Source organism: Methylobacterium planeticum, assembly GCF_008806345.1.
Classification (GTDB): Bacteria; Pseudomonadota; Alphaproteobacteria; order Rhizobiales; family Beijerinckiaceae; genus Methylobacterium; species Methylobacterium planeticum.
This window is the reverse complement of record NZ_VZZJ01000010.1, coordinates 110411-193578: the sequence shown is the minus strand read 5'-3', so window position 1 is coordinate 193578 and position 83168 is coordinate 110411. Positions and strand designations below refer to the sequence as shown.

At 70.9% G+C, this 83168-nt stretch carries 57 protein-coding genes and 1 pseudogene (1 of these 58 cut by a window edge); 29 read left to right on the top strand and 29 right to left on the bottom strand.

Annotated elements, in window-relative coordinates; genetic code table 11:
* Positions 1 to 110: 110 nt before the first annotated feature.
* Both F6X51_RS14005 and F6X51_RS14000 read left to right on the top strand, forming a co-directional pair.
* Positions 111 to 1304 carry a lytic murein transglycosylase gene (locus F6X51_RS14005; RefSeq protein WP_150964293.1) on the top strand — a complete coding sequence of 398 codons (1194 nt, stop codon included), beginning with the start codon at positions 111 to 113 and terminating at the stop codon, positions 1302 to 1304.
* A 104-nt stretch (positions 1305 to 1408) separates the two neighbouring features.
* Entirely contained in the window at positions 1409 to 2827 is a 1419-nt protein-coding gene (locus tag F6X51_RS14000; RefSeq protein ID WP_150964272.1) for an SGNH/GDSL hydrolase family protein, read from the top strand.
* Between the two features lie 282 nt (positions 2828 to 3109).
* Here the strand turns inward: F6X51_RS14000 and F6X51_RS13995 are convergent, their stop codons facing one another.
* Together F6X51_RS13995 and gltB are read right to left on the bottom strand one after the other, a co-directional pair.
* A complete protein-coding gene (locus F6X51_RS13995) occupies positions 3110 to 4540 on the bottom strand; it encodes a glutamate synthase subunit beta (RefSeq protein ID WP_150964271.1) in 1431 nt (476 codons plus the stop codon).
* Between the two features lie 115 nt (positions 4541 to 4655).
* Positions 4656 to 9398, bottom strand: coding sequence for a glutamate synthase large subunit (gene gltB / locus F6X51_RS13990; protein ID WP_407658544.1), 4743 nt, complete (start codon positions 9396 to 9398; stop codon positions 4656 to 4658).
* Positions 9399 to 10057: 659 nt separating this feature from the next.
* Here gltB and F6X51_RS13985 point away from each other — a divergent pair.
* Positions 10058 to 11218, top strand: coding sequence for a hypothetical protein (locus F6X51_RS13985; RefSeq protein WP_246696793.1), 1161 nt, complete (start codon positions 10058 to 10060; stop codon positions 11216 to 11218).
* A gap of 61 nt (positions 11219 to 11279) precedes the next feature.
* Here F6X51_RS13985 and fdhD read toward each other — a convergent pair whose 3' ends face one another.
* Positions 11280 to 12152, bottom strand: a complete 873-nt coding sequence (fdhD, locus tag F6X51_RS13980; protein ID WP_150964269.1) for a formate dehydrogenase accessory sulfurtransferase FdhD — start codon at positions 12150 to 12152, stop codon at positions 11280 to 11282.
* A gap of 330 nt (positions 12153 to 12482) precedes the next feature.
* Between fdhD and coxB the strand changes: the two genes are divergently transcribed.
* The 12 genes and pseudogenes from coxB to F6X51_RS13925 all read left to right on the top strand — a co-directional run bounded on the left by coxB (position 12483) and on the right by F6X51_RS13925 (position 25635).
* Positions 12483 to 13319, top strand: coding sequence for a cytochrome c oxidase subunit II (gene coxB, locus F6X51_RS13975; protein WP_150964268.1), 837 nt, complete (start codon positions 12483 to 12485; stop codon positions 13317 to 13319).
* A gap of 88 nt (positions 13320 to 13407) precedes the next feature.
* Positions 13408 to 15036 carry a cytochrome c oxidase subunit I gene (gene ctaD / locus F6X51_RS13970; RefSeq protein WP_150964266.1) on the top strand — a complete coding sequence of 543 codons (1629 nt, stop codon included), beginning with the start codon at positions 13408 to 13410 and terminating at the stop codon, positions 15034 to 15036.
* Between the two features lie 211 nt (positions 15037 to 15247).
* Positions 15248 to 16210, top strand: a complete 963-nt coding sequence (locus F6X51_RS13965) for a heme o synthase (protein ID WP_150964264.1) — start codon at positions 15248 to 15250, stop codon at positions 16208 to 16210.
* Positions 16211 to 16215: 5 nt separating this feature from the next.
* The gene (locus F6X51_RS27925) at positions 16216 to 16380 is read left to right on the top strand and encodes a DUF485 domain-containing protein (protein WP_191970121.1); all 165 of its coding nucleotides are present in this window, start codon (positions 16216 to 16218) and stop codon (positions 16378 to 16380) included.
* A 6-nt stretch (positions 16381 to 16386) separates the two neighbouring features.
* Entirely contained in the window at positions 16387 to 17004 is a 618-nt protein-coding gene (locus tag F6X51_RS13960) for a cytochrome c oxidase assembly protein (RefSeq protein WP_150964263.1), read from the top strand.
* A 139-nt stretch (positions 17005 to 17143) separates the two neighbouring features.
* Positions 17144 to 18001 (top strand): cytochrome c oxidase subunit 3, encoded by an 858-nt coding sequence (locus tag F6X51_RS13955; protein ID WP_150964262.1) that lies wholly within the window; start codon positions 17144 to 17146, stop codon positions 17999 to 18001.
* 142 nt (positions 18002 to 18143) lie between these two features.
* Positions 18144 to 18511 (top strand): annotated as a pseudogene (locus tag F6X51_RS13950) (DUF983 domain-containing protein).
* Positions 18508 to 19302: an SURF1 family protein gene (locus F6X51_RS13945; RefSeq protein WP_150964261.1), complete on the top strand. Its 795-nt coding sequence runs from the start codon at positions 18508 to 18510 to the stop codon at positions 19300 to 19302. Before F6X51_RS13950 ends, F6X51_RS13945 begins: the two are co-directional and overlap by 4 nt.
* A gap of 71 nt (positions 19303 to 19373) precedes the next feature.
* Positions 19374 to 19790: a DUF4864 domain-containing protein gene (locus F6X51_RS13940; protein WP_150964259.1), complete on the top strand. Its 417-nt coding sequence runs from the start codon at positions 19374 to 19376 to the stop codon at positions 19788 to 19790.
* A 60-nt stretch (positions 19791 to 19850) separates the two neighbouring features.
* Positions 19851 to 21263 (top strand): threonine synthase, encoded by a 1413-nt coding sequence (gene thrC, locus F6X51_RS13935; RefSeq protein ID WP_150964258.1) that lies wholly within the window; start codon positions 19851 to 19853, stop codon positions 21261 to 21263.
* A 3-nt stretch (positions 21264 to 21266) separates the two neighbouring features.
* Positions 21267 to 22562: a M16 family metallopeptidase gene (locus F6X51_RS13930; RefSeq protein ID WP_150964257.1), complete on the top strand. Its 1296-nt coding sequence runs from the start codon at positions 21267 to 21269 to the stop codon at positions 22560 to 22562.
* 187 nt (positions 22563 to 22749) lie between these two features.
* Entirely contained in the window at positions 22750 to 25635 is a 2886-nt protein-coding gene (locus tag F6X51_RS13925; protein WP_150964256.1) for an EAL domain-containing protein, read from the top strand.
* Here F6X51_RS13925 and F6X51_RS13920 read toward each other — a convergent pair.
* Positions 25563 to 25997 carry a response regulator gene (locus F6X51_RS13920; RefSeq protein ID WP_150964255.1) on the bottom strand — a complete coding sequence of 145 codons (435 nt, stop codon included), beginning with the start codon at positions 25995 to 25997 and terminating at the stop codon, positions 25563 to 25565. The two genes, F6X51_RS13925 and F6X51_RS13920, sit on opposite strands and share 73 nt — an antisense overlap.
* 336 nt (positions 25998 to 26333) lie before the next feature.
* Here F6X51_RS13920 and F6X51_RS13915 point away from each other — a divergent pair, with 336 nt between their 5' ends.
* Positions 26334 to 26681, top strand: coding sequence for a hypothetical protein (locus F6X51_RS13915; RefSeq protein ID WP_150964254.1), 348 nt, complete (start codon positions 26334 to 26336; stop codon positions 26679 to 26681).
* A 34-nt stretch (positions 26682 to 26715) separates the two neighbouring features.
* Positions 26716 to 27660 carry a ferredoxin reductase domain-containing protein gene (locus F6X51_RS13910; RefSeq protein WP_150964253.1) on the top strand — a complete coding sequence of 315 codons (945 nt, stop codon included), beginning with the start codon at positions 26716 to 26718 and terminating at the stop codon, positions 27658 to 27660.
* Positions 27661 to 28068: 408 nt separating this feature from the next.
* On the opposite strand, the gene F6X51_RS13905 is transcribed toward F6X51_RS13910, so the two are convergent.
* On the bottom strand, positions 28069 to 30570 hold the full coding sequence (locus tag F6X51_RS13905) for a glycogen/starch/alpha-glucan phosphorylase (protein WP_150964291.1): 2502 nt from the start codon (positions 30568 to 30570) through the stop codon (positions 28069 to 28071).
* A 346-nt stretch (positions 30571 to 30916) separates the two neighbouring features.
* On the opposite strand from F6X51_RS13905, the gene F6X51_RS13900 reads away from it, so the two are divergent.
* From F6X51_RS13900 to F6X51_RS13890, 3 genes are all read left to right on the top strand, one after another.
* A complete protein-coding gene (locus F6X51_RS13900) occupies positions 30917 to 32584 on the top strand; it encodes an alpha-amylase family glycosyl hydrolase (protein ID WP_150964252.1) in 1668 nt (555 codons plus the stop codon).
* Between the two features lie 185 nt (positions 32585 to 32769).
* Positions 32770 to 34305 carry a glycogen synthase GlgA gene (gene glgA / locus F6X51_RS13895; RefSeq protein WP_150964251.1) on the top strand — a complete coding sequence of 512 codons (1536 nt, stop codon included), beginning with the start codon at positions 32770 to 32772 and terminating at the stop codon, positions 34303 to 34305.
* Positions 34306 to 34453: 148 nt separating this feature from the next.
* Positions 34454 to 36247: a methyl-accepting chemotaxis protein gene (locus F6X51_RS13890; RefSeq protein ID WP_150964250.1), complete on the top strand. Its 1794-nt coding sequence runs from the start codon at positions 34454 to 34456 to the stop codon at positions 36245 to 36247.
* A gap of 34 nt (positions 36248 to 36281) precedes the next feature.
* On the opposite strand, the gene glgB is transcribed toward F6X51_RS13890, so the two are convergent.
* The 7 genes from glgB to F6X51_RS13855 form a co-directional block, all read right to left on the bottom strand.
* Positions 36282 to 38597 (bottom strand): 1,4-alpha-glucan branching protein GlgB, encoded by a 2316-nt coding sequence (glgB, locus tag F6X51_RS13885; protein WP_150964249.1) that lies wholly within the window; start codon positions 38595 to 38597, stop codon positions 36282 to 36284.
* Positions 38598 to 41864 carry a maltose alpha-D-glucosyltransferase gene (treS, locus tag F6X51_RS13880; RefSeq protein ID WP_150964248.1) on the bottom strand — a complete coding sequence of 1089 codons (3267 nt, stop codon included), beginning with the start codon at positions 41862 to 41864 and terminating at the stop codon, positions 38598 to 38600.
* Between the two features lie 169 nt (positions 41865 to 42033).
* Positions 42034 to 45429, bottom strand: a complete 3396-nt coding sequence (locus F6X51_RS13875) for a maltotransferase domain-containing protein (protein ID WP_150964247.1) — start codon at positions 45427 to 45429, stop codon at positions 42034 to 42036.
* 150 nt (positions 45430 to 45579) lie between these two features.
* Positions 45580 to 50472: a malto-oligosyltrehalose synthase gene (locus F6X51_RS13870; protein WP_150964246.1), complete on the bottom strand. Its 4893-nt coding sequence runs from the start codon at positions 50470 to 50472 to the stop codon at positions 45580 to 45582.
* Positions 50473 to 51073: 601 nt separating this feature from the next.
* A complete protein-coding gene (gene treZ, locus F6X51_RS13865; RefSeq protein ID WP_150964245.1) occupies positions 51074 to 52876 on the bottom strand; it encodes a malto-oligosyltrehalose trehalohydrolase in 1803 nt (600 codons plus the stop codon).
* 214 nt (positions 52877 to 53090) lie between these two features.
* Complete coding sequence (gene glgX / locus F6X51_RS13860) at positions 53091 to 55208, bottom strand: glycogen debranching protein GlgX (RefSeq protein WP_150964244.1); 2118 nt, start codon at positions 55206 to 55208, stop codon at positions 53091 to 53093.
* A 49-nt stretch (positions 55209 to 55257) separates the two neighbouring features.
* Positions 55258 to 56679: an alpha,alpha-trehalose-phosphate synthase (UDP-forming) gene (locus F6X51_RS13855; protein ID WP_150964243.1), complete on the bottom strand. Its 1422-nt coding sequence runs from the start codon at positions 56677 to 56679 to the stop codon at positions 55258 to 55260.
* A 495-nt stretch (positions 56680 to 57174) separates the two neighbouring features.
* On the opposite strand from F6X51_RS13855, the gene F6X51_RS13850 reads away from it, so the two are divergent.
* From F6X51_RS13850 to F6X51_RS13820, 7 genes are all read left to right on the top strand, one after another.
* A complete protein-coding gene (locus F6X51_RS13850; RefSeq protein ID WP_246696792.1) occupies positions 57175 to 57738 on the top strand; it encodes a hypothetical protein in 564 nt (187 codons plus the stop codon).
* A gap of 12 nt (positions 57739 to 57750) precedes the next feature.
* Positions 57751 to 58164 carry a phage holin family protein gene (locus tag F6X51_RS13845; protein ID WP_150964242.1) on the top strand — a complete coding sequence of 138 codons (414 nt, stop codon included), beginning with the start codon at positions 57751 to 57753 and terminating at the stop codon, positions 58162 to 58164.
* Between the two features lie 8 nt (positions 58165 to 58172).
* Positions 58173 to 58553 carry a DUF3618 domain-containing protein gene (locus F6X51_RS13840; protein ID WP_407658546.1) on the top strand — a complete coding sequence of 127 codons (381 nt, stop codon included), beginning with the start codon at positions 58173 to 58175 and terminating at the stop codon, positions 58551 to 58553.
* A 149-nt stretch (positions 58554 to 58702) separates the two neighbouring features.
* A complete protein-coding gene (locus tag F6X51_RS13835) occupies positions 58703 to 59605 on the top strand; it encodes a hypothetical protein (RefSeq protein WP_191970119.1) in 903 nt (300 codons plus the stop codon).
* Positions 59606 to 59745: 140 nt separating this feature from the next.
* Entirely contained in the window at positions 59746 to 60852 is a 1107-nt protein-coding gene (locus F6X51_RS13830) for an apurinic/apyrimidinic endonuclease family protein (RefSeq protein WP_150964241.1), read from the top strand.
* 96 nt (positions 60853 to 60948) lie between these two features.
* A complete protein-coding gene (locus tag F6X51_RS13825; RefSeq protein ID WP_150964240.1) occupies positions 60949 to 61500 on the top strand; it encodes an RBBP9/YdeN family alpha/beta hydrolase in 552 nt (183 codons plus the stop codon).
* 132 nt (positions 61501 to 61632) lie between these two features.
* Entirely contained in the window at positions 61633 to 61890 is a 258-nt protein-coding gene (locus F6X51_RS13820; protein ID WP_150964239.1) for a hypothetical protein, read from the top strand.
* Between the two features lie 8 nt (positions 61891 to 61898).
* Here the strand turns inward: F6X51_RS13820 and F6X51_RS13815 are convergent, their stop codons facing one another.
* The 7 genes from F6X51_RS13815 to F6X51_RS13785 form a co-directional block, all read right to left on the bottom strand.
* A complete protein-coding gene (locus F6X51_RS13815) occupies positions 61899 to 62930 on the bottom strand; it encodes a YcjF family protein (protein ID WP_150964238.1) in 1032 nt (343 codons plus the stop codon).
* A gap of 34 nt (positions 62931 to 62964) precedes the next feature.
* Positions 62965 to 64413: a YcjX family GTP-binding protein gene (locus F6X51_RS13810; RefSeq protein WP_150964237.1), complete on the bottom strand. Its 1449-nt coding sequence runs from the start codon at positions 64411 to 64413 to the stop codon at positions 62965 to 62967.
* 87 nt (positions 64414 to 64500) lie between these two features.
* Positions 64501 to 65691, bottom strand: coding sequence for a hypothetical protein (locus F6X51_RS13805; RefSeq protein WP_150964236.1), 1191 nt, complete (start codon positions 65689 to 65691; stop codon positions 64501 to 64503).
* Between the two features lie 125 nt (positions 65692 to 65816).
* Positions 65817 to 66605, bottom strand: a complete 789-nt coding sequence (hisN, locus tag F6X51_RS13800; protein WP_150964235.1) for a histidinol-phosphatase — start codon at positions 66603 to 66605, stop codon at positions 65817 to 65819.
* Positions 66605 to 68683: an AI-2E family transporter gene (locus tag F6X51_RS13795; RefSeq protein ID WP_150964234.1), complete on the bottom strand. Its 2079-nt coding sequence runs from the start codon at positions 68681 to 68683 to the stop codon at positions 66605 to 66607. The genes hisN and F6X51_RS13795 overlap by 1 nt, the downstream gene beginning before the upstream one ends.
* Positions 68684 to 68867: 184 nt before the next feature.
* A complete protein-coding gene (gene pncB, locus F6X51_RS13790; RefSeq protein ID WP_150964233.1) occupies positions 68868 to 70160 on the bottom strand; it encodes a nicotinate phosphoribosyltransferase in 1293 nt (430 codons plus the stop codon).
* A gap of 151 nt (positions 70161 to 70311) precedes the next feature.
* Positions 70312 to 70815 carry a pyridoxamine 5'-phosphate oxidase family protein gene (locus F6X51_RS13785; protein WP_150964232.1) on the bottom strand — a complete coding sequence of 168 codons (504 nt, stop codon included), beginning with the start codon at positions 70813 to 70815 and terminating at the stop codon, positions 70312 to 70314.
* Positions 70816 to 71087: 272 nt separating this feature from the next.
* Here F6X51_RS13785 and F6X51_RS13780 point away from each other — a divergent pair, with 272 nt between their 5' ends.
* Entirely contained in the window at positions 71088 to 72221 is a 1134-nt protein-coding gene (locus tag F6X51_RS13780; RefSeq protein ID WP_150964231.1) for an Mrp/NBP35 family ATP-binding protein, read from the top strand.
* 4 nt (positions 72222 to 72225) lie between these two features.
* Positions 72226 to 72843, top strand: a complete 618-nt coding sequence (gene mobA / locus F6X51_RS13775; RefSeq protein WP_281407643.1) for a molybdenum cofactor guanylyltransferase MobA — start codon at positions 72226 to 72228, stop codon at positions 72841 to 72843.
* Between the two features lie 85 nt (positions 72844 to 72928).
* Here the strand turns inward: mobA and F6X51_RS13770 are convergent, their stop codons facing one another.
* From F6X51_RS13770 to ssb, 10 genes are all read right to left on the bottom strand, one after another.
* A complete protein-coding gene (locus tag F6X51_RS13770) occupies positions 72929 to 73387 on the bottom strand; it encodes a peptidylprolyl isomerase (RefSeq protein ID WP_150964230.1) in 459 nt (152 codons plus the stop codon).
* Positions 73388 to 73399: 12 nt separating this feature from the next.
* Positions 73400 to 73870 carry a hypothetical protein gene (locus F6X51_RS13765; RefSeq protein WP_246696791.1) on the bottom strand — a complete coding sequence of 157 codons (471 nt, stop codon included), beginning with the start codon at positions 73868 to 73870 and terminating at the stop codon, positions 73400 to 73402.
* A 55-nt stretch (positions 73871 to 73925) separates the two neighbouring features.
* A complete protein-coding gene (locus F6X51_RS13760; protein ID WP_150964229.1) occupies positions 73926 to 74477 on the bottom strand; it encodes a peptidylprolyl isomerase in 552 nt (183 codons plus the stop codon).
* A gap of 47 nt (positions 74478 to 74524) precedes the next feature.
* Positions 74525 to 75022: a pantetheine-phosphate adenylyltransferase gene (gene coaD, locus F6X51_RS13755; protein ID WP_150964228.1), complete on the bottom strand. Its 498-nt coding sequence runs from the start codon at positions 75020 to 75022 to the stop codon at positions 74525 to 74527.
* Between the two features lie 88 nt (positions 75023 to 75110).
* The gene (locus tag F6X51_RS13750; protein WP_150964227.1) at positions 75111 to 76169 is read right to left on the bottom strand and encodes a zinc-binding metallopeptidase family protein; all 1059 of its coding nucleotides are present in this window, start codon (positions 76167 to 76169) and stop codon (positions 75111 to 75113) included.
* 81 nt (positions 76170 to 76250) lie between these two features.
* Positions 76251 to 76421, bottom strand: coding sequence for a hypothetical protein (locus tag F6X51_RS27920; RefSeq protein WP_191970118.1), 171 nt, complete (start codon positions 76419 to 76421; stop codon positions 76251 to 76253).
* A gap of 299 nt (positions 76422 to 76720) precedes the next feature.
* Positions 76721 to 79468, bottom strand: coding sequence for a DNA gyrase subunit A (gene gyrA / locus F6X51_RS13745; RefSeq protein ID WP_150964226.1), 2748 nt, complete (start codon positions 79466 to 79468; stop codon positions 76721 to 76723).
* A gap of 293 nt (positions 79469 to 79761) precedes the next feature.
* The gene (recD2, locus tag F6X51_RS13740) at positions 79762 to 81984 is read right to left on the bottom strand and encodes an SF1B family DNA helicase RecD2 (protein WP_150964225.1); all 2223 of its coding nucleotides are present in this window, start codon (positions 81982 to 81984) and stop codon (positions 79762 to 79764) included.
* Positions 81985 to 82087: 103 nt separating this feature from the next.
* Positions 82088 to 82774 carry a trna delta -isopentenylpyrophosphate transferase gene (locus F6X51_RS13735; protein WP_150964224.1) on the bottom strand — a complete coding sequence of 229 codons (687 nt, stop codon included), beginning with the start codon at positions 82772 to 82774 and terminating at the stop codon, positions 82088 to 82090.
* 330 nt (positions 82775 to 83104) lie between these two features.
* Positions 83105 to 83168, bottom strand: partial view of a single-stranded DNA-binding protein gene (ssb, locus tag F6X51_RS13730; protein ID WP_150964284.1) — the final stretch only. Its footprint extends 485 nt past the window's final position; 64 of the gene's 549 nt are visible here — the last part of the coding sequence; its start codon lies off the right edge, out of view — the gene reads right to left on this strand; the stop codon is at positions 83105 to 83107.

Below are 83168 nucleotides of genomic sequence, written 5' to 3'. Positions count from 1 at the left end.
GACGGCATCGTGCGCCAGGCGCTCGCCTGGGAGGACGCCCTCGGCCGGCGCAACCGGGTCTGACGCCGGTGCGGGCCCTGTGGCGCGGCCTCGTCGTCGCCGCGGCCGTCCTGGCCGCGCCAGGCTCGCTCGTGGCGCCAAGCTCGCTCGCCGCGCCGGGACCGCCGACCTCCGCGGCGGCGGAGGCGCCCGAGGGCTTCGCCGCCTTCGTCGCCGGCCTGCGCCCCGAGGCGCGGGCCCGCGGGGTGTCGGACGCGATCTTCGCGGCGGCCTTCCGGGGCGTGACCGGTCCCGACCCCGACGTCCTCGCCCGGACGAAGCGCCAGGGCGAGTTCGCGCGGCCGGTCTGGGAGTATCTCGTCGGCGCCGTCTCCAGCGGGCGGATCGCGCGGGGCCGGGCGCGGGCGGCCGCCCTCGCCGACACCCTCGCGGCCATCGAGGCCCGGACCGGCGTGCCGCGCTGGATCACCCTCGCGTTCTGGGGCGTCGAATCCGATTTCGGCGCGAGCGCCGGCAGCGTCCCGACGATCCGGGCCCTCGCGACCCTGGCGCAGGTCCGGCACCGGGGCGACCTGTTCCGGCAGGAACTCATCGCCGCCCTGGTGATCCTGCAGCGCGGCGACATCGCGCCGGAGCGGATGAAGGGCTCCTGGGCCGGCGCGATGGGGCAGGTGCAGTTCCTCCCCTCGACCTTCCTGCAGCACGCGGTCGATTTCGACGGGGACGGCCACCGCGACATCTGGACCTCGGATGCCGACGCGCTGGCCTCCATCGCCGGCTACCTCAAGGACCTCGGCTGGAACCCGGCCGTATCCTGGGGCTACGCGGTGAGCCTGCCGGCCGATTTCGACCTCAGCCGCTACGCGGGCGATTTCGGCGAGTTCGCCGGCCGGGGGGTGCGCCGCACCGACGGCAAGCCGCTGCCCGCCACGGGTCGGGCCAGCCTGTTCCTGCCCGGCGGGGCCGGGGCGCCCGTCTTCCTGATCACCGACAATTTCGAGGTGGTGCGCGCCTACAACACCTCCGATTCCTACGCCCTCGCGGTCGGCCACCTGGCGGACCGCCTCGCCGGGGCGCCGGCGCTCGCGAGCCCCTGGCCGAGCGGGGCGCGGCGCCTCGACGCCGCCGGCCTGACGGCGCTCCAGCGCGGCCTCTCGGCGCAGGGCCTCTACGCGGGCGAGGCCGACGGCCGGGCCGGTCCGAAGCTGCGCGAGGCGGTGCGCCGCTACCAGATCCGCGAGGGGATGGTGGCCGACGGCTACGCGGCGCCGGAACTCCTCGACCGGCTCGGGGCCCGGCCCTAGATGGCGGATTTAGACGCGCGGCCCGTCCTTCTGTATGGTCGCCTCCGCGAGCCGGGCCGGATCCGGGGCGGCCGGTGGGCCAGAGCTGCGTAGCGAGGGTGCGTATGACGAAGCTCCGATCGCGGATCGGCCCGCGGCCCGCGTTGCTCCGGGCGCTCCTCGGAACGGCCTGCCTCGCCGCCGCGCTGAGCCTCACCCCCGATCCCGCCGCCGCCCAGTGGGGCGATGCCTTCGAGCAGCCCCGGACCGATCCCTACGCGGCGCCGCCGCGCCGGCGCGCCCGGGACAATTACTACCGGGACGACAGCGCCTACGGGGGCCGGCAGGCGCGCCGCTACGCGCCGCAGCCGCAGGAGGCCCCACGCCAGTTCTACTGGCCCTGGGAGGACCGGCCGCAGCAGGCCCAGCCGCAGCCGCAGCCCGAGCCGAGCTACCGCCCGCCCAGACCCCGCGCCCCGGCGGCGACCGCCGACGCGCAGCGCCTGCAGAAGCGGCGGGTCCGGCCGGCCCCGGTCGCGGCGCCCCCGAAGCCCGTGGCGCCCAAGGCCGCGCCGAACACCCAGATCGCCGTCTTCGGCGATTCGCTCGCCGACCATCTCAGCAAGGGCCTCGACGACGTGTTCGAGGACAATGCCGACGTCGCCGTCCTCGACCGCGCCAAGGGCGATAGCGGCCTCGTGCGCAAGGACGTGGTGGATTGGCCGAAGGCCGCCGAGGATTTCCTCAAGGCGAACCCGAAGGTCAGCTACGCCCTGGTCATGGTCGGAGCCAACGACCGCCAGCCGATCCGCGAGGGCGACCAGAGCGTCGATCCGCTCACCGACCGCTGGCGCGAGATCTACCGCGACCGGGTCGACGCGATGGTGAAGGTCTTCGCCGACCGCAAGATCCCGCTGATCTGGGTCGGAACCCCGCCAATGCGCAGCGAGGGCCTGACCACCGACCTCGCCGCCATCAACGACATAGTCCGCGAGCGCGTCGCCCGGGGCGGCGGCACCTACGTGGACATCTGGCCGGGCTTCGTCGACGACCGCAACCGCTACACGCCCTCGGGCCCCGATCTCGAGGGCCAGAACGCCAAGCTGCGCACCCAGGACGGGGTGCACTTCACCCATGCGGGCGCGCGCAAGCTCGCCCACTTCGCCGATGTCGAGCTGAAGCGCCTGATGGGCGCGGCGAGCCCGGCCCCCGCCGACCAGCCGGCGGCGGTGGCGGCCACCCCGGGACCGACCCTCGACGGCGCTCCTCCGAAGCTCGACGACACGGCGGCGATCGACCGGCAGATCACCGCGATGCTGCCGAGCCTGCCCGAGCCGCCGGGCATCCCGGCCCTGCCGGTCAAGCCGCTTGCCGGGCCCGTGGTGCCCCTCGGCCGGGCCGAGGTCTCCCCCGGTGGCGTCCTGATGAGCGGCCGCCCGCGCGACGGCGACACCTCCGGCAACGTGGAACGGGCTCTCCAGCGCGGCGCCGCCCCCCTGCCGCAACCCGGCCGCGCCGACGACTTCCGCTGGCCGCCGGGCTGACCGCGACCGCCCGCGTCGCGACACCCGCGCCCGGTCCGAGATCCGAGGCGCGATCGTGGGTCCGGCCAGCGCCTCCGAGCGACGATGGGGCGCGGACGAAGCGCCTCACCGCTCCCGTACGGGAGAGGTCGGGTCCGCGACAGCGGACCGGGTGAGGGGTGCGACGTGCCCGGACAAGGCGCATCCTCCACCCCGGCCCTCGCGGAGCGGGAGGGGGGGCGCGTCGCGATACCGGGCGGCATCCCGAACCGCGCCGCGGGTCCTCCCCGGCGGCAGACCGGCTCAGCGCGGCAGGACGCTCGTGCCCATGAGGGCCAGGTCGATGGAGCGGGCGGCCTGGCGGCCTTCCCGGATCGCCCAGACCACGAGGGACTGGCCGCGGCGCATGTCGCCGGCGGCGTAGATCTTCTCGTGCGAGGTCCGGTAATCGTCCTCGTTGGCCGTCACGTTGCCGCGCTTGTCCATGACGATGCCGGATTGCTCCAGCATGCCCTTGCGGATCGAGCCGGCGAAGCCGATCGCCATGAAGACGAGGTCGGCGGGGAGCACGAACTCGGTGCCGGGGATCGGCTGGCGCTTGGCGTCGACCCGGGCGCAGACGACGCCCGTGAGGCGGCCCTTCTTGCCCTCGAGCCGGAGCGTCGCGGCCTGGAATTCGCGCTCCGCCCCCTCCGCCTGGCTCGAGGAGGTCCGCATCTTGGTCGGCCAGTAGGGCCACACCGTCAGCTTGTCCTCGCGCTCCGGGGGGCGCGGACGGATGTCGAGCTGCGTCACCGAGAGGGCGCCCTGGCGGAAGGCGGTGCCGACGCAGTCGGAGGCGGTGTCGCCGCCGCCGATCACCACGACGTTCCGGCCCGAGGCGAGGATCGGCTCCTCGCCGTTGCCGGGCATCGGCTCGGCGCCGACGCGGCGGTTCGACTGGACGAGGTAGGGCATGGCGTAATGCACGCCCTCGAACTCCTGCCCGGGCAGCTGCGGGTTGCGCGGATCCTCGGCGCCGCCGGCGAACAGGACCGCGGCGAACTCCGCGGTCAGCTCCTCGACGGACTTGGTGACGCCGATATTCACGCCGTAATGGAAGACGACGCCCTCGGCCTCCATCTGCTTCACGCGCCGGTCGATGTGGCGCTTCTCCATCTTGAAGTCCGGGATGCCGTAGCGGAGCAGGCCGCCGGCCTTCGGCTCGCGCTCGAAGACGTGGACGTCGTGACCGACGCGGGCGAGCTGCTGGGCGGCGGCCATGCCGGCGGGGCCGGAGCCCACCACCGCGACGCGCTTGCCGGTGCGGGTCTCCGGGACCTCCGGCTTGACCCAGCCCATGTTCCAGGCCCGGTCGGCGATCGCCTGCTCGATCGTCTTGATGGCGACCGGCTGGTTCTCGAGATTGAGGGTGCAGGCCTCCTCGCAGGGCGCGGGGCAGATGCGGCCGGTGAACTCGGGGAAGTTGTTCGTGGAGTGGAGGTTGCGGGCGGCCTCCTCCCAATCCGACTGGAACACGAGCTCGTTCCAGTCCGGGATCTGGTTGTGGACCGGGCAGCCGGTCGGACCGTGGCAGAACGGGATGCCGCAATCCATGCAGCGCGCCGCCTGCTTCTTCAGGTCGTGCTCGTCGAGCGGCAGCGTGAATTCGCGGAAGTGCCGCACCCGGTCGGCGGCGAGCTGATACTTCTGCTCCTGCCGGTCAAATTCGAGGAAGCCTGTGACCTTGCCCATCGATCCGTCCCTGGGCTGGCGGATCGCCTGATCCCGCCCCCTTGCATCGTCGCTGTCCGTCCGGGGCGGCCGGTCCGAGCCCGGCCGCCCCCGTCATGGTCCCTGGGTGGCGGCGCTACTCGGCCGCCACCGGCATCCGGGCCATCTCCATCTCGCGCAGGGCCCGGCGGTACTCGACCGGCATCACCTTGACGAACCGGGTGCGGTAGCCCGCCCAATCGTCGAGGATGGCCTGGGCCCGAGGGCTGCCCGTGTACTTGAGGTGATTGGTGATGAGCTGGCTCAGGCGCTCCTCGTCGTGGCCGGACATGTTGGCCAGGATGTCGACCCGCCCCTTGGTCTCCAGGTCGCCGTCCTGGTGGAAGCGGCGCATCAGGTCGTCCTCCTCCTCGACGGGCTCGAGATCGACCATCGAGAGGTTGCAGCGCGCCGAGAACGAGCCGTCCTCGTCGAGCACGTAGGCGATGCCGCCCGACATGCCCGCCGCGAAGTTCCGCCCGGTCTCGCCGATCGACACGACGACGCCGCCGGTCATGTACTCGCAGCCGTGGTCGCCCATCCCCTCGACCACCGCGATGGCGCCGGAGTTCCGGACCGCGAAGCGCTCGCCCGCCGAGCCGCGGATGTAGCACTCGCCCGCGATCGCCCCGTACAGGACGGTGTTGCCCGCCATGATGGTCCGGTCCGAGGGCGAGCGCAGCGCGTCCGTCGGGCGGATGATCAGCTTGCCCCCCGACAGGCCCTTGCCGACATAATCGTTGGCGTGGCCGGTCAGCGCCAGGGTGATGCCCGCCGCCAGCCAGGCGCCGAAGCTCTGGCCGGCGGTGCCGGCGAGCTGCACCCGGATGGTGTCGTCGGGCAGCCCCTCGTGGCCGTGCGCCTTGGCGACGATCCCCGAGAGCATCGCGCCCGCCGCCCGGTCCGAGTTGCGGATCACGTCCGAGAGGGTCACGGGCTCGCCGGTCTCGACGGCGGCCTGCGCCCCCGCGATCAGGCGGCGGTCCAGCACCGTGTCGATCGGGTGATGCTGCTTCTCGACGTGGCGGATCGCCGCCTCCGGGCCGACATCGGGCCGGTGGAACAGCTTCGAGAAGTCGAGGCCGCGCGCCTTCCAGTGCGAGATCGCCTCGACCTTGTCGAGGAGGTCGGAGCGGCCGACGAGCGCGTCGAGCTTGGTGAAGCCCATGGCGGCCATCAGCTCGCGCACCTCCTCGGCCACGTAGAAGAAGTAGTTCACCACGTGCTCGGGGGTGCCCTTGAAGCGCTTGCGCAGCACCGGGTCCTGGGTGGCGACGCCCACCGGGCAGGTGTTGAGGTGGCACTTGCGCATCATGATGCAGCCCGCCGCGATGAGGGGCGCGGTCGAGAAGCCGAACTGGTCGGCCCCGAGCAGGGCCGCGATCATCACGTCGCGGCCGGTGCGGATGCCGCCGTCGGCCTGGAGCGCGACGCGGCCGCGCAGGTGGTTGAGCACCAGCGTCTGCTGCGTCTCGGCGAGGCCCGTCTCCCAGGGACCGCCCGCGTGCTTGAGCGAGGTCAGCGGGGCGGCGCCCGTGCCCCCGTCGAAGCCCGAGATCGTGATGTGGTCGGCCCGCGCCTTGGCGACGCCCGCCGCGACGGTGCCGACGCCGACCTCGGAGACGAGCTTCACCGAGACGTCGGCCGCCGGGTTGACGTTCTTCAGATCGAAGATCAGCTGGGCCAGGTCCTCGATCGAGTAGATGTCGTGGTGGGGCGGCGGCGAGATCAGGCCGACGCCGGGCGTCGCGTAGCGGACCTTGGCGATCTTGGCGTCGACCTTGTGGCCGGGCAGCTGGCCGCCCTCGCCGGGCTTGGCGCCCTGCGCGACCTTGATCTGCATCATGTCGGAATTGACGAGGTATTCCGTCGTGACGCCGAAGCGGCCGGAGGCCACCTGCTTGATGGCCGAGCGGCGCGAGCGCCCGTCCGGCAGGGGCTTGAAGCGCTCGACCTCCTCGCCGCCCTCGCCCGAGTTCGAGCGGCCGCCGAAGGAGTTCACCGCGATCGCGAGCGTCTCGTGCGCCTCCTTGGAGATCGAGCCGTAGGACATCGCCCCCGTGGCGAAGCGCTTGACGATGTCGGAGGCCGGCTCGACCTCGGCGAGGTCCACCGGCGCGCGGCCGAGCTCGGCCGCCTCCTTGATGCGGAACAGGCCGCGCAGGGTCTTGAGGTGGTTCTCCTGCTCGTTCACGAGGCGCGCGTACTCGCGGTAGCGCTCGGGCACGCCGAGGCGCACCGCGTGCTGCAGCGTCGCCACCGTGTCCGGGGTCCAGGTGTGGACCTCGCCGCGCAGGCGGTAGGCGTACTCGCCGCCGACATCGAGGGCGTGCCGGTAGATCGGCGCGTCCCCGAAGGCGTCGGCGTGGCGGCGCACCGTCTCCTCGGCGACCTCGGACATGCCGATGCCCTCGACCGTGGTCGCGGTCCCGAAGAAATCGCGCGCCACGAACGCCGAGTTCAGCCCCACCGCGTCGAAGATCTGAGCCCCGCAATAGGACTGGTAGGTCGAGATGCCCATCTTGGACATCACCTTCAGGAGGCCCTTATCGATCGACTTGATGTAGCGGTAGATGATCTCGTCATCGACGAGGTCCGGCGGGAACTCGTCCTTCATGCCGAGCAGCGTCTCGAAGGCGAGGTAGGGGTTGATCGCCTCCGCGCCGTAGCCCGCCAGGCAGGCGAAATGGTGCACCTCGCGCGGCTCGCCCGATTCGACCACGAGGCCGACCGAGGTGCGCAGGCCCTTGCGGATCAGGTAGTTGTGCACGGCCGCCGTGGCGAGCAGCGCGGGGATCGGGATCCGGTCCGGCCCGACCGCGCGGTCCGACAGGATGATGATGTTGTAGCCACCGCGCACCGCGACCTCGGCCCGGTCGCAGAGGCGGTCGAGGGCGCCCTCCATGGCGGCCGCCCCGGTCTCGGCCGGGTAGGTCATGTCCAGGGTCTTGGTGTCGAAGCGGTCCTCGAAATGGCCGATCGAGCGGATCTTCTCGAGGTCGCCGTTGGTGAGGATCGGCTGGCGCACCTCCAGGCGCTTCTTGCGGGAAGCGCCCTCCATGTCGAGGAGGTTCGGCCGCGGCCCGATGAACGAGACGAGGCTCATCACGGCCTCCTCGCGGATCGGGTCGATCGGCGGGTTCGTCACCTGCGCGAAGTTCTGCTTGAAGTAGGTGTAGAGGAGCTTCGCCTTGTCCGAGAGCGCCGAGAGCGGCGTGTCGGTGCCCATCGAGCCCACCGCCTCCTGGCCGGTCACGGCCATGGGCTGCATCAGGAGCTTGAGGTCCTCCTGGGTGTAGCCGAAGGCTTGCTGGCGATCGAGGAGCGAGACGTCCGAGCGCGAGGCGCGCGGCACCACGGGCTTCAGGTCCTCCAGCACGATCTGGGTGTTCTTCAGCCACTCGGCGTAGGGGTGCGCGGCGGCGAGCTCCCCCTTGATCTCCTCGTCCGAGACGATGCGGCCCTTCTCGAGGTCGATCAGCAGCATGCGGCCCGGCTGCAGGCGCCAGGACTGGATGATGCGCGAATCCTCGATCGGCAGGGTGCCCATCTCGGAGGCGAGCACCACGAGGCCGTCCTCGGTGACGATGTAGCGGGCCGGGCGCAGGCCGTTGCGGTCGAGCGTCGCGCCGATCTGGCGGCCATCCGTGAAGCAGACGGCGGCCGGGCCGTCCCACGGCTCCATCAGGGCGGCGTGGTACTCGTAGAAGGCGCGCCGCTCCTCGCTCATCAGCGGGTTGCCGGCCCAGGCCTCCGGGATGAGCATCATCATGGCGTGGGCGAGCGGGTAGCCGCCCTGGACCAGGAACTCGAGGGCGTTGTCGAAGCAGGCGGTGTCGGACTGGCCCTCGTAGGAGATCGGCCAGAGCTTCGAGATGTCGTTGCCGAACAGCTCGGAATCGACGCTCGCCTGGCGGGCCGCCATCCAGTTCACGTTGCCGCGCAGCGTGTTGATCTCGCCGTTATGCGCGACCATCCGGTAGGGGTGCGACAGGCGCCAGGTCGGGAAGGTGTTCGTGGCGAAGCGCTGGTGCACGAGCGCCAGCGCCGAGACGAAGCGCGCGTCCTTGAGGTCGAGGAAATAGTGGCCGAGCTGGTTCACCAGCACCATGCCCTTGTAGACGATGGTGCGGCTCGACACCGAGACCGGATAGAACTCCATCAGGCTGGCGTCGCCGAGGCCGTAGACCTTGCCGGAGATGACCTTGCGGGCGACGTAGACGCGGCGCTCGAAGCCGTCCTCGTCCGAGACGCTGGCGGGCCGGCCGATGAAGACCTGCCGGTGGTGCGGCTCGGTCTCCTTCACGGCCTTGCCGAGATCCTCGGAATCGACCGGCACGTCGCGCCAGCCGAGCAGCGGCAGGCCCTCGTCGGCCAGCGCCCTCTCGACGATCTCCTCGATGGTGCGGCGCGCCGCCTCGTTCTTCGGCATGAAGAACTGGCCGATGGCGTATTGCCCGGCCGGCGGCAGCTCGAAGCCGAGGCGCGAGCACTCCTCCGCGAAGAACACGTGCGGGATCTGCACCAGGATGCCGCAGCCGTCGCCCATCTTCGGGTCGGCGCCGACGGCACCGCGATGGTCGAGGTTCTCGAGGATCAGCAGGCCCTGCTGCACCACCGCGTGGGTCTTGCGGTTGTGCATGTCGGCGATGAAGCCGACGCCGCAGGCATCGCGCTCGTGGGCGGGGTCGTAGGCGCCCTGGGCGGCCGGGAGCGCCGGGTCGCGCACGACGAGCGGCTTCATCGTGTCCCGGGTGGCCGGGATCTGCGCCGGAACGGCCTCGAAGCTTACAGATGCGGCCACGCTCAACACCCCTTCGTCTGTCCGACCTGCTCGCATGCGAGCATGTTTCATGCCCGGGCATCAAGCGATGCCGGGCTCACGCCAATCTACGACGGGTCTTGGTCGGGTCTTCGGTGTCGAAGCGCCCGCTCACCCGCGGGCTCGACGCCGGCCTGTGCTCAGCCGGCGTGGGCCCGGATCGCCCGAATGGCGACCGGCTTCAGATCTCGTTTCGACGCTGCGATGCTCACGTCCCGAAACCTCTGCCTGCCCTCGAGGCCCTGCCGAAAATGGGACAGCGATGCTGTCCTAACGACGGAAAGTGACAGATTTTAATCGGTCCAGCAAGGCCCCGGATGCGGGGCCGGATGGGTTTTGCAGCGGGCGTCCCCCGCCGGCCGCAGGGCGAGATCGCCGCAGGACCCGGCGCGCCGTGTCCTGCCCCGCCGCCGCGCCAGGAATCTCGGCGGAGACAAGCCGGAGACACGGCGGAGACAAGCCGGCGCGGTCTCGCCCGGTTTGCCCCGCAATCTCGCCCTAATCCATGGGTTAACAAAGTCTTGCCGAGCACAAGCGGCATGCGGGGCAACGACCCCGCCAGGACCGCCGAAGGACCCGCGAGGCGGGCCTTCGGCACGCGGCGGATCTGATCGGCGGCGAGGACCAGGGTCTCGCGGCCGCTCGGGACCGCCCTCAACCCAGTGGGACGACGCCCTATGGATGCGAGCCGCACGCTCTTCCGCAAGCTCCCGATGGCCGCCACGATGATCGCGCGCGCGCTCCGGCCCGGCCTCGCGGCGGCGGCCCTTATCCTCGCCGTCGGCGGGGCGGCGCAGGCCCAGTACGTCTTCGAGGACGAGATCCTGTCGCCGCGGGCGGTGGCCTGGCGCCTGAGCGAGCGCGGCTTCAGCGGCCTCAGCCGCCCGCGCTTCGACGGGCGCGGCTACGTGGTCGAGGCCTTCGGCCCGAACGGCGCCCGCCTGCGCCTCTTCGTCGATGCCCATGACGGCGCGATCGTCGGCCGCGAGCGCCTCGGGGCCGACGTCTACGCGCCCGCCCGGGTGGCCCGGCCGATGCCGGGCTTCGGCTGGACCGAGGAGGACGCCGAGCCCCGGCGCCCGCTGCGCCAGGCCGAGCGGCAGATCGACCGTCAGGGCGAGCGCCTGCTGCCGCCCGCCGAAATCCCGAACCCGGCGGGCCGCGCGCTTCCGCCGCGGCCGGAGCTCTACGGCCGCGCGGAGCCGGTCCGGCCCGCCATCGCCGGGCGACCGGCGCCCGCCGATGCCAATCCCCTGGGGGTGAATCCGGATGCCCGGGGCCGGGCCGAGGCTCCGCGCAAGCTGAGCCGCCTCGCGCCCCCGAAGGCCGGCGAGGCCAAGCCCGGCCATGCCCGGACGGCGCCCGAGGCGCCGGCGCCGAAGCTCGGGCCCGCCGAGGCCAAGGAACCGAGCAAGGAGCCGAGCAAGGAGCAGGGCCAGGAACCGGGCAAGCAGCAGAATGCCGCCCGGGATCCGGCCCAGGATATCGGCAAGGATGCCGCCAAGGATGTTGCCAAGGAGGCCGCGCAGCCTCAGCCGAAGCCCGAGACGCCGGTCGCGGCGATCGAGCCGCCGAAGGCCGCGCCGGTGCCAGCCCAGACCCCCGCCTCGGTGCAGCCGCCCCCGGCCGAGCCGAAGCCGCCGCAATCGGCCGCTCCCGAGACCAGGGACGTCGAGAAGGCCGCCGAGGCCAAGGCTCCGGAGGTCAAGCCCCTCGAGGTCAAGCCCGCCGAGAAGGCCTGGAAGGATCCGCCGGCCGAGGACAAGCGCAACGTCCGGGTGATCGGCGGCGCCACCATCGTGCCGGGCGGCGGAGAGGCGGGCGCCGCCGCCGACTAGGCGGCCGCCCGGAAGCGTCGGGCCTCCGGGCTCACGCGCCGAGAGCTTACGCGCCGAGAGCTCACGCGCCCAAAATAAGGCGCTCGGCGCCGGCGAAGACCGTCAGGTTGTCCGAGCGGGCGATGGCGCAGAGCGTCATGCCGTGAAGCCGGGCCCGGTCGAGGGCGAGGGAGGTCGGCGCCGAGATCGCGACCAGCACCGCCGCGCCGAAATGGGCGGCCTTCTCGACCATCTCGAACGAGCAGCGGCTCGTGATCACCAGGAACCCCTCGGCCGGGTCGGTCCCGGCCCGGATCAGGGCGCCGATCAGCTTGTCGAGGGCGTTGTGGCGCCCGACATCCTCGCGCACCGCCACGAGGGAGCCGTCGAGGCGGGCCCAGGCGGCGGCGTGGACCGCCCGCGTCTCGTGGTTCAGCCGCTGCGCGTCGCCGAGCGCCGCGAGCGCCCGGCTGATCGCCGCCATCGCCACCCGGGTGCCCTCGGCCCGGCGCGGCTCGGCCATCGGCAGGGCCGCGAGGTCGTCGATGCCGCAGACGCCGCAGCCGGTGCGACCGCTGATCGCACGCTTGCGGGCGAGGTGCTCGCGCAGGCGTCCCGGCACGAGGTCGACGAGGAGCCGCAGGCCCCCCTCCCCGTCCTCGACCCGGGCCGAGCGGATCTCGTCCGCCGTCGCCACGATGCCCTCCGTCAGGCTGAAGCCGTAGGCGAAATCCTCGAGGTCGGCGGGCGTCGTCATCATCACCGCGTAGGGCACGCTGCCGTAGACGAGGTTGACCGGCATCTCGACCGCGAGGGCGCGCTCTCCCGCCCGCGGATCGGCCGCGTCGTAGGCGATGACCTCGGTCGCGACCGAGAGGGCGGTCCGGGGCGCCCCGTCCTCGGATGCGGGCTCGGATGCGGCCGTCTCCGTCGCGCTCGTCCTGGTCTGTTGCATCGGTTGCTGGCCCGCGGCTCGCTCGAAGTCCGGCCGGGACCGGCCCCGGCGCGCCCTCGCATGATAACAGTCCGCACGGGTTCCGGCGCCCCCGGCGCGGGCCGTCCTGCGGCACGGGAAGTTTTTTCGCGCTCTGCAAGAAAGCGCATGATGCGACGCTGTTGCGGTTGCACCTTGAACTTCCTTGTGGTCTGACACCGCGATCGGATCCAGGCGGGTTTTTGCTCGGCCGGGGTTCACACACGTCACAACCACATCGCGCCGGTCTCGACAGAATCAATGGCGCGAGCGGTCGACCACAAGGTCTTCAAGGGGAGCCACGAGAGGCACATGCGGACGGCGCAGACGCAACATCGGTCATCGTGGGGGCTCGCCGCGCTCGGCGCCTTCCTCGTCTCGTCTTCCTCGGCCTTCGCGGCGGGCATCGGCCAGCCCGAGCCGTGGCAGATGGACCGCCAGGTCCCGGTCACCGAGAACGCCCGGGACATCCTCTCCTTCGAGGTCGGCCTGCACTGGCTCTCGCTGGCGATCTCGGTCTTCGTCCTCGGCCTGATCCTCTACTGCGTCTACCGCTTCAGCGAGAAGGCGAACCCGACGCCGTCTCGGACGACCCACAACACCCTGATCGAGGTGGCCTGGACGATCGTTCCGGTGCTGATCCTCGTGGCGGTCGCGATCCCGTCCTTCCGCCTCCTGCGCACGCAGCTCTCGGATCCCAAGGCCGACGTGCTCGTGAAGGTGATCGGCCACGCCTGGTACTGGTCCTACGAGTACCCGGCCGACCAGGGCGGCGGCTTCGCCTTCGACGCCAACCTCGACGAGGACAAGCAGCCCCGTCTCCTTGGCACCGACAACGACATGGTGGTGCCGGTGAACAAGATCGTGAAGATCCAGGTCACCGCCGCCGACGTGCTGCATTCCTGGGCGATGCCCTCCTTCGGCTTCAAGATCGACGCCGTCCCGGGCCGCCTCAACCAGTTCTGGTTCAAGGCCGACCGTGAGGGCACCTATCACGGCCAGTGCTCCGAGCTCTGCGGCCAGCGCCACGCCTACATGCCGATCACGGTCCGGGTCGTGAGCGACGAGGCCTACGCCCAGTGGCTGACCGAGGCGAAGACCAAGTACGCCCGCATCGACGACGGGTCGAAATTCGCCGACGCCCGCTAGCGGCGCGGCAGGACCGGGGGCGCCGACGGTGGCCCCGTCCGCCACCCCAATCGAGAGATCACGAGAAACCCGAGCAAGGTCAGCATCGATGGCTACCGCCGCAGCACACGCCGGGCACGACGCCCACGACGATCACAAGCCCTCCTTCTTCGCCCGCTGGTTCCTCTCCACGAACCACAAGGACATCGGCACGCTCTACCTGCTGTTCGCCTTCTGCGCGGGCATCGTCGGCGCGTTCCTCTCCTTCGGCATCCGCATGGAGATGGAAGAGCCCGGGCTGCAGTACTTCTCGAACCCGGCCACCTACAACGTGTTCGTGACCGGCCACGGCCTCATCATGGTGTTCTTCATGGTGATGCCGGCGCTCATCGGCGGCTTCGGCAACTGGTTCGTGCCGCTCATGATCGGTGCGCCGGACATGGCGTTCCCGCGCATGAACAACATCTCGTTCTGGCTCACCGTCGCGGGCTTCTGCAGCCTGCTCTGCTCGCTCTTCGTGGAGGGCGCGCCGGGAGCCTCGGGTGCCGGCACGGGCTGGACCGTCTACCCGCCGCTCTCGACCGCCGGCCATCCCGGCCCGGCCGTCGACTTCGCGATCTTCGCCCTGCACCTCGCGGGCGCGGGCTCGATCCTCGGCGCGATCAACTTCATCACGACGATCCTCAACATGCGCGCGCCCGGCATGACGCTGCACAAGATGCCGCTCTTCGCCTGGGCCGAGCTGGTCACCGCCTTCCTGCTGCTCCTGTCGCTCCCGGTTCTCGCCGGCGCGATCACGATGCTGCTCACCGACCGCAACTTCGGCACGACGTTCTTCGACCCGGCCGGCGGTGGCGACCCGATCCTCTACCAGCACCTGTTCTGGTTCTTCGGCCATCCGGAAGTATACGTGATGATCCTGCCGGCCTTCGGCATCGTCTCGCACATCATCGCGACCTTCTCGAAGAAGCCCGTCTTCGGCTACCTCGCGATGGCCTACGCGATGGTCGCGATCGGCGTCGTCGGCTTCGTCGTGTGGGCGCACCACATGTACACGGTCGGCCTCAGCCTGCAGACGCAATCCTACTTCGTCTTCGCCACGATGGTGATCGCGGTGCCCACGGGCGTGAAGATCTTCTCGTGGATCGCCACGATGTGGGGCGGCTCGATCCGCTTCACGGCCGCCATGCACTGGGCGGTCGGCTTCATCTTCCTGTTCACGGTCGGCGGCGTCACCGGCGTCGTGCTGGCGAACTCGGCGGTCGATAAGTACTTGCACGACACCTATTACGTCGTGGCGCACTTCCACTACGTGCTCTCGCTCGGCGCCGTGTTCATCATCTTCGCGGGCGTCTACTACTGGTTCCCGAAGATGACCGGCCACGTCATCCCGGAATGGGCCGGCAAGCTGCACTTCTGGCTGGCCTTCATCGGCGCGAACGTCCTGTTCTTCCCGATGCACTTCCTCGGCCTCGCCGGCATGCCCCGCCGCTACGCCGACTATCCGGACGCCTTCGCGCCCTGGCACAGGGTCGCGACCTGGGGCGGCCACATCTTCGCCCTCGGCATGATCGTGTTCGTGATCGGCGTGATCCTGGCCTTCCGCTCGAAGGTCCGCGCGGCCGACAATCCGTGGGGCGAGGGTGCCACCACCCTCGAGTGGACCCTGTCCTCGCCGCCGCCCTTCCACCAGTTCGAGACGCTGCCCCGCATCGTCGACGAGCCGGGCCGCCACTGACCAGCTTCGCGAGGACCGCCCCGGCGGTCCTCGCCCTTTCCAGGCTCCTCGCCGCGCGAGGGACCCGGAAAGGGCGATCCGGCTCACGGGCGAGCCGGCACGACGCCCTCGCCGCGGCCCGGCGCGCCCGGCCACTTGGAAATTTTCTCATTCGCCGGTGCGATCGGCGACGGCCGGCGGGTCCGGTCAGCCAAACACGGTTGTGGTCCTCATGACGAGCCTGTCGAACAGCCTCACCGCCGGCGCCGAGGCGACGCGCTTCGCACCCGCTCCCGCCGCGGTCGGCGGCGACGTGCCGGATTACTTCGCGCTGCTGAAGCCGCGCGTGATGGTGCTGGTGATCTTCACCGCCCTCGTGGGCATGGTGGTGTCGCACGGCCACGTGCAGCCGACGATCGCGGCGATCTCGCTCCTGATGATCGCGGTCGGCGCCGGCGCCTCCGGCTGCCTCAACATGTGGTGGGATGCCGATATCGACGCGGTGATGACGCGGACGGCGAAGCGGCCGATCCCGGACGGGCGCATCCAGCCGAACGAGGCGCTCGCCTTCGGCCTGACCCTCTCGGTCGGCTCGGTGCTGGTCCTCGGCCTCGCCGCGAACTGGCTCGCGGCGGGCCTCCTGGCCTTCACCATCGTGTTCTACGCCGTGATCTACTCGATGTGGCTGAAGCGGGCGACGCCGCAGAACATCGTGATCGGCGGTGCCGCCGGCGCCCTCCCCCCGGTCATCGGCCAGGCGGTCGTCTCGGGCAGCGTCGGCATCGAGTCGATCGTGCTGTTCCTGATCATCTTCATCTGGACGCCGCCGCATTTCTGGGCGCTGGCGCTGGTCAAGGCCGGCGAGTACGCGAAGGCCGGGATCCCGATGATGCCGAACGTGGCCGGCCCGCAATCGACCCGCCGCCAGATCGTCTACTACACCCTGCTGCTCGGCCCCCTCGGCCTCGCCCCGGTGGCCCTCGGCTTCGGCGGCCTGCTCTACGCCGTCATCGGCACCCTCGGGGGGCTCGGCATGCTGGCCTTCAGCATCCAGGTGTTCCGCAACCGCGAGGGCGAGCCCGAGAAGCGCGCCGCCATGGGCATGTTCGCCTTCTCGATCCTCTACCTGTTCCTGCTCTTCTCGGCGCTCCTCGCCGAGCAGGGCCTCGGCCTGTTCCGGCCCGTCATCGTCTGAGCATCATGCAGGACCCCAAGATCGCCTATCGTCCCCTGAGCCCGGAGGAGGAGCAGCGCCGCCGCAAGCGCTCCATCGCCATCGCCCTCGCCCTCGGCGCCATGGTGGTCCTGTTCTTCGTGCTCACCATCGCGAAGCTCGGGCCCCAGGTCCTCAACCGGCCGCTCTAGAGATCCATGACCGATCGCAAGACGCCCCCGAACCCGAACCGGACCGCCAACCGCACGGCCCTGGCCTGCGCCGGACTCGTCGTCGGCATGACCGGGCTCGCCTTCGCGTCGGTGCCGCTCTACGACGCCTTCTGCAAGGCCACGGGCTACGACGGCACGCCGCTGCAGGGGGCCGCCCCCTCGGCCGCGGCCGCCCGGACCGGCGACAGCATGGTGGTACATTTCGACACCAACGTCGCCTCGACCCTGCCCTGGAAGTTCCGGGCGGAGAGCCCGAGGGTCGCGGCCAATCTCGGGGAGACCACGACGGTGTTCTTCCGGGTGAGAAACACCGGCACCACGCCCTCCACCGGCATCGCGACCTTCAACGTGCAGCCCGGCCTGATGGGCGGCTACTTCGTCAAGGTCGAGTGCTTCTGCTTCAAGGAGCAGACGCTGCAGCCCGGCGAGGCCATGGACTTCCCGGTGGTGTTCTACATCGACCCCGCGGTGCGGGCCGATTCGAACACCAGTCACCTCAGCGAGATGACCCTGTCCTACACCTACTTCGCCTCGAAGAACGGCCAGCCCGCCGCCGCGGCGGTTGCGACAACGGGCGATACGGGCAAGAAGTCGAATTTCTGAGCGCGCGCGTGACAAGCCACCCGCGCGCACATAATGGGTTCAAGCTTGAGGGTTCGGCGCGTCCGGCCTTCGGGGTCACAAGAAATCAGGGCCGGTGCCGGGTGCGGCGAAGGGCCGGGGGTCGAGGAGAGACGTTCAGATGGCTGAGGCGCACGCCAAGAATCACGACTTCCACATTCTCAGCCCGAGCCCGTGGCCCCTGATCGGGGCCTTCTCGGGCTTCCTGATGGCCTTCGGCGCCGTCTTCTGGATGAAGAGCCTGTCGATCGGCAACCTCGCGGTCGGTCCCTACATCTTCGGCGCCGGCACCCTCGGCGTGCTCTACACCATGTTCTCGTGGTGGAAGGACGTCGTCCACGAGGCGAATTCGGGCGACCACACCCGCGTCGTGCAGCTGCACCACCGCTACGGCATGATGATGTTCATCGCCTCCGAGGTGATGTTCTTCGTCGCGTGGTTCTGGGCCTATTTCGAGGCCGCCCTCTACACCGCCGACCCGATCCAGGCGACGCGCGTGGACTTCACCGGCGGCACCTGGCCGCCGAAGGGCATCGAGGCCTTCGACCCCTGGCACCTGCCGCTCCTCAACACCCTGATCCTGCTCACCTCGGGCACCACCATCACCTGGGCGCACCACGCCCTGCTGCACGGCGACCGCAAGGGCCTCAAGTACGGCCTCTGGCTGACGATCATCCTCGGCGTCCTGTTCACCGCCTGCCAGGCCTACGAGTACCACCACGCCGCCTTCGGCTTCTCGGGCAGCATCTACTCGTCGACCTTCTTCATGGCGACGGGCTTCCACGGCGCCCATGTCATCATCGGCACCATCTTCCTGGCGGTCTGCCTGTTCCGCGCCTATGCGGGCCAGTTCACGCCCCAGCAGCATCTCGGCTTCGAGTTCGCCGCCTGGTACTGGCACTTCGTCGACGTGGTCTGGCTGTTCCTGTTCGCCGCGATCTACGTCTGGGGCTCGGGCGCCGGCCACGGCGCGCACTGACGGCTTGCCATCGACGACCGCCGCGCGCTGCGAGGGCGCGGGGACGGGATCAGGGCCCTGGAAGCCCGGGAGGGGCGGCGCGAGCCGCCCTTTTTCGTGGCGGCCCGGGCCCCGGCCTGGACCCGTGCCCGGAGCGACACGCGTGAACCGGATCCGGACCTTGCCCGCCCCCATCCCGACGGGCCCGAGCGGGCGCTGCCCCCGCTGCGGGGACGTGCATCGGTTCGCGGGCTTCCTCAGCCTCAGCCCGCTTGCGAGGCCTGCGGCCGCGACGATTCGGGCTTCGCCTCGGCGGACGGGCCGGCCTTCCTCGTGATGTCGATCGTCGGCCTCGTGGTGGCGGGCCTCGCCCTCTGGCTCGAGATCGCCTACGAGCCTCCCATGCGGGTTCACCGCGTGGCGGGTTCCCGCTCGATCGGGCTCGGCCTGCTCCTGGTCCGGCCGCCGAAGGGGCTGCTCATCGCCCTGCCATTCGCCAACAGGGCCGAGGAAGGACGCTGCGAGACGTGACCACGACGACGATCCGTGCAGGGGCCTGGCGCGATCTCCTGGCGCCCGGCCTCGCCGCCCTGGTGGCGCTGGCGATCCTCCTCGGCCTCGGGACCTGGCAGCTCGCGCGCAAGGGCGAGAAGGAGGCCCTGATCGCCCGGATCGTCGCCCGCTCCAAGGCCGCACCGGAGCCCCTCCCCGCCCCCGAGGCCTGGGACCCCGCCCGCGACGAGTTCCGGCACGTGCGCGTCGCCGGCACCTACCTCAACGACCAGGAGACCCTGGTTCACGGCCTCGCGGCCGGCGAGACGCCGGGTCGGGCGCTCCAGGGCTACTACGTCATCACGCCCCTCAGGCGGGACGGGGGCGGCCTCGTCCTGGTCAACCGCGGCTTCACCCCGACCGAGCTGAAGCGGCCGGAGGACCGCAGGGCCGGCCTCGTCGAGGGCCCGGCCACCGTCACCGGCATCCTGCGCGCGAGCGAGGCCCGCACCCTGTTCGTGCCCGCCCCCGACCCGGCCCGCGGCGAGTGGTTCAACCGCGACCTCGCGGGCATCGCGGCCGCGCGGGGCCTCGGCGAGGTGGCGCCCTACTTCGTCGAGGCGGATGCCGAGACGGGCTCGCAGGCCTGGCCCCGCGGCGGCCAGCTCCGGGTCGATTTGCCGAACAACCACATGCAGTACGCCTTCACGTGGTTCGGCATCGCCGCCTGCCTGATCGGCGTGTTCTCGGTCTTCGCCTGGCGCCGCCTCCACGAGGCGGCGCCGGGGCCGGCGGATCCGGAGGGAGCCAGGGAGGCGGCGCGGCGTTGAGGCGCCGTGCGCTTGCCGCCGGCCGGCCGCGCCTTACACTTCCGAGGTCACGTCCGCGGAGCTGATGCCCGATGCGCGCCGTCCTCGCCCTCCTGGCCCTCGTCGCCTGGGCCCTTCCGGCACGGGCCCTCGACGACCCGGCCCGGGAAGCCGCCCGGGCCGCCATCACCCGGCAGGTCGAGGCCCTCGGGCGCGACGACGCCGAGAGCGCCTTCGCGCTGGCGGCGCCCTCGATCCAGGCCCTGTTCCCGACCCCCGACGTCTTCATCGGCATGGTGCGCAGCAACTACACGCCGATCTACCGTCACCGCAGCTTCGTGTTCGGCGAGGCGCGCGAGACCGCCGAGAACGGCCTGTCGCAGGACGTCGCCATCCAGGACGCCTACGGGGTCGACTGGAGCGCCGCCTACAGCCTCGAGCGGCAGGCCGACGGCAGCTGGCGGATCACGGGGTGCCGCCTCTCGAAATCCCCCGGCACCAGCCTGTGACACCGGCTTCGACAGGCGCCCTTGCATCGTGTAGAGGGGGCGCCTTCCCCGGAGGCCCCTTTGCTGCACGTCTCGACCCGCGGCGCCGCCGCGCCGCTCTCGTTCTCCGACGCCCTCCTGGCCGGGCTCGCCCGCGACGGCGGCCTCTACGTCCCCGAGAGCTGGCCCCGGATCGCGCCTGAGGCGATCGCGGGGCTCGCCGGCAAGCGCTACGCCGACGCGGCGAAGCGCGTCCTGCGCCCGCTCATCGACGGCGAGATCGCGGATGCGGACCTCGACGCGATGATCGAAGCCTCCTACGCCACCTTCCGGCACCCGGCGGTCTGCCCGCTGACGCAGCTCGACGACAACCTGTTCCTGCTCGAGCTCTTCCACGGCCCGACGCTCGCCTTCAAGGACGTGGCGATGCAGCTCCTCGGGCGGCTGATGGACCACGTGCTGCGGGCCCGGGGCGCCCGCGCCACCATCGTGGGCGCGACGTCGGGCGACACCGGCAGCGCCGCGGTCGAGGCCTTCCGGGGCCTCGATCAGGTCGACGTCTTCATCCTGTTCCCGCACGGGCGGGTCTCGGAGGTGCAGCGTCGCCAGATGACGACGGTGGGCGCCGGGAACGTCCACGCCATCGCCATCGACGGCACCTTCGACGATTGCCAGAATATCGTCAAAGCCCTGTTCCAGCACGCGGACTTCGCCGATTCGGTGCGGCTCTCGGGCGTCAACTCGATCAACTGGGCCCGCGTCGCGGCCCAATCGGTCTACTACTTCACCAGCGCGGTCGCCCTCGGCAGCCCGCACCGCCCCGTCTCCTTCGCGGTGCCGACCGGCAATTTCGGCGACATCCTGGCCGGCTGGGTCGCCAAGCGCATGGGGCTGCCGATCGGGCGGCTGATGATCGGCACCAACGCCAACGACATCCTGGCCCGCACCCTGGAGCACGGCGCCTACGAGCTGCGCGGCGTGCAGCCGACCACCTCGCCCTCGATGGACATCCAGATCTCCTCGAATTTCGAGCGCCTGCTGTTCGAGGCGCTGGGCCGCGATTCCTCCGCCCTCGGCCGCCTCATGGCCGGGCTCAGGCAATCGGGCGGCTTCACCCTCGAGCCCGGCGTGCTGGAGAGCGTGCGGTCCGAGTTCGACGCCGCCGCCGTCCCCGAGCCCGACGTGATGGACGAGATTACCCGCACCCACGCGGCGACCGGCATCGTGCTCGATCCCCACAGCGCCATCGGGGTACGGGCCGGCCGGCACCTCCTGAGGAAGGACCCGGCGACGCCGGTGGTGGCGCTCGCCACCGCCCATCCCGCCAAGTTTCCCGACGCGGTCGCCACGGCGACGGGAGGCCACCGCCCCGCCCTGCCCCCGCACCTCGCCGACCTGATGGAGCGCGAGGAGCGCGTCTCCCGGGTGCCGAACGACCAAGCCGCGGTGGAGGGCTTCATCCGCGAGCGCGCCCGCATCACCCGGGGCGCCTGAGGCATGAACCGGCACTTCGACACCCACGGCGCCTCGCCGGACCTCAGGATCACGCGCCTCGAGAACGGCCTCACGGTCGCCACCGAGGCGATGCCCGGCGTCGCCACCGCGACCCTCGGGGTCTATGTCGGGGCGGGCTCCCGCCACGAGCGCGCCGACGAGAGCGGCCTCAGCCACCTCATCGAGCACATGGCGTTCAAGGGCACGGCGACGCGCTCGGCCCGGCGCATCGCCGAGGACATCGAGAATGTCGGCGGCGAGATCAACGCCGCGACCAGCGTCGAGAGCACGAGCTACACCGCCCGCGTCCTCGGCGAGGATGCGGGCATCGCCCTCGACGTGATCGGCGACATCCTGACCCGCTCCACCTTCGACGCCGGCGAGCTCGCCCGCGAGAAGGGCGTGATCCTGCAGGAATACGCCGCCGTCGAGGACACCCCGGACGACGTGGTCTACGACGCCTTCACGGAGGCCGCCTTCCCGGAGCAGCCGATCGGCCGTCCGATCCTCGGGCGTCCCGAGACGATCCAGAGCTTCGACCGCGCCGGGATCGAGGCCTACATCGCCCGCGAGTACACGCCGGACCGGATGGTGCTGGCCGCCGCCGGCGCCGTCGAGCACGAGGCGATCGTAGCGGCGGCCGAGCGGCATTTCGGCGGCATCCGGCCGGCGGCGGCGCCCGCGGCCGTGCCCGGCGCCTACGGGGGGGGCGAGCGGCGCCTGCAGCGCAAGCTCGAACAGGCGAACCTCGTCATCGGCCTGCCCGGCCTCTCCTTCCGGGACGACGGCTACTACGCCCTCCACATCTTCGCGCAGGTGCTGGGCGGCGGGCTGACCTCCCGGCTCTGGCACGAGGTGCGCGAGACCCGCGGCCTCGCCTACGAGATCCAGGCCTTCCACTGGCCCTTCTCGGATTGCGGCCTGTTCGGCATCGGCGCCGGCACCTCGGGGACCGACCTGCCCGAACTCGTCGACGTCACCCTCGCGGCGACGGTCAAGGCCGTCGAGGACGTCGACACGGTCGAGATCGCCCGCGCCAAGGCGCAGCTCAAGGTCGCCCTGCTCTCGGCCCTCGAGACCCCCGGCGGCCGGATCGAGCGCAACGCCCGCCAGCTCATGGCCTGGGGCCGCGTCATCCCCTCCGCGGAGGTGATCGCCAAGGTCGACGCCGTCACGGTCGAGGACGTGCGCGCGGCCGGGCGGACGCTGCTGACCGGAGCCCCGACCCTCGCGGCGATCGGGCCGATCCGCAAGCTCCCGAGCCTCGACCGGATCGCCGCGCAGCTGCGTGCCGCCTGAGCGGGGGCGCCGGCCCGGCTTGTTTTGGCCGCAAAGGCGCGCGATCGAAAATCCGCAGGTCACGGCAGGAAGCGGTGGGTGTCCCCCTGCGGCACGGGCACCGCGCCTTGTCCGCCGACGGGCCCGCCTCTACCAGAGCCCGGAACCTGAGCCGCCCTCGTCGCCGCCCGGCCGGAACCCACACCCGTTGCGCATCCTCGCCACCGTCCTCGCCGCCCTCTTCACGGCCCTGATCGGCACGCTGTGCAGCGGCGCGCCCGCGGGGGCGGTGGAGGCCGTGCGCGTCACCCTCGACGCGCCCGTGGTCGACCTGACCCCGATGATCGAGCGCTACCGCTCGGACGGGGACCTGATCCAGATCTCGACGGCGCCGGGCAAGGACGGCATCGTCCGCCGCATCGTGGTGAAGGCCCGCGATGCCGGCGCGCGCCCGGACTGGATGGTGTTCGCGCTGACGAACGACACCGACGAGCAGATCGACCGGCTCCTCGTCGCCCCGCATTTCCGCCTCGTCGGCTCCGGCGTGGTCTGGCCCGACCTCGGCGGCTCGCGCATCGCCGCCATCACGGCGAGCCAGGGCATCCGGCCCGAGCGCGACGAGAACCCGGAGGCCGACCAGTTCGTCATCACCCTGGATCCCGGCACGACCGTCACCTTCGTGGCGGAGCTGCGCGGCCCCAACGTCCCCCAGGTCTACCTCTGGGACCAGGAGGCCTACCGCAAGAAATCGACCGGCCTGACTCTCTACAAGGGCATCATCATCGGCATCGCAGGGCTCCTCGCCCTGTTCCTGACGATCATCTTCGTGGTCAAGGGCGCGATCATCTTCCCGGCGGCGGCGGCGCTGGCCTGGTCGGTGCTGGCCTATGCCTGCATCGATTTCGGCTTCCTGCAGCGGGTCTTCCCCGTCACCGAGGTGGCCGAGCGGGTCTACCGGGCCTCCGCGGAGGCGATCCTCGGCGCGACCCTCCTGGTCTTCCTGTTCGCCTACCTGAACCTGTCGCGCTGGCACGTGCGCTACAGCCACGTCGCCTTCTTCTGGCTGGCGTTCCTGGCGGGCCTCGTCGGCCTCGCGGTGTTCGATCCGCCCGTGGCGGCGGGCGTCGCCCGCATCTCGATCGCCGCGGTGGCGGGCGTCGGCCTGCTCCTCATCGTCTATCTCGCGGCCCATAACGGCTACGACCGCGCCATCCTGCTGGTGCCGACCTGGGCGCTGCTGCTGGTCTGGGTGGTGGCGGCGGGCTTCGCCATCACGGGCCAGATCGGCTCGGACCTCGTGCAGCCGGCGCTCATCGGCGGCCTCGTCCTCATCGTCATGCTGATCGGGTTCACGGTGATGCAGCACGCCTTCGCGGGCGGCGGCCTCACCCATGCCCTCGTGTCGGACACCGAGCGCCGGGCGCTGGCGCTGACGGGGGCGGGCGACGTGGTGTTCGACTGGGACGTGCCCGGCGACCGGGTCTTCGCCGGCCAGGAGATCGAGGGCCAGCTCGGCCTGAAGCGCGGCGCCCTCGAGGGCCCGGCCGCCAACTGGCTCGGTCTGCTCCATCCCTTCGACGTCGAGCGCTACTCGGCCGCCCTCGACACGGTGATCGAGGAGCGGCGCGGGCGCATCGTCCACGATTTCCGCCTCCGCTCCGCCTCCGGCCCCTATTACTGGTACCGCCTCAAGGCCCGGCCGGTGATCGGCTCGGACGGCGAGGTCATCCGCATCGTCGGCACCATCGCGGACGTCACCGAGGTGAAGACCGCCGAGGAGAGGCTCCTGCACGACGCCGTGCACGACAGCCTGACGGGCCTGCCGAACCGCGAGCTGTTCGGCGACCGCCTCGATGCGGCCATCGCCTTCGCGAGCCAGGACGCCCGGCTGAAGCCCACCGTGATCGTCCTCGACATCGACCGGTTCAAGGGCATCAACGACGCGATCGGGCTCTCGGCCGGCGACTCGATCCTCCTCACCCTGTCGCGCCGCCTCGGCCGCCTCCTGCGCCCGCAGGACACCCTGGCGCGCGTGGCCGGCGACGAGTTCGCGGTGATCCTCGTCTCCGAGCGCGATCCCGACCGCATCCTCGCCTTCGCGGAGATGATCCGCCGCGCCATCGCGACGCCGATCACCTACGCGGACCGGGAGATCTTCCTCACGGTCTCGATCGGCCTCGCCCTCTACGAGACCGGGGCTGCGCTGAAGCGCGACGAGGTGTTCAAGGCGGCCGAGCTCGCCATGATCCAGGCCAAGCGCGGCGGCGGCGACCGGATCGAGGTGTTCCGCGCCAACATGCGCAACGAGCGCTCCGACAAGCTGATGCTGGAGAGCGACCTTCGCCGCTCGCTCGAACGCAACGAGATCAAGGTCCTGTTCCAGCCGATCGTCCGCCTCGAGGACCGCACGGTGGCGGGCTTCGAGGCGCTGCTGCGCTGGGACCATCCGAAGCTCGGGCGCATCCCGCCCTCGACCTTCATCCCGATCGCCGAGGAATGCGGCTTCATCGTCAATCTCGGGATCTTCGCCCTCGAGCGCACGGCGCTCGAGCTCGCGGCCTGGCAGCGCTCCCTCGACGTCGAGCCGCCGATCTTCGCCTCGGTCAACGTCTCCTCGCGCCAGCTCCTGCGCCACGACCTCCTGCACGACGTGAAGACGGTGCTGGCGCGCTCGGGCGTGCTGCCGGGCTCGCTCAAGCTCGAGCTCACCGAGAGCCTCGTGATGGAGAACCCCGAATATGCCGCCCAGATGCTGACCCGCATCCACGACCTCGGCGCCGGGCTGTCCCTCGACGATTTCGGGACGGGCTACTCGGCCCTGTCCTACCTGCAGCGCTTCCCCTTCGACACGATCAAGATCGACCAGTCCTTCGTGCGCCAGATCGCGACGGGCAAGACCGCGATCCTGCGCTCGATCGTCCGGATGGCGCACGAGCTCGGCCTCGCCATCGTGGCGGAGGGCGCCGAATCGGAGGCCGATGCGCAGGCCCTGGCGGAGCTCGGCTGCGAGTACGCGCAGGGCTACGCGTTCGGCGAGCCCATGTCGATGCTGCAGGCCCGCCAGCTCGTCGGCGCGGCGCCGGAAGCCGCCTGAGCCGCAGGCTCGAACAGGGCCGCCAGCGCCGCCGCGAGGCCGCGCGGATCCACGGGCTTGCGCTGGACCGGCAGGTCCGGCCACATCAGCCGCATGGCGCGGGGCAGCACGCCGGCGGTGCAGACGAGGATCGGCACGCCCGCCGCCTTGAGCCGCTCGGCCGTCGGGGTGGCTTCGCCGTCCGCGAGGTTGAGGTCGAGGAGGGCCGCGTCGATGGGGGCGCCCTCGATCAGCCGGATCGCGTCGCGGTTGCTGCGCGCCGGTCCGACGACGCGCCCGTTCGCGTCCTCCACGATGTCCATCAGCTCCATGGCGATGAGGCTCTCGTCCTCGACGATGAGGATGCGCCGACCGCTCAACATCGGTCCCTCCGAGGCACGGGTGCATGCGCGGCGGAGGACGCCGCGTCCGCGGCACGTGTCGGGGCGGGGCCGGGTCGACCCGGCTGGCACCGCGCCGCGCGAGGGGTGCCGGCGGATCAGGATGCGGCCGCCGCCGGGGCGCGTCAACTCGCGGGGCCCCGCCGCCGGGGCGCGCCGGGACAATGAAATTCGCGTTCGCTCCGGGAACCCGGCCGGCGATCCGAAGAGGTTCCGGGAGCCGGCATTTAAACCTCCCTTAACCATACGCCTGCAAGGATCTGTGCGCGGTCCGGTTGTGCCTCTCGGCACGGTTCATGACCGTCGAGGAGAGGCGTGATGGCCGAGTCGGCGCGGCGGGTTCGTGATGGGGGTGGTTCGGATGTCGTGCGTCGGCTGATCGCCCGTCCGATCCGGATCGATGTCACCCGCCCGAGCGCCCCGGCGCCGGTCTACGAGGCCGAGCCCGACGAGGACGAGGGCGAGGCCGAGAATGCCGACCTCGCCCGCCTGCGCGGCGAGATGCTGGTGATGAAGGCCGTGCTGCAGGCGGAGCGCCAGGAGAGCGCGCATCTGCGGGCCCAGGTCCGCAGCGTCGCGGAGGCCGAGCCGCTGACCCCGGAGGCCCGCGCCGTGCGCGACCGCTGGTCTAGCCTCGTCGACCGCCTGCTGCTCGCGCCGCGCTGACCGGCATCCTCCGCTCCAATCCCGGGAGACGGCCATGAGCGCCCGCTGCTCACTCGTCGTCAACGGCAAGTCCGTGCGCATCTCCACCGGCGACACGCCGCTCGAGGCCGCCCTTGCCGAAGGCATGATCGCACCGACGCCGGGGCTGCACGGCGCCGGCCTCCTCGGCCAGGCCGCCGGCCCCGCCGCGCGCCGGGCGCAGGCGCGCAGCCACCGCGCCGAATCCGTCAAGCTGCCGCTGCCGCGCCCGCAGCCCCCCGTCAGCCTGCCCGAGATGCGCCCGGCCGCCGCCGTGAAGCGCACCGGGACGGTGACGGACATCCGCCAGCTCGCCCCGCACGTGACCGAGCTCGTCGTCACGGTCACGCGCCGCCTGCCGCTCGAGCCCGGTCACCAGGTGGTCCTGACGCTGCCGGGCTTCCCCGCCCTCACCCTCAGCCCGACGCTCCGGGTCGACGGGTCGGCGGAGCTGAACGAGCTTGTGTTCCACCTGACCAACGATCCGGAGGCGCCGGGCCTCGCCGCCGCGCTCGGGGCGGCGGTCCGGCTCGGCGCCCCCGTGAAGGTGAGGGGCCCGGTCGGGCGGGCGCATTACCGGCCCGGCGGCGGCCGCCTCCTGCTGGTCTCGGCCGGAACCGGCTTCGCGCCGATCTGGTCGATCGCCCGGGCCGCCCGCTACATCGAGCCCGCCCGCGACATGGCGGTGCTCGTCGGCACCCGCGATCCCCTCGACCTCTACATGCGCCCGGCCCTCGACTGGCTGCGCGCCACCGGAATCGGCCGGATCACCCTCGTGGCCGACCGCAGCCGCCAGCGCCCGCCCGACGTGCGTCCGGGCCCCCTCACCGCCCACCTGCCGCCGCTGCGCACCACCGACGTGGTGCACGTGGCCGGCTGCGCCTCGGCGGTCGGTGCCGTCGAGGTCCTGGCCGCCGCCGCCGGGGCGCGCTGCTACGCGGTTCCCTTCCTCGACCCCTGAGCGTCGATTCCCCTCCGGACCGTCCTCGGTCCGGACCCCGATCTCGATCGACCGCATGCGGCACGTCCGTGCCGGCTTTCGAGGCTCGCTGGGGAGACGAATACGCATAACGGTCGCTCTGCGGCCGATTGCATGCGGTGCTCGTCGGAGATCCTCAGGTCTTGATCGGTACGATGCGCGCGACGGTCCTGAAGCCCCGCACAAGGCGTGACCGATGGCTCGGTCTATGCCTCCGAATACCGCGCAGCCTGCGGCGATCCGGCCATCGCCAAGCTGATCAAGACGGCGCGCCGGCCCGCCGGCCTGCTTCTCGGGCTCGCATGCAGCCTGAACCCCCGGAAGCAGGCCCTTCGCCGAGGCGCCGCCTGCGTCGCGGCCCCGCGGGGGCGGGGCCGCCGGGTCGGCCGCTCAGGCGACCCGCACCCGCCAGATCTCCTGCGCGTATTCCCGCATCGAGCGGTCGGAGGAGAACCAGGCCATGCGGGCGGTGTTGAGGATCGCCCTGCGCCACCACGCCGCCGGATGCGTCCAGGCCGCGTCGATCTCGCGCTGCGCCCGCCAGTAATCCTCGAAGTCGACGGTGAGGAGGTACTGGTCGCGGTGGCGCAGGTCGTCGGTCAGCGGCCGGAACCGGTTCGGCTCCTCCGGCGAGAACCGGCCCGAGGCGATCATGTCGAGGGCAGCGGCGAGGCGCGGCGAGGCCAGGATCGCGTCGCGCGCGAAGCTCGGCTCGGCCATCCGGGCCTGCACCCCGGCCGCGTCGAGGCCGAAGATGAAGATGTTCTCGGGGCCGACATGCTCGCGGATCTCGATATTGGCGCCGTCGAGGGTGCCGACCGTGAGCGCGCCGTTGAGGGCGAACTTCATGTTGCCGGTGCCCGAGGCCTCCATGCCGGCGGTCGAGATCTGCTCCGACAGGTCGGCGGCCGGGATGATCGCCTCGGCGAGGCTCACCGAGTAATTCGGCAGGAACACCACCTTGAGGCGGCCGGCGACCTCGGGATCGTCGTTGACGGCCTTGGCCACGTCGCAGGCGAGCTTGATGATGAGCTTGGCCTGGGCGTAGCTCGGCGCCGCCTTGCCGCCGAAGATCTTGACCCGCGGCGTCCAGTCCTTGTGCGGCTCGGCCTTGATGGCCTGATAGAGCGCCACCGTCTCGATCACGTTGAGGAGCTGGCGCTTGTATTCGTGGATGCGCTTGATCTGAACGTCGAACAGGGCCGACGGGTCGATGTCGATGCCCGTGCGGTCGGCCACGATCTCCGCGAGGGCCTCCTTGCGGGCGCGCCGCATCGCGGCGTAGCGCTTCACGAAGGCGGTGTCCTCCGCGAAGGCCTCGAGCCCGCGCAGGGCCTCGGGCTCGTCGAGCACCCGCTCGCCCACCGCCTCGACGGCGAGGCGCGTCAGCTCGGGATTGGCGTTGTGCAGCCAGCGCCGGAAGGTGATGCCGTTCGTCTTGTTGACGATCTTGTCGGGGTCGAGGGCGTGCAGGTCCTTGAACACCGTCGAGCGCATCAGGTCGGTGTGGAGCGCCGAGACGCCGTTGACGCGGCGCGCCCCGTGGAAGGCGAGGTGGCCCATGCGGACGCGGCGCCCGTGGCTCTCGTCGATGAGCGAGACCGTGGCGAGGTGGGCGGCGTCGTGCCGGCCGTGCTTGCCCTGCTCCTCGAGATGCATCCAGTTGATCAGGTAGATGATCTGCATGTGGCGCGGCAGCAGCCGCTCCATCAGCTCGACCGGCCAGGTCTCCAGCGCCTCGGGCAGGAGGGTGTGGTTGGTGTAGTTCAGGGTGTTGGTGGTGACGTGCCAGGCGTCCTCCCAGGTCAGCTGGTGCTCCTCGAGCAGGAGGCGCATCAGCTCCGGCACCGCGATGGCCGGATGGGTGTCGTTGAGCTGGATCGCCGCGTGGTCGTGCAGCGAGCGCACGTCGCCCCGCTCCGCCACGTGGCGGCGGATCAGGTCCTGCAGCGAGGCGGAGGTGAAGAAGTATTCCTGGCGCAGGCGCAATTCCTGGCCGGCGGTGGAGGAATCGCTCGGGTAGAGCACCCGCGAGATCGCCTCGGCGCGCGCCCGGCCCGAGACCGCGCCGACATGGTCGCCGCCGTTGAACTGGGCCAGCTCGATCGGCGCCTCGGCCTCGGCCTTCCACAGGCGCAGGGTGTTCACGTGGCGCCCGCGCCAGCCGACGACGGGCACGTCGTGGGCCACCGCCAGCACGGTCTCGGCCGGCTGCCAGTGGCGCCGGATGACGCCCTCCGACACGGCCGACATGGTGACGCTGCCGCCGAAGCCGATGGCGTAGGTCGCCTCGGGCCGCACGAATTCCCAGGGGTTGCCCTCGGAAAGCCAGGTCTCGGGCGCCTCGCGCTGCCAGCCGTCGTCGAGGGATTGCCGGAACAGGCCGTGATCGTAGCGGATGCCGTAGCCGATCGCCGGGATCGACAGGCTCGCCATGCTCTCCATGAAGCAGGCGGCGAGGCGCCCGAGGCCGCCATTGCCGAGGGCCGCGTCCGGCTCGGCGCCCTCGACCGTGCCGAGCTCGACGCCGAGGTCGCGCAGGGCCGCGCGCGTGGTCTCGACGAGCCCGAGATTGTTCATGGCGTCGGACAGGAGCCGGCCGATCAGGAACTCGAGGGAGAGATAGTAGACCCGCTTGTTCGGGATCGCCTGGTCGCCCGCCATGCAGGCCTCCACGATCCGGTCGCGCAGGGCGAGGGCGGTGGCGGCGAACCAGTCGCGCTCGCGGGCGGACGCGGGGGTCTTGCCGACCACGAAGGCGAGCTTGCCGAGGATCGCCTCGCGCAGGTCCGCCACGGCGTCGCCGGTGGAGGCCCGGGCCGGCGCGCTCCAGCTCTCCTTCGCCTTGGCGTCCTGGCGGCGCCGATGACCGCTGCTCGGCTTGTGGCTCATCTTCCCGGCGGCTTCCAGAATCTCGTTCAGCACGTGCAAACCCCCATCTTCGCCGCCGAAGCGCCAACGGTCACCCGGATCCTGCTCCGCTTCTGTCGGCGGAGATCCGTCCCGGGACCCGGAATCGGGTATCGTGTGTCCAAGCGGCGGTCTTGTCGAGACGTCGGCTGCGTCTGCATCGAAGCGTGCAAGCGCTGTGCCCGGTCCCTGTGTCGTCCCGGACACATCCCGCATCGTCGCACCCAAACCCGGCCTGAATTTGACCCGAGACCCTTGAAGATAAACTGAACAGGGCAACCTCCCGCGGGCGCCGCCCGGGCCGGCGCATGCGGGCGAGGAGTGACGCATGGCCGATGTTGCTGGCGAGGACAGCGCCGCGGACGCCGCCCGCCCGACCGCCCTGAGCGGCTCGGCCTCCCGCGCGGTCCCCGACCGGACCGTCTGGTGGAAGCGCGGCACCGTCTACCAGGTCTATCCGCGCTCGTTCCAGGACACGGACGGGGACGGCGTCGGCGACCTCAAGGGCATCACCCGCCGCCTCGACTACCTCGCCTGGCTCGGGGTCGACGCGGTCTGGATCTCGCCGATCTACCCCTCGCCCATGGCGGATTTCGGCTACGACGTGGCCGATTACTGCGGCATCGATCCGCTCTTCGGCACCCTCGCGGATTTCGACGAGCTCGTGGCCGAGGCCCACCGGCACAAGCTCAAGGTCATCCTCGACTTCGTGCCAAACCACAGCTCGATCGCCCATCCCTGGTTCCGCGAGAGCCGGTCCTCCCGCGAGAACCCGCGCCGGGACTGGTACATCTGGCGCGACCCGGCCCGGGACGGGGGGCCGCCGAACAACTGGCTCAGCAATTTCGGCGGGCCGGCCTGGACCCGCGACGAGGCCACCGGCCAGTACTATTACCACGCCTTCCTGCCCGAGCAGCCGGACCTGAACTGGCGCAACCCCGCCGTGCGGGCCGCGATGCACGACGTGCTGCGCTTCTGGCTCGACCGCGGCGTCGACGGATTCCGCGTCGACGTGATCTGGCACCTGATCAAGGACGAGGGCTTCCGCGACAATCCGGAGAACCCGGACTTCCAGCCCCATCTCCCCGAGATCAACCGCTTCACGCAGGTCTACTCGGCCGACCGGCCGGAGGTGCTCGCGGTCATCGCGCAGATGCGCCGCGTGCTCGACGCGTACGACGACCGGGTCCTGATCGGCGAGATCTACCTGCCGATCGAGCGGCTCGTGGCCTATTACGGGGCGGATCTCGACGCGGCCGACCTGCCCTTCAACTTCCAGCTGATCCAGACCCCCTGGCGCGCCGACGCGGTGGCGGAGCTCGTCGAGAACTACGAGGCGGCCCTGCCCCCGGGCGGCTGGCCGAACTGGGTGCTGGGCAACCACGACCAGCCCCGCATCGCCGCCCGGATCGGCGCTGCGCAGGCGCGCATCGCCGCGATGCTGCTGCTCACGCTGCGGGGCACCCCGACCCTGTATTACGGCGACGAGATCGGCCTCGACCACGTCGTGATCCCGCCCGAGCGTGTGCAGGACCCCTGGGAGCGCAACGAGCCCGGCCACGGCCGCGATCCCGAGCGCACACCGATGCAGTGGGAGCCCGGCCCCTTCGCGGGGTTCTCGACGGTGGAGTCCTGGCTCCCCCTCTCGGCCGACGCCGCGGCCCGCAACGTCGACGCGCTGTGCGACGTGCCGGACTCGATCCTGACGCTCTACCGGCGCCTGCTCGGCCTGCGCCGTGAGCATGCTGCGCTCGCGATAGGCGGCTACCGCACCGTCCCGACCGGGCCCGAGGCGATCTTCGCCTACGAGCGGACCCACGAGGGCACCCGGATCCGGGTCATCCTCAATTTCGGAAACGCGCCGCAGGCGCTCGCCCTGCCCGAGGGCAGCGCCTGGACGGTGCTGCTCTCGAGCGCGGCCGGCCGGACCGGCGAGCGGGCCGCGGGCCAGATCCCGGTGGCGGGGGCCGAAGGGCTGATCCTGCTCCAAACCTGATCACCGGCCTTGCCGCGACGGAATTCTTACTGCATTGCGGTACGGCGAAACCGAAGTTTAACCCTAACCGTGGCCTGACTTGTGCATCGCAGCGGAACCGGCGATGCGCGAGGGCGTTCAGGATGTCGACGTTGGTTGCGGGCGGCGCCCGCCTTGGGCAGTCCGCCCGCCGCGAGAATGCTTACATGGCGTATGCCGAGCCCGTTGAGGACCGTCCGTCCGCGTCCGGATCAGCCCCGACCGATTACCGATCCGCCCTCCCCGACCTTCGCACCTCGCTCCAGCCCCGCATCCTCTACGCCACCCCCGAGATGGCGGATTTCGTGAAGACGGGCGGCCTCGGCGAGGTCGCGGGCGCCCTCCCCCGGGCCCTGCGCCGCCACTTCGACGTGCGGGTGCTGATCCCGGGCTACCGCCAGGTCGTCGGCGCCTACCCGGACATCCCGGTGGTGGCGCGCCTCGAGGCGCAGGCGGGGGTGCCGGCCTGCGACCTCGGCCTCGTCGAGACCGGCGACGGCCTGCGCATCTACGTCCTGCTCAGCCCCGAGCTCTATGAGCGCGACGGCACCCCCTACGGCAACGCCGACGGGGATTTCGGCGACAACGACCTGCGCTTCGCCCGCCTCAGCCTCGCGGCCGCCGAGATCGCCCTCGGGGCCGACCCGGCCTGGGCCGCCGACCTCCTGCACCTCAACGACTGGCAGGCCGCCCTGGCGCCGGCCTACCTCGCCTGGCGCGGCCTGCGCGTGCCGAGCGTGCTGACGATCCACAACCTCGCCTACCAGGGCCTGTTCCCGCGCGACAACCTCGCCCGGCTCGGCGTGCCCGACCACGCCTTCCAGATGAACGGCGTCGAGTTCTACGGGCAGCTCTCCTTCCTGAAGGCCGGCCTCTACTACGCCTCGCACGTCACCACGGTGAGCGAGACCTACGCCCGCGAGATCATGACGCCGGAATCCGGCTGCGGTCTCGACGGGCTGATCCGCACCCGCGCCCAGCAGGGGCGCCTTGCCGGCATCATCAACGGCATCGACGAGAGCTGGGACCCGCGCACCGACCCGCACCTCGTCACCCGGTTCGAGCCCGACGACTGGAAGGGCAAGCGCGCCAATGCCGAGGCGGTGCGGCGGCAATTCGGCCTCGCGGTCTCGCGTGGGCCCCTCTTCGCCATCGTCTCCCGCCTCGTCCACCAGAAGGGCATCGACCTCTCGATCCAGGCCGCCGAGAGCATCGTGCAGGAGGGTGGCCAGCTCGTCGTCATCGGCCAGGGCGAGAGCCGCTTCGAGGACGCGCTGCGGGGCCTCGCCCGCAAGCACCCCGACGCGGTCGGGGTCCATGTGGGCTTCCAGGAGACCGACGCGCGCCGGATGTTCGCCGGCAGCGACTTCCTGCTGATGCCCTCGCGCTTCGAGCCCTGCGGGCTGGCGCAGATGTATGCCCAGCGCTTCGGCTCCCTGCCGATCGTGCGCCGCACCGGCGGGCTCGCCGACACGGTGGAGGATGGGGTGACGGGCTTCACCTTCTCGGAGGGGTCGCCGAAGGGCTTCGGCAGCGCGATCCGGCGGGCCTTCGACACCTTCGGGCAGAAGAAGCGCTTCAACGCCATGCGCCGCACCGCGATGGCGCGCAGCTTCGGCTGGGACGGCGCGGCGACGCACTACGCCGCCCTCTACGCCCGCGCCTTCGGCAACAACGCGGCCGTGCGCTGGCGCGCGGCCTGAGGCCTGTCACGCCGGACGGCGCGGCGCGCCAAGCCTGAACACAAACATATCTTCGACTTCCCAACGGGGATGCTCGGGGCCCGGCAGCCTTAATGCACTATCATCGAATCTCTCTGTAGATTTCCCCTGAATTCAGGGGACGTGCAGCATGGGCTCATTGGTCAAGACCTTCTCGACGCTCTGCGTCGTCAGCCTCGTCTCCGGCGCCGCCCTGGCGCTCGCCATCGAGCGCTACGGCAGCGCCGTCACCGGCATGGTCGCGGCCCACGAGGCGCGCCTCGACTCGATCCTCCTGGCCGACGAGATCCGGCAGGGCTCCGACGACCTGACCCGCCTCGGCCGCACCTACGTGGTGACCGGCGACCCGAGCTGGAAGCGGCAGTACCAGGACGTCCTCGACATCCGCGGCGGCCACAAGCCGCGCCCGACCGATTACCAGCGGATCTACTGGGACTTCGTGGGGGCCGGCCAGGCGAAGCCGCGCCCGGACGGCGAGACCGCCTCGATCGCGGCCCTGATGGACCGGCTCGGCTTCGCCCAAGCCGAGAAGGACAAGCTCGCGGAATCCGTCCGGAACTCCGATGGCCTGGTCAAGCTCGAGGTCGAGGCCATGAACCTCGTGGAGGGCAAGGACGCCGGCGGCCGGCCCCTGGCCGAGCCGAACCCGGATCGGGACCGGCTCCGGGCGGTCGCGCTGCTCCACTCGCCGGCCTATCACGGCTTCAAGGCGCAGATCATGCGCCCCCTCGACGACTTCTACGGGATGCTCAAGAGCCGCACCGACGAGGCCGTGCGGGCGCAGGGCGTCACCGCCCGGTTCTGGTTCGGCGTCGTCCTGGCGGCCCTCCTCGCCACCATCGCGTCGGGCCTCGGCCTCGGCTGGTTCGCCTACCGGGCCCTGGTGCGCGGCTACGCCGCCATCGGCGCCGCGATGGGCGGGATCGCGGCGGGCGACTACGCCACCGCGGTGCCGGGACAGGCCCGGGCCGACGAGGTCGGCGACATGGCGCGGCGCCTCGAGGCGTTCCGGCAGGACCTCGCGCGGGCCCGGGACGACCAGACCACGGAGGCGGAGCGCACGCGCCTGCAGGCGCGCCGGGCCGAGATGGACGCGGTCGCGGCCTCCTTCGAGGCGGCGGTCGGGGGCATCCTGCGGACGGTCACGGCCTCGGCCGGGCAGGTGCGGGAGACGGCCGGGGCGATGACCGGCACGGCGAGCGAGACGGCGAGCCGCTCCAGCGCCGTCGCGGAGGCGGCGCAGGCGGCCTCGGCCCATGTCGGCAGCGTCGCGGTCGCCGCGGAGGAACTGAGCGCCTCGGTGCAGGAGATCGCCCGCCAGGTCGGCGGCTCGGCCACCCTGGCGAAGTCCGTCGCGGCGGAATCGAGCCGGATTGCGGGCCTCGTGGAGGATCTGAGCACGGCGGCGACGCGGGTCGGCGACGTCGTGGCGATGATCAGCGCCATCGCGAGCCAGACCAATCTCCTCGCCCTCAACGCCACCATCGAGGCGGCGCGGGCCGGGGAATCCGGGCGGGGCTTCGCGGTGGTGGCCTCGGAGGTGAAGGCGCTGGCCGGGCAGACCGCCCGCGCCACCGACCAGATCCGCGAGCAGATCGGCGCGATCCAGGGCGCGACGCGGCAGGCCGTGGCGGCGATCGCCGGGATCACGACCCGGATCGAGGAGATCAGCGCGGTCTCGGCCGCGATCGCGGCCGGCGTCGAGGAGCAGGGCGCGGCCACGAGCGAGATCGTCCGCAGCGTCGGCGAGGCGGCGGACGGGACCGGCGCCGTCACCGCCAACATCACCGGAGTGGCCGACATCGCCGACGAATCCGGCAAGGAGGCGACGCGGCTCCTCGACCACGCCACCGCGATGTCGCGCCAGTCCGATGCGCTCGACGCCGAGATCGCGCGCTTCCTCGCGACCATCCGGGCGGCCTGAGGCCGCCCTGGCCCGAGGCCGCCCTGGGCGAGGGTCAGATCTCCAGCACGAAGATCATCGTGCCGAGCGGCGGCAGGGTCAGGTCCAGGGATTGACCCTGCCCGTGGCTCGCCGTCGCCTCCGCGTGGAGGCCGCCCATGTTGCCGACATTCGAGCCGCCGTAGCCCTCGGCGTCCGAGTTGAAGGCCTCGCGGTAGAATCCCGGCGCCGGCACGCCGATGCGGTAGCCCTTGCGGGCGACCGGCGTGAAGTTCGCGACCACGATGGCGATCTGGTTCGGCTCGGCGCCCTTGCGGGCCCAGGCAATGACGCTGTTGTCCTGGTCGTCCGCCACGAGCCACTGGAAGCCCGTATGCTCGGCATCGCGGGCGTAGAGGGCCGGCGTGGTCTGGTAGAGGTGGTTGAGGTCGCGGATCACGTCCTTGACGCCCCGGTGCAGGGGATCGTCGAGGAGGTGCCAGTCCAGGGACTGGTTGTGGTTCCACTCCCGCTCCTGCCCGAACTCGCCGCCCATGAAGAGCAGCTTCTTGCCCGGGTGGCCCCACATGTAGCCGTAATAGGCGCGGAGGTTCGCGAATTTCTGCCAGCGGTCGCCCGGCATCTTGCCGAGCATCGAGCCCTTCCCGTGCACGACCTCGTCGTGGGAGAGCGGCAGGATGAAGTTCTCCGAGAAAGCGTAGAGCAGCCCGAAGGTCAGGTCGTGATGGTGGTAGCGCCGGTGGATCGGCTCCTTGGAGATGAACTGCAGGGTGTCGTGCATCCACCCCATGTTCCACTTGAAGCCGAAGCCGAGGCCGCCCGTGTATGTCGGGTGCGAGACGCCGGGCCAGGAGGTCGATTCCTCCGCCACCGTGATGGTGCCGGGGGCGTGGCTGTAGGTCGCCTCGTTGGTCTTGCGCAGGAAGTGGATGGCGTCGAGATTCTCGTTGCCGCCGTACTGGTTCGGGATCCACTCCCCCGCCCGGCGCGAGTAGTCGAGGTAGAGCATCGACGCGACCGCATCCACGCGCAGGCCGTCGAGGTGGTAGTGCTCGAGCCAGAACCGGGCATTGGCCGCCAGGAAGGTCGCCACCTCGGCGCGGCCGAAATTGTAGATGTAGGTGCCCCAATCCTGGTGGAAGCCCTGGCGCGGGTCGGCGTGCTCGTAGAGGTGGGTGCCGTCGAACTGGCCGAGGCCGTGGGCGTCGAGGGGGAAGTGGCCCGGCACCCAGTCGAGCATCACGCCGATGCCGGCCTCGTGGGCCGCGTTGACGAAGGCGGCGAAATCCTCCGGCGTGCCGAAGCGGCTGGTCGGGGCGAACAGCGAGACGGGCTGGTAGCCCCATGAGCCATCGAACGGGAATTCCGTGATCGGCAGCATCTCGATATGGGTGAAGCCCATCTCCTTGACGTAGGGGATGAGGCGGGCGGCGAGCTCCCGGTAGGTCAGGTAGCGGTTGCCCTCGTCGGGCACCCGCGCCCACGAGCCGAGATGCACCTCGTAGATCGAGATGGCGGAGTGGCGCGGGTCCTTGGCGCCCCGCGTCGACATCCAGGCCTTGTCGTGCCAGGTCGGCTCGCTGGTGCCCTGCAGCACCGAGGCGGTCTCCGGCGGCTTCTGGGCCGCGAAGGCGAGCGGGTCGGCCTTGAGGGGCAGGAGCGACCCGTCGGGGCCGCGGATCTCGAACTTGTAGTGTGCGCCGATCTCGAGGCCGGGCACGAACAGCTCCCAGACGCCCCCGTCCTGCCACAGGCGCATCGGGTGGCGGCGGCCGTCCCAGTCGTTGAAGTCGCCCACGACGCTGACGCGCCGGGCATTCGGGGCCCAGACCGCGAAGCGGAAGCCGTCGATGCCGTCGAGCTTGCCCGCCTGCGCGCCGAGCACGCGGTAGACCACGTTGCTGCCGACCTCGCGCAGGGCGTTGATGTCGTGCTGCTCCAGGGACGAGCCGAAGCCGTAGGGATCGTAGCGGCGCCGGGCCTGGCCGTCCCAGCCCTCGACCTCGATCTCGTAGAGCGGGCGGCCCTCCCCCTCGACCCGGGCGACGTGGAACCCGTCCGGGTGGCGGCGCTCGAACGGGACGCTGCGCCCGCCCGTGATCAGGGCGGCGGACTTCGCCTCCGGCAGGACCGCGCGGACCTCCCAGGTTTTCGGATCGATCTGGTGAGGCCCGAGCACCGCGAAGGGGTCGCCGTGGCTGCCGGCCATCACGGCCGCGATGGCGTCCGGGTGGACGCCCTTCGGCGTCTCCGCCCTCGCGGGCTCCTGCGGCGCCGCCGGTTTCGGGGCGAGCGGCGGGACGTCCGCAGGTCGGGCCGCCCCCGATGCGAGGTCGGCCTTGCCCGCGAACTTCTCGTCAATGCCCGTCATTCAGATGCCTCTCTTGGTCTCGTCCAGAATGTTGAGAACCCCCCGTGCGGGGATTTCGATCCAGTCCGGGCGGTTGTTCGCCTCGTAATCCACCTCGTAGAGCGCCTTCGTCAGGAGGCAGAGCTTGAGCAGGCGGTCGTGCGTCGCCGGGTCGGTGACGGCGGCGCGGCTGTTGCGGGCGGCGACGTCGTAGCCCTCGAGGAAGGCTGCATCGATCATGCCGCGCCAGGCGATCGAGGCGTTGCGGGCGCGCTCCTCGGAATCCGAGAAGCGGCTGGCGATCTCGCGGGTGACGGTCTCGGCCCCGTACGCGAAGGAGCGCAGCATCCCGGCGACGTCGCGCAGCGGCGTCGACTTCGCCCGGCGCTCGTCGGCCGGCCGCGAGGGCTCCCCCTCGAAGTCGACGATGACGAGGTCACCCTCGGAGGCGAGCACCTGCCCGAGATGGTAGTCGCCGTGGATGCGCGTCTTCCAGGCGCCCTTCGGCGCCGCGGCGGTCAGGCTCGCGATCAGCGTCTCGACCTCGCCGCGGCGGGCGGTGAGCGCGGCGATCGCGGGCCGGGCGGCGTCGAGGCCGCGCTCGGCCATGCCGGTGAGGCCCCGGAAGGCCCGGTCCGCCTGGTGGCGCGCGTCGCGCCCGAGCACGTCGAGGTCCTCCTGCGTGAAGGGCTCCGCCGCGAAGGCCGGGTCCGGCGTCTCGATCGCGAAGGCGTTGTGCATCTCGGCGGTGCGGCGCCCGAGGAGTTCCGCCCAGCGCAGATGCGCGTTGAAGGCCTCCTCCGGCGAGGGCGCCTCGCTCTCGGGGGCGAGCACCACGGTGTCGAAGTCCCGGCGCAGGCCCTCGAGCATCAGGGTCCAGGCATCGCCCTGGTTGAGGACGAAGCGCTGCAGCACGGCGAGCGCCGTGCGGGTGCCGTCCGGCGCCACGTGCTCCAGGGTGCCGAGCAGCGCCGGGGTGTTGGCGAAATGGGCCTCCTCGGTGAGGAAGCGCCCGACCTCGACCTCGGGATGGGTCCCGGGCTGGAGCCGGCGCAGCAGCTTGAGCATCATCTTCGCCCCGATGGCGATCGAGGTGTTGCTCTGCTCGGCCGAGAGGCGGCGCACGTCGCTCTCCTCGAAGGGCATCTCGGGGTCGAAGGCCGAGGTCGACGAGAACACGAGGGTCCCGGTCTCGCTCGGGATCTCGCGGCCCGCCCGCATGCTCTCCACGAGGCTGATGGCGAAGGCCGGCGAGGCCGCGGCCCCGTAGAGGAGGCCGGTGCGGGGCCCGCGGCGAACCCGGGCGACCGCGTGGCTCAGGAGGCCCTCGTCCTCGCGGCCCTCGTCGACGCCGACCGGGACGAAGTATTCCTGGCGCTCGCCGTTCGAGAGGTTCACGGCCACCCGCGGCAGCAGGAACCTGGCCTCGCCGTGCCCCTCCTTGAGGGCGGCCGAATCGGTGACCTGCACCGACCGGATGCGCGAGCCCTTGGCGCCGAACCAGCGGCGGCTGGCGATGAAGGGCGGCACCACGGTGCGCTCGAAGGCGGTGCGCTCGCGCCCCGCCATCAGGGTCTCGATGCCCCCGGTCAGGACCAGGGTGAACAGTTCGGGCGGCTCGGGCTGGGGCCCGACCGTGCCGGTATTGGCCGCCGAGAGGGTGAACCAGTAGAAACCGTAGGAGGGCAGCGTCAGCAGGTAGGGCAGCTCGCCGATGGGCGGGAACTCGCTTCCGCCGGTGAGCTCGATCGGCACGGCGCTGCGCAGTTCCGACAGGTCGAGCTGCACCGCCTGGGGCGCCCGCGACAGGTTGGCGACGCAGAGCACGCGCTCGCCCGCGAACTCGCGGATCCAGGCCAGCACCTTCCGGTTCGACGGGTACAGGAACTGCATCCCGCCGCGCCCGAGGGCGACGCTGTTGTTGCGGATCGCGATCATGCGCCGCGTCCAGTTGAGCAGGCTCGTCTGCGAGCGCGTCTGCGCCTCGACGTTGATGGCGTCGAAGCCGTAGATCGGGTCCTGGATCGCGGGCAGGAACAGGCGGGCGGGGTCGGAGCGCGAGAAGCCGCCATTGCGGTCGGGGGACCATTGCATCGGGGTGCGCACGCCGTCGCGGTCGCCGAGATAGATGTTGTCGCCCATGCCGATCTCGTCGCCGTAATAGAGCACCGGCGTGCCGGGCATCGACAGGACGAGGGACTTCATCAGCTCGATCTTGCGCCGGTCGTTCTCGAGGAGCGGCGCGAGGCGGCGGCGGATGCCGAGGTTGATCCGGGCCCGGCGCTCGGCGGCGTAGAAGGACCAGAGGTAGTCGCGCTCCTCCGCGGTGACCATCTCGAGGGTCAGCTCGTCGTGGTTGCGCAGGAAGATCGCCCATTGGCAGCCCTCGGGGATCTCCGGGGTCTGGCGCATGATGTCGGTGATCGGGTGCCGGTCCTCCCGGGCGATCGCCATGTACATGCGCGGCATCAGCGGGAAGTGGAATGCCATGTGGCACTCGTCGCCGTCGCCGAAATACTGGGCGGTCTCCTCGGGCCACTGGTTGGCCTCCGCCAGCAGCATCCGGTCCGGGTAGCTCGCGTCGAGGGCCGCCCGGATCGCCTTGATGACGTCGTGGGTCTCGGGGAGGTTCTCGCAGTTCGTGCCGTCTCGCTCGATCAGGTAGGGGATCGCGTCGAGGCGCAGGCCGTCGACGCCCATGTCGAGCCAGTAGCGCATCACCTCGATGACGGCCTCGAGCACCGCCGGGTTGTCGAAGTTGAGGTCGGGCTGGTGGCTGTAGAAGCGGTGCCAGAAGTACTGCTTGGCGACCGGGTCCCAGGTCCAGTTCGAGGATTCGGTGTCGAGGAAGATGATGCGGGTGTCGCCGTAGGGCTTGTCGGAATCCGACCAGACGTAGAAGTCGCGCTCGGGGGAGCCGGCCGGCGCCTCGCGGGCCCGCTGGAACCAGGGATGTTGGTCCGAGGTGTGGTTGATGACGAGCTCGGTGATGACCCGCAGGCCCCGCTCGTGCGCGGCGTCGACGAAGCGCCGGAAGGCGTCCATGTCGCCGTAGGAGGCGTTGATGTCGCGGTAATCCGCGATATCGTAGCCGTCGTCGCGGAGCGGCGAGGGATAGAACGGCATCAGCCAGATCGCCGTGACCCCGAGGTCGCGGACGTAGTCCAGCTTCTGCGTCAGCCCCTCGAAATCCCCGATCCCGTCGTTGTTCGCGTCGAAGAACGACTTGACGTGGATCTGGTAGATGATGGCGTCACGGTACCATTGCGGATCGCTGCGATCGATCATCGCGTCGCTGCCTCATGCGTCGGATCAAGGGCGTTCGTTGCCAGCTCCCGCACGACGTGATCGGTCGGTCGATGAATGCGAACGGTGGGAGGGGTTACGACCCCATCATCTGGGCGAGAGCGCGACGGGACGGCCCGCCGCGGCTGGCTCCTGCTGACACGCAAAGGCCCTACTCCGCAACCCGCCGCGGCACCCGAAGGCGCCAGATGATGCAGGAGCGCTCCGCCGGGTCGAGGGCGATGCGGTGGGACTTGCCCCGCAATTCGAAGGTGTAGCCCTGGAGCAGGTCCTCGACCTCGACCGAGCCGTGGTCGGGCTGTCCGAGGAGCCAGAGCGGCACCTCGTAGGTGCATTCCTGACGGTTCTTCGGATCGAGGTTCACCATCACGAACACGCAATTGTCGCCCTCGGGCGTCAGCTTGGCGTAGGCGATGATGCTGTCGTTGAAGGCGCCCGTGAAGTGGACGTTGCGGAAGTCCCAGAAGGCCGGGTTCTCGCGCCGGATGCGGTTCAGCTTGACGATGTGGTCGCGGATGTTGCCCGGCCGGTCGTGGTCCCAGGCCTTCAGCTCGTACTTCTCGGAGTTGAGGTACTCCTCCTTGCCCGGGTAGGGCGCGGCCTCGCACAGCTCGAAGCCGTTGTAGATGCCGTAGACCGACGAGAGCGTGGCGGCCAGCGTCGCCCGCACGACGAAGCCCGGGCGCCCGCTCGTCTGCAGGTAGTGCGGGTTGATGTCCGGCGTGTTGGCGAAGAAGTTCGGCCGGTAATAGTCGCCCATCGGGCCGGCGAGCTCGAGGGCGTACTCGGTCAACTCCTGCTTGGTGTTGCGCCAGGTGAAGTAGGTGTAGCTCTGCTGGTAGCCCGCCTTGGCGAGCTTCTTCATCATCTTCGGCCGGGTGAACGCCTCGGCCAGGAAGATGACGTCCGGATAGCGTCCGTTCACCTCGGCGATCATCCACTCCCAGAACGGGATCGGCTTGGTGTGCGGGTTGTCGACCCGGAAGATGCGCACGCCGCGCGCGGCCCAGCCCATCACGATGTCGCGAAGCTCGATCCAGAGCGAGGGCAGCGCGCCGCCGTAGAAGTGGACGTTCGAGATGTCCTCGTACTTCTTCGGCGGGTTCTCGGCGAAGCGGAGCGTGCCGTCGGGGCGCCACTCGAACCATTCGGGGTGGGTCTTGATCCAGGGATGGTCGGGGGAGCACTGGATCGCGAAATCGAGGGCGATCTCCATGCCGTAGGCGTGGCTCGCCGCCACCAGGCGCTCGAAATCCGCGAGCGTCCCGAGTTCGGGATGGACGGCCTCGTGGCCGCCCTCCGCCGCGCCCACCGCGTAGACCGAGCCGACGTCGCCGGGTTCCGCCTTGAGGGTGTTGTTCTTGCCCTTGCGGTTGGTGCGCCCGATCGGGTGGATCGGGGTGAAGTAGAGCACGTCGAAGCCGAGCTCGCGGATCTCGGGCAGGCGCGCGATCACGTCGTCGAAGGTGCCGTGGCGGTTCGGGTCCCCCGATTGCGAGCGCGGGAAGATCTCGTACCAAGCCGAGAACCGCGCCGCGAGGCGGTCGGCGATGACCGGGATCTCGACCGGGTAGCGCGAGGCGTTGACCCGCTCGGCGTTGCGGCGGATCAGCGTCGTGGCCGCGGGGTCGAGGATGCGGCGGAGCTGGGCGGTCGAGCCGGTCTCCTCGGCGGCGATGGCCGACACGAGGGCGGCGAGGCGCTCCTTGTCGCGCCCGGTGGCGAGGTCGGCGGCGGCCTGAACCAGCTCGATCCCCTCGATGGTCTCGAGGGTGAGGTCGAGTCCGGCATCGCGCTTCTTCATCGTGTCCCGGACCCAGGACGAGAAGGCGTCGCGCCAGGCCTCGATGGTGAATTCGTAGCGGGCGTTCCTCTCCAGCGGGAAGTGGCCGCTCCAGCGGTCGTTGTCGACGAAGACCATGCGGTCGCGCCGCCACGCGGTCTCGCCGACGACGCGGGAGAGGATCGCCGCGTTGATGATCTCGTGCCCGTCCGAGAAGATGTCGGCCTCGACCTGCAGGCTCTCGCCGACGACGCGCTTCACGGGGGAGCGCCCGCCGTCGATCTCCGGGGTCACGGCCTCGATCACGACGCGGCCCTCGCCGCTCGGCCGGCCGCGGCTCGGCAGGGTCGCGACCTTCGCGGCCTCGGCCGAGAGGATGCGCAATTCGCCCGGCACGAGGTCGATGGCGCAGCCCGCGTGGAAGGCGATCGGCTCCGCCTCCGGGGTGCGGTCGACGAAGGGCCCGAGCTGCCCGCCGGTCCGGGCGATCAGCGCCCCGGCATCGACCGGGGCGTTGCGGGCGGTGGGATTGTGGAGGACCAGCACCGCGTGGCGGGCGGAAGCCGGGTGGCCGGTATCGAAGCGCACGAGGGCGACGGCGTCGGCGTCCGGCGCGGACAGGCGCAGCTGCGCCCCCTCGACATTGGCCGCCGGCAACTCGGCCTTCAGCGCGTTGATCGCCGCCACGAAGCGCGAGATGTCGAGGCCGGTCCCGGTCTCGCGGTCGGCCGGATTCGTCTCGACCACGTGGAGCGCGCGGGTGTAGCCCCACTCGTAGCCGATCGGCATCAGCACGCCCGCCGAGAAGAAGGCCGCCAGGGCGTAGCGGCCGCGCAGGCGCTCGGCCAGGGCGGCCGGGCCCCCCGCCGCGCCGGCGGCGAGCCGGGCCATGTCGTGGTTCTCCGGAAAGGCGATCGAGGGCGCGAGGGTCCGCAGGCGCTCGTATTGCTCGATCGCCCAGCCCGCCCTCAGGTCCCACCAGGCGAAGGAGTTGAACAGGTAGTCGAACCCGGCGCCCGCGGTGGCGCGGGCCTCCGCGAAGGTGCAGCCCAGGGTCTCGGCGGCGAACAGGCAGGCGTGGTCGCGGCCCTTGGCGCCCTGGATCAGCGCGCGCCAGACCTCGGGCGGCACCTTGTAGGCGGCGTCGCACCGGAAGCCCGCGACGCCGAGGCCCTGGAGCCGGGCGACGTAGCCGTCCCAGATCCGGGTCAATTCGGAGCGGGCAGGCTCGGAATGGTAGTCGAGCTCGGCCAGGTCCCCCCAGACCGTGCGCTTCGACGGGTCGTCGGGATCGACCGCGTAGGGGCTCGCGGGCCGGCCGGCCTCGTCCTTGACGAACAGGTCGGGGCGCTCGCTGGCGAGGCGCCCGTCATTGGCCGCGTGGTTGACCACGAGGTCGGTCATCACGCGCAGGCCCTCGGCCGCGGCGGCGGCGCAGAAGCGGCGGATCTGCTCGTCGTCCGGGGTGCCGTCGAGGTCGCGCAGGCGCTCGTCGAGGCTGTCGATGTCGGCCACCGCGTAGAGGCTGCGCGAGCCCCCGGTCTGGTGGAAGGGGTTGAGGTAGACCCAGTCGAAGCCGAGCCCGGCGATGCGCGGCAGCTCGCGGGTCCAGTCCGAGACCCGGCCGACGAGGAGCGGGAACAGGTTGTAGATGCGCGGCCCCTCGGCCCGGGGCGCGAGGCCCGCCGGCAGCGGCACGCCGCCCGCGCCGGTCGCCGTGCGGGTGCCCTGGGCGGTGGTCGGTGCTGTGGTCGGTGCGTTCATGCTGGCCTCGGCTGATTGACGCGATGGTCTCGACGCGGGTGTCGTCTCAACGGCCCGGACCCCGCCCGGGTCCCCCTCCCGGCTCCGGGACAGGCCCCGACCGGCGGGGATGGCCCTCCCGGCGGGAGGGCCGGGCGCTCGGCGCGCGCCCTATTCCGTCCGGCGCAGGACGGCGTAGGGCAGGTCCGCGAACAACCGGCCGAGATCGGCCGGCCCCCCCTCGCAGGTCGCGCCCGTGACGATGTCGCGCCAGCGGCTCTCCTCGGGAAGGTCGATCTCGGTGCCCGCGAAGGCCTCGCCCGACCAGCGCCCCTCCCGCACCATCTGGGACACGAGGCGCGGCACGGCCACCAGCAGGTCGCCCGTCTCCGTCATCGCATCCGATCGTGTGAAGGCGATGACGTAGCCCGCCCGCTCCCCGCGCGCGGCGACGGGCTGGTAGCCGGCCTCGGCGTAGAAGCCGGGGCGCTCGCCGCGGTCGGCCAGGAGCGCCCCGAGCGTCGCCTGCTTCACCCGCCCGTCCGGCCAGCTGGCCAGGAGGTCGGGGGCGGGCCCGCGCGCCTCCAGCGCCCGGCTCAGGGCGGCGTAATCGACCGGGCGGCGGTTGTCCGGGTCGACGAAGGAGAAGTCCCAGAACTCGGTGCCCTGGTAGGTGTCCGGCAGGCCCGGCAGGGTCGCCTTGAGGACGGTGCGCCCGAGGCTGCCGATCATCCCGAGATGGGCGAGGCGCCGCGCGAAGGGGCGCAGCTTCGCCAGGAAGCCCGAGCCCGGCGCGATCAGGCCCTCGAACAGGGTGCGGACCGCGCCCTCGTAGGCCTCGTCGACATTGACCCAGCTCGAGCGGCGCTTGCCCTCGCGCAGCGCCTTCTCCGAATAGGCGGTGAGGCGGGCCCGGAAATCCGCGATCGCGGCGTCGTCGTCCCGCTCCAGGAGCTCGATCGGCCAGGCGCCCAGGATCGCCTGGAAGAACATCCACTGGTCGTTGGCGTCGGGGGCGGGCTCCTCGTCGAGGCTGCCGAGATGGGGGGCGGCGGTCTCGCGCCAGAGGTCCCAGGCCCGCGCCCATTCCTCGGGCATCTCCGAGAGGGCGAGGAGGCGGGTGCGGGCATCCTCGCCGCGCTTGGTGTCGTGCGTCGCCGTGGTGATCATGGCGTTCGGCCAGTCGCGGGCCCGCGCCGCCTGGAGCGCGTGGAAATGCTCGGCGTCGATGCCGTACTCGCCCGGATCGCCCCCGACCTCGTTGAGGCCGAGCAGCATGGCGTAACGGTAGAACAGCGTGTCCTCCAGGCTCTTGGCCATCACCGGCCCGGTGAGCTGCTGGAAGCGGCGGCGGAAGCGCAGGACCACCCGCGGCTCCGGGCGCCCCGGTCCCGCGGTCTCGACGCGGCCGAGGAGCGCGTTGGCGGCGAAGTCGTGGACCGAGCGGTCGGGCAGTGCGCTCCAGCGCTTGGCCTTGGCGACCGCCCCCTCGATCAGGCGCACGTCCTCGGCCTCGACGTCGCTCTCGTCGAGGTCGGGGGGCAGGTAGCTGCGATAGGTCGGGAAGCGGGCGATGATCTCGATCAGGGCCCGCCGGATGGCGTTGACCGAGAAGTCGCGGGTGCGCCGGTCGGAATCCGCGATCTCCTTGAGGTCGGCGGTCAGCACCTCGAGCTCGCTCGCGAAGCTGATCTCCAGGATCTCCGCCTTGGCGGCGCGGAGCTGGAAGCCGTAGGGCTCGTCGTAGCCCGTGGCCCATTCGTAGAGGCGCTTGATCCGGCCGCGCTTGGCCGCATCGACCAGGATCCCGTCGAGTTGGTTGAGCACGTCGTAGCCGGTGGTGCCCGCCACCGGCCAGGGCCGCAGGCGCTCGCCGGGCTCGAGGATCTTCTCCACCACCACGTAGAAGCCGGGGCCGATGGCGGCCTGGAGCGCGCGGGCATAGCCGAGCGGGTCGGCGAGCCCGTCGATGTGATCGATGCGCAGGCCGTCGATCCGGCCCTCGCGCACGTGCCGGAACACGGTCTCGTGCGAGCGGTGGAAGATGTCGGACTTCTCGACGCGCAGGCCCGCGAGCGCGTTCACGTCGAAGAAGCGCCGGTAGTTGATGTCGCTGGACGCCACCCGCCAATGGGCGAGGCGGTAGGCCTGGCTCTCGAGCAGACGGTGCAGCGGCCCGAAGCTGTCGGGCCGGCCCTTGAAGCCGTTGAGGAGCCGCAGGGTCCGCTGCAGCGCGTCGCGGATCGCGGGGGATTCGCGCACCACGTCGGCGAGGCGCTGCTTCAGCCCCTCCGCCTCCTCCGGGAAGGCGCGGCGGCGCTCCGGCACCGTCTCCTCGCCCATCACCCGCAGGCGCTCGGAGATCGAGAGCAGCTCGGCCGAGGCGTCGTCGTCGACCTCGCTCGACGCCGCCAGGACGCGGTTCAGGATGGTCGGGTAGTTCAGCGGCCGGATCGGGAACTGGTGCTCGTAGTGCCAGACGCTGAAGGCGCCGGCCGCCCCGTCGAACTTCAGCTCCAGGGTGCCCTTCTCCAGGGCCTCGCCGTAGCGGTCGCCGAGGAACGGGATCACGAGGTTGCGGTTCGCGCCCTGGCGCTCCCAGTCGATGTCGAAGGCGTGCGCGAAGGGCGAGAGCGGGCCCCATTCGAGCACCGAGAGCCACCACGGGTTGTCGGCGCCGCCGACCCCCATGTGGTTCGGCACGATGTCGAGGAGGAGCCGCAGGCCGTGCGCCCGCATGGCGTCCGAGAGCCGGATGAAGCCGGCCTCGCCGCCGAGCTCGGGGTTGATCGCCCCGTGGTCGACGATGTCGTAGCCGTGGGTCGAGCCCGGCCGCGCCTTCTGCAGGGGCGAGGCGTAGACGTGGCTGATCCCGAGCCGCGCCAGGTAGGGGACGATCCGCTCCGCATCCGCGAAGGTGAAGTCCTTGTGGAACTGCAGCCGGTAGGTGGCGCGGGGCGCGTCCGTGGCGAGGCGCGCGGCGCCCGAGCGCGGGCCCCGCTCCTCCGCCGAGAGCGCGGCGGCGAGCTTGGCCAGCGGCCCGCCGGGGGCGGCGATGGATTCGAGGTCGCGGTCGAGCTTGCGCCGCCAGTTCGGATAGCCCTCGGTGGAGCCCGGCACGTTGGCCTGGCTCAGCTCGGACACCACGTCCTCGTACTGCACGGCGGTGAGCATCGAGGGGGCGCGGGCGAGGTAGCGGGCGGCGGCCTCGAAGGGCGCGGCCTCGGGCGGGTCGTAGGAGGGCAGGAGCTGCTCGGAGGCCAGGACCTCGGTGAGCTTCTGGCGCTCGGTGACGCGCTCGCCGCGCTCGGCATCCGCCCGGTCGGCGTCGTAGAGGCCCAGCGACTGTCGCGTGTCGGTGTCGACGCCGCGCCACCAGCCGACGAAGGTCGGCAGGTCGTGGGTGGTGATGGCCGTCAGGGCGTCGCGCGGATAGGCGCCGGGCGCCTTGAAGCCGCCCCCGTGCTCGCGCTCGAAGGCGAGGATCCGGTAGCTCAGGATGCCGGCCTGCATCAGCGCGTCGGAGAAGCCCTCGGGCGCCGTGCCGAGGTCCTCCGCGATGACGAGGCACTTGTTGCGGTGGCTCTCGAGGCGCAGCACCGCCAGCATCGGCTCGAAGGGCATCGCCACGTAGGCGCCGTCCCGGGCGCTGCCGGAGACCGGAATCAGGTAGAGCCGGGCGAGCTGGAAGGCGTGGTCGATGCGGATCGCGCCGGCATGGCGCATGTTCGCCCGCACCAGGGCCCGGAAGGCCGCGAGCCCGTCGCGCTCCATCTCCAGCGGGTCGAAGGCGGGCAATCCCCAATCCTGGCCCTTCGGGGCGAGGAGGTCCGGGGGGGCGCCGATCGAGACGCCGTTGGCGAAGCGCTCGGGATGCGACCAGACCTCCGAGCCGCCGCGGTCGGCGCCCACCGCGAGGTCGCGGTAGAGCCCGAGGCGCATGCCGGTGTCGAGGGCCGCCTCGGCCGCCTCGCCGAGCTGGCGGTCGGCGAGGTATTGCAGCCAGGCGTGGTAGCGCACCGCCTCCGCGTGCTCGGCCGCGAAGGCCCGCACCGCCTCGGTGCCGGCGCGGCGGTACGCCTCCGGCCAGTCGCCGAGCCAGTGCGCGCCCTGCCCGCGGAAATGGGCGGAGATCGCCTCGAAGGTGGCGTGGGATCGCAGGGTCTCCCCGCCCTCCTGGCGGAATTCGTCGAAGCCCGCATCGGTGCCGGCGCGCGCCCCGGATTCCTCCCAGAGCGCCCGCAGCACGGGCGACAGCACCTCCCAGACCCCCTGGTGATCGACGAGGGCCGCGTCGCGCAGGGCCTCGATCCGCGGCCGCTGCTCGCGCAGCAGGGCTTCGGCCCGCGAGCCCTCGAAGCCGGGCAGCCGGTCGGGCTCGATGAACAGGGTCTCGAGGAAGAGGCGCGAGGAGGGCGAGTAGGGCGAGATCTTCGAGCGGTCGCTCTCGAACAGGGCATGGACCGGGCTGAGCCCCAGGAAGGAGGCGCCGCGCAGGCCCGCATCCGTCGCGGCCCGCCCCGCATCCGCGTAGGTGCCGATGCCGAGATTGCCCGGCGAGCGCAGGCCGTAGAGCTGCGCCGCGAGGCCCCAGTCGCGGGCGCCCTCGTCCGCGTAGGCCCGGGGACGCCAGCAGCGCTGGGGCGCGGCGATCACCCAGGAATCGGCCCGCGCCTCGCCGAGGCTGACGCTGAGGTGATGGTAGCCCGGCGTCAGCGGCGGCAGCTCCAGCGCACCCTCGGCGCCGAGCGCCATCCGGCCCTCGCGCGCCTGACCGCGCTCGTCGACGAGGCGCCAGGCCAGGGTCCCGGCCCCGCCGAGCACCGGAACCCGGTGGCTGCGCCGCGCCTCGACCGGCAGCAGCGGCGGGATCAGGCCGCGGCGCAGGGCCTCGACCGCCCGCAGGCTCTCGGCCACCTCCGCGTCGGTCGCCACCGGAAAGCCGAGGGCGGCGAGCAACCCCCGCCGCGTCTCCAGCGCGGTCTCGACCCGGGCTCCGAAGGCGTCCGTGTAGCCGGCCGCGACGCCGACGAGGTCGGCGAGCTGTTCGAGGGTGCCGCTCACTGATGTTGATCCGTGGTCTGGGGTTCGTGGGTGGGGTGCGGGGCGCCGTCGGCGCCGCATCCGCGTCCCGGGCCGCCGCGCCCGGCGGACTGACTGACAGGCGCGGGTGGCGCGACGGGCCCCCTCTCCCGTGCGGGAGAGGGTTGGGGTGAGGGGTGCGACGTATCCGGATGCGTCGCACCCCTCACCCGGTGCGCTGTCGCGCACTCGACCTCTCCCGGACGGGAGAGGTGGGGCGCAGGGCTTTCCGCGGCATACCGTTCAGGGGAGCGAGCAGCGCGACCCGCCCCCTCTCCCGTGCGGGAGAGGGGTGCGACGTATCCGGAAAAGTCGCACCCCTCACCCGGTGCGCTGTCGCGCACTCGACCTCTCCCGGACGGGAGAGGTGGGGCGGGCCGCCCTCCGCGACGGGCACGGGAAGCGCGACGCACCCCCTCTCCCGCGCGGGAGAGGGTCGGGGTGAGGGAGGCGACCTCTCCGGACAGCGCGCCCCCCCCACCCGGTGCGCACGCGACCGGCCCGGAGGGGGTGGCGCCGCCGCGCGGGACCGGGCGCGGGATCGCCGCGTCAGGGATGCGTCGGCCCGGCGCCGGGTGCGGCGTCATTCCGCGGGGCTCGTCAGGAAGAGGCCGGTCCAGGCCGGGAGGGCGCGGGCGGGATCGGGGGCGTTCGTCCAGACCGTGCGGGCCGCGCCGGGATCGATCCCGAATTCCCGCGTGCCGAGATTGGCGACGAAGCGCAGGGTGCCGCCGGCGAAGCGCCAGGTGCAGTCGACCACGTCGGGGCGCGGCAGGGTGGCGGCGGCGCCCCGGTAGGCGGTCTTCGTCAGGGGCACGACGTGCTCGCGCCGGAGCGCGAGGAGCCGCGTCGTCTCGGCCAGGACCTCCCGGTGGGGCGAGCGCTCGCGCTCCGACCAGTCGAGCTTCGAATCCCGGAAGGTCTTCTCCTCGGTCGGGTCCGGGATCACCGAGGTGTCGTCCGCGAAGGCCGCGAAGCTCTTGAACTCCCGCCGCCGCCCCTCGCGCACCGCCTTGTTCAGCGCCGCATCCGGCGCGAAGTCGACGAAGAACAGGAACGGCGTCGAGGCCGACCATTCCTCGCCCATCCACAGCATCGGGATCTGGGGGGCGAGCAGCAGCCCGGCGCGGGCGAGGTCGAGCTGGGCCGGGTCGGCGAGCTGGCTCAGGCGCTCGCCGAGCGCCCGGTTGCCGACCTGGTCGTGGTTCTGCAGGAAGGTGACGAAGGCCGAGGGCGGCAGGTGGGCCGAGGGCTCGCCGCGGGGGTGGTCGCCGAGGGTCTTGAAGGGCTCGCCCTGGTAGGCGAAGCCCTCCGACAGGCAGCGGGCGAGGTGCTCGACCGGCTTGTCGGCGAAGCTCTCGTAATAGCCCGCATCCTCCCCGGTCAGCAGCACGTGCCAGCAATGGTGCAGGTCGTCGGCCCACTGGGCGTCGTGCTGGAGCGGGGTGCCGCGGGCGTCGCGCTCGAGCCAGCGGGCCTGGTTCGCCTCGTTCTCGAGGATCAGGTGGACGTGCCGGTTCGGCAGGCGCGCGCGCACGGTCTCGCCGAGCTCGGCCAGGAAGTGGCGCTCGGAATCGTCCAGGATCGCGTGGACGGCGTCGAAGCGCAGGCCGTCGAAATGGTACTCCTCCAGCCAGTAGAGGGCGTTCTGCAGGAAGTACTGGCGCACCACGTGGCCGCTCTCGGCCCCGTCGAAGTTGATGCCGGCGCCCCAGGGGGTCTGGTGGCGCTCGGTGAAGAAGGTCCTGGCGTAGGCGTGGAGGTAGTTCCCGGCGGGGCCGAAATGGTTGTAGACCGCGTCGAGGAAGACCATCAGCCCGAGGGCGTGCGCCCGGTCGATCAGGCGCTTGAGGTCCTCGGGGCGGCCGTAGGCGGCGTCGGGGGCGTAGGGCAGCACCCCGTCGTAGCCCCAGTTGCGGGTCCCCTTGAAATCCGCGATCGGCAGGAGCTCGATCGCCGTGACCCCGAGGTCGCGCAGCGCCGCGAGCCTGGCCTCGAGCCCCGCATAGGTGCCCTCCGGCGTCGCCGTGCCGACATGGAGCTCGTAGATCACCGCCTCCTCGAAGGGGCGGCCGGTCCAGGCGGCGTCGCCCCAGCGATAGGCCGCCGGGTCGACGAGCTCGCTCAGGCCCGAGACGTCGTCCGGCTGGAAGCGCGAGGCGGGGTCGGGCACCACGAGGTCGCTGTCGATGCGGAAGCCGTAGCGGGCGCCGGCCCGGACGCCCGGCACCTCGGCCCGGCGCCAGCCCTCCCCGGCCTCGGGGAGCGCGTGGTCGGCTCCGTCGACCACGAGGGTGACGTCCCGGGCGGTGGGCGCCCAGAGGGCGAAGCGCGCCCCGGTCCCGGAGAGCTCGCTGCCAAAGGCCATCGTATGGGCGCGCCGCATCAGGCCACCATCCTCATCTGTCGCACATGTGCTGGCGTGTCGGGGGCCGCCATCCTGAGAAGGCCGCCCGGATCGGTCTGGTTCCCCGCACCGCAACTATGGCGGCGCAGGAAAGCGGCAACCGGTGCCCCGCGCCGGTCCGGTGCAAAATGCGACGCCTCGGCCGGCGATTGCGGGGCGCGGGGCGCGGATCGGGGCCGGGGCGGCGGGGCCCTCAGGCGGTCCCGGGCACGAAGCCCGCGACCGTCCCGTTCCCGCCGGTGAGCACGAGGACCGAGCGGGCCGGCATCGCCACGTGGGCGCCGGCGCGGACGGGGGCGTGGCCCGGCGGCACCGCCCCGGTCGGCAGGGCCGTGTCGAAGACCGGGCGCCAGGGCCCGCCGATCAGCGGGCTGAGGGCGAAGTCGCAGGCCGCCTCCCCGGCATTGAGGAGCACGAGGACGCGCTCGCCATGCGCGATGTCGTTGCCGATCTGCATGCCGAGGCAGCGCCGCGCGGCGTCCCCCCAGTCGGCCTCGTCCATCTCGGTGCCGTCGGGGGCGAGCCAGTGCACGTCGCGCAAGGGGGCGTCGGGGGCGATGCGGGCCCCGTCGAGGAAGTCGCGGCGGCGCAAGGCCGGCTGCTCCCGGCGCAGGCGCGTCAGGGCGGCCACGAAGGCCGCGAGGTCCGGGTCGGGGTCCCGCGCCCAGTCCATCCAGCTCGTCGGGTTGTCCTGGCAATAGGCGTTGTTGTTGCCGCCCTGCGTGCGGGCGCGCTCGTCGCCCATCAGCAGCATGGGCACGCCCTGCGCCAGGAAGATCGTGGCCAGGAGGTTGCGGGTCTGGCGCGCCCGGAGCGCCCGGATGCCGGGATCCTCCGTCGGGCCCTCGACCCCGTAATTGCGCGAGACGTTGTGGCCGTGCCCGTCGCGGTTGTCCTCGCCGTTGGCCGCGTTGTGCTTCTCCTCGTAGGCGACGACGTCCGCCAGGGTGTAGCCGTCGTGGCTCGCCGCGAAGTTGATGCTGGCCAGCGGCGAGCGGCGCGAGGGCGCGAAGATCTCGCGGGAGCCCGACAGCCCCTGCGTCAGCTTCGGCAGCTGGCCGGGATCGCCCCGCCAGAAGCCCCGCACGCTGTCGCGGAACTGGTCGTTCCACTCGCTCCAGCCCCGCGGGTAGCCGCCGAGCTGGTAGCCCCCCATGCCGATGTCCCAGGGCTCGGCGATGAGCTTGACCCGGGCGAGCACCGGGTCCTGCGCCACGGCCTGGAAGAAGGCCGCCCGCGGGGTGAAGTCGTGGGGCGCGCGCCCGAGGCTCGAGGCGAGGTCGAAGCGGAAGCCCGCCACCCCGTAGGCCGTCACCCAGTGGCGCAGGGAATCGAGGATGAGCTGCATCACCCGCGGATGGGCCGCCTCGAAGGTGTTGCCGCAGCCCGTGCAGTCGATCTCGCGGCGCGGGTCGGCGGGGTCGAGCTTGTAGTAGGCGGCGTTGTCGATGCCCCGGAACGAGAGCGTCGGGCCGGTATGGTCGGCCTCCGCGGTGTGGTTGTAGACGACGTCCAGGATGGTCTCGATCCCGGCCGCGTTGAGCTCGCGGATCGCCGCCTTGAGGCCGGTGATGCCGCTCGCCCCGAGATAGCGCGGATCGGGGGCGAAGTAGTTGAGCGGCGAGTAGCCCCAGAAGTTGACGAGGCCGCGCTCGACCAGGAAGCGGTCGTCCGCGAAGGCCTGGATCGGCAGCAATTCGAGGGCGGTGACGCCGAGCTTCCACAGGTGCTCGATGATGGCGGGGTGCGCCAGGGCCGCGTAGGTGCCGCGCTCGGCCTCCGGCACCTCCGGGTGGGTCATCGTCAGCGCTTTGACGTGCGCCTCGTAGATCACGGTCTCGGACAGGGGCCGCCGAACCGGCTGGAGCGCGAGGTCGGGCACCTCGGGGGCGGTGACCACGCCCTTCGGCATGTGCAGCGCGCTGTCGCGGCGGTCGATCTGGTCCGGCCGCTGCAGGCCGCGCCGGTAGGCGTAGAGGGAATCGTGCCAGTGGATGCGCCCCGCGATCTCCCGGGCGTAGGGGTCGAGGACGAGCTTGGCCGGGTTGAAGCGGTGGCCCCGGGCCGGGTCCCAGGGCCCGTGCACCCGGTAGCCGTAGAGCTGCCCGGGCAGGACGCCCCGGAGGTAGCCGTGGAAGACGTCGTCGGTGCGCCGGGGCAGGCGGATCGTGCGGGTCTCGTGGCGCTCGCCCGGGTCGAACAGGCAGAGGTCGACCGCGGTGGCGTTCTCGGAGAACAGCGCGAAGTTGACGCCGCGCCCGTCGAAATGCGCGCCGAGCGGAGCCGGCACGCCGTCGTCGACCGCGATCATGCGCGGCGCGACCGGACGCGATCGGCGGCCCCTGGCATGGTCCGGCGGGCTACTCGGCCGCGGCGGCGGCCGTCGGCGGCTCGCGCTCCACGGTGCGGAAGTTCTCGAGCTCCGAGAGGAAGTTGCGCGCCCACCAATCCACGTCCTCGCGGGTCATGCGCTCGACCATGGGCTTCCAGCGCTCCAGGCGCTCGCCCCGCGGCATGTAGAGCGCGGTCCGGATCGCCTCGGCGACCTCGAAGCGGTCATAGGGGTTCACCAGCAGCGCCTCGGGCAGCTGGCGTGCCGCGCCCGCGAACTTGGAGAGGACGAGGACGCCCGGATCCTCCTCGCTCTGCGCCACGATGTATTCCTTGGCGACGAGGTTCATGCCGTCGCGCATCGGCGTCACGAGGCCGACGCGGGCGGCCCGGTAGAGCCCTGCCAGGACCGGCCGCGGATAGGCCTTGGTGACGTACTGGATCGGGGTCCAGGCCGGGTCGCCGAGCGCGCCGTTGATCTCGCCCACGGTCTCGTTGACCTCGCGGGAGAGCTGCTCGTATTCCGGCACCTCGCTGCGGGATTTGGGCGTGATCTGGATGTAGACCAGGTTGCCGCGCTGGTCGGGATTCGAGGCGAAGAAGCGCTCCACCGCCTCCATGCGCTCGGGCACCCCCTTCGAGTAGTCGAGCCGGTCGACGCCGACCAGCAGCTTGCGGGTGCGCAGGCCCGCGATCGTGTCGCGCACGGTCTTGTTCGAGTTCGCCTTCTCGGCCGCGTCCTTGAAGCCCGCCACGTCGATCCCGATCGGGAAGGAGCGGATGCGGGTGCGGCGCCCGTCGACCATGAGCGAGCCGCCGCCCAGCGGGATCGCCCGCAGCGTGTCGCAGAGGTTGCGGTGCAGGTTCTGCACGTCCGGGTCGGTCTGCAGGCCGATCAGGTCGTAATCCGCGATGGCGCGCAGGAGGTCGTTGCTGGCCGGCAGGGTGTTGAACACGTCCGCGGCGGGCCAGGGGATGTGGTGGAAGTAGCCGATCGGGTTGGCGATGCCGAGGCCGCGCAGCTCCGAGGCGAGCGGCAGCAGGTGGTAATCGTGCACCCAGATGATGTCGTCGGGCTCGACGAGCCTGGCGAGCTGGCGCGCGAAGATCCGGTTGACCCGGCAATAGCCCGCATAGTCCGAGCGCGAGAAGGCGCCGAGGCCGAGCCGGTAATGCATGATCGGCCACAGGGCCCGGTTGGCGAAGCCCGCGTAGTATTCCCGGTGGTCCTGGGGTGAGAGGTCGACCACCGCGTACTGGACGCGGTCGCGGTCGATCAGGGTCGGTTCCTCGGAGGGGTCCTCGACGACGTTGCCGCTCCAGCCGAACCACAGCCCCTCGTAGCCCGTGAAGGCTTCCTTCACGGCAACGGCCAAGCCGCCGGCTGCCACCGCCTTGCTGCCCTCCTCGGGCACGGCCACGCGGTTCGATACGATCACTAGGCGTGCCACGAAGCCGGCTCCGGTCCTCAGGGCGCGAGCGCGGAGGACCCCGCGCTCGACCATACGTTTCCTCGGGTGAACGCGCGGAAGCCGAGCGCGATCCGTTGGCGCTAGCCAAGCGCGATCGCGACCCCCGGGTCAAGATGCCGAATCCGCGCTCGCACGAGGAAAATCCCGGCCTGTTCCACTCCGGACGGCCGCGATGCCCTGTGAGGCCGCGCGGCCCTGGCTCCCGATCCCACCCGCTCAACCTTGGCCGATGCTGCGCCGCATCACCTGAACGAAGCCTGACTTGCCGCCCCGCGGGAGACCCGATCGCCGCCCCGTCCCCCGCCCGATGCCCCCGCGTGCCGGGGCCCGGAGCAAGGCGCGGGCCGGCCCGGGATCCCCCGGGGGGACGGTGCGGAACCGGCGGCAGCCGGGGCGGTTACTCAGCCGACATCATGCCTCACCCCGACGCGCCTCCGGCGGCTCCGCCCGGCGCCTGCGCAAGGAGTACGCCCCATGGCCGCCAGCGAGTTTCCCCATCAGACGTCGGGTCACGCCGGTGGTCCCGCCTCCCCGGCCTCGGCCGCGGCGTCTTCCGCGGCTTCTTCCGCGGCCCCGCCCGCCGGGGCCTCCGCGGCGGACGAGCAGGCGGATTGGCGCGGTCTGAAGGGCGACGTCGAGGACATCGCCGACGTTGCGGTCGAGCGCGGGCGCGGGCTGATGGATGCGGCCCGGGCCCAGGCGCAGGATTACGTCGAGCGCCGCAAGGGCGACGCCGCCCAGTCGGTCAGCGACCTCGCCCGGACGCTGCGGGATTCGAGCCGCACCTTCGACGACCGCCCGAACATCAAAGCCTTCTTCGACAGCGCCGCCGAGGGCCTGGAGCAGCTCGGCGGCTCGATCGAGGCGCGCAGCTTCACGGACTTCTACGAGGAGGCGGAGGCCTTCGCCCGGCGGGCGCCGGTGGCGGTCGCGGTCGGCACCTTCGTGGCGGGCTTCATCGCCGCCCGCTTCATCAAGTCGTCGAGCCTGTCCGAGGACCGCGACTTTGACGGCCGCCACCCCAGCCACCGCGCCTGAGGTCGCCGCCCCATGTCGAACGGACCGACCCCGACGCCACCCCCGGGCGCCAGCAGCATCCAGAGCCTGATCGGCGACGCGCTGCGCGAGACCAACGAGCTCGCCCGCAAGGAGATCGCCCTCTTCCGCACCGAGATGGCGAGCAACGTGCGCTCGCTCTTCATCGGGCTCGCCTGCTTCGTCGGCGCCGCGGTCTTCGCGGTGGTGGCGCTCCTCGTCCTCGTCGATGCCCTGGTGAAGTGGCTTGCCACCATCGTGGGCTCGGAATGGCTCTCCGCCCTGATCGTCGGCGGCGTGCTCCTCGTCCTGGCGATCGGCATGGCGCTCTGGGGCCGCTCCGCCATGTCGCTCTCGACGCTCGCGCCCACCCGCACCACGCGCCAGGTTCGCCAGGACGCCCGTGCCCTGTCCGAGAGGGTTTCCTGATGAGTTCGATGAACGAGTTGGAGAAGGACATCGAGGCGAGCCGCGCCCGGCTAGACCAGACGATCGACCGGATCCAGGACCGGCTCTCGGTGTCGAGCATCGTCGACGAGATGCTCGGCTCGGCCCGGCGCACCCCCCTCAACGGCGTCTACGACGGCGCGCTCGAGGCGGTGCGGCGCAACCCCGTCCCGGTCATGATCATCGCGGCGGGCATCGGCTGGCTCCTGCACCGGATGTCGAACGACGCCGCCGCCGAGAACCGCCGGCGGCGGATGCGACGCGCCGCCGAGCGGGTGCCGGTCCTGAACACCGGCGCCGCCCGCGTCTACGACCCGGACCAGCCGACCCGGCACCCGGCCCGCGACCTCGCCGAGGAGATGCAGGCCTGACGCGGCCAAGGCGCGCAGAGACGTCGCGCCGAGACCCCGCGCCGAGACCCCGCGCCGAGACGTCGCGCCGACCCCCGCACCGCGCTCGCCCGCGACCCACCCCGATCGAGGCCCGGACGGGCCATCCAGACCGATACGAGGAGCAACCGATGAGTGACCCGATCAAGCCGAACCCGCCGGGCCGCACCCTCCCGGACGAAATCGCCGCCGCCTCCGGCCTGCCGAGCGGCTCCGCCGCCGGCTCGCTCCACGCGGTGGGCGCCGGCGGCACCGACCGCCCGCCGCCGGGCAGCCTCGACCCCCACGCCAAGCCGCAGGATTTCAGCCTGAGGCCGGACCCGGCCGGCGTGCACGACCCGCTCGGCGCCGGCAACACCGACCCGCATGCCCGCACGGCGAGCTTCGACCATACCCTCTCCGGCGCCACCCGCCAGGCGCAGGACGCGGCGTCCCAGGCCGCTTCCCAGGCGGCCGACAAGGCCTCCGGCCTCGCCGACCAGGCCCGCGACAAGGCCACGGATCTCGCGGGCCAGGCCCGCGACAGGGCCTCGGACCTCGCCGGCCAGGCCCAGGGCCGCGCCGCCGACCTCGCCGACAGCGTCAAGGGCGCGGCGCAGGACGCCCGCGAGCGCGCCGCGGACGTCTACGACGACGCCCGCACCTGGGTCTCGGACATGGGCCGGACCCATCGCCGCCGGGTCGAGGACGTGGCGAGCCGCGGCCGCGACCAGCTGCACCAGGGCCGCACCGCGGTGGAGCAGTTCGTCACCGAGAACCCGCTCCTCGTCGGCGTCGTCGGCGTGGCGGCGGGCCTCCTCCTCGGGGCGCTGCTGCCGCGCACCCGCCAGGAGGACCGCAACCTCGGCCCCTACGCGGACGAGCTGCGCGACCAGGGCCTGCGCTACGCCCGCGACGTCACGAGCCGCGGCCGCGAGTTCGTGGAGAGCGCCCTCGACCCGGACAACCTCAATGCCGCCGCCCAGCGCGCCGGCGTCCAGGGCGAGCCCGCCGGCGGCTACCAGGGCAGCGACCGGACCGCGCACCGGCTCTGAGCCGCGGCCCACCGGCAAGGTCCCGACACGGGCGGCGCCTTCGCGCCGCCCATCTTCGTTCGGGCTTGCGGGCGTCGCCGGACCGATGATGTGCGGGCCGGGTCCGTGCGTCGAAACCGCCGCTTCGGCGTTGTCGCACCATGACCGACAGCCCCATCACCCCCGGCGCCGCGCCCGCCGACACCCCGCGCCTCGGCTTCTGCTGCAAGTTCATCCCGGACGAGCCGCCCGGTACCCACAAGACCCTGAAGGCGGCCCGCGAGGCGGCCCTTTCCATGAACGTCACCAGCGTGACGATCGCCTACCTGCAGAGGCTCGCCCCGGCCGCCGCGCAGGTGAAGCTCGCCGAGACCGTGAGCCACAACCTCGTGGCCCTGCGCCGCCAGATCGAGTGGGTGGGGGCGCGCCCGCCCCTGGAGCGGCTCCTGCGCATGGCGAGTTCGATCCTGCCCGCCTACACCCACCCGGCGATCCGGCCCCTCTACGCGCAGGCCGACCTGCGCCGGGCGGTGGAGACCGGCCTCGCCGAGGCCGGCGCCCGGGCCCGCGCGCTCGGCGTGCGCCTCAGCCTGCATCCCGGCCCGTTCTGCATCCTCGCCTCACGCAACCCCGCGGCCCTCCGGAACGGCATCGAGGACCTCGACTACCACGCGGAGCTGATGGACCTGATGGGCTACGGCACCGGCTGGCACCCGCACGGCGCCCACATCAACATCCATGTCGGGGCCCGCGACCCCGGCGTCGCGGGCTGGCGCGAGACCCTGCCCCGGGTCAGCGCGGTGGCCCGCAACCTCGTCACCGTCGAGAACGACGAGAATGCCTTCGGCCTCGACGCGGTCCTGGCGCTCGCCGACCTCGTCCCGGTGGTCCTCGACCTCCACCACCACTGGGTCGAGAGCGGCGGCCGGTACCTCGAGCCGGAGGATCCCCGCATCGCCCGCATCCGCAGATCCTGGCGCGGCGTCCGCCCGGTCGCGCATGTCAGCGTCTCCCGCGAGGCGGTCCTGCCCGGCCACGATCCCGACGCGCTCCCGGATTTCGCCAAGCTCCGGGCGGAGGGCCATTCCTGGCGCGACCTCGCGGCCCATTCCGACCTGATGTGGAACCGGGCCCTCAACGCCCTGGTCGCCCGCCACCTCGCCTGGGCCGATTTCGAGATCGAGGCCAAGTCGAAGAACCTCGCCTCGGTCGGGATCGCGAGCCAGATCGGGGCATCCGGAAGGGGGATCGCCCTCGCGGCGGAGTGAACGGGCGCCCGCGGGGCGAATCCGCGGAATCGTTCATGATAAGTTCCATCCGCGGAACCTCGACGCCCCTGCCCCGAGCCGTTATCGCAGGCAGCCATGAAGACAGCCGATTGCGACATCCTGATCATCCCGGGCCTCGCCGGCTCCGAGGCGGAGCACTGGCAGGCCCGCTGGGCGAGCCGCCTCGGCACCGCCCGCCTCGTCGAGCAGGACGACTGGCACGCCCCCGAGCCGGCGGCCTGGCGCGCCCGCATCGTCGAGGCGGTCGCGGGCGCCACGCGCCCCGTCATCCTGATCGCGCACAGCCTCGGGGTCGTAGCAAGTGTCGAAGCCGTCAGCGATTTTCCCCCCGGCACGGTGCGCGGCGCCCTGCTCGTGGCGCTCCCCGACGTCGAGGAGACCCCGGACCTGCCCGCCGCCGTCAGGGCCTTCGCGCCCCTGCCGCGCGAGCCCCTGCCCTTCCCGTCGCTGCTGGTGGCCAGCCGAAGCGACCCCTATTGCCGCTACGAGCGCGCGGAGGATTTCGCCTATGCCTGGGGCTCGCTCCTCGTCGATGCCGGGGAATCGGGCCACATCAACGTCGCGAGCGGCCACGGGCCCTGGCCGGAGGGGTTGATGCGGCTTGCGGGATTCCTCAGGAATCTCTGAGGCTTGGCCCAGGTCTCTTCCGGCGCGGCTCAGGGCACGGGCGCCGAAACGGAGCCCCGTTAACCCCTCGTTTACCAGGATGGGTCTGGATGGGACGCGACGAGGGCGGTCATCGCTCGCAGGAGATTCATCGTGACGAGAAAAGAGCTTCTGACCAGACTCGAGGCGGTGCAAACGGCCCTCGGCCCGCGCGCCAGCACGTCGTTCAACAGCTCGATCTTCAACGATGCGGCTCTCCTGAAGCGGATCGAGATCTTCGAGGCGCAGCTCACCGCCGGCGAGAAGCCGAAGGTCGCCGACTACACCGGTAACATGTTCAGCCGCATCGCGAATCGCCGGAACGCGACCGCCGCGCCGGCGCCCGATCGCAAGCTCGCCTCGGGCGAATAGACCCGCGGCTACTCCTTCTCGCGCTCGCTCCCGGCCGGGCGCAGCAGCTCCCCCGCCACGTCCGACAGGCGCGGCGGCGCCTCGCGGGTGAAGGGCAGCGGCCGGCAGACCGCGAGCGCCGCCAGGCCGAACCGGGCCGTCATCAGGCCGTTGAGGACTCCCTCCCCGAGCTTGGCCGAGACCCGGGCCGCGATGCCGAGCCCGAGCACCTGCTGCATCATGCTCTCGCCGACCGCCATCCCCCCCGTCACGGTCAGATGCGCGAAGGCGGCCCGGGCCAGGCGCAGGAAGCCGAGGAAACCCGGCCGGCCGCCGTAGATCTGGGCGATCCGGCGCAGGAGCCGCACGGCCGAGAACACCACGAAGGCGACATCCACGATGGCGCGCGGGCTGAGGGCCGTCACGGCGGAGACCTGCTTGGCCGCCGTCGCGATGGCGTTGCGCGCCTGCCGGTCGAGGGGAGCCAGCAATTCGTGCTCGGCGAGGCCGATGCGGTCGTCGACGTCGAGGATCGAATCGCCCAAGGCTTCCAGGCGCTTACGCCCCTCCGCCAGTGCGCCGCGGTCGGCGTAGAAGGCCGTGAGGTCGCGCACCACCGCCTGCGCCGCCGTATGGTCGCGGGTGCTGATCGCCGCGACCGCCGACGCGCGCAGCCGCTCGATCCGGCGCTCGCGCCAGAGTCCCCCGAGTTCGCGCCCGACGATGGCCAGGAACGCGACCGCCGCGAGCGCCAGGAGGGCCAGCGCCACGCCGCCGAGCCAGGGGGCGGCCTGGAACAGGTCCGCGATCAGGCGCTCCACCGAGAGCCCGACCGCGAGGGACACCAGACCGCCGAGAGCCAGGAGCAGCAGCGACAGCCACGGCGCCCGGCTCTTCGGGGCGACCGGAACCGGCGTGCCGTCGGCGGCCTCCAGGATCTCGAACGGCTCCTCGACGATCCGCACCTGGCTCGATGGCGCAGGATCGGACGCGACGCCCTTGCCGGCGGTGGGGTCGGCCGTCGGAATCCGGAACGCGCGGGGGCGCTGGGAAGAGCTCATGGGGTCACCGTCGACACTCGGAAGGGTGCGTGCATCAGGCGAGCCTGTCGCCGATCAGGAACTGCATCGCCCGGTCGAGCCGGATCTGCGGCAGGTGGCCGGGCCGGCCGAGCGCATCGGGCCTGATCAGCGGAGGCCGGAAGCGCGGGAAGCGCAGGGAGCCCGGCGCGACCGCGCCCTCGAGCACCGCCTCTGGCCTCGCCGGCAGCTCGCCCGGAAACACCGCCGCCTCGCTCACGCCGTCGAAGATCTCGTCGCCCACGCGTTCGCCGGCCTCAGGCGTGCCGGAAACGGCCCGGAAGCTCGCCGCGCCCTCGTGAACGGTGGTCTCGCGGGTGGCCCGGACGGAGGCCAGCGCCACGGTGCCGACGCGCGCGCCCGCGGCCTCCGTCCGGCGCATCGCCCGCGAGACGAGGAGGCGCAGCAGGGCATCGAGCCTGTCGTGGCTGGTCTGGTGCAGGTGATCGGCCTTCGTGGCCGCGAAGAGGATGCGATCCGCCCGCGGCGCGAACAGGCGCGACAGCAAGGTGTTGCGGCCGATATTGAGGCTTAGCAGCACCGAATCCAGGGCTTCCTCCAGCTCGGCCAGCGCCGCCGGCCCGGCATCGACCGCGGCGAGGACGTCGACGAGGACGATCTGCCGATCGACGCGCTGGAAATGGTCGCGGAAGAAGGGCTCGACCACCTTGGACTTGTAGGCTTCGAAGCGCCGCTCCATCAGGCCGGCCAAGCTGTCCGGAGCCAGGGCTTCCGGCAGGTTGTCGAGGGGCGCGAAGGTGAGCGCGGGCGAGCCCGCGAGGTCGCCGGGCATCAGGAAACGCCCCGGCGGCGTCGTCGCCACGGATTCCGGCCCGGCCCGCAGGGCGCCGAGATAGGCCTTGAACGCCTGGCTCGCCCGCTCGGCCAGGGGCTCGTCGAGAGGCGCAGCCGGATCCAGCCCCGCCAACATGGCGAGCCAGGGAGCCGCGATCTCCGCGCGGCCCGCGCGCCGCGTGCCGGCGATGGTGGCGCGGGACCACGCGGTGTAGCTCTGCTCGATCAGGGCCAGGTCGAGCAGCCACTCGCCCGGATAATCGACCACGTCGAGCATCAGGGTCGCCGGACCTGAGCGCCACGCGCCGGCACGCTCGTACTCGATCGCGAGGCGGAACTGGCTGATCCGGTCGGTGGAGCGGGGCCAGCGCCGGTCCTGCGCCAGCGCGGCGATGTGATCCTCGTAGGGGAAGCGCGGCACGTCGTCGTCGGGCTGCGGCACGAGGCGGGCGCGGCGCAGGCGCCCTTCCTGGGCGGGTGCGAAGGCCGGGAGCGCATGGGCCTCGATCAGGTGGTGGATCAGGGCCGTGGTGAAGACCGTCTTGCCGGAGCGCGCCAGTCCGGTGACGCCGAGCCGGAGAGTCGGCTGGATCAGGAGGTCGCTCGACGCCTCGGCGAAGGCTTTGACCGCCAATCCGGCGCGCGCGGCGAAACTGTGCAGGGGCGGCAAGGCGAGACTCGACGGGTGGGACAGGGGCCGCGCTGAGGTGGCGCGCGGAAGCGGCGGCTGCAAGGCTCTCCGGACAAGCCTCGCGCCCTAGGGGCTCGCCTGCGCCGTCGCGGATGCGCGCTCGGAGCCCGCGCCGAGCCGTGCGACCGCGGCCTCGACGAGGTCCGGGCCGGCCCGGAGGGTACCGAGTTCGACGCCCGACATGGCGAGCATCACGGGTGCGAGGTTCGGGGTCGGTGTGCCTTCGGCCGAGAAGAGCCGAAGGTCGTCGCCCGGCTTGAGCCCGACGCTGAGGGCGATGCGGGCGGCGTAGTTGGCGATCCGCACCTCGTCACCCCCGCAGAGGGGAGCCGGGAGCCGCAAGTCGAGGAGCGGCAGGCCCGCTGCGATCGCGGGAAGCGCCGCGGATTCGGCAACCAGCCGATCCGGCGCAAGGCTCGGCCGTGCGAGCAGCGCGCTCGGATCGGCCGCGCCGCTTACCCTTGCGGTTCCGGGCACGGAACGGCCGGAGCTGGACGATGTCGGCGGTCCAGCGATATCGGGGACCGGCCGCAAGGCGGGGAGCGGAGCCTGCGCCACCCGCCGCCGGGGCTGGCCCGCCATCCGCGCGAGGGGAGACCAGGGCTGGATCCGAAGCTCGGTCCGGGGCACCGCCGGTGTCCGGACGCGCGCGAATGCGAGGCTTCGCGACACCCCGCCGCGCCCGTGGCGTGCGAGGAAGCGGGCACGCAGCGTCCGCCCGAGACCCCGCGGCGCGATCGCCGTCGAGACCGCCGGCCCACGGCTCGCCGACCCCCTCGCGAGGATCGGGTTCGGGAGGCCGCAGGAGGCCGGGGCCCAGCGGCGAACGATCGTCAGGGCGGTCTTGCGTCCGTAGTCGCGGTAGTAGCGGCGTAGCAGCTGGGCGGCCGCATCGGCGCCATCGGCCGCACTGGCAAAGCCCGTATGACCCTCCGCGTCGGCTCCGATCTCGCCGGACCATCCTGCGCGCTTTATGCACCAGTAGTTGTTGAGCTTCACGCAGCGGGCGACGAACTGCGGATCGGTGGTTGAGTAGCGAGCAACCAGCGCGAGCGAGGCCGGCCGAAGCGCATCCCCGGCCTCCTCGCGCCAGTTGGTGACGGCCCGCGCCTCCGGGGCGAACCGGGGCATGGTGGGCGCGACCGTGGCCGTCGCGAGGACGGTCGGGGCCGTTCTCACGGTGGCGCGCAGTGTCTCGAGCCCCACATCGATCCGCGGCAGCAGCGTCGTCAGGGCGAGGAGTGCGGTCAGGAGCACGGAATCCGCATCGGCAAAGCTTGTCGGGTCTCAGGCAACGAACCGTGATGGTTTCCGGTTCAATTCCCGTCGCGCCCCGGGACCGGCCTCACGCGGCGACCGCCTCGACCCGCGCTGAGCCGTCCTCAAGGATTGAGCTGTCTGAGGACCGCCTCATGCAGACGCGGATCGCCCGCCGCGACGACGCGGCCACCCTGCGTCGCGGGACCGCCGTCCCAGGCCGTCACGACGCCCCCGGCGCCCTCGACGATCGGAATGAGCGCGACGATGTCGTAGGGCTTCAGGCCTGCCTCGACCACGAGGTCGATCTGGCCGGCCGCCAGCATGCAATAGGCGTAACAATCCGTGCCGTATCGCGCCATCCGCACCGCGGACTGGACGGATTGGAAGCGATCCCGCTCCTCACCCTCCTCGAACAGGCGCGGGTCGGTGGTGGCCAGGATGGCGTCGGCGACGGCCTCGCAGCGGCGCGTGCGCAGGACCCGCTCGCCGCGCGGGCTGCGCAGCCGCGCGCTCGCCCCGTCCCCCGAGAAGCGCTCGTCGAGGAACGGCTGGTGCATCATCCCGCGGACGGCCACACCACCCTTCGTCAGGCCGATGAGGGTGCCCCATGTCGGCAATCCCGCGATGAAGGCGCGGGTGCCGTCGATCGGGTCGAGGACCCAGACGCACTCGGCATCCAGCCGCTCCGAGCCGAATTCCTCCCCCAGGATGCCGTGCGTCGGGAAGGCCTGACGGATCATGTTGCGCAAAACGACCTCCGCCGCCCGGTCAGCCTCGGTGACCGGGTCGAAGGCCGCGCCGTCGTGAGCCTTGTCGTCCAGGCCGAAATGCGCGCGGAAGAACGGCAGGATCGCCTGTCCCGATTCGGTGGCGAGTTCGTCCATGAACCGCGCGAGATCGACGACGCTCATCAGCTGACACCCTGTTCGGCGGGATCCGGATCGATGTGACGAAGCGAGTTCGCGGGCGCGGCGTCAAGCCCTTCTGCGCCGGCCATCACGGCCCCGCGTCCGGTCTCGGATGCCTCCGGTGCCGTGGGGGAAGCGGCATCACGGAGGGCGGCCAGCACTCCTTCGACCGCCGCACGCAGCGAGGTAACATGGGCGTCAGCCCCCATCGTCGCCTGCTGCGCGGAATCGGCCGGGATCTCGTCGTCGGCACGCCAAAGGCCCACCGCGATCCGCGCCCGTGGTATCCGCCGCTTCAGTCGATGGACGAGACGCCGGAGATGCGTCGGTTCCCCGCTCACGGCGAGCGAGACGATGCAGGCCATGAGGGCGGGGCCCGGATCGAACGTCGCGATCCTGCTCCGGGACAGCTCCGAGAAGGTAACGACCCGTGTTCCGATCCCCCGCTTGGCCAGGAGTTGCGCGAGGATCGCTGCGGCGGCGCCATCGACGAAGCCGCGGCCGGAAACGCAGAGCACGGCGCCCTCCTGCCGCCACGGCTGCGGAACCGCGTCCGGTGAAGGCGCGCCGGGCACAACGGGCTCGCGCCCGCAGGCCGGGTCCACGCCCGCCCGGCTGAGCATGAGCCGGTTCGGCTCCGCATCGGCCCGCGGCGTGCTCTCGTCGGCGTGCTCGGCGAGTTCCTCGATCAACCCCGCCAGGGAGGCCCGAATGTCGGTCTTCTGCTCGGCTGTGAGCACGCCCCGCGCCGCATCACGCGCGGCGAGCTCCAGGCCCTTCATCACGACCTCGTCATAGTAGGTCGAGAGCGAGCATTCCTGCAGGATGAGGTCGGCGTGCTCCTGCACCTCCTCGGGATCGTCGGCGAGGATGCGCTGATAGAAATTCTCGACCGGCGTCAGAGCCGGCTGGTCGCCGAAGAGCACGTCGAGGAATTCGAGCCTGTCGACATGGCGCCCGAGCACGACGAGGCAGACGGTGAGCGGGGTCGAGAGCAAGAGCCCGATCGGTCCCCACAACCACGTCCAGAACAGGGCCGACACCAGCACCGCGAAGGGCGAGAGGCCCGTCGAGTGTCCGTAGAGCATGGGCTCGACGATCTGCCCGACAAGCGGTTCGAGGATCAGGAATAGGATCGCGGTGGCGATCACCATGCCCCAGCCGGGATCGACCGCAGCGGCGAGCGCCAGGGGAAACACGGCGGAGAGGAAGGCGCCCGCATAGGGCACGAAGCGCATCAGCGCCGAGAAGATGCCCCAGAGGACGGGGTTCGGAACGCCGATCAGGTAGAGCCCGACCCCGACGACGAGGCCGAAACAGGCATTCAACGCGAGTTGGACGAGGAAGTAGCGGCTCAGGCGCCGGGCAGCGTCATCCATCGCGAGCGTCGTCCGGTGAAGGTCGCTCGATCCGGCAAGCCGGATCATCCGGTCGCGCAGATCCTCACGCTGCATCAGGATGAAGAGGAGCACCACGAAGACGATACCCGTGATGGCGAGGGGATGAAGCACCGGTGACAGCACGGTGCCGGCCATCTCGATCGGCCCGGGCGGGCGGTCCTTCATCTCGACGATGACGGGCTTGGGTTCCGGCGCAGCAGAGGCCGGCGGGGCCTTGACCGCGCTGTCCTCGTTGCTGTTGCCGGCCTGATGGATCGCGCGACCGATATTGGCGACGTAGCTGGTGGCCTGACCGACCGGGCTGTCGCGCAAGCCCTCAACCTTGCGCTCGATGGTGGTGCGGTAGCGGGGCACGTCCTGCGCGAGGTCTGCGAGTTGCACGCCGATCAGGGTCGCTAGCGCCGCGACGATGCCGAGGGTCGCCGCTACCGCGATGCCGACCGCGACGATCCGCGGGAGCCTGAGCCGCCGCAGGAGGTTCACGATCGGCCCCAGCACGAAGGACAGCAGGACCGCGATCGCGATGGGGATGAAGATCTCGCGCCCGAAATACAGGATCGCCACGATGGCCGCCCCGACGACGATCGGCGAGGCGAGCGCCGCTTTCGGAACCTCGGCGGCGGCTATGCGTGTCGGGCGCGGCGGGACGAGGGATACCTCCGAACTCGTGTCTCTGGCCATTCCGATCCCGTCTCGAACGCTACGCGGGCGACGGTGCCGTTCCTCGGCTGGGCGTCGCCGCCTGAGGAACGGCGTCGTCGGCCAAACGATCCTTGCCGATCGCCAGGATTGTCACGGATCCGTGATCGCGGATCCGAGGGAGATGCGTCGCGTATGACGCACCGTGCGGTACGCGCGCAGAGCCTCACACGACGACCGGGGTGACCACCTGCCCGCCTGTGCCGAAGACGCGCTGGTATCGGGCGATCTCCGCCTCCGGTCCGATCGCCTTGGTGGGGTTGTCGGAGATCTTCACTGCCGGGCGCCCATTCGCCTCGATCACCTTGCAGACGATCGAGATCGGGTCGAGGCGGCCGTCCTGGCCCAGTCCCCGGAAGTCGTTGGTCAGGAGCGTGCCCCAGCCGTAGCCGATGCGCAGGCGGCCGTGGAAATGGGCGTGGATCTGCTCGATCGTGTCGATGTCGAGGCCGTCGGAGAAGATCGCGAGCTTCGTCGTCGGGTCGCACCCGCGCGCCTGCCACCAGGCGATCACTTCCTCGCCACCCGCGATCGGGTTCTTCGAATCGATGCGAATGCCGGTCCAGGCGGTCAACCAATCGGGCGCATCGGCGAGGAATCCCGTCGTCCCGTAGGTATCGGGAAGCACGACCAGCAAATTTCCCGCGTAATCCTGCTGCCAGTCCCGCAGGACATCGTAGGGCGCTTGAGCCAGCGCGGCGTCGTCTTCCGCCATCGCCGCGTAGACCATCGGCAACTCGTGGGCGTTGGTGCCGACCGCCTCGACCTCCCGACGCAGGGCGATCAGGCAATTCGAGGTGCCCAGGAACCGCGCGCCGAGTCCTGCGCTCATCGCCTCGACGCACCAATCCTGCCACAGGAAGCTGTGGCGGCGGCGCGTGCCGAAATCCGCGATCGAGAGATCGGGCAAGGCCTTGAGGCGCTCGATTTTCTCCCATACGCGCGTCATGGCGCGGGCATAGAGCATCTGCAGGTCGAACTTGCCCATGTCGCGCAGGACACCGCGCGAGCGCAGCTCGTTGAGGATCGCGAGCGCCGGAACCTCCCACATGGTCGTCTCGATCCACGGGCCGTGGAAGGTCAGGGCGTATTGTCCGTCACGCACCTCCAGCTCGTATTCGGGCAACCGGAAACCCTCGAGCCAATCCATGAACTCGGCCGAGAACATCTGGCGCTTGCCGTAGAACGTGTTGCCGCGGAGCCAAGTGGATTCTCCGCGTGTCAGGCGCAGGGAGCGGGCGTGGTCGAGTTGCTCACGCAGCTCGCCGACATCGACGAAGTCGGCGATACGCACGCGCCGCGTTCGGTTCTGGATGCCGAAGGTGACGCTGGTGTCGCGATGGCGACGAAAAATCGTCTGCGCCATCAACAGTTTGTAGAAATCAGTGTCGAGCAGCGACCGAACGATCGGGTCGATCTTCCAGGTGTGGTTGTACACCCGGGTCGCGAGGTCGATCATCGTCTGGCAGTCCCGCCTGCGGCCGTTTTCCCGTTGAACGGTGCGGCAGCCCTGCGGTCAAGTCGGCCGGGATCGGCTCTGCCCTGCAAAGAAGGGGGCGCCCCTCGGAGGCGCCCCCCAACGTGACAAGGCCTCGTCGCCGTCGAACGGTTCAGGCGAGATTGACCTTCTTGGTCTCGGTCTTTGGGCTCTCGCCGGTCACCGCAGCCTTCACGTACCCGTAGATGTGCAGCATCGTCGAATTCGGGCTGTCCCAGTACTCGCCCTTCTCGGGATGGACGCGCAGGAGTGCGACCTCCGGGTCCTCCTTGCCGTTCGGGAACCACGTCTTGAGGGCCTCGCTCCACTTGTCATTGATCGTCGCCTGATCGGTCACAATCTCGGCCTTGCCGGCGACCGAGACGTAGGTCTGGCTCGACGGATCGGAGTAGGCGAGGTTGACTTGGTTGTCCTTGCTGATCTCAGCGGTCTTCGGTGAGTGCAGCTTGGTGAAGAACCACAGGTCGCCGTTCTCATCGGCGTCCTGGCACCACATCGGGCGGCTGTAGAGCTTCCCGTCGGGATCTGCGGTGGTCATCATCGCCACCTTCACGTCCTTGATCAGTTCGAACAGCTTCTTCGCGCCCTCATGGTCGCGATGGTTGCCCTGGTGCATGGAAAAAAGTCTCCAACTCGTCTGGCAGGCGCCCGGATCGGCGGAGCGCCGGTTTGCGCTCCGGCCGCCGGGGGCCCGAAGATCGTCTCGACAACGGACAAGCCCCGCGATGGTTTCGCGGCAGCGGGGCCCGGCCGGTGATCCCTCCGGCACGTCGGGGCGCGGGCGTCGGCTCTGGCGCGGCGCAGGGAAGGCGGGTTACAGGGTTTGCGAGCGACGGCGGGCAGGCGCAGGGTGTCAGACCGCCCCCTCGGAAGATCAGGAGTTTGCCCTTGGCCATCACCCGAGAAGACGTGCTCCGGGCGCTCGCGACCATCACGGTGGATGCCGGCGGCACCACGCTGCCGGGGTCGGGCCGCCTCTCGCAGGTGGTGGTGGATCCGACGAACCGCGTCATGTTCTCGATCCTCGTCGATCCGAGCGAGGCGGAGCGCTTCGAGCCGGTTCGGCGGCGTGCCGAGGGTGCCGTCCTGGCGATGCCCGGGGTGTCGGGCGTCTTCGCGAGCCTGACCTCCGAACGGGGACCCAACGTGCCGCAGCAGCCCGCGCCGCAGACTGCGCGGCCCGCCGCGCCGCCACGCGGAGCCGCACCCGGTCCCGGCCCGGCGCTGCCCGGCGTGCGCCACATCGTTGCGGTCGCCTCGGGCAAGGGCGGCGTCGGTAAATCGACGACGGCGTGCAATCTCGCGCTGGCGCTCCTGGCCCAAGGGCTGAAGGTCGGGCTTCTCGACGCGGACATCTATGGGCCTTCCGTGCCGAAGCTGTTCGGCCTCTCCGGCAAGCCGCGGGTCATCGAGGGACGAACCCTCGAGCCGATGCAGGGCTACGGCCTCAAGGTGATGTCGATCGGCTTCCTGATCGAGCCGGAATCCGCGATGATCTGGCGAGGGCCGATGGTCCAGTCGGCCATCACCCAGATGCTGCGCGAAGTCGCCTGGGGCGAACTCGACGTTCTTCTGGTGGACATGCCGCCCGGCACAGGCGACGCGCAGCTCACCATGGCGCAGGCGACGCCCCTGTCGGGTGCGGTCATCGTCTCCACGCCCCAGGATCTCGCGCTCATCGACGCGCGCCGCGGCGTGACCATGTTCCGCAAGGTCGCGGTTCCGATCCTCGGCGTGATCGAGAACATGGCGACCTTCATCTGCCCCCATTGCGGGCAGGCCTCGCACATTTTCGGACATGGGGGGGCACGCGCGGAGGCGGAGCGCCTCGGCGTGCCGTTCCTGGGCGAGGTCCCGCTCAACATGACGATCCGGGAAACCTCGGATTCGGGTCGCCCCGTCGTGGCGACGGATCCCGAGGGACAGCAGGCGCAGGTCTATCGCGAGATCGCCCGAACCCTCTGGAAAAACCTCTCGGGAGCCCCGAGCGGCCGCACCGCGCCGACGATCGTGATCGAGTGATGCCGTGACCACCGTTGGGGTGATCCTCGCGGGTGGGTTGGCCCGCCGGATGGGGGGAGGCGACAAGCCGCTGCGGATGCTCGCAGGTCGCACCCTCCTCGATCGCGTGATCGGCCGCTTCGCGCCGCAATGCGACGCGGGGCTCATCCTGAATGCGAACGGCGATCCCGCCCGGTTCCCGCACGACCTGACGATCGTGCCGGACGGGATCCCGGGCAATCCCGGCCCCCTCGCCGGCATTCTCGCCGCACTCGACCACGCGGCCGAGCGAAACCCCGATGTCCACCAAGTCGCCAGCGTGTCGGGCGATGCGCCCTTCCTGCCGGGCGATCTCGTCGCGCGCCTCGATGCTGTCCGAACGCAATCGGGAGCCCCGATCGCCGTCTCGGCCTCGGGCGGACGCCAGCATTTCACGACCGCCCTCTGGGCCGTCTCGCTCCGTGCCGATCTCCGGACGGCGCTGGTCGAGCGCGACGAGCGCCGTGTCGGCGCCTACCTCGCCCGCCACGGTGCCGCTGCGGCGGAATGGCCGATCGAGCCCGTCGATCCATTCCTCAACGTGAACACGCCGGAGGATATCGGCGTTGCCGAAGCGCTTCTTGCGCGGATCGGAGTCCCGTAGAGGCCGGGCATGGCCTCTCTGAGATGCGCGAAGGGCTCGCGCAGACCTGCGCGAGCCCTTCGATCACCATCGACGGCGTGGAACGTTACGCGGCCGCGACCGTCGCCTTGACGATCTTGTCGGGATCGCGGACCGGCTCGCCGCGCTTGATCGTATCGACGATGTCCATCCCTTCGACGACCTTGCCCCAGACCGTGTACTGCTTGTCGAGGAAGCGGGCATCGCCGAAGCAGATGAAGAACTGCGAGTTCGCCGAGTGGGGGAAGTTCGTGCGGGCCATCGAGCAGGTGCCGCGCACGTGCGGCTCACTGTTGAACTCGGCGTTCAGGTCAGGGAGGTCCGAGCCGCCCGACCCCGTTCCGGTCGGATCGCCGGTCTGAGCCATGAAGCCGTCGATGACCCGGTGGAAGGGCACGCCGTCGTAGAAGCCCTGCTCCGTCAGGGTCTTGATGCGCTCGACATGGTTCGGCGCGAGGTCGGGGCGCAGCGCGATGACGACGCGGCCCTTGGTGGTCTCCAGTACGATGGTCTCGTTGTCGGCCATTCTCTTACTCCTTTACCGGTCAGGTCCCCGATAGATGAAACGCAGCGCCAAGGGGCGCCCCGCGATCGCCCGCCCGAGGGCGGGGGTGATGTGTGCCGGCATGCAGCGCCGGATTGCGCCAAGTGTCACGCGCACCAGAAGGTTGCGGCTGCCGGCTGTTGGCGCCCCCGCCGCGAAGGTGATGCGGGGCGGCCCGACCAGTGTCCCGTCCTGGCGCAGCGACATCCGCGCCGTGATCTGGACGTCCTCCAGTCTCTCCAATCCCGTCGGTGCCGTCCAACAGGCGACGAGCACCAGGAAAAGCTCCGGGAGGGTATCGGCCGCAACCGCCGGTCTCTCGGACAGCGGGACAACGACCGTACCCCGCAGGGTCTGCGGAAGGCTGAGGGGCGGCTGAAGCGGCTCCTCGCTTTGCGCGGCCCCGGAATGCGGAAGCCCGAGTGCGGTCAGGACAAAGGCCAGGGCGGCTTTGCGCACGATCACGACACGCCGCGCCCAGCCGCATCAGTCAGCGAGGCCGGGCATGCCCCGCCGCACGCTACTTCGCCTTCTCGGCGAGCTGCATCTTGACGATCTTGTCCGGGTTCTGGACGGCGCCGCCCGGCGCGCCGGGCGCTGCCTTCTTGATCTTGTCGACGACATCCATGCCGCTCGAGACAAGGCCGATCACCGTATACTGCCCGTTGAGGAAGGGCGCGTCGCCGAGGCAGATGAAGAACTGCGAGTTGGCCGAGTTCGGATCGGAGGAACGGGCCATGCCGAGGGTGCCCCGGCGGAACTGCGAGGACGAGAACTCGGCCGGGATGTTGGGCAGGCTCGATCCGCCCGTGCCGTTGCCGTTCGGGTCACCGGTCTGGGCCATGAAGCCGTCCATGACGCGGTGGAACTTCAGGCCGTTGTAGAAGCCCTGACTGATGAGGGTCCTGAGCTGCTTGACGTGCTTTGGCGCAAGATCGGGCCGCAGCTCGATCGTGACGCGTCCGTCCTTCGTGTCGAGGTAGATGGTGTTTTCATCCGCCGCCCGGGCCGCGGAGGAGAGCCCGAGCGCGACGGTGAGCGCGAGCACGAGGACGGCATTCCGACGATTCATCAGCGAGGGTTCTCCTTCAAGGGCGGGCGCAGTCCTGCCACACCGGATCAGGGTTTGAAACGGGCAGCGAGCCGATCTGCGACGCTCGGCGGCACGAACGGCGCGACATCGCCGCCCATGGCGGCGATCTGGCGCACGAGCGTGGCGGTGATCGGCCGGACTTGGATCGAGGCCGGCAGGAAGACCGTCTGCACCTCCGGCGCCATCGCGGCGTTCATGCCGGCGAGCTGCATCTCGTAGTCGAGGTCTGTACCGTCGCGCAGACCCCGGATGAACAGGGTCGCGCCGAACCGGCGTGCCGCGCTGACCGCAAGGTCGTCGAAGGTCGCGATCTCGAGGCTGGTGCCTTCCACGGCCGCGAGCGGCGCGCAGGTCTCGCGCAGGAGGTCGGCGCGCTCCTCGGCGGTGAAGAGCGGCGCCTTGCCCGGATGGACGCCGATCGCGATCACGAGGTTCGGTACCAGGCGGCACGCCTGGCGCACGACGTCGAGGTGACCATTGGTAACCGGGTCGAAGGAGCCGGCGTAGAGGGCGGTTCGGATCATCGCCGGTCGGCGTAGAGCATTTCGTCCGTCAACGGAACCGCCGACGCCGGGCCTGACGCCGCTCCGCACCGTTCCGGTCGAAGCGGCGTCAGGCCCGGCCATGCACCAAGTCGTGGATGAAGCCGAGCTTGCCCACCACTTCGGGCGCCAGCACGAAGGGATAGAGGTCGCTGATGCCCATCGCGCGGTTGACGCTGTTGATCGCGAAGACGAAGGGCAGCCAAGCGTCGATGATCTGTCGGATCCCCTGCGCCGCATAGGGATCGAAGTCGATCCGGGCCGAGATCTCACCCTGCGTGTCGACCGCCGGCTGCACCTGGAGACCGAAGGCGCTCGCCATCTCCAGGGTGTCGATGATGTGGAGGTAATGCGCCCAGGTCTCGGCGAAATCCTCCCAGGGGTGCATCGTGGCGTAGGACGATACGTAATGCTCGCGCCAATCGGGCGGGGCGCCCTGCGCGTAGTGGCGCTCGAGCGCCACCGTGTAGCTCTGCGTGTCATCGCCGAACACGGCTCGGCAGGCTTCGAGCCTGCCCTGGTCCCGCACCAGGATGTCCCAGTAATGATGGCCGACCTCGTGCCGGAAGTGCCCGATCAGCGTCCGGTAGGGCTCGCCCATGGCTGAGCGTCGCTTCTCGCGCTCCGCATCGTTGGCCTCCACGAGGGCGATCGTGATCACGCCGTCGTCGTGCCCGGTCATCACCTTGGGCCCGCTCGCGGGCGGATCGGCGAGGAAGTTGAAGATCAGCCCGTGCTGGGGATCTTCCGTGCGTGTCTTGAGTGGCAGGGTCCAGCGCAAGAGCGTGTAGAACAGCCGGTGCTTGGCGAATTCCATCTGCTGCCATGCGAATAGGGACGGGAGATCGCTGACATCCGGAATCGTGCCGTTGTGACGGCAGGCGAGACAGAATGGATCCGATGATCCCGGCGGCACGAGCCAGTTGCAGGCGTCGTGAGCAGCGTTGGCGCAGAAGCGGCTCGGGCGATCCGGAACGGCCAAGGGCGCCCAGACCCCGTTGCCGGCAGGTTCGAGCGCTGAGAGCGTGCCGGTTTCCGGAAGATAAGCCAGGCGGTGGCCGCAACGCTCGCAGGCCCGGTTCTCAAAGTACAGGATGTTGGCGCAGAACTGACACCGGAACAGCTTCATCGTCCGAGAACCTCGCGATCACCTCCGTTTCTTCTGGAAGTGGCGCGCGTTGGCGAGAGTTCCGGCTGGACGTCCGCGCTGTCAGGCCGCGAGGGGGTGGCCGGGGGCCGGCGTCGGTCGAACGTTCTGAGCCGACAGATAGGCAGCCAGGAATTCCGAGGGGGTGTGGCGGGCACCGCAAGGGCGCGTGATCGTCACGTCGGCGAGGCCGCTTCCGAGGAGAGCCAGCGCCTTGTCGAGCGCCTCCGTCATCGAGGTCCGCTGAAACGCAACGGAACGAGCCGCATGGGTCGCACTGACTTGGAAGTACACGGGCTGTGACCTCGAGAAGAACGTGGGAGAGACGAGCCGCAGTTGCGGTCTGATCAGGCCGGGACGGCTGAGTGCATAAACGGTGCAATAACGGCAAATCATGGAGGAAGATTTGACGAAAGCCGGTCTGAGCCGGCCGAGGCTGCTCAAAGTTTGAGCGGGGCACATCCGTGGGCACCAAACGAAAATGGGCGCCCATCGGGCGCCCGCTTTGAATATCGCTGAAGATTGGCTGACCTTCAGGCCGCCGGCTCGTCTTCCGGCTCGTCGTCGCCCTCGCCCTCGATATGTTCCACGGAGACGACGCGCTCATCCTTCGCCGTGTTGAACACCGTGACGCCCTGAGAGGCGCGCCCGACGACCCGGATGTCGTCCACCGGGACGCGAATGAGCTGGCCGCCATTCGTGACCAGCATGATCTGGTCGGCGGGCTCGACCGGGAAGGACGCGACGAGGCTGCCGTTGCGGGCATTCACCTCCATCGCCTTGATGCCCTTCCCGCCACGCCCCGAGACCCGGTACTCGAAGGAGGACGTCCGCTTGCCGTAGCCGCGCTCGGAAAGGGTCAGGACGAACTGCTCCGCGGCGCCCATGCTGATGTAGCGATCCTGGTCGAGGTCGATCGAGGCGGCCGCCTCATCGCCCTCGGCATCGGGAACGGTCGGCAATTCGACGGCCTCGCCGGTGGCGCGCCGATCGGCGTTGGCGCGCCGGATATAGGCTTGGCGCTCCTCCGGACTGGCTTCGAAGTGATTGAGGATCGTCATCGAGATGACCCGGTCACCCGTGCCGAGGTTGATCCCGCGGACGCCCGTCGAATCCCGGCCCTTGAAGACGCGGACATCTTCGACGGGGAAGCGGATGCACTGGCCGTTGGCCGTGGTCAGCAGGACGTCCTGGATCGGCTTGCAGATCTCGACATGGACGATGTGATCGCCCGGATCGAGCTTCATCGCGATCTTACCGTTGCGGTTCACCTGCACGAAGTCCGAGAGCTTGTTGCGCCGGACGCTGCCGGACGCCGTCGCGAACATCACGTCGAGTTCGTCCCAGGAGGTCTCGTCCTCAGGCAGCGGCATAATGGTGGTGACGCGCTCGCCCTCCGCCTGTAGCTGCAGGATGTTGACGAGGGCCTTGCCGCGGGCGTTCGGAGCCGCGACTGGCAGGCGCCAGACCTTCTCCTTGTAGACCTGGCCCTGGCTCGAGAAGAACAGGACGGGCGTGTGGGTGTTCGCCACGAACAGGCGCGTGACGAAATCCTCGTCCCGCGTGGACATGCCGGATCGCCCCTTGCCGCCGCGCCGCTGCGACCGGTAGGTCGAGAGCGGCACGCGCTTGACGTAGCCGGCATGGGACACGGTCACGACCATGTCCTCGCGCTGGATCAGATCCTCGTCCTCGACGCTCGAGTCGTAGTCGAGGATCTCGGTCCGGCGCGGGGTGGCGAAGAGTTCGCGGACCTCGACGAGCTCGCTCTTGACGATGCCCTGGATGCGCGTGCGCGACCGCAGGATATCGAGATAGTCCGCGATCTCCGCAGCGAGCTTCTTCAGCTCATCGCCGATCTCGTCGCGGCCGAGGGCGGTCAGCCGTTGGAGGCGCAGGTCGAGGATGGCACGCGCCTGCACCTCGGAGAGGCGATAGGTCCCGTCATCCGCCACGCGGTGGCGCGGGTCGTCCACGAGGGCGATCAGGGGCGCGATGTCGTGCGCCGGCCAGTCGCGCGCCATCAGGGCCTCCCGGGCCGTATTCGGGTCCGGCGAGGTTCGGATCAGGCGGATCACCTCGTCGATATTGGCGACCGCGATCGCGAGGCCGCACAGGACGTGGGCACGCTCGCGGGCCTTTCCGAGCAGGAATTTGGTGCGCCGGGAGACGACTTCCTCGCGGAAATCGACGAAGGCCTGAAGCAGGTCCTTCAGGTTCATCAGTTCCGGGCGCCCGCCATTCAGCGCCACCATGTTGCAGCCAAACGAGGTCTGCAGGGGCGTGTAGCGGTACAGCTGGTTCAGGACGACATCGGCCATCGCGTCGCGCTTGATCTCGACCACGATGCGCATGCCGTCGCGGTCGGATTCGTCGCGCAGGTCGGAGATGCCCTCGACGCGCTTCTCCTTCACGAGTTCGGCGATCTTCTCGATCAGCGTGGCCTTGTTCACCTGATACGGGATCTCGGTGAAGATCAGAGCCTCGCGCTCCTTGCGCAGCTCCTCGACGTGGGACTTCGCCCGCATGATGATGGAGCCACGGCCCGTGGCGTAGGCTTGGCGCGTGCCGACCCGGCCCAGGATCGCACCGCCGGTCGGGAAATCCGGACCCGGGACGATCTCGTTGAGGCCCTCAATCGTGATCGCAGGATCGTCGATGAGCGCGATGCAGGCATCGATCAACTCGCCGAGGTTGTGAGGCGGAATGTTCGTCGCCATGCCGACCGCGATGCCGCCGGCACCGTTGACGAGCAGGTTCGGAAAGCGGGCCGGGAGGACGGACGGCTCCTCGCGGGACTCGTCGTAGTTCGGGCCGAAATCGACGGTGTTCTTGTCGATATCGGTCAGCAGCGCCGTGGCGGGCCGTGCGAGGCGCGATTCGGTGTACCGCATCGCGGCCGCCGGATCGCCGTCGACGGAGCCGAAATTGCCCTGCCCGTCGATGAGCATCAGGCGCATCGAGAAGTCCTGCGCCATGCGCACCAAGGCGTCGTAGATCGATTGATCGCCGTGGGGATGGTAGAGACCGATCACGTCACCGACGATGCGGGCGGATTTGACGTATTTGCGGTCAGGCAGATGGCCCGACTCGTAGGCCGCAAACAGAATGCGCCGATGCACGGGCTTCAGGCCGTCGCGCGCATCCGGCAGCGCCCGGCTGACGATCACGCTCATGGCGTAATCGAGGTAGGAGCGGCGCATCTCGTCGGTGATGGAAACGGGCTTGATGTCGGTCGCGGGCGGCGGTGCGCCCGCACCTTGATCGTTCTTTTCTGCCAAGATCTTGTTCCGTCTCGCGAACCCTGAGGTCAGAGCCGCATGCCAGAGCCGTGACGCGCCGCCAGCACACTCGTCCCGGTGCGCATTCCGGCCATCGGGAATACGAATGATATCAGTTGGTTAATTAATCATCACGAGCCCCTCACGCAAGCCGCCTTCGGGTGCCGCGGCCGATCAATTCGCGGCCCTCGACTGCCGCGAGAGATGCTTCGGCGGAGGGCGTCCATCGCCGTCCCGCCTCCGATCCGCGCATCCGTGGGAACATCGCTCGACGGAAGCGCCGTGATCGGGGCTCATTGCAGGCGCAGGTCGCCCCGGCCTGCCTCCAGCCACCGCCTGAGCTTGGTCCAGCGCCGCCGCGTTCGTGTGCCGCGCACCGCCATCGCGATGGCCTTGCGCTGGCCGATCAGCACCACGAGGCTGCGCCCGCGGGTGACGCCCGTGTAGAGCAGGTTGCGGGCCAGCATGGTCCAGTGCTGTGTCGTCACCGGGATCACCACTGCCGGATATTCCGATCCCTGGCTCTTGTGGATCGTGGTCGCGAAGGCGGGTACCAGCGTGTCGAGTTCGGCGAACGGGTAGGTCACCGCGCGCCCGTCGAAATCCACGATCAACAGGCCCTCCTCCGGATCAATCCCGGTGACGCGCCCGAGATCGCCGTTGAAGACGTCGCGGTCGTAATCGTTCTGCGTTTCCATGACCCGGTCGCCCGGCGCGAAGCGCCAGCCGAAGCGCTCGACCTGCGCGGGCGGGTCAGGATTCAGGACCCGTTGCAGCTCCTGGTTCAGGTTGCGCGCGCCGAGCGAGCCGCGGATCATCGGCGTCAGGACCTGAACGTCCCGGATCGGATCAAGGCCGAAGCGCTTCGGGATGCGTTGCGTGACGACCTCCACGAGCTTAGCGACGCCGTCATCGGGATCGTCGATCTCGACGCAGTAGAAGTCGCTCTCGGCGCCCCGCTTCGGCCATTCCGGCATCTCGCCCCGGTTGATGCGATGCGCGTTGACGACGATCCGGCTCTCCGCCGCCTGTCGGAACACTTCGGTGAGCCGCGCGACGGCGATCTGGCCCGACGCGATGATATCGCCGAGGACCTGGCCCGGACCAACGGAGGGCAGTTGGTCGACATCGCCGACGAGGAGAAGGCCCGCAGGTTCGGGGAGCGCCTTCAGCAATGCATTCATCAACGGCACGTCGACCATCGAGGTCTCGTCGATGACGAGGAGATCGCAATCGAGCGGGTTCTCGGCGTTTCGGCTGAAGCCCCCGTTGCGCGGATCGATCTCCAGCAGCCGGTGGATCGTCCTCGCCTCGAGCCCGGTCTGCTCGCTCATGCGCTTGGCGGCCCGGCCCGTCGGGGCGGCGAGGATCACCCGCACGCAATTGGCGGTCAGGATGCGCAGGATCGAATCGAGCGTCGAGGTCTTGCCGACGCCGGGGCCGCCGGTGACGACGCAGAGGCGCGACCCGAGGACGAGGCGCACGGCCTCGACCTGCGACGGCGAGAGCGTCTTGTGCGTGCGGCCCTCGACCCAGGGGAGCGCCTTGTCGAGGTCGATCGCCTCCCAGGGCGGCGGGCCGGCGGCACGCAGCAGCAAGCGTTCCGCGATGCTGCGCTCCGCCCCGTGGAGACCCTTGAGGAACAGGCAGGGCTCGCCGTCGAGCTCGTCGGCAATGACGGTGTCCCCGGCGCGGAGCGTGACGGCCGTCGCGAGGCGCACCGCCTCCGCGTCGACGTCCAGAAGCTTCACGGCGAGGCCTGTCAGTCGCTCGGCGGGCAGACCGCAATGCCCCTCGTCCATCGCGGTCTGCAGCGCGAACGCGATGCCGGCGTTCAGGCGCTGCGGCGCGTAGCGGTCGAGCCCGAGACGCATCGCGATGGCATCGGCGGTCCTGAATCCGATCCCGCGGATGTCGCGGGCAAGGCGATAGGGATCCTCAGTCATCACGCCGATCGCGTCGTGGCCGTAGGTGCGGAAGATGCGGACCGCCCGCGCGGTGCCGACGCCGTGCGCGTGCAGGAAAATCATGATCTCGCGCACGGCCTTCTGCTCGGCCCAGCCGCGGACGATGCGCTCGGCGCGCTTCTTGCCGATGCCCGGAACCTCCATGAGGCGGCCCGGCGTGGCCTCGATGATCTCGAAGGTGCCGGCCCCGAACAGCGCCACGATCGCCTTGGCCATGGCGGGGCCGATGCCGCGCATCTGGCCGCTGGCGAGGTAGCGCTCGATGCCCTCGATGCCGGTCGGAGGGGTTGCCTTGAGGGTCTCGGCCTTGAATTGGAGGCCGTGGGCGCGGTCGGTGATCCAGTGGCCCGTGGCGGTGATCCACTCGCCGGCGCCGATGGCGGGGGCGTGGCCCACGAGGGGCACGAGGTCGCGCCTTCCCCGGACCGCGACCTTGAGGACGCAGAACCCGGTCTCGGCGTTGTGGAACGTCACCCGCTCCACCGTGCCGGCGAGCACGTCCGCGGGCGCCTCCGGGTGGAATTCACCGGGCCGGACCATGCGGTTCATCGGATCCCCTCAGGGGCTGACCGGCATCTCTACCAGAGTTCCTGCAACTTCGGGTTCCGGATCCGGCGGAGTTTCCGCCGAAAACACAACCGTGCCGCGAGAATCAGGCCGCGGCGGCCCGGCGTTGGCCGGTCTTGCGGCTGGGCCAGCCGAGGGCGACGAGGCGGGCCTTGGCGTAGTCGCGGACCTCGTCGCGGGTGCCGCGCGGCATCGCGTTGAGGGTCGCCTGCGTCTCGGTGTCGAGCATCAGGTCCGTGACGGCGTTGACGGATTCGGCCTCGTCGATGCGCCGCTTGAGGTCGCCTTCGGCCTCCGTGACCGCGTCGAAGGCGTCGGATTCATGGAACTCTTCATGAACGGAATGCACGGTCGCGGGCTGGCCCTGGCGGAACTCGTCCGCCTCCTCCTCCGAGTAGACGAGGCCGTGCAGCTCGATCAGCTTGAGGATGACCCGGTCCTTGCCGCGCTTCTCGGCCATCGCGTAGACGTAGGCCGCCTGCTTGCCGGACACGCGGTAGTTGACGTTGATCAGCGCCTCGCCGAGCGACCATTCGAGGCGCTCGGTACCGGGCTTGGCCCCGGGCAGGCGGCCGCTCACCAGGATCACGGCCTCGTCGCGCTCGGCCCGGATGATCGTCGGCGGCTCGAACACGATGCCGGCCTGGGCGGCGATGCGCTCCAGCGTCTTGTGGTAGATCACGGCCGTGCCCTGCACGCGCCAGACGTTGCCCGCGAAGGGCTCGCCGTAGCGCACCAGGATGTCGGCGATCTGCTTGTCGGCGGTCCGCATGGGGGCTCGCTCCGAAGGCTCGAATCGGGATGGGCCGGTGGCCTCCGGGACCGTCGGATCCCCTGAGACAACAATCGGCCGTTGTTAAGTTCCTATTTTGTTCTAGTTCTGAGATATGGCGATTTCGGGCCCGCGCACAAGGGCAGGATCGTCGCGGGCAGGATCGTCGCGGCCAGGATCGTCGCGGCCAGGATCGTCGCGCGGTCGGAAGCGTCGCTGGGGTGCCGGAAACGAGAGGACCCGGGCATCGCGCGATGCCCGGGCCCCCGAGGCCGAAGGAGGTCGTCCGCGTCGGTCGTCCGCGTCGGTCGTTCTGGGGCGGCGCGCGCCCTAGAACGGGATGTCGTCGTCGAGGTCGTAATTGCCGCGCGAACCGCCGCTGCCGGTCGTGGCC

Coding starts and splice junctions, on each gene's coding strand:
- F6X51_RS14000 (WP_150964272.1), top strand. CDS start 1,409: ATGACGAAGCTCCGATCGCGGATCGGCCCGCGGCCCGCGTTGCTCCGG.
- F6X51_RS13995 (WP_150964271.1), bottom strand. CDS start 4,540: ATGGGCAAGGTCACAGGCTTCCTCGAATTTGACCGGCAGGAGCAGAAG.
- gltB (WP_407658544.1), bottom strand. CDS start 9,398: ATGCGAGCAGGTCGGACAGACGAAGGGGTGTTGAGCGTGGCCGCATCT.
- F6X51_RS13985 (WP_246696793.1), top strand. CDS start 10,058: ATGGATGCGAGCCGCACGCTCTTCCGCAAGCTCCCGATGGCCGCCACG.
- fdhD (WP_150964269.1), bottom strand. CDS start 12,152: ATGCAACAGACCAGGACGAGCGCGACGGAGACGGCCGCATCCGAGCCC.
- coxB (WP_150964268.1), top strand. CDS start 12,483: ATGCGGACGGCGCAGACGCAACATCGGTCATCGTGGGGGCTCGCCGCG.
- ctaD (WP_150964266.1), top strand. CDS start 13,408: ATGGCTACCGCCGCAGCACACGCCGGGCACGACGCCCACGACGATCAC.
- F6X51_RS13965 (WP_150964264.1), top strand. CDS start 15,248: ATGACGAGCCTGTCGAACAGCCTCACCGCCGGCGCCGAGGCGACGCGC.
- F6X51_RS27925 (WP_191970121.1), top strand. CDS start 16,216: ATGCAGGACCCCAAGATCGCCTATCGTCCCCTGAGCCCGGAGGAGGAG.
- F6X51_RS13960 (WP_150964263.1), top strand. CDS start 16,387: ATGACCGATCGCAAGACGCCCCCGAACCCGAACCGGACCGCCAACCGC.
- F6X51_RS13955 (WP_150964262.1), top strand. CDS start 17,144: ATGGCTGAGGCGCACGCCAAGAATCACGACTTCCACATTCTCAGCCCG.
- F6X51_RS13940 (WP_150964259.1), top strand. CDS start 19,374: ATGCGCGCCGTCCTCGCCCTCCTGGCCCTCGTCGCCTGGGCCCTTCCG.
- F6X51_RS13930 (WP_150964257.1), top strand. CDS start 21,267: ATGAACCGGCACTTCGACACCCACGGCGCCTCGCCGGACCTCAGGATC.
- F6X51_RS13920 (WP_150964255.1), bottom strand. CDS start 25,997: ATGTTGAGCGGTCGGCGCATCCTCATCGTCGAGGACGAGAGCCTCATC.
- F6X51_RS13915 (WP_150964254.1), top strand. CDS start 26,334: ATGGCCGAGTCGGCGCGGCGGGTTCGTGATGGGGGTGGTTCGGATGTC.
- F6X51_RS13910 (WP_150964253.1), top strand. CDS start 26,716: ATGAGCGCCCGCTGCTCACTCGTCGTCAACGGCAAGTCCGTGCGCATC.
- F6X51_RS13905 (WP_150964291.1), bottom strand. CDS start 30,570: ATGAGCCACAAGCCGAGCAGCGGTCATCGGCGCCGCCAGGACGCCAAG.
- F6X51_RS13900 (WP_150964252.1), top strand. CDS start 30,917: ATGGCCGATGTTGCTGGCGAGGACAGCGCCGCGGACGCCGCCCGCCCG.
- glgA (WP_150964251.1), top strand. CDS start 32,770: ATGGCGTATGCCGAGCCCGTTGAGGACCGTCCGTCCGCGTCCGGATCA.
- F6X51_RS13890 (WP_150964250.1), top strand. CDS start 34,454: ATGGGCTCATTGGTCAAGACCTTCTCGACGCTCTGCGTCGTCAGCCTC.
- glgB (WP_150964249.1), bottom strand. CDS start 38,597: ATGACGGGCATTGACGAGAAGTTCGCGGGCAAGGCCGACCTCGCATCG.
- treS (WP_150964248.1), bottom strand. CDS start 41,864: ATGATCGATCGCAGCGATCCGCAATGGTACCGTGACGCCATCATCTAC.
- F6X51_RS13875 (WP_150964247.1), bottom strand. CDS start 45,429: ATGAACGCACCGACCACAGCACCGACCACCGCCCAGGGCACCCGCACG.
- treZ (WP_150964245.1), bottom strand. CDS start 52,876: ATGCGGCGCGCCCATACGATGGCCTTTGGCAGCGAGCTCTCCGGGACC.
- glgX (WP_150964244.1), bottom strand. CDS start 55,208: ATGATCGCGGTCGACGACGGCGTGCCGGCTCCGCTCGGCGCGCATTTC.
- F6X51_RS13850 (WP_246696792.1), top strand. CDS start 57,175: ATGGCCGCCAGCGAGTTTCCCCATCAGACGTCGGGTCACGCCGGTGGT.
- F6X51_RS13845 (WP_150964242.1), top strand. CDS start 57,751: ATGTCGAACGGACCGACCCCGACGCCACCCCCGGGCGCCAGCAGCATC.
- F6X51_RS13840 (WP_407658546.1), top strand. CDS start 58,173: ATGAACGAGTTGGAGAAGGACATCGAGGCGAGCCGCGCCCGGCTAGAC.
- F6X51_RS13835 (WP_191970119.1), top strand. CDS start 58,703: ATGAGTGACCCGATCAAGCCGAACCCGCCGGGCCGCACCCTCCCGGAC.
- F6X51_RS13830 (WP_150964241.1), top strand. CDS start 59,746: ATGACCGACAGCCCCATCACCCCCGGCGCCGCGCCCGCCGACACCCCG.
- F6X51_RS13825 (WP_150964240.1), top strand. CDS start 60,949: ATGAAGACAGCCGATTGCGACATCCTGATCATCCCGGGCCTCGCCGGC.
- F6X51_RS13815 (WP_150964238.1), bottom strand. CDS start 62,930: ATGAGCTCTTCCCAGCGCCCCCGCGCGTTCCGGATTCCGACGGCCGAC.
- hisN (WP_150964235.1), bottom strand. CDS start 66,605: ATGAGCGTCGTCGATCTCGCGCGGTTCATGGACGAACTCGCCACCGAA.
- F6X51_RS13795 (WP_150964234.1), bottom strand. CDS start 68,683: ATGGCCAGAGACACGAGTTCGGAGGTATCCCTCGTCCCGCCGCGCCCG.
- pncB (WP_150964233.1), bottom strand. CDS start 70,160: ATGATCGACCTCGCGACCCGGGTGTACAACCACACCTGGAAGATCGAC.
- F6X51_RS13785 (WP_150964232.1), bottom strand. CDS start 70,815: ATGCACCAGGGCAACCATCGCGACCATGAGGGCGCGAAGAAGCTGTTC.
- F6X51_RS13770 (WP_150964230.1), bottom strand. CDS start 73,387: ATGGCCGACAACGAGACCATCGTACTGGAGACCACCAAGGGCCGCGTC.
- F6X51_RS13760 (WP_150964229.1), bottom strand. CDS start 74,477: ATGAATCGTCGGAATGCCGTCCTCGTGCTCGCGCTCACCGTCGCGCTC.
- coaD (WP_150964228.1), bottom strand. CDS start 75,022: ATGATCCGAACCGCCCTCTACGCCGGCTCCTTCGACCCGGTTACCAAT.
- F6X51_RS13750 (WP_150964227.1), bottom strand. CDS start 76,169: ATGAAGCTGTTCCGGTGTCAGTTCTGCGCCAACATCCTGTACTTTGAG.
- F6X51_RS27920 (WP_191970118.1), bottom strand. CDS start 76,421: ATGACGGAGGCGCTCGACAAGGCGCTGGCTCTCCTCGGAAGCGGCCTC.
- recD2 (WP_150964225.1), bottom strand. CDS start 81,984: ATGAACCGCATGGTCCGGCCCGGTGAATTCCACCCGGAGGCGCCCGCG.
- F6X51_RS13735 (WP_150964224.1), bottom strand. CDS start 82,774: ATGCGGACCGCCGACAAGCAGATCGCCGACATCCTGGTGCGCTACGGC.